The organism is Enterococcus sp. DIV0421, assembly GCF_051713745.1.
In the GTDB taxonomy this organism is placed as follows: Bacteria; Bacillota; Bacilli; order Lactobacillales; family Enterococcaceae; genus Enterococcus_D; species Enterococcus_D casseliflavus.
In genome coordinates this window covers 115,344-230,686 of the sequence record NZ_JBIOQM010000003.1, presented here as the reverse complement: position 1 = coordinate 230,686, position 115,343 = coordinate 115,344, and the positions used below count along the sequence as shown (strand labels likewise).

At 34.9% G+C, this 115,343-nt stretch carries 96 protein-coding genes, 1 tRNA gene, 19 pseudogenes and 2 riboswitches (2 of these 118 cut by a window edge); of the genes and pseudogenes, 84 read left to right on the top strand and 32 right to left on the bottom strand.

Annotated elements, in window-relative coordinates; all coding sequences use genetic code 11:
* A protein-coding gene (gene istB / locus IGI96_RS19110) for an IS21-like element helper ATPase IstB (protein WP_438785626.1) crosses the window boundary here: on the bottom strand, nucleotides 1-8 show its 5' end (the start). 721 nt of this gene lie to the left of the window's left edge; only the first 8 of its 729 coding nucleotides appear in the window; it begins with the start codon at nucleotides 6-8; the stop codon falls past the left edge of the window.
* Nucleotides 5-1,417 (bottom strand): IS21 family transposase, encoded by a 1,413-nt coding sequence (gene istA / locus IGI96_RS19105; RefSeq protein ID WP_438785641.1) that lies wholly within the window; start codon nucleotides 1,415-1,417, stop codon nucleotides 5-7. Before istA (IGI96_RS19105) ends, istB (IGI96_RS19110) begins: the two co-directional genes overlap by 4 nt.
* 311 nt (nucleotides 1,418-1,728) lie before the next feature.
* Between istA (IGI96_RS19105) and IGI96_RS19100 the strand changes: the two are divergent.
* From IGI96_RS19100 to IGI96_RS19080, 5 genes and pseudogenes are all read left to right on the top strand, one after another.
* Nucleotides 1,729-2,306: pseudogene (locus IGI96_RS19100) on the top strand (relaxase/mobilization nuclease domain-containing protein).
* 89 nt (nucleotides 2,307-2,395) lie between these two features.
* Nucleotides 2,396-2,632 (top strand): hypothetical protein, encoded by a 237-nt coding sequence (locus IGI96_RS19095; protein ID WP_438785625.1) that lies wholly within the window; start codon nucleotides 2,396-2,398, stop codon nucleotides 2,630-2,632.
* A gap of 21 nt (nucleotides 2,633-2,653) precedes the next feature.
* A complete protein-coding gene (locus IGI96_RS19090; RefSeq protein ID WP_438785624.1) occupies nucleotides 2,654-2,752 on the top strand; it encodes a hypothetical protein in 99 nt (32 codons plus the stop codon).
* A gap of 322 nt (nucleotides 2,753-3,074) precedes the next feature.
* Complete coding sequence (locus tag IGI96_RS19085) at nucleotides 3,075-3,332, top strand: type II toxin-antitoxin system Phd/YefM family antitoxin (protein WP_438785623.1); 258 nt, start codon at nucleotides 3,075-3,077, stop codon at nucleotides 3,330-3,332.
* Nucleotides 3,329-3,502: a hypothetical protein gene (locus IGI96_RS19080; RefSeq protein WP_438785622.1), complete on the top strand. Its 174-nt coding sequence runs from the start codon at nucleotides 3,329-3,331 to the stop codon at nucleotides 3,500-3,502. Before IGI96_RS19085 ends, IGI96_RS19080 begins: the two co-directional genes overlap by 4 nt.
* A 1,265-nt stretch (nucleotides 3,503-4,767) precedes the next feature.
* On the opposite strand, the pseudogene IGI96_RS19075 reads toward IGI96_RS19080, so the two are convergent.
* Nucleotides 4,768-4,890, bottom strand: a pseudogene (locus IGI96_RS19075) (transposase); the annotation flags it as partial.
* Between the two features lie 142 nt (nucleotides 4,891-5,032).
* Between IGI96_RS19075 and IGI96_RS19070 the strand changes: the two are divergent.
* From IGI96_RS19070 to IGI96_RS19015, 12 genes and pseudogenes are all read left to right on the top strand, one after another.
* A protein-coding gene (locus IGI96_RS19070) for an IS3 family transposase (protein ID WP_438785398.1) occupies nucleotides 5,033-6,195 on the top strand; the annotation gives its coding sequence in 2 pieces (ribosomal slippage) (nucleotides 5,033-5,309 and nucleotides 5,309-6,195; 1,164 coding nt in all).
* A gap of 234 nt (nucleotides 6,196-6,429) precedes the next feature.
* A complete protein-coding gene (locus tag IGI96_RS19065) occupies nucleotides 6,430-6,834 on the top strand; it encodes a Spx/MgsR family RNA polymerase-binding regulatory protein (protein ID WP_438785621.1) in 405 nt (134 codons plus the stop codon).
* 234 nt (nucleotides 6,835-7,068) lie between these two features.
* Nucleotides 7,069-8,660 (top strand): annotated as a pseudogene (locus IGI96_RS19060) (type I restriction-modification system subunit M).
* Nucleotides 8,653-9,855: a restriction endonuclease subunit S gene (locus IGI96_RS19055; protein ID WP_438785620.1), complete on the top strand. Its 1,203-nt coding sequence runs from the start codon at nucleotides 8,653-8,655 to the stop codon at nucleotides 9,853-9,855. The pseudogene IGI96_RS19060 and the gene IGI96_RS19055 overlap by 8 nt, the downstream one beginning before the upstream one ends.
* Nucleotides 9,856-9,867: 12 nt before the next feature.
* Entirely contained in the window at nucleotides 9,868-13,017 is a 3,150-nt protein-coding gene (locus tag IGI96_RS19050; protein WP_438785619.1) for a type I restriction endonuclease subunit R, read from the top strand.
* Nucleotides 13,018-13,285: 268 nt separating this feature from the next.
* Nucleotides 13,286-13,482: pseudogene (locus IGI96_RS19045) on the top strand (recombinase family protein); the annotation flags it as partial.
* Between the two features lie 329 nt (nucleotides 13,483-13,811).
* On the top strand, nucleotides 13,812-14,057 hold the full coding sequence (locus tag IGI96_RS19040; RefSeq protein ID WP_438785618.1) for a type II toxin-antitoxin system Phd/YefM family antitoxin: 246 nt from the start codon (nucleotides 13,812-13,814) through the stop codon (nucleotides 14,055-14,057).
* Nucleotides 14,042-14,308: a Txe/YoeB family addiction module toxin gene (locus IGI96_RS19035; RefSeq protein WP_438785617.1), complete on the top strand. Its 267-nt coding sequence runs from the start codon at nucleotides 14,042-14,044 to the stop codon at nucleotides 14,306-14,308. The genes IGI96_RS19040 and IGI96_RS19035 overlap by 16 nt, the downstream gene beginning before the upstream one ends.
* Nucleotides 14,309-14,401: 93 nt before the next feature.
* Nucleotides 14,402-14,620, top strand: coding sequence for a hypothetical protein (locus IGI96_RS19030; protein WP_438785616.1), 219 nt, complete (start codon nucleotides 14,402-14,404; stop codon nucleotides 14,618-14,620).
* Between the two features lie 418 nt (nucleotides 14,621-15,038).
* Nucleotides 15,039-16,235 carry an IS110 family transposase gene (locus IGI96_RS19025; protein ID WP_077454773.1) on the top strand — a complete coding sequence of 399 codons (1,197 nt, stop codon included), beginning with the start codon at nucleotides 15,039-15,041 and terminating at the stop codon, nucleotides 16,233-16,235.
* A 166-nt stretch (nucleotides 16,236-16,401) separates the two neighbouring features.
* Nucleotides 16,402-16,853 (top strand): annotated as a pseudogene (gene tnpA, locus IGI96_RS19020) (IS200/IS605 family transposase).
* A gap of 186 nt (nucleotides 16,854-17,039) precedes the next feature.
* Entirely contained in the window at nucleotides 17,040-18,590 is a 1,551-nt protein-coding gene (locus IGI96_RS19015; RefSeq protein WP_438785615.1) for an IS1182 family transposase, read from the top strand.
* Between the two features lie 331 nt (nucleotides 18,591-18,921).
* Here IGI96_RS19015 and tnpA (IGI96_RS19010) read toward each other — a convergent pair whose 3' ends face one another.
* Both tnpA (IGI96_RS19010) and IGI96_RS19005 read right to left on the bottom strand, forming a co-directional pair.
* Nucleotides 18,922-19,221: an IS200/IS605 family transposase gene (gene tnpA / locus IGI96_RS19010; protein ID WP_438785614.1), complete on the bottom strand. Its 300-nt coding sequence runs from the start codon at nucleotides 19,219-19,221 to the stop codon at nucleotides 18,922-18,924.
* Between the two features lie 166 nt (nucleotides 19,222-19,387).
* Nucleotides 19,388-20,578: an ROK family protein gene (locus tag IGI96_RS19005; protein WP_438785613.1), complete on the bottom strand. Its 1,191-nt coding sequence runs from the start codon at nucleotides 20,576-20,578 to the stop codon at nucleotides 19,388-19,390.
* A gap of 440 nt (nucleotides 20,579-21,018) precedes the next feature.
* On the opposite strand from IGI96_RS19005, the gene IGI96_RS19000 reads away from it, so the two are divergent.
* The 6 genes from IGI96_RS19000 (at nucleotide 21,019) to IGI96_RS18975 (ending at nucleotide 27,502) form a co-directional block, all read left to right on the top strand.
* Nucleotides 21,019-21,918 carry a DUF7916 family protein gene (locus IGI96_RS19000; RefSeq protein WP_438785612.1) on the top strand — a complete coding sequence of 300 codons (900 nt, stop codon included), beginning with the start codon at nucleotides 21,019-21,021 and terminating at the stop codon, nucleotides 21,916-21,918.
* A 7-nt stretch (nucleotides 21,919-21,925) separates the two neighbouring features.
* Nucleotides 21,926-22,243, top strand: coding sequence for a PTS sugar transporter subunit IIB (locus tag IGI96_RS18995; RefSeq protein ID WP_438785611.1), 318 nt, complete (start codon nucleotides 21,926-21,928; stop codon nucleotides 22,241-22,243).
* A gap of 9 nt (nucleotides 22,244-22,252) precedes the next feature.
* Nucleotides 22,253-22,570: a PTS lactose/cellobiose transporter subunit IIA gene (locus IGI96_RS18990; protein WP_438266496.1), complete on the top strand. Its 318-nt coding sequence runs from the start codon at nucleotides 22,253-22,255 to the stop codon at nucleotides 22,568-22,570.
* Nucleotides 22,571-22,636: 66 nt separating this feature from the next.
* Nucleotides 22,637-23,953 carry a PTS sugar transporter subunit IIC gene (locus IGI96_RS18985; protein WP_077454692.1) on the top strand — a complete coding sequence of 439 codons (1,317 nt, stop codon included), beginning with the start codon at nucleotides 22,637-22,639 and terminating at the stop codon, nucleotides 23,951-23,953.
* A gap of 221 nt (nucleotides 23,954-24,174) precedes the next feature.
* Nucleotides 24,175-26,910 carry a family 16 glycosylhydrolase gene (locus tag IGI96_RS18980; protein WP_438785610.1) on the top strand — a complete coding sequence of 912 codons (2,736 nt, stop codon included), beginning with the start codon at nucleotides 24,175-24,177 and terminating at the stop codon, nucleotides 26,908-26,910.
* A 518-nt stretch (nucleotides 26,911-27,428) separates the two neighbouring features.
* A tRNA-Ile gene (locus IGI96_RS18975) sits at nucleotides 27,429-27,502 on the top strand.
* 80 nt (nucleotides 27,503-27,582) lie between these two features.
* On the opposite strand, the pseudogene tnpA (IGI96_RS18970) reads toward IGI96_RS18975, so the two are convergent.
* From tnpA (IGI96_RS18970) to IGI96_RS18960, 3 genes and pseudogenes are all read right to left on the bottom strand, one after another.
* A pseudogene (tnpA, locus tag IGI96_RS18970) lies at nucleotides 27,583-27,986 on the bottom strand (IS200/IS605 family transposase).
* A gap of 1,087 nt (nucleotides 27,987-29,073) precedes the next feature.
* On the bottom strand, nucleotides 29,074-29,274 hold the full coding sequence (locus tag IGI96_RS18965) for an IS110 family transposase (RefSeq protein ID WP_438785609.1): 201 nt from the start codon (nucleotides 29,272-29,274) through the stop codon (nucleotides 29,074-29,076).
* 220 nt (nucleotides 29,275-29,494) lie between these two features.
* Nucleotides 29,495-30,063, bottom strand: a pseudogene (locus tag IGI96_RS18960) (IS110 family transposase).
* 286 nt (nucleotides 30,064-30,349) lie between these two features.
* Between IGI96_RS18960 and IGI96_RS18955 the strand changes: the two are divergent.
* The 6 genes and pseudogenes from IGI96_RS18955 to IGI96_RS18930 all read left to right on the top strand — a co-directional run bounded on the left by IGI96_RS18955 (nucleotide 30,350) and on the right by IGI96_RS18930 (nucleotide 35,154).
* Nucleotides 30,350-30,958, top strand: a complete 609-nt coding sequence (locus IGI96_RS18955; protein ID WP_438785608.1) for a YitT family protein — start codon at nucleotides 30,350-30,352, stop codon at nucleotides 30,956-30,958.
* A gap of 254 nt (nucleotides 30,959-31,212) precedes the next feature.
* Nucleotides 31,213-31,323, top strand: a complete 111-nt coding sequence (locus IGI96_RS18950) for an IS3 family transposase (RefSeq protein WP_438785607.1) — start codon at nucleotides 31,213-31,215, stop codon at nucleotides 31,321-31,323.
* Nucleotides 31,324-31,419: 96 nt separating this feature from the next.
* A pseudogene (locus IGI96_RS18945) lies at nucleotides 31,420-31,602 on the top strand (IS3 family transposase); the annotation flags it as partial.
* 208 nt (nucleotides 31,603-31,810) lie between these two features.
* Complete coding sequence (locus IGI96_RS18940; protein WP_438785606.1) at nucleotides 31,811-33,214, top strand: hypothetical protein; 1,404 nt, start codon at nucleotides 31,811-31,813, stop codon at nucleotides 33,212-33,214.
* Between the two features lie 204 nt (nucleotides 33,215-33,418).
* Nucleotides 33,419-34,192 (top strand): class B sortase, encoded by a 774-nt coding sequence (locus tag IGI96_RS18935; protein WP_438785605.1) that lies wholly within the window; start codon nucleotides 33,419-33,421, stop codon nucleotides 34,190-34,192.
* Nucleotides 34,193-34,320: 128 nt separating this feature from the next.
* The gene (locus IGI96_RS18930) at nucleotides 34,321-35,154 is read left to right on the top strand and encodes a phosphoadenosine phosphosulfate reductase domain-containing protein (RefSeq protein WP_438785604.1); all 834 of its coding nucleotides are present in this window, start codon (nucleotides 34,321-34,323) and stop codon (nucleotides 35,152-35,154) included.
* A 29-nt stretch (nucleotides 35,155-35,183) separates the two neighbouring features.
* On the opposite strand, the gene IGI96_RS18925 is transcribed toward IGI96_RS18930, so the two are convergent.
* Nucleotides 35,184-36,346, bottom strand: a protein-coding gene (locus tag IGI96_RS18925) for an IS3 family transposase (protein ID WP_438785398.1) whose coding sequence is annotated in 2 segments (ribosomal slippage) — nucleotides 35,184-36,070 and nucleotides 36,070-36,346 — 1,164 coding nt in all. Because the reading frame shifts where the segments join, the coding sequence is not laid out codon by codon here.
* Nucleotides 36,347-36,423: 77 nt separating this feature from the next.
* Here IGI96_RS18925 and IGI96_RS18920 point away from each other — a divergent pair.
* Nucleotides 36,424-36,960 (top strand): annotated as a pseudogene (locus IGI96_RS18920) (DUF3440 domain-containing protein); the annotation flags it as partial.
* Nucleotides 36,953-37,492 carry an IbrB-like domain-containing protein gene (locus tag IGI96_RS18915; RefSeq protein ID WP_438785603.1) on the top strand — a complete coding sequence of 180 codons (540 nt, stop codon included), beginning with the start codon at nucleotides 36,953-36,955 and terminating at the stop codon, nucleotides 37,490-37,492. The pseudogene IGI96_RS18920 and the gene IGI96_RS18915, both read left to right, overlap by 8 nt.
* A 685-nt stretch (nucleotides 37,493-38,177) precedes the next feature.
* Here the strand turns inward: IGI96_RS18915 and IGI96_RS18910 are convergent.
* Entirely contained in the window at nucleotides 38,178-38,504 is a 327-nt protein-coding gene (locus IGI96_RS18910; RefSeq protein ID WP_438785602.1) for a hypothetical protein, read from the bottom strand.
* 191 nt (nucleotides 38,505-38,695) lie between these two features.
* Here IGI96_RS18910 and IGI96_RS18905 point away from each other — a divergent pair.
* Together IGI96_RS18905 and IGI96_RS18900 are read left to right on the top strand one after the other, a co-directional pair.
* A pseudogene (locus tag IGI96_RS18905) lies at nucleotides 38,696-38,845 on the top strand (ArsR/SmtB family transcription factor); the annotation flags it as partial.
* Nucleotides 38,846-39,271: 426 nt separating this feature from the next.
* Complete coding sequence (locus tag IGI96_RS18900; protein WP_438785449.1) at nucleotides 39,272-39,490, top strand: hypothetical protein; 219 nt, start codon at nucleotides 39,272-39,274, stop codon at nucleotides 39,488-39,490.
* A gap of 157 nt (nucleotides 39,491-39,647) precedes the next feature.
* On the opposite strand, the gene IGI96_RS18895 is transcribed toward IGI96_RS18900, so the two are convergent.
* Nucleotides 39,648-40,106, bottom strand: a complete 459-nt coding sequence (locus IGI96_RS18895; RefSeq protein ID WP_438785601.1) for an NUDIX domain-containing protein — start codon at nucleotides 40,104-40,106, stop codon at nucleotides 39,648-39,650.
* 317 nt (nucleotides 40,107-40,423) lie between these two features.
* Nucleotides 40,424-41,326, bottom strand: a complete 903-nt coding sequence (locus tag IGI96_RS18890; RefSeq protein ID WP_438785600.1) for a diacylglycerol/lipid kinase family protein — start codon at nucleotides 41,324-41,326, stop codon at nucleotides 40,424-40,426.
* 329 nt (nucleotides 41,327-41,655) lie between these two features.
* Here IGI96_RS18890 and IGI96_RS18885 point away from each other — a divergent pair.
* A pseudogene (locus IGI96_RS18885) lies at nucleotides 41,656-42,370 on the top strand (transposase); the annotation flags it as partial.
* A 250-nt stretch (nucleotides 42,371-42,620) separates the two neighbouring features.
* Here IGI96_RS18885 and IGI96_RS18880 read toward each other — a convergent pair.
* A complete protein-coding gene (locus IGI96_RS18880) occupies nucleotides 42,621-42,800 on the bottom strand; it encodes a hypothetical protein (protein WP_438785599.1) in 180 nt (59 codons plus the stop codon).
* A 455-nt stretch (nucleotides 42,801-43,255) separates the two neighbouring features.
* Nucleotides 43,256-43,582, bottom strand: coding sequence for a hypothetical protein (locus IGI96_RS18875; protein ID WP_438785598.1), 327 nt, complete (start codon nucleotides 43,580-43,582; stop codon nucleotides 43,256-43,258).
* 795 nt (nucleotides 43,583-44,377) lie between these two features.
* On the opposite strand from IGI96_RS18875, the gene IGI96_RS18870 reads away from it, so the two are divergent.
* From IGI96_RS18870 to IGI96_RS18670, 41 genes and pseudogenes are all read left to right on the top strand, one after another.
* Nucleotides 44,378-45,280 carry an ABC transporter substrate-binding protein gene (locus IGI96_RS18870; RefSeq protein WP_438785597.1) on the top strand — a complete coding sequence of 301 codons (903 nt, stop codon included), beginning with the start codon at nucleotides 44,378-44,380 and terminating at the stop codon, nucleotides 45,278-45,280.
* A 5-nt stretch (nucleotides 45,281-45,285) separates the two neighbouring features.
* On the top strand, nucleotides 45,286-46,257 hold the full coding sequence (locus tag IGI96_RS18865) for a FecCD family ABC transporter permease (protein ID WP_438785640.1): 972 nt from the start codon (nucleotides 45,286-45,288) through the stop codon (nucleotides 46,255-46,257).
* A 4-nt stretch (nucleotides 46,258-46,261) separates the two neighbouring features.
* On the top strand, nucleotides 46,262-47,044 hold the full coding sequence (locus IGI96_RS18860; protein ID WP_438785596.1) for an ABC transporter ATP-binding protein: 783 nt from the start codon (nucleotides 46,262-46,264) through the stop codon (nucleotides 47,042-47,044).
* A 2-nt stretch (nucleotides 47,045-47,046) separates the two neighbouring features.
* Nucleotides 47,047-48,711, top strand: coding sequence for an ATP-binding cassette domain-containing protein (locus IGI96_RS18855; protein ID WP_438785595.1), 1,665 nt, complete (start codon nucleotides 47,047-47,049; stop codon nucleotides 48,709-48,711).
* Between the two features lie 11 nt (nucleotides 48,712-48,722).
* Nucleotides 48,723-50,336, top strand: coding sequence for an ATP-binding cassette domain-containing protein (locus tag IGI96_RS18850; protein ID WP_438785594.1), 1,614 nt, complete (start codon nucleotides 48,723-48,725; stop codon nucleotides 50,334-50,336).
* Nucleotides 50,337-50,570: 234 nt separating this feature from the next.
* Complete coding sequence (gene istA, locus IGI96_RS18845; RefSeq protein WP_438785639.1) at nucleotides 50,571-51,980, top strand: IS21 family transposase; 1,410 nt, start codon at nucleotides 50,571-50,573, stop codon at nucleotides 51,978-51,980.
* A pseudogene (istB, locus tag IGI96_RS18840) lies at nucleotides 51,977-52,699 on the top strand (IS21-like element helper ATPase IstB). Before istA (IGI96_RS18845) ends, istB (IGI96_RS18840) begins: the two are co-directional and overlap by 4 nt.
* Before the next feature lie 195 nt (nucleotides 52,700-52,894).
* The gene (locus tag IGI96_RS18835; protein ID WP_438785593.1) at nucleotides 52,895-53,218 is read left to right on the top strand and encodes an ArsC/Spx/MgsR family protein; all 324 of its coding nucleotides are present in this window, start codon (nucleotides 52,895-52,897) and stop codon (nucleotides 53,216-53,218) included.
* A 216-nt stretch (nucleotides 53,219-53,434) separates the two neighbouring features.
* A pseudogene (locus IGI96_RS18830) lies at nucleotides 53,435-54,334 on the top strand (transposase); the annotation flags it as partial.
* A gap of 533 nt (nucleotides 54,335-54,867) precedes the next feature.
* Nucleotides 54,868-55,410, top strand: coding sequence for a PTS transporter subunit EIIB (locus IGI96_RS18825; RefSeq protein ID WP_438785592.1), 543 nt, complete (start codon nucleotides 54,868-54,870; stop codon nucleotides 55,408-55,410).
* 35 nt (nucleotides 55,411-55,445) lie between these two features.
* On the top strand, nucleotides 55,446-56,771 hold the full coding sequence (locus IGI96_RS18820; RefSeq protein WP_438785591.1) for a 6-phospho-alpha-glucosidase: 1,326 nt from the start codon (nucleotides 55,446-55,448) through the stop codon (nucleotides 56,769-56,771).
* Between the two features lie 197 nt (nucleotides 56,772-56,968).
* A riboswitch (cobalamin riboswitch) is annotated at nucleotides 56,969-57,129 on the top strand.
* A gap of 236 nt (nucleotides 57,130-57,365) precedes the next feature.
* Entirely contained in the window at nucleotides 57,366-58,301 is a 936-nt protein-coding gene (locus IGI96_RS18815; protein WP_438785638.1) for an ABC transporter substrate-binding protein, read from the top strand.
* On the top strand, nucleotides 58,294-59,301 hold the full coding sequence (locus tag IGI96_RS18810; RefSeq protein ID WP_438785590.1) for a FecCD family ABC transporter permease: 1,008 nt from the start codon (nucleotides 58,294-58,296) through the stop codon (nucleotides 59,299-59,301). Before IGI96_RS18815 ends, IGI96_RS18810 begins: the two co-directional genes overlap by 8 nt.
* Complete coding sequence (locus IGI96_RS18805; RefSeq protein WP_438785589.1) at nucleotides 59,298-60,065, top strand: ABC transporter ATP-binding protein; 768 nt, start codon at nucleotides 59,298-59,300, stop codon at nucleotides 60,063-60,065. Before IGI96_RS18810 ends, IGI96_RS18805 begins: the two co-directional genes overlap by 4 nt.
* A 130-nt stretch (nucleotides 60,066-60,195) precedes the next feature.
* A complete protein-coding gene (locus IGI96_RS18800) occupies nucleotides 60,196-60,630 on the top strand; it encodes a EutP/PduV family microcompartment system protein (protein WP_438785588.1) in 435 nt (144 codons plus the stop codon).
* Entirely contained in the window at nucleotides 60,630-61,211 is a 582-nt protein-coding gene (locus IGI96_RS18795) for a cob(I)yrinic acid a,c-diamide adenosyltransferase (RefSeq protein WP_438785637.1), read from the top strand. The genes IGI96_RS18800 and IGI96_RS18795 overlap by 1 nt, the downstream gene beginning before the upstream one ends.
* Before the next feature lie 44 nt (nucleotides 61,212-61,255).
* Nucleotides 61,256-61,405: riboswitch (adenosylcobalamin (AdoCbl) riboswitch) on the top strand.
* Nucleotides 61,406-62,164: 759 nt separating this feature from the next.
* On the top strand, nucleotides 62,165-63,295 hold the full coding sequence (locus tag IGI96_RS18790) for a 1-propanol dehydrogenase PduQ (RefSeq protein WP_438785587.1): 1,131 nt from the start codon (nucleotides 62,165-62,167) through the stop codon (nucleotides 63,293-63,295).
* A 159-nt stretch (nucleotides 63,296-63,454) separates the two neighbouring features.
* A complete protein-coding gene (eutS, locus tag IGI96_RS18785) occupies nucleotides 63,455-63,802 on the top strand; it encodes an ethanolamine utilization microcompartment protein EutS (protein ID WP_438785586.1) in 348 nt (115 codons plus the stop codon).
* A 27-nt stretch (nucleotides 63,803-63,829) separates the two neighbouring features.
* Nucleotides 63,830-64,402, top strand: coding sequence for an ANTAR domain-containing response regulator (locus IGI96_RS18780; RefSeq protein ID WP_438785585.1), 573 nt, complete (start codon nucleotides 63,830-63,832; stop codon nucleotides 64,400-64,402).
* Nucleotides 64,403-65,836 carry a sensor histidine kinase gene (locus tag IGI96_RS18775; protein ID WP_438785584.1) on the top strand — a complete coding sequence of 478 codons (1,434 nt, stop codon included), beginning with the start codon at nucleotides 64,403-64,405 and terminating at the stop codon, nucleotides 65,834-65,836.
* Between the two features lie 85 nt (nucleotides 65,837-65,921).
* Nucleotides 65,922-67,346: an ethanolamine ammonia-lyase reactivating factor EutA gene (eutA, locus tag IGI96_RS18770; RefSeq protein WP_438785583.1), complete on the top strand. Its 1,425-nt coding sequence runs from the start codon at nucleotides 65,922-65,924 to the stop codon at nucleotides 67,344-67,346.
* A gap of 16 nt (nucleotides 67,347-67,362) precedes the next feature.
* On the top strand, nucleotides 67,363-68,727 hold the full coding sequence (locus tag IGI96_RS18765) for an ethanolamine ammonia-lyase subunit EutB (protein ID WP_438785582.1): 1,365 nt from the start codon (nucleotides 67,363-67,365) through the stop codon (nucleotides 68,725-68,727).
* A 17-nt stretch (nucleotides 68,728-68,744) separates the two neighbouring features.
* Nucleotides 68,745-69,647 carry an ethanolamine ammonia-lyase subunit EutC gene (gene eutC / locus IGI96_RS18760; RefSeq protein WP_438785581.1) on the top strand — a complete coding sequence of 301 codons (903 nt, stop codon included), beginning with the start codon at nucleotides 68,745-68,747 and terminating at the stop codon, nucleotides 69,645-69,647.
* A 12-nt stretch (nucleotides 69,648-69,659) separates the two neighbouring features.
* Nucleotides 69,660-70,313 carry an ethanolamine utilization microcompartment protein EutL gene (gene eutL, locus IGI96_RS18755; RefSeq protein ID WP_438785580.1) on the top strand — a complete coding sequence of 218 codons (654 nt, stop codon included), beginning with the start codon at nucleotides 69,660-69,662 and terminating at the stop codon, nucleotides 70,311-70,313.
* Between the two features lie 13 nt (nucleotides 70,314-70,326).
* Nucleotides 70,327-70,968 carry a BMC domain-containing protein gene (locus IGI96_RS18750; protein ID WP_438785579.1) on the top strand — a complete coding sequence of 214 codons (642 nt, stop codon included), beginning with the start codon at nucleotides 70,327-70,329 and terminating at the stop codon, nucleotides 70,966-70,968.
* The gene (locus IGI96_RS18745) at nucleotides 70,959-72,431 is read left to right on the top strand and encodes an acetaldehyde dehydrogenase (acetylating) (protein WP_438785578.1); all 1,473 of its coding nucleotides are present in this window, start codon (nucleotides 70,959-70,961) and stop codon (nucleotides 72,429-72,431) included. Before IGI96_RS18750 ends, IGI96_RS18745 begins: the two co-directional genes overlap by 10 nt.
* A 139-nt stretch (nucleotides 72,432-72,570) precedes the next feature.
* Complete coding sequence (gene eutM / locus IGI96_RS18740) at nucleotides 72,571-72,858, top strand: ethanolamine utilization microcompartment protein EutM (RefSeq protein WP_002345855.1); 288 nt, start codon at nucleotides 72,571-72,573, stop codon at nucleotides 72,856-72,858.
* A gap of 68 nt (nucleotides 72,859-72,926) precedes the next feature.
* Complete coding sequence (locus IGI96_RS18735) at nucleotides 72,927-73,490, top strand: hypothetical protein (RefSeq protein WP_438785577.1); 564 nt, start codon at nucleotides 72,927-72,929, stop codon at nucleotides 73,488-73,490.
* 3 nt (nucleotides 73,491-73,493) lie between these two features.
* Nucleotides 73,494-74,126 carry an ethanolamine utilization phosphate acetyltransferase EutD gene (eutD, locus tag IGI96_RS18730; protein ID WP_438785576.1) on the top strand — a complete coding sequence of 211 codons (633 nt, stop codon included), beginning with the start codon at nucleotides 73,494-73,496 and terminating at the stop codon, nucleotides 74,124-74,126.
* A gap of 14 nt (nucleotides 74,127-74,140) precedes the next feature.
* Nucleotides 74,141-74,761 (top strand): ethanolamine utilization protein, encoded by a 621-nt coding sequence (locus IGI96_RS18725; RefSeq protein ID WP_438785575.1) that lies wholly within the window; start codon nucleotides 74,141-74,143, stop codon nucleotides 74,759-74,761.
* On the top strand, nucleotides 74,752-75,015 hold the full coding sequence (locus tag IGI96_RS18720) for a EutN/CcmL family microcompartment protein (protein WP_002345851.1): 264 nt from the start codon (nucleotides 74,752-74,754) through the stop codon (nucleotides 75,013-75,015). Before IGI96_RS18725 ends, IGI96_RS18720 begins: the two co-directional genes overlap by 10 nt.
* Nucleotides 75,016-75,028: 13 nt before the next feature.
* Nucleotides 75,029-76,129, top strand: coding sequence for an ethanolamine utilization protein EutH (gene eutH, locus IGI96_RS18715; RefSeq protein WP_438785574.1), 1,101 nt, complete (start codon nucleotides 75,029-75,031; stop codon nucleotides 76,127-76,129).
* 12 nt (nucleotides 76,130-76,141) lie between these two features.
* The gene (locus IGI96_RS18710) at nucleotides 76,142-76,585 is read left to right on the top strand and encodes a cupin domain-containing protein (protein ID WP_438785573.1); all 444 of its coding nucleotides are present in this window, start codon (nucleotides 76,142-76,144) and stop codon (nucleotides 76,583-76,585) included.
* Nucleotides 76,586-77,687: 1,102 nt separating this feature from the next.
* Entirely contained in the window at nucleotides 77,688-78,212 is a 525-nt protein-coding gene (locus IGI96_RS18705; protein ID WP_438785572.1) for an ATP--cob(I)alamin adenosyltransferase, read from the top strand.
* Between the two features lie 461 nt (nucleotides 78,213-78,673).
* Nucleotides 78,674-79,327 (top strand): helix-turn-helix domain-containing protein, encoded by a 654-nt coding sequence (locus IGI96_RS18700; RefSeq protein ID WP_438785571.1) that lies wholly within the window; start codon nucleotides 78,674-78,676, stop codon nucleotides 79,325-79,327.
* 20 nt (nucleotides 79,328-79,347) lie between these two features.
* Nucleotides 79,348-79,536 (top strand): hypothetical protein, encoded by a 189-nt coding sequence (locus tag IGI96_RS18695; RefSeq protein ID WP_438785570.1) that lies wholly within the window; start codon nucleotides 79,348-79,350, stop codon nucleotides 79,534-79,536.
* 467 nt (nucleotides 79,537-80,003) lie between these two features.
* Nucleotides 80,004-80,303 carry a hypothetical protein gene (locus IGI96_RS18690; RefSeq protein WP_438785569.1) on the top strand — a complete coding sequence of 100 codons (300 nt, stop codon included), beginning with the start codon at nucleotides 80,004-80,006 and terminating at the stop codon, nucleotides 80,301-80,303.
* Between the two features lie 91 nt (nucleotides 80,304-80,394).
* Complete coding sequence (locus IGI96_RS18685; RefSeq protein ID WP_438785568.1) at nucleotides 80,395-80,697, top strand: ACT domain-containing protein; 303 nt, start codon at nucleotides 80,395-80,397, stop codon at nucleotides 80,695-80,697.
* A gap of 456 nt (nucleotides 80,698-81,153) precedes the next feature.
* Entirely contained in the window at nucleotides 81,154-81,390 is a 237-nt protein-coding gene (locus tag IGI96_RS18680) for an AbrB/MazE/SpoVT family DNA-binding domain-containing protein (protein ID WP_002287931.1), read from the top strand.
* Entirely contained in the window at nucleotides 81,387-81,800 is a 414-nt protein-coding gene (locus IGI96_RS18675) for a type II toxin-antitoxin system death-on-curing family toxin (RefSeq protein ID WP_438785567.1), read from the top strand. The genes IGI96_RS18680 and IGI96_RS18675 overlap by 4 nt, the downstream gene beginning before the upstream one ends.
* Nucleotides 81,801-82,142: 342 nt before the next feature.
* Nucleotides 82,143-82,376: a cold-shock protein gene (locus tag IGI96_RS18670; protein WP_438785566.1), complete on the top strand. Its 234-nt coding sequence runs from the start codon at nucleotides 82,143-82,145 to the stop codon at nucleotides 82,374-82,376.
* Nucleotides 82,377-82,992: 616 nt separating this feature from the next.
* On the opposite strand, the pseudogene IGI96_RS18665 reads toward IGI96_RS18670, so the two are convergent.
* A pseudogene (locus IGI96_RS18665) lies at nucleotides 82,993-83,124 on the bottom strand (IS30 family transposase); the annotation flags it as partial.
* A gap of 281 nt (nucleotides 83,125-83,405) precedes the next feature.
* Between IGI96_RS18665 and IGI96_RS18660 the strand changes: the two are divergent.
* A pseudogene (locus IGI96_RS18660) lies at nucleotides 83,406-83,486 on the top strand (transposase); the annotation flags it as partial.
* Between the two features lie 398 nt (nucleotides 83,487-83,884).
* On the opposite strand, the gene tnpB reads toward IGI96_RS18660, so the two are convergent.
* The 6 genes from tnpB to IGI96_RS18630 all read right to left on the bottom strand — a co-directional run bounded on the left by tnpB (nucleotide 83,885) and on the right by IGI96_RS18630 (nucleotide 91,384).
* Complete coding sequence (gene tnpB / locus IGI96_RS18655; protein ID WP_438785565.1) at nucleotides 83,885-85,027, bottom strand: IS200/IS605 family element RNA-guided endonuclease TnpB; 1,143 nt, start codon at nucleotides 85,025-85,027, stop codon at nucleotides 83,885-83,887.
* Nucleotides 85,028-85,038: 11 nt separating this feature from the next.
* Nucleotides 85,039-85,443, bottom strand: a complete 405-nt coding sequence (gene tnpA, locus IGI96_RS18650) for an IS200/IS605 family transposase (protein ID WP_438785564.1) — start codon at nucleotides 85,441-85,443, stop codon at nucleotides 85,039-85,041.
* A 175-nt stretch (nucleotides 85,444-85,618) separates the two neighbouring features.
* On the bottom strand, nucleotides 85,619-87,874 hold the full coding sequence (locus IGI96_RS18645) for an alpha-galactosidase (RefSeq protein ID WP_438785563.1): 2,256 nt from the start codon (nucleotides 87,872-87,874) through the stop codon (nucleotides 85,619-85,621).
* Nucleotides 87,874-89,097, bottom strand: coding sequence for an RICIN domain-containing protein (locus IGI96_RS18640; RefSeq protein ID WP_438785562.1), 1,224 nt, complete (start codon nucleotides 89,095-89,097; stop codon nucleotides 87,874-87,876). Before IGI96_RS18640 ends, IGI96_RS18645 begins: the two co-directional genes overlap by 1 nt.
* A 54-nt stretch (nucleotides 89,098-89,151) precedes the next feature.
* Nucleotides 89,152-90,501, bottom strand: a complete 1,350-nt coding sequence (locus tag IGI96_RS18635; protein WP_438785561.1) for a carbohydrate ABC transporter permease — start codon at nucleotides 90,499-90,501, stop codon at nucleotides 89,152-89,154.
* Nucleotides 90,502-90,508: 7 nt separating this feature from the next.
* A complete protein-coding gene (locus IGI96_RS18630; protein ID WP_438785560.1) occupies nucleotides 90,509-91,384 on the bottom strand; it encodes a carbohydrate ABC transporter permease in 876 nt (291 codons plus the stop codon).
* A 231-nt stretch (nucleotides 91,385-91,615) separates the two neighbouring features.
* Here IGI96_RS18630 and IGI96_RS18625 point away from each other — a divergent pair, with 231 nt between their 5' ends.
* The 3 genes from IGI96_RS18625 to IGI96_RS18615 all read left to right on the top strand — a co-directional run bounded on the left by IGI96_RS18625 (nucleotide 91,616) and on the right by IGI96_RS18615 (nucleotide 96,331).
* The gene (locus tag IGI96_RS18625) at nucleotides 91,616-92,947 is read left to right on the top strand and encodes an extracellular solute-binding protein (protein WP_438785559.1); all 1,332 of its coding nucleotides are present in this window, start codon (nucleotides 91,616-91,618) and stop codon (nucleotides 92,945-92,947) included.
* A 73-nt stretch (nucleotides 92,948-93,020) separates the two neighbouring features.
* Nucleotides 93,021-94,814 (top strand): cache domain-containing sensor histidine kinase, encoded by a 1,794-nt coding sequence (locus IGI96_RS18620; RefSeq protein ID WP_438785558.1) that lies wholly within the window; start codon nucleotides 93,021-93,023, stop codon nucleotides 94,812-94,814.
* A 32-nt stretch (nucleotides 94,815-94,846) separates the two neighbouring features.
* On the top strand, nucleotides 94,847-96,331 hold the full coding sequence (locus IGI96_RS18615) for a response regulator transcription factor (RefSeq protein WP_438785557.1): 1,485 nt from the start codon (nucleotides 94,847-94,849) through the stop codon (nucleotides 96,329-96,331).
* Nucleotides 96,332-96,786: 455 nt separating this feature from the next.
* Here IGI96_RS18615 and IGI96_RS18610 read toward each other — a convergent pair.
* Nucleotides 96,787-97,506 (bottom strand): annotated as a pseudogene (locus IGI96_RS18610) (ISL3 family transposase); the annotation flags it as partial.
* A gap of 59 nt (nucleotides 97,507-97,565) precedes the next feature.
* Here IGI96_RS18610 and IGI96_RS18605 point away from each other — a divergent pair.
* The 3 genes and pseudogenes from IGI96_RS18605 to IGI96_RS18595 form a co-directional block, all read left to right on the top strand.
* A complete protein-coding gene (locus IGI96_RS18605; RefSeq protein ID WP_438785556.1) occupies nucleotides 97,566-98,051 on the top strand; it encodes a hypothetical protein in 486 nt (161 codons plus the stop codon).
* A pseudogene (locus IGI96_RS18600) lies at nucleotides 98,048-98,260 on the top strand (ATP-binding protein); the annotation flags it as partial. The gene IGI96_RS18605 and the pseudogene IGI96_RS18600, both read left to right, overlap by 4 nt.
* Before the next feature lie 137 nt (nucleotides 98,261-98,397).
* A pseudogene (locus tag IGI96_RS18595) lies at nucleotides 98,398-99,606 on the top strand (ISL3-like element ISEfa11 family transposase); the annotation flags it as partial.
* Between the two features lie 127 nt (nucleotides 99,607-99,733).
* Here the strand turns inward: IGI96_RS18595 and IGI96_RS18590 are convergent.
* The 3 genes and pseudogenes from IGI96_RS18590 to IGI96_RS18580 all read right to left on the bottom strand — a co-directional run.
* Nucleotides 99,734-100,896 (bottom strand): IS3 family transposase gene (locus tag IGI96_RS18590; RefSeq protein ID WP_438785398.1). Its coding sequence is split into 2 segments (ribosomal slippage): nucleotides 99,734-100,620 and nucleotides 100,620-100,896, totalling 1,164 coding nucleotides; the frame shifts between segments, so codons are not numbered across the junction.
* Nucleotides 100,897-101,333: 437 nt separating this feature from the next.
* Nucleotides 101,334-104,756, bottom strand: coding sequence for an NPCBM/NEW2 domain-containing protein (locus IGI96_RS18585; protein ID WP_438785555.1), 3,423 nt, complete (start codon nucleotides 104,754-104,756; stop codon nucleotides 101,334-101,336).
* Nucleotides 104,757-105,705: 949 nt separating this feature from the next.
* Nucleotides 105,706-105,924: pseudogene (locus tag IGI96_RS18580) on the bottom strand (hypothetical protein); the annotation flags it as partial.
* A gap of 444 nt (nucleotides 105,925-106,368) precedes the next feature.
* Between IGI96_RS18580 and IGI96_RS18575 the strand changes: the two are divergent.
* Nucleotides 106,369-107,919 carry an IS1182 family transposase gene (locus IGI96_RS18575; protein ID WP_438785554.1) on the top strand — a complete coding sequence of 517 codons (1,551 nt, stop codon included), beginning with the start codon at nucleotides 106,369-106,371 and terminating at the stop codon, nucleotides 107,917-107,919.
* Nucleotides 107,920-108,773: 854 nt separating this feature from the next.
* Here the strand turns inward: IGI96_RS18575 and araD are convergent.
* The 7 genes from araD to ulaG all read right to left on the bottom strand — a co-directional run bounded on the left by araD (nucleotide 108,774) and on the right by ulaG (nucleotide 114,418).
* The gene (gene araD / locus IGI96_RS18570; protein ID WP_438785636.1) at nucleotides 108,774-109,460 is read right to left on the bottom strand and encodes an L-ribulose-5-phosphate 4-epimerase AraD; all 687 of its coding nucleotides are present in this window, start codon (nucleotides 109,458-109,460) and stop codon (nucleotides 108,774-108,776) included.
* On the bottom strand, nucleotides 109,432-110,331 hold the full coding sequence (locus IGI96_RS18565; RefSeq protein ID WP_010748565.1) for an L-ribulose-5-phosphate 3-epimerase: 900 nt from the start codon (nucleotides 110,329-110,331) through the stop codon (nucleotides 109,432-109,434). Before IGI96_RS18565 ends, araD begins: the two co-directional genes overlap by 29 nt.
* Nucleotides 110,332-110,337: 6 nt before the next feature.
* The gene (locus IGI96_RS18560) at nucleotides 110,338-110,976 is read right to left on the bottom strand and encodes a 3-keto-L-gulonate-6-phosphate decarboxylase UlaD (protein ID WP_010748564.1); all 639 of its coding nucleotides are present in this window, start codon (nucleotides 110,974-110,976) and stop codon (nucleotides 110,338-110,340) included.
* A 72-nt stretch (nucleotides 110,977-111,048) separates the two neighbouring features.
* Nucleotides 111,049-111,342, bottom strand: coding sequence for a PTS sugar transporter subunit IIB (locus tag IGI96_RS18555; RefSeq protein ID WP_008376531.1), 294 nt, complete (start codon nucleotides 111,340-111,342; stop codon nucleotides 111,049-111,051).
* A gap of 23 nt (nucleotides 111,343-111,365) precedes the next feature.
* On the bottom strand, nucleotides 111,366-112,832 hold the full coding sequence (locus IGI96_RS18550) for a PTS ascorbate transporter subunit IIC (RefSeq protein ID WP_438785000.1): 1,467 nt from the start codon (nucleotides 112,830-112,832) through the stop codon (nucleotides 111,366-111,368).
* Complete coding sequence (locus tag IGI96_RS18545) at nucleotides 112,833-113,306, bottom strand: PTS sugar transporter subunit IIA (RefSeq protein WP_010748562.1); 474 nt, start codon at nucleotides 113,304-113,306, stop codon at nucleotides 112,833-112,835.
* A 47-nt stretch (nucleotides 113,307-113,353) separates the two neighbouring features.
* Nucleotides 113,354-114,418 (bottom strand): L-ascorbate 6-phosphate lactonase, encoded by a 1,065-nt coding sequence (gene ulaG, locus IGI96_RS18540; RefSeq protein ID WP_438784999.1) that lies wholly within the window; start codon nucleotides 114,416-114,418, stop codon nucleotides 113,354-113,356.
* A gap of 332 nt (nucleotides 114,419-114,750) precedes the next feature.
* Between ulaG and IGI96_RS18535 the strand changes: the two genes are divergently transcribed.
* Nucleotides 114,751-115,343 carry the 5' portion of a DeoR/GlpR family DNA-binding transcription regulator gene (locus tag IGI96_RS18535; protein WP_438785553.1) on the top strand. It continues 175 nt past the right edge of the window, so the window shows 593 of its 768 coding nt (coding positions 1-593); it begins with the start codon at nucleotides 114,751-114,753; the stop codon falls past the right edge of the window.

The window sequence follows — 115,343 nt, the reverse complement described above, 5'->3', positions numbered from 1 at the left end:
CTAGTCATTTATAGGGTCCTCCTGATTTTGTAAGTGCGTCATAATTTGACCAATTGACATCAAAGTCAGAGGGGGCATCCTCTTGAACAACTAACTCATAGAATTGTTCATTGATTTGTTGGATGTCGTAGGTTGTCAATAAACTCAGTATTTGATGGATACGTCTGTATTTGATGTGATTATTATTAATCGCCAGATAATTTTGAAGTCGTGCTGGTAAGTATTTCCAATACCTCGAATAACTAGCAACATTCAGCTTATCACTCCATTGTTTTAAGATATCGCTCCACGGAATCAATCGCTTTTTGTTCATATAAGGACGATAGTCATTCATTAAGAGTTCTCCATGCGGCGTAAGGACTTTGAATTTATTCCAAGTCAAAACAACAGTTAATTGAGAATACCCGTATGCTTTAGGAATATGAATAATTGTTTGATCCAATTTGATTTCGTGATAGCGATTTAGTTTGATTTCTATTTCTATTTCTTTAAACATTGGGTAATCCTCCTTTGGAAAAGAATATAGCATCTTACTTTCTTTATTCCACAAGTCTTCGATTAATTGATGTTTGGAATAATGTGTTCTCTTTCGATCTGTTTTCAGGTGTTCTTCAAGTTGTTTATTTAGGGATTCAAAAGAGTCCATGATTGGCGAAGTCGAGAAAAAATTGTATCGAACATAGCCAACTTTATTTTCGACATGCCCTTTTTTATGCCCACTACGTGGGTTACAGACTTGAACATCACAACCGTAATGAATGGTGAATCGTAAGAATTCATTACGGTTGTGATGTTCAAACTTTGATTTTGTTTTTTTCACTGCTGGAGTTAAGTTATCTATTCTGATCGTTTTTGGAACGCCTCCGCATTGCTTAAATAGTTGTTTTAATGCTTCCAGGAAACATTCTTGGTTTTGAGATGGCATGGCACTTGCGAACGTCGCATTACTATAAGGGAATGACAGAATAAGAAGCTGAATATCTTTCATATGATCTTCATGCATGACTTCCATTGTTCCAAAATCGACCTGTGCTTCTCCGATTGGATGATCTAGGCGATCGACAGCTTTGTAATTCATTTCGTCATAACGCTGTTTTTTCCATTGAGAAATATAGATACAAACTGTTCGATAGGAGCCAGGAAAACCCAAAGGTTTCAATTGTTCATGAATAGATTTAGCAGTCCTACGGAGTTTTTTACGTAAACGGAGGTCTTCTTCTAGCCAACTACCAATAATTTCTTCCCAGCCATCATCCATCATAGATTTATTTTTTCGAACAGGATCTGCAATGAATAACTGATCACTATCGGCGTATTTTTTCGCTGTTCGCCAATTGATATTCATTGTTTTTCTTATTTGATTGATTGACTGATCACGATTATTTCTCAAATGTTTTATTGTTTTGATATCATCCAAAGTTAACAACCTTTCTGTACCTCCATCATTAAGTCATTAAGACTTATGATGGAAGAAAACTAGTTCACAGTCAAACTGCTGCATAGTTGTGTACTTTCGGCTGCATTATTGTGTACTTTTATTTTGCACTACACAGACAGAGGAGAAATTGATATGGTTGTGACTAAACATTTTGCGACACATGGCAAGAAACAGCGGAAAATTTAGTTAAGTATATCATCAATTCAGCTAAGATCCAGAACCTCAAATTGATTTCAGGGTTTGTTTTTCATAGCTACATTGATTTTGCGACTTATGATGGGCTAGTTGAGATGTACCAGATTAATTTTAAGATGAACGATCATTTATACGACAGTCGTAATGACCGCATGGAAAGACGGCAGAAAAGCATTCATGCGCATCATATCATTCAAGCTTTTTCACCTGAGGATAAGGTGACTCCTGAAGAAGTCAATCAGCTAGGATATCAATTAGCTATGGAATTAACTGGTGGACAGTTCAAGTTTATCGTGGCAAACATACCGACAGTGACCATCTGCATAATTATATCTTAATTAATGTCATCGATATTCAATCTAATAAAAAGTTTCGATGGGACAATGAAAGTCAGCGAAACTTGAGAATGATTTCTGATCGATTGTGTAAGGAAGCAGAGGTAAAAATCATAGTTCCTGACCGTTATTTGCATACAAAATTTGAAGTCTATAAACGAAGCAACTTTCGTTATGACTTGAAGCAGCGACTTTGTTTTTTTGTGGAACAGTCGTCTGACTTTGACGATTTTTTGAGAAAGGCAAAGCAACTTCACCTTAGAATAGATTTTTCAGGAAAACATAGCACTTTTCTAATGACAGATAGTAAGATGAAGCATCCTGTTCGTGGCAGTTAGATGAGTGAGAACAGTTTTCTAAAAGTTATTTTGAATTGTACTTTGTCAAACGAGAGATTTGTGATCGACTGGATTTCCTCTTACCACGAGTGAAGACTTTTGATGAACTTATTCAAAAAGCACACCAGTTGGGGCTAACGATTTCTCCTAAAGTCAAGTATGTTGATTTTACCTTTGATGGGATGACCATTTCTGGACAGAAGCTGCGTGATAATGTTTTCTATAGCGTATTCTATTTTCAAGATTATTTTGATAACAAAAGGGAAGTGGATCTGTTAGAGGGTGACTGGCTTCATCAGTTTAAGTATTACCAAGAGGAAAAGTGAAATGCTGTTTATGAATTTGAGTTGGTTCTTTTGGAACGCCAGATTGAAAAAGTAGTCAATGACGGTATTTTTATCAAAGTTTCTTATGACATTGGTAAAGAAGGGATGGTCTTTATCTAAAATAGACAACTGGATATTAAGGATAAGGATAACAGGAGAGATTATCACATCTATATTAGGGAAACGGCTAAATTTTTTTGTAGCACTTGGGGTTCAGGAGGAGTCTTATATTTCTATTAAAGATAATCTGATTTAAGAAATAGCTCAACTAAACGAAAAAATAGCCACCCTAAATCGAATGGCTAAAATTCTGATTAACTTGGATAGTGACGATGTTGATTTTGATGAGATTTAGTAAAAAGCAAAGGAATAGGTTAAATATATCCTAAAATATTGATTTTTATCGTATTAGATGTTACATAAAAAACAAGAGGTGATGAACATGCAAATAAATATTGAAAACTTAGTACCAATTACAGAAGCTAACCAAAATTTTTCTAAGGTGGCTCGGATGGTGGATAGTAACGGAACAGCTGTTATTCTGAAAAATAATAAACTTAAATATATCTTAGTGGATTATCAAACCCTAGTAAATGCTGAAAATGAGGAAACAGTTGTAGCTGATCAAGCAACCGTTGATGACATTGTAAATTCTATTTTGCCCCGTCATTTGGATGCCTTTAAGGTATTAGCAAAATGAAACGATTAACAACAGATCAGATAGTTGCCCTACATAGCCAATTGATTCAAGCTACTGGTGGTTTAGATGGTGTCATAGATAAAGGCTTGGTTGAGTCCTCGCTTACCAATGTCTTTGAAATGTATATTCTGACCGAAGGTCTAAGATTACATTCCATGGGATTAGCTTAGATCCAATCATCAAAAACTGTAGGAACTACGGGGATAGCTTGGTCAATAAGAGAAACCGCTGTGAGTAAAGAAATACGCTTGCAAGTATGCTCTATTCCCAAGAATCTCGTGACTTTAGTCATGAGAGGTTCAAGAAAATGATTTAATTCCCCAATACTTAAAAAAGAAAAATCAATCTAGTTTCTTTAATGGTCAAAACATCACCAAAGGTATTGGATTTTTAAATAAATTTTTGTAGAATAAAATTATCATATATGGATTGGAAAGTGTCAACAACTAGTACTATAACTACAAAATCATATGATTTTATCTGGAGAATCCTGCCCCAATATCCTAATGAGAATAGTAAATACACTTGGAAAACTAAAAACTACTAAAATAAATAACCTAATATAATAGACAGCAAAAATTTTGTGAGTGATTTTTATGAAGAAAAATACAAAAGATTTATCAAACAAGCAATTTGGTTGGTTATCTGTACAGTATCCTTTAGAAGTACGTAAACGTGGTCATATAGTCTGGCACTGTAAGTGCAAATGTGGGACTCAAGTAGATGTTATTGGAAGCTCGTTAGTTAATGGTAATACTCAATCTTGCGGGTGTTTAAAGCACTCAAAGAAAATTATTAAAGACCTGAGTAATCAGCGGTTTGGACGATTGATAGCAAAATATCCACTGAATAAAAAGAAGAACGGAAGTATCTATTGGTACTGTAAATGTGATTGTGGGAAATATGTAGAGGTACTGTCACGGAATCTTAGTTCAGGGTGCACGCGCTCATGCGGTTGTTTAAGAAGAGAACGAGTTGGAAGAAGAAGCAAAGATTTGACTAATAAAAAGTTTGGACGATTGACAGCAAAGTATCCACTAAGTAAAAAGAAACATGGAAGTAAATATTGGTACTGTGATTGTAATTGTGGAAAAAGTATTCAAGTATTGGCGCGTAGTCTATGTTCTGGCAGAACGCGCTCATGTGGATGCTTAAGAAGACAGAAACGATCCTAAGAATATAGAAATTGAAAAAATCAGACACGTTGATGAGCTTTTTGTGATTTTGCTATACTCTTTAGATTTGTGATGCCTATTAATGAAGTATAAGGTAGCGCTCTTTTTGGGTGATTATATGTGATGGAAGAAAAAGCGATGTTTGAGAAGCACCGGCAATTAGTTTTTAGTGGCTCTTCAACATTTAGGTTCGTCGACATTTAGTGTTGGTAGAGAAAGATACAACTGAAAATTTAGTCATAACCAGTTAGGCAGAGTGCTTAACTGGTTTTTGTTTGGAAGATCAAGTTTTGAATGAGATAGATTCTTGCTCGAAAGTTATGGGAATTTCGATAGCCGTAGGCTACTCGTTTTATCACCTTTATCTTGTTGTTTGTTCCTTCCTTCTAATGCACCATTACTATACAGGGGTTTAAAACATATTGAATCCTTAATTTGTATTTATTTAAATGGATAGGCTACAATTAACTAGACAGAAAAATTAAGGTGTGTAGACTAGAAGAAAACATACCAGGAGGAATTTTTATGTCTAAGAGAACACGAAGAACTTTTTCACAAGAATTCAAGCAACAAATCGTCAATCTTTACTTAGCTGGAAAGCCACGTGTAGAAATCATTCGAGAATATGAACTAACGGCTTCAGCATTTGACAAATGGGTAAAGCAATCTAAAACGAGTGGTTCATTCAAAGGAAAAGATAATCTTACGCCTGAACAAAAAGAATTGTTAGAACTACGTAAAAGAAACCAGCAATTAGAAATGGAAAATGATATTTTAAAGCAAGCAGCGCTGATATTCGGACGAAGAGACAAGTAATCGATGCGAATAAGCATCTTTACCCTATATCAGCGATGTGCAGAATATTAGGTCTATCACGTCAGTCCTATTATTATCAATCAAAACCAAAGAAAGACGAATCAGAACTTGAAGAAGTAGTCGCTGAAGAATTTATCCGCAGCCGAAAGGCCTACGGCTCAAGAAAAATAAAAAAAGCCTTATCAAAACGAGGCATTCGGATCAGCCGACGAAAAATTAGTAGAATCATGAAAAATAGAGGATTAAAATCGAGCTATACTGTTGCTTATTTTAAAGTACATCATTCTACTTGCAATGAAGCCAAAACGACAAACGTATTGAATCGTAAATTCTTAAGAGACAACCCATTAGAAGCGATCGTAACAGACTTGACTTATGTACGAGTCGGGAAAAAATGGAATTATATCTGTTTCATTTTGGATCTGTTCAATCGAGAAATTCTCGGCTATTCTTGTGGAGAACATAAAGATGCCATTCTAGTAAAAAAAGCATTTAGCCGTATCAAACAACCTCTGACAGAGGTTGAGATTTTTCATACTGATCGTGGAAAAGAGTTTGATAACCAAGCTATTGATGAATTATTAACAACTTTTGACATCAATCGATCATTGAGTCATAAAGGCTGTCCTTTTGATAATGCCGTAGCTGAATCAACTTATAAGTCGTTGAAAGTAGAATTTGTCTATCAATACACATTTGAAACCTTACAACAATTGGATTTGGAGTTATTTGACTATGTCAATTGGTGGAACCACCTTCGGTTGCACGGTACACTTGGCTACGAGACACCGGTTGGTTACCGTAACCAGAGATTGGCGCAGCGAATCCTTGATAATGAGCTCGGATGTGCTAACGCTAGCGAGGCAGTCTAACTTTAACTGTTAGCTCCTGCCGAAGATCGTCACATCCGAGGAGGCTCATTGTCAAGGACAATCGGAATAGCATACGGAAGGAAGTTCTGCACCTTATAAAATTTGTCAAAAAAACTGTTGCCATTCCAAAAAATGAAAATGAGACTGAAGAATGTACCATAAATTATAGAGTCGTTTTTTATGCTATAATCAACTTCAATAAATTGGGGATATATTTTTAGGAGAGACGATGATATGATTAAAATTTATTATCTTTCTAGTACTAATTCGGGTTGTACGGCAATAAAATGGTTGGAGAATCACAATCTGCGATATGTTGTTCGAAAGATTACCAAAAAAAATCCGATTGAAGTACACGAAATAAAGAAAATTTTAGCCCTTACTGAAAATGGATTTGATGATTTGATCAATTCTAGGACAAAAAAATACCAGGAGTTAGAAATTAATGAAAATGAGTGCTCTACAGAATTTTTAATCGAAATACTCATAAAGAATCCTTCAGTGATGAAGCTGCCTATTATAATCGATGAAAAAAAGATAGTCATTGGATTTAATGAGAATGAAATAAGATGTTTTTTAACAAAGGAATATAGACATACGCAATTATTGGAAAATAGTGGTTATTTTTTAGAAGAATAATTGTAAGGAAAAAATTTTAGGGTGTTCCATAAATTATAGGGCCCAAAAATTGTAGCTATATTTGTATTTTCTGCCTTTCTTAAGTTAATGATCTAGTCTACGTTTTGTCAAACTACGTTAGACACCTCTTACGTAGTTTATTACAAAGAATAAGTTTTTTCTTTTTTTAAAACTGGATATGCTAAAATAAGAGTGGATATATCAACTTTAAATAAGAGATAGGAGTGTATCTTTTTGGGTGCAGAATTAAATTACAAGTTATTTAGTGCGGCAGATAATCTCCGTAGTAAAATGGATGCGTCAGAATATAAAAATTATTTATTGGGACTGATTTTCTATAAATATTTATCCGACCGATTGTTGGAACAAGTGGTTCTTTTAGCAGATGAATCCTTAGAGGAATATGATACGGTAAGTAAACAAACGATGTTGTATCGTGAATTACTTTCAGATGAAGAATCAAAAGAAGATCTGATTGCAACAATCGTTGATATTTTGGGGTATGCGATTTCGCCAGAGTATCTTTTCAATGTCTTAGCAGATCAAGCAAAACAAGCAACGTTCCAATTGAATGATTTAAATAAAGCCTTTGTGCAATTGGCATCTACCTACAATCAATTTAATGGGTTATTTGATGATGTGGATCTCCAATCAAAAAAACTAGGAACAGATGAGCAACAACGAAACGTGACGATTACCGAAGTCATTAAGAAATTGAATGACGTGGAAGTTTTAGGTCACGATGGGGACGTGATCGGGGATGCGTATGAATTTCTGATCAGTCAATTTGCTTCAGAAGCAGGGAAGAAAGCCGGAGAATTTTACACGCCTCATATGGTTTCTGATATGATGGCGCAAATCGTAACGCTCGATCAAAAGGAACGACGATTCTTTAGTGTTTTTGATCCAACGATGGGTTCAGGTTCATTGATGTTAAACGTACGTAACTACTTAACACACCCAGATAACGTTAAATATCATGGGCAAGAACTAAATACAACGACATACAATCTAGCAAAAATGAACTTGATTTTACATGGGGTAGATGCCGAAGAAATGAATCTCCGCAATGGGGATACGTTGAATAAGGACTGGCCAACAGATGAACCTTACACATTTGATGCAGTAGTAATGAACCCACCTTATTCGGCTAATTGGTCAGCAGATACGACCTTCTTAGACGATTCTCGGTTTAATCGTTATGGAAAATTAGCGCCAAAATCCAAAGCAGATTTTGCGTTTCTTCTTCATGGTTTCTATCATTTGAAGGAAACAGGGACTATGGCATCGTCTTGCCACACGGAGTTTTATTCCGTGGCGCTGCAGAAGGGGTCATTCGTCAAAAATTATTAGAAGACGGCAGTATTTATGCTGTGATCGGTATGCCTGCGAACTTGTTCTTTGGGACATCGATTCCAACGACGGTGATTGTATTGAAGAAGAATCGTCAAACTCGAGATGTATTATTCATTGATGCTAGTCGTGAATTTGTTAAAGGGAAAAATCAGAATAAATTATCGGAAGAAAACATTCAAAAAATCCTCGAAACCTACGCTGAAAGAAAAGATGTCGAGAAATACGCTCATTTGGCAACCTTTGATGAAATCAAAGAAAATGACTATAACTTAAATATCCCACGCTATGTCGATACGTTTGAAGAAGAAGAACCAATTGATATGGTTCATGTCGGAAATGACATCAAGAAGATACGACAAGAACAGCAAGTGCTAGAAAAAGAACTTTTAGAAGCTATCTCTTCCCTGCAAACAACACCTGAAAATGAAGCGTGGTTACAAGGTGCGCTGGAGGTGTTTAAGCATGAGTAATGATACACGACCAGAAATCCGTTTCCCAGGATTTACAGAGGATTGGGAAGAGCGGAAGTTGGGGGAATTGACTGAATCATTCGACGGGAAACGTGTTCCTATCGATTCAGATCTTCGTATTTCAGGTAAATACCCTTATTATGGTGCTACGGGAATTATCGATTATGTCGATGATTATATATTCAATGGTGAATACGTTCTACTTGCTGAAGATGGAGCAAATATTATTATGAGAAATTATCCAGTAGCTTATTTGACCCAAGGTAAGTTCTGGTTAAACAATCACGCTCATATTATGCGCATGAGAAATGGAAGTAACTATTTTTTAGTTCAAGTATTAGAAAAAATTGATTATAAGAAATACAACACGGGAACAGCACAACCTAAATTAAATAGTAAAATAGTAAAAAATATTGAACTTAAAATTCCGCATATTGAAGAACAACAACAAATTGGTAACTTCTTCAAGCAACTCGACGACATCATCGCTCTTCATCAGCGCAAATTAGATTTGCTGAAGGAAACGAAAAAAGGATTCTTACAAAAAATGTTCCCTAAAAACGGAGCAAAAGTGCCAGAAATCCGGTTTCCTGGATTTACGGAAGCTTGGGAACTGTGTAAGTTGGGAAGAATTTTTGATGTTCATACTGACTTCGTATCAAATGGTAGTTTTCAATCTTTAAAAAATAATGTAAGATTTTATAACGATGAAAATTATGCCTATATGATACGTTTGCAAGATGCAAGTAATAATTGGCGTGGTCCTTGGCTATATACTGATAAACACGGATTCGATTTTCTAAAAAAATCAACTGTATACGAAAATGATATTCTCATGTCAGATAGAGGGACGATTGGTAAGTTTTTCTTAGTTCCTAAATTAGATAGACCCATGACATTATCATCTAATGCTGTATTACTAAGAAGCTCTAATTGTAATAATAATTTTATTTATTATATGTTAAATACAATAGATATTGGTAATCAAATAAAGAAACGTACAACTCCTGGAGTTCAGCCTATGATTAGTAAAACAGAATTTAAAAAAATAATAACTAAATTACCTGTTAAAGAAGAACAAAAAAAAATCGGTAACTTCTTCAAACAACTCGATGACACCATTACCCTTCACCAACGTAAGTTAGATTTACTAAAAGAAATGAAAAAAGGCTTTTTACAAAAGATGTTTGTCTAGGAGGGAAGAAGAATGAAAATTAGTCACCGTGAGGAAGCGGAAGTCGAAGAACAGTTGATCCGTGTACTGGGGGAAGGACATAATCAGTGGACGTATCGTCCGGATCTAAAATCAGAAGAAGATCTTTGGGTCAATTTACGCCAAAAAATCATGTCAAATAATCAAGCAGAACTGAATGATTCTCCTTTGACCGACAAAGAGTTTGAAACGATCAAAACCGAATTATTGCTACGAACGAAAACCCCATTTGATGCTGCGAAATGGTTAAAAGGTGAAAATGGGATGGCTCGGATCACGATTGAACGGGAAGATCCACAATTGGGTTCTGTCTCACTTATCCTTTATTCCAATCAAGACATTGGTGGAGGAATCTCTACTTATGAAGTGGTCCATCAAATTGCAAAACGTGGAAGTAACATAGAAGCACGGGATCGACGTTTTGACGTCACCTTATTAATCAATGGATTACCGATTGTCCAAATCGAGTTGAAACAAGTAACTGCAAAAGATGGTTTTTATCAAGCCTTTAATCAAATCAAAAAGTATGCAGAAGAAGGCATGTTTCGGAATAATATCTTTTCGACCTTGCAGTTGTTTGTGGTTTCCAATGAACAAACCACTCGTTATTTTGCAAATGCCTTACCGAAAGACTTACACCCTAAGTTTTTATTTAGTTGGCGAACGAAAGACAATGAAAAAGTAGAAAACTTATATGAATTTTGTAAACAAGTATTAAATATTCCGGATGCCCATCGCTTGATTGCGGATTATACGATTGTCAGTGAAGATCAAGACAATAAAACCCTCATGGTGTTACATCCTTATCAAGTACATGCGATTCAAGCCTTGTTTATTGCCGCAAATAAACATCAATCAGGGTATGTGTGGCATGCGACTGGTTCAGGAAAGACGTTGACTAGTTTTGTATCTACTAAGCTTTTAGCACGAAAATCGGGGATCGATCGAACGATCATGTTAGTGGACCGCAAAGATTTAGATAATCAAACCACCACAGAGTTTACGAAATTTGCTTCGGAATTTAATACTGGGATTTCTTCCGGGAACGCCAAAGCGAATAGCTTGATCGTGGGAACAGGAAGTGCCAAAGAGTTAAGTGAAACCCTGTTGGCAGATGCCAATGCAAATGTTGTAATCATTACAACCCGTCAAAAACTAGATGCGGCGTTGAAATATGCAAAGAAACAAGAAGAGAAAAAAGGAACCAATCGCTTCCAAAAATTAATGGGGCAACATATCGTGTTTGTAGTAGATGAGTGTCATCGAGCGCTAAGTGCTGAAAATATGGAAGAAATCAAAAAAATGTTTCCGAAATCCACTTGGTTTGGCTTTACAGGTACACCGATTTTCCCTGAGAATCGGAAACAAGCCAAAGGGCAATTGGCACGTACGACCCATGATCAGTATGGAGAGGTCTTGCACACCTATACCATCAAGAATGCATTAGAAGATGGCTCGGTTTTAGGATTTCAAGTAGAGCATGAAAACACCGTGGAGCCGACTTCATTAGAGAATAAAATCTATCGGAAATTAAAAGAAGTAGAAACATATGCAGAGTATTCATCAGAACAGATCAATCGTATGATTGATCAAATGGAGCCTGTCAAAAAAGAAAGTTATTTGGACCCTACTGTTTTTGAAGCAGATGAACATATACAAAAAGTCATTCATAAAATGTTCCGTCCAGACAATGCCTATACAAAATTTGATTTTCGAAATGGCCGTCCAACGAAATCTGCAATCTTAACCACGAGTTCCATTGACATGGCCAAAAAGTATTATCGGGCCATAAAAGAGATGTCGAAAGAGCCTGATTGGTTAACAAAAGAGTTTCCCAATCAGCCCATTCGTGAAGGACGAACGATGGAGGATCCTGATTTTCCACGAATCGCTATTACCTATTCATTAGAAGAAAATAGCCGAGATTCAAGCGCCCAACAAGAAGAAATGCAAAAAATTATTGAGGAATATAATCAGTATTATGATACTGCCTGGTCACTAGCAGACATTGAGCGTTATAACGGAGACATCAATAATCGTTTGGCACGAAAAAGAGCGGAATTCAAACAATTTGGGAAACAAATTGATTTAGTGATCGTAGTGGATCGTCTATTGACAGGTTTTGACGCCCCTACGATTCAAACCCTATTTGTGGATCGTAATCTAGAGTATGCAGGATTGATCCAAGCTTTTTCACGTACAAACCGTACGTATCCTGAAAAGACAAAAGGATTGATTGTGACGTTTCGTAAGCCAGCGACAATGGAGAAGAATGTCGAGAATGCGACAAAACTGTATTCAGAAGCTAAAGAAGAATCGGGCTTGATTTATCCAAGTTACCAAGAATCCAAAAAAAGATTCAAGCAAGCATATCGTAAGTTAAAAGAGGTTTCATCCATGGAATCCATTGATGAACATACGCCACTTGAAACTCGTATCGAATATGTCAAAGCATTCCAAGAATTGAATCGTGCTTATGAATCGTTAGTGACTTATGACGATTACAATGATGACATGGTGCAATCTTCAACTTTGAACAATCAAATTCAACTTTTGGAAGAACAAATTGGCGTGTACGAGACCGTGAAGGGTTCCTTAATAGAGGAAGAACCAGAAAAAGAGGGAGAAGATTTTTCAACGATCGAATTTTATAGTGAAAATACCACTAAGTTGTATGATATTGATTCAACTTATATTGATCAATTACTAGGAACTTATGCTGCAAATAGTTCAGATGCACGAGAAGAAATTGAAAAAGCTTTGGCGAAATTGAATAAAACAGAAGGAGTCAAAGAAGTTTACCGACAAATTTTAAATGCATTTGATGCGGGGACTTTAAATAGTAATGAAGATATTTTTGTTATTAAACGTCGCTATTTTACACAAGCGAGTGATGAGTTGATTCATGCCTTTTCTAATGAGTGGTTTGTCTCTGAGAAAGAATTACATGTTTCTAATTTGCAATATATATCAGGTGAAGAGTCAATTCCTAATATAAAAGTAATTATCAACAGTAAGGATTACGAAAGATATAAAGCCAAAAATCCAGAAGCGAAGCCATTTAAATACCCACAAGAAATGAAGCGAGCATGGCGTAAAATGTTAGACGATGAGTTGATTCCTCTTGAGAATGAATTGAGATGAACGGGAAGAGTTAAGAAGTTTGTACAATTCAAAGATGGAAGGTATGTTATTTCCTATGGATTTACTAAAAAAAACGGAGCAAACATCAATGAGCGAACTCAAGCATGCAAAAGAACTCAGAGGGGAGTGGTTTATAAATGATGATTAAAAAATTGATTGAAGAAAAAAGATAAAGATTTTGCAGAAGCATATGACCGTGAAGGAAGAAAACTCGAAACTGAGATAGCTCTTTATCATGCTCAGAAGGAAGCAGGGTTAACTTAAGAGGTATAGAGCCAATAAAAAGAATTAGAAAGAAGGCCGTCCAAAGAGGGGGGGAACGATCGCTACAAGCACGCTTTGGATCTAATGGAAATGAACAGTGTGAGAGACGTTGAGAAGAAAACAAATATTTCATTGTCTACCTTGAAACGTATTAAGAGACAAGAAAAAGAAGAAAATTTAAAATTGACCAACAATGAATGAATTGAAAGGATCAAAAGTGATGATACAGGAAGGATTGATTTATGATTGCTCTATCGATGAGTTAGGTATTTTTCAAGTCCAAGTTCTAGATGTGTCAAATACAGCTGAGGTTTTAGTTCGTGTGGTGCGGTGTACAGTGAGACAAAGAGAAATATTAAAAAAGTTAGAGTATAGGATTCGAATCCCAGAGCAATGCTTGGTGAATCAATCCGAAGATTTTGCTCATGTAAAAACAGTCCTGTCCAAATAGTCCTTCTATTAACGTACGCTTAAACGTACGTTATAATGTTTTTAAGAAAGTCAAGTGTAAAGGAGAAGAACTTAGGGAATTGATTACACCAACAAATGCAAGAAAAAATCTTTATGGAATCATTAAGCATGCTGTGTCTGACAGTCAACCTATAGAAATTGCAAGCACAAAAGAGGAAGAAAGTGTCATAATGATTAGTAAGAGCGATTGGAACTCCTTACAAGAAACAATCTACTTACAAAATGTGGGTGTACTGGATCGGATCAAACACTTTGAGAATGAAAAAAGTGAAGACTTAGATGAAATTGATTGGGATATAATGTAAAGATTAAAAAGAATGCTTGCAAAGACTTGCCTAAATTGAAAAGTGTTGATCTAACTAGTAAATTTGATGAACTAATCAAATTTATAAAGGAAAATCCTTTTCAGACACCGCCACCGTACGAAAAATTAACTGGATTATCTTACCATTCAAGACGTCTAAATATCAAACACAGACTGGTTTACAGCATGGATGAAGAGAGTAAAACGATCACGCTTCTCTATGTTTGGTCACACTATGAACGTGGATTTTAATATGATAAACTATTTCTAGATTTACATAATTTAGACTTGCGTTGCGCGTTAATGAAGTTTCATGCAACGCTATTTTTTGGAGGGGGACTAAGTATGGATGAAAAAGATGTATTTAAGAAACGCTGGCAACTAGCTCCAAGTGAGCAAAGAGCGAGATACAAGAATCTGTTGTCCTCCTATCCTAGGATCAATTGGACTTATAAGGAAAAGAAGTACTTACTTTGGTTGTGTCAGCTCGATATAGATACCTTTGAAACATTTGAAGTGATCCTGAATAAAATTAAAAATAGTAATGACAAAAGAGTGAATTGAATCGACCATCAAAAGTTAGACCAAAAAATCTAACTTTTGATGGTCGTTATTATTGACTTTAGTCAGTTTCGTTCGCTTAGCGTATGAAACAAAAAACCGCACGTTTCTACGCGTGGACGAAATAGCTTTAGCGATAAAAAACTCCTTGTATATTTAAGATACTCAATTAATCAGCTATTCCGTTTTAACTAGCTGTTATTTTGTCTATAATTGAGCTAGACGCTATGGACTAGTATAACCTCCACCAGATTCCTTTGGAATACTGTTGTCGAAAGGCTCTGGCCACAGCTCTTTGTCACATTGTTAATAAGTTTGTTAGCGCATGACATCTGTTCGTGACGCTTGATTGATCACAAGGTTACATAGGCAAAGAGTAAGTGGAGCATAGCGTAAATTTTATCTGTCAGGAGTGGTCCTTATGTTGTACGTTGGAATAGATATTGCCAAGCACAAACATGACTTAGCGATCATTGATACTGAAGGAACGGTTTTTATCCGTCATCTTCAGATTGAAAATAATCGTGAAGGCTTTACGAAGCTTCAAATGACGCTTGCCAATTTGCAGAAAACAACCGGCGAAGAGATTCAAATCGCCTTAGAAGATACCGGTCATTATTGCTTTAATATCTTACGCTTCCTTCGGACGCAAGGGTACCCAACTTATAGCTATAATCCATACTTAATTAAAGAATTTGCCAAAAATCAAAGCTTACGAAAAACCAAAACCGATAAAAAAGACGCCATGACGATCGCTCGTAAATTACGAGCAGATCTTGATAAACAATCATTTAGTGCGAACCCCTCAATGATTGAGCTGAAATATTTAACCAGACACACAGCTAGATTAAGAGAGGACTGTACTCGAAAAAAAGTGAACTACACACGCATTTTAGATATTCTCTTTCCAGAATTAGCACCTTCTTTGGGTTCTTCTTCCGCGAAGTACCAATCCTATGTGTACGCAATCTTAAAAGAATACCCCTCTGCTAGAAAATTAGGAAATGCACACTTAACGAAGTTGACCAATCTCATTTCAACGCACTCAAAAGGTCACTTTGGAAAAGAACAGGCCGTCAAGCTCAAAGCACTCGCGCAAACCTCTATTGGTCAAGAGTCGCCAGCGTTAGAATTTGAACTCCTTCAAACTATTGATGCCATTCAGTACCTTACAACTATGAGAGACAAAGCCGAGAAGGAAGTTGCTCGATTAATGAGTGAAATCGATTCACCTATTTTAACGATTCCTGGCATTGGTTTTAAATTAGGGAGTGTCATTCTCGCCGAAATTCGAGATATTAATAATTTCCGATCGCCGAATCAATTGCTTGCCTATGCAGGCGCAGAACCTTCCATCTCTACGTCTGGAATGAATCAGACTGAAACTGGTCGAATGGTCAAACGAGGTTCCTCTCAGCTTCGCTGGGCATTGCATGAAGCCGCCAGACTCATGTCTATTTGGTCTCCGTCTATGCGTGTCTATTTCCAGAAAAAACTAGCAGAAGGAAAACACTACAATGTCGCAATCAGTCATGTTGTTCGAAAACTGGTACGAATCATTTATCAACTACTGAAAGATAATAAGCCTTATGAGGAGCAGAAAATGATTGTTAACTGATCTTTTCAAAAATCCCCTTTGCCTAAGGGTTCTTTGTCATGCCTTCAAATAATGTCAAAACTACGTTATTCAAACTTTTCATTTTGTGCTTGACTTAATATAGTTTGTCTTTCGATATACTAATAGTGGCTACCAACCGCATATCAGATCGAAAGGAGTTTTTTTTATGTCTAACGACGATAAAAGTTTAGCATATACCAGATGGAATTGTAAGGTTCACATAGTCTTCACCCCGAAGTATCGACGAAAAGTGATTTATGGAAAGTTAAGAGTAAGTATTGGTCAGATAGTAAGAAAATTGTGTGAGATGAAAGATGTTGAAATCATTGAAGCTCATGCAATGCCTGACCATATTCAACTGTTAGTAAGAATACCACCAAAGATCAGTATTTCTAGTTTTATGGGCTACTTAAAAGGACTAAGTGCAACCTTAATCCATGAAAAACATGCGAATTTGAAATATAAGTATGGGAATAAAAGCTTTTGGTCCAAAGGATACTACGTGAGTACGGTTGGGTTAAATCAAAAAACAATTGAAAAATATATTCGAGAACAAGAAGAGATGATCGAATAAGAGATAGTATAAGTAAACAAGAGTATGTAGATCCATTTAAATAGTTAAAGAGAGATAGGGCTGTGAGCGGTTGGTGGTCATTTAAAAAGGAACTGTGACATAAGTCCATAGAAGAAAACCGCAAGAAATGACGAGAAATCGTTCATTTCTTGCGGTTTTTTGGGTAAAATAAAAAGGAGCACCGGTTGCCGCCAATGCCCCATCATTTAATCCTGAAAGGACTAAACAAAATGTATACTAATTATAACATGAATCAACTCACTTTGGATCTATCTACTTCATTTTCTCCAAAAGAAAATCATGTCGCCGTTTTTATCCATGAACTGGTCGAAGCGTTTCAGATTAATGACCTCTATCTTTTTGGTCGACCAAGAGAATATGATTTAGGTGCCATGATGAAGTTGGTTCTTTTTGCGTATACGCGAGAAACCTTTACAAGTCGCAAGATTGAACGCTTAGCTGAAGAAAACCTATATGCTCGCTGGTTGATGCAAGAACGGGTTCCGACTTATCGAACGATCGCCCGTTTTTGTGTATCCAACGATGTACAAGAGTTGACCAATAAAGGCTTAGATCAGTTGACAGAGTATCTGCGGGCACGGAATCTGATTGATGATGCGCTGTTTATTGACGGCACAAAAATCTTGGCAGATGCGAATAAGTACAGCTTTGTCTGGAAGAAAAACACGATCCGATTCGATCAAATGAATCGCGAAAAACTGCTTACTATGATGACGGAACTAAGAGAAGCGTATGCCCTGAAACAGATTCCCGAAGGGACGTCCTTGACCGTAGACAGGATAGATGAACTGTTAACACGGATGGAACTACGTTTGGAAGAACTAGAAAAAGAAGTTGAGGCAACGAAACGTCTTTCGCCAAATCCAGCGAAACAACAACGGAGAACGTTGAAAAGCCAAGTACGCAAATTAAATACAAAACGAGAAAAACTTCTGGAACATCAAACGCAGTTTTCTACTTATGGGACAAGAAACAGTTATTCAAAAACTGATCATGATGCGACATTCATGCGCGTTAAAGAAGACCCTATGAAAAATGGCCAACTTAAGCCTGCGTATAACCTGCAAATCGCTACTTGTAATCAATTTGTACTCGGCTACGATGTCTTTCAAAACCCAACAGACACTAAGACACTGAAACCATTACTGGAAAAGATGAAGATTGCACAAAAGTCCCCTCATTATTTGGTCGCCGATGCAGGCTATGGTTCAGAAAGCAATTACCGCTATATAGAAGATGAACTTCCCCAGCATACTGCACTGATTCCTTATGGAACAATGTTTAAAGAACAAAGCAAGAAATGGCAAACAGATGATCGGAAAGTAATGAATTGGAATTATGAGCTTAAGGAGGACTTTTACATCGACCCCAAAGGGGTACGATTCAATTTTCATGCTTACCGTAAACGAACAGATGCGGATGGCTTTGTCCGAGATTTTAAAGAATACCAAGCAGAAAAAACGGATGCGAACCAAGCGCTCATTCCTGAAGCCTTAACCCCAAAGGGGAATCGCAGAAAGATCACTGTAAATCCGTCTTGGGAATACCATAAAGAAAAACAAAAAGAGCGCTTATCAACGCCTGAAATTCAAAAAATATATGGTCGGAGAAAGATCGACGTGGAAACAGTCTTCGGATTTATGAAGGCTTGTTTGGGTTTCACTCGATACACGGTTCGGGGCTTAGAAAAAGTCAGAAAACAGACGGGTTTACTCATTACGGCAATCAATATGATGAAATTGACAAAAATAGGTACTTGAACTACCCAAAATGAATAAAAAAAACAAGGAGCACTCGAAAAATCACATGATTTTCGAGTGCTCCTTATATTTTGGAGAGCGTAACTAGTTAACTTATGTCACGCCCCCTAGCGAGTGGTGAGCTTTTCTAGGGCTGTTAAAAAGTCACCCGTTTCACGGGTGGATATTTACTTACACAGGATGGAAACAAAAAAATTTACCACTCGAACCTTTACGAATTGTAGCATTTAAGATTCGCTCTTTGGGCTCTCGGCTTTTCACAAATTTAACAAGTCCTAACTTAGGAACTTTTACGAAATTATTTCTAATTTCGATACTATTATTCACATTTTTAGTTATATAGCTTTGTACAGGATGTTTTTAAACAGGAGCCTAGCGGATACGCCTTTAAATGCTTTAACAATACTAGGAATATAGTGTTGTTAAAGCATTCAGTAAGTAAATGAATATGTTTTTTATCTGATTCTATTTCTATAATTTTCACATTATTATCATTAGCGATTTGTTTTAATAGCTGTTTGATATCAATGTCTACCTGACCAGACAAAATATCATGTCGATATCTTACATACCAAACAAGATGGTATTGTCTAGAATAGACATAATCACGCCCATAATGAATTTCTGACATATAAAAACGCCGCGCAATAATTTTAGAATATGTATTTCTACAAAATCAATTATAACAAGGTGTTTTATTATTATTTAGCTTATATTTGTCAATTGTTTAACCTAGCTAAAGCTAGGTAATAACTGAAACAGATTCAACCCATGATTAAAATCATGGGTGTTTTCGGCTAGCTTATAAAATTATGTTCTTCTAATTTTTTGTAGACACATAATGCAGTTGCCCCTACTGCACCATTAGTTTTTTTATAGTCTTTTTTGATCACTTCTTCTTGGTTTTGAAAGGTTAATAGTTTAGGTTTAATATTTAGTAGTTGTAATAAGGTATTAGTGATATTTTTATTATCAAAAATTTTTCCGTGCAGGATTAATTTAGTAGAATCAAGAATCATATTTAAATTATTTAGCGTTAAAGCAATATAATTAAGAGCCGTATTTATTAACTTGGAAATAGCAGAATCACCTAATTCATATGCATATAAAATTGTTTCAATAGATATATCACGCTCGTTATCGACTAATTGATGTAAAAAAGTAGAAGAAGAATGTTTATAAATTAATTTTGAATGTTTTAATAACCAGGTTTCACTAGTATATGTTTGTAAGCAACCTCTTTTTCCGCATTCGCAAAAATGTCCATCAAGATTAACTACTGTGTGTCCTATTTCACCAATCAAAAAATTATCTTTGCTAAAAATATCTCCTTTGTAAAAATAAGAACAATGTATACCACGCCCAATATGAAAAAAAATAAAATTATCATTTGTCCGTTTATAGAAGAAATGTTCCGCAAGGGCCATACAATTTACATTATTTTCAAAATAAACTGGGATTTTTATCGTATCCACAATTTTTTTGAGATCGAAATTTTTCCATGTACAGTTATTAGTCAGGATTCTTGTCGAATTATTATAATGGCCGGGTAGAGCAATACCGACTGCAGACACAGATACATTTAATGAATTGTAAAAAGATAAAAGATTATTTATAAAACTATCATGTGTAATAGAAGGATCTGACGCATCTATTGTATACACTTTTTTATTATAAATTTCTCCTGTATTGTCAGTTGAGACGAAAGAGTAGAATGACTCAGATATTTCAGCCCCTATAAAGAAACTGTGCTTTGGGGAAATATCTAATAAAATTTTTCTTCTGCCAGCTTTATTATTATAGTATTCTCCTAATTCGTATAAGATATTTTTATCTATCATTATTCCTGTTAGTAAGCTAATCGTTGCAGGAGTAATACCGGTTTTTTTTGAAATATCTATTCTAGATATTGGTCCTTCAGGATAAATAACATTTAATATTTGGGAACATAGCTCTTTCTGTTTTTTTGTAATTTCTATTTTGAACACCTCCTATATTTTATTTAGAATTATAGCATATTAGAATATAAGAATGTATCGGGTTAAGATTTACTATTACAATTTTTTGGGGTAGGGGAAATTAGAAAAAATTAATTTTAACGGTATTGACAATATTTGCCTCAAGAAATTAAAATGATTTTAGTAATAATATATTATTATAAATATCGTGGAAAGGTTTTAATAGTTATAAAATGAAATATAAATGCAAATTGCGAGGAGGTTTTATTACATAAATAAAAGATTAAATGTGTTAGGAGTGATGTAAGATTTTGATATAATTGAGAATAAGGCTTCCTTTTTATAAGAAAATCTTTGTTTGGTTGATGTTATAAGGTAAGTTGATTAGAAAATTTTAGATTTGTATAATTTTGTCTCATAGATATTATATTTTTGGCTGTAGAAATTTTAATTTGAATGGAGAGAGATGTTTGACAAAAAGATTAATAAGCGCAAATTCTTCAGAAATTTTAAAAATGGATGCTCAAGAATTAAAGCAAAGTATTAAGGCTAGTGAAGGAAGAGTTGTATTATCCGAAAATGTTGCACCGAGAGAAAGTTTTATAGGTGATATTACCAATGCTGAAATTGCGCGTGCATTTGGTGCAGATTTAATTTTATTAAATGGTTTAGACGTACTACATCCAAAAATTTTTGGATTAGATAGTAAAGAAAATAATATTATTGAAGAGTTGCATTCTTTAATCGGATGTCCGATAGGTGTAAATTTAGAACCTGTTGATCTAAATGCTGAGATACAAGAAGAACGTTTGGAATTAGAAATTGGGAGACAAGCAAATATACAAACTTTTAAACGTGCAGAAGATTTAGGGTTTGATTTTATTTGTTTAACAGGTAATCCTGGAACTGGTGTATCAAACAAACAGATTCTTAAAGCTATTGAAGAAGCGAGGGAAACGTTCTCTGGGTTGATTATTGCGGGTAAGATGCATGGGGCTGGATTAGATGAAACAATTATAGATGTGGAGATTACACAAAAGTTATTAAATGCTGGTGCAGATATTATCTTAGTACCGGCTGTCGGAACAGTTCCAGGATTTAAAGAAAAAGATTTAGTTGAAATTGTAAAAGAAGTTCATAAGAATGGTGGCTTAGTCCTCTCAGCTATTGGTACAAGTCAAGAAAGCTCTGATGTGTCAACAATTAGAGATATTGCAATTCGTAATAAGATTTGTGGTGTTGATATTCAGCACATTGGTGATGCAGGATATGGTGGTTTAGCACCAGTAGAAAATATTTATGAACTAAGTAAAGCAATTAGAGGAACCAGACATACAGTGTCTGTTATCGCAAGATCAATTAATAGATAGGAGAATAATGATGTCGAAAAAGATTATGTTAGCATGTGCGGCTGGAATGAGTACTAGTTTGTTAGTAACAAAAATGCAAAAAGCTGCAGAGGCAAAGAATTTAGATGTAGAAATTTTTGCAGTTCCAGTGGCAGAAGCTGATCTATATGTAGAAGATAAAAATGTTGATGTTGTATTGTTAGGACCCCAAGTAAGATATATGCTTCAACAATTTGAACAAAATTTGAAACCTAAAGGTATTCCAGTTGCAGTCATTCCAATGACAGATTATGGAATGATGAATGGATCAAAAGTAATTGATTTAGCGGAAGGATTAATGAAATAGATGGAAAATATGGATGAGAAAACAATGCAAGCAGTAATGGGATTAATTATGTATGGAGGTGATGCAAAAAATAATGCAATGGAGGCAATTCAAGCAGCAAAACGATTTGATTTTGAAGAGGCAGAAAAAAAGCTAAAATCTGCTCAAGAATCTTTGGTTTGTGCACATAATTCCCAAACAGAAATGTTAACAGCGGAAGCACAAGGAAAAGAAAATACTATTACTTTGTTAATGGTGCATAGTCAAGATCATTTAATGACAAGCATTACATTTACTGATTTAGCTAAAGAAATTGTTGATTTATATAAATCCTTAGCATCTGAATAAAATGAACTAATTATCATTAGTTTATAAACTTTGAAGATATTTTTATTTATAGGAGGGAGAAGGCGAATGAATAAATTTGAAGAAGTAGTTCAAACAAAATTGGTTCCTATTGCTGGTCGTTTTGGAAGTAATAAGTTTTTGATAGCTATTCGGGATGGTATTACTTATTCAATGCCGTTAATTCTAATTGGCTCATTTTTGATGGTGATTGCAAGTTTTCCAGTTCCAGGTTGGGAAACTTGGCTCGGGGAAGTGGGCATTTCAACGTATCTTTGGAAAGGGGTCGATTCTAGTTTTAATTTGATCGCTTTAATTGCTGCTTTTGCCATTCCTTATAGTCTTGTCAAACAGTATAAAGAAGATGGAATTTCAGCTGGTGTCATTAATATATCAGCGTTTTTAATGGTTACTCCGTTTACAATTCCTTTTTTAGATGAATCGGGTAAAACGTTAGGTTCTGTTGGGGGAATCGCACCATCATATTTATCATCTGGCGGATTATTTGTAGCCATTGTTTTAGGATTGCTTAATGGTTATGCGTATCAGTGGTTTATGAAAAAAGATATTCGTATAAAAATGCCTGAAGGAGTTCCTCCAGCGGTGTCAAAAAGTTTTAGTGCTATTATTCCTGGAACAGTAATTCTAGTTTTTTGGCTTATTATTTATGGACTGTTAGATAGTCTGAAACTACCTAATGTACATGACATAGTAAAAACAGTTTTAGGTGTTCCATTTAGTATGTTGGGAAGTACGTTGTTTGGTAATTTTATTGTAGTTTTATTAAATGGTTTATTGTGGTTCTGTGGTGTTCACGGAGGAAATGTTTTAAATAATCCGATTATGAAGCCTATTTGGTTAGCTAATTTAACAGAAAATGCGACAGCTCATAAAGCTGGACAAGAACTTCCTCATGTTTTCACATCTGTATTTATGGATAATTTTGTTTTTATTGGTGGCTCGGGTGCGACAATTGGGTTAGTTATTGCGTTAGCGTGGTTAGCAAAACGTCGTAAAGCCAGTCAACAGGCCAAGGTTCTTTCTCCTTTAACATTATTACCTGGTCTTTTTAATATTAACGAACCTACAATGTTCGGGGTTCCTGTCGTTTTGAATGTTTTAACAGTTATTCCGTTTGTTTTAGCTCCAGCAGTAAATCTCATTGTTGCTTATTTTGCGTTCAGCTCAGGCATAGTCCCTGGAACATATACAGATCCTGGTTGGACAATGCCACCAGTTATTTCAGGTTTTTTAGCAACTGGTAGCTGGCAAGCTTCTGTTTTACAAGTCATTTTGATTGTATTAGATATTCTGCTCTATTTACCGTTTATCTTTAATGTTGAAAGAAGATGGAAAGCTAGTGAACAATATAAAGATAATATATAATTAACATTTTATAGCGTTGCTAATTCATACCAGAATAATCGCTATTATAATTATTCTGGTATGAATATAAGTGATTTCACAAATATTTTGGCGGTTTAAACTCTATAGTGCATTTTTTTATAAATGAGAGCGTTTTATTAATACATTGAGGTGGATTAAACTCTTCTAAAGTGTTGTAGAGTTTTATAATATCTAATTTTATTTAATATAGGAGTGAAATAATGGTGTCTAAAAGAAATGTATTATTGCGGAAACAAAAATACGCTTATAAAGTTCAAAAATACTCTATCAAAAAATTAAGTGTTGGAGTTGCATCAGTTTTAGTAGGAACAGCTCTGTATCTAGGTAATTCTGTATCCGCTGCAGAGGTTACTGATACAGAGGTAAATAGTAATAATGCTGCATTAATAGAAGAGTCATCAACAGTTAGCGAAGGAGCACCAGTAGAGAATGGGTCAGCAGCATCAAGTGAAGTTGCCCCTACAGAAGTTGCAGAGCCATCAGCAGTAAGCGAAGGATCAACAGTAGAGAATGGTGTAGAAGAATCAAATGGAGTTGCATATACGGAAGTTACAGAGCCATCAACAGTAAGTGAAGAAGCAACAGTGGAGAATGGTTCAGAAGCATCAAGCGGGGTTGCACCTACAGAAGTTGAAGAGTCATCAACAGTAAGTGATGGTACAACAGTAGAGAATAGGGCAGAAACATCAAACGAAGTTGCATCTACAGAAGTCGAAGAGCCATCAACAGTAAGTGAAGAAATAACAGTAGAAAAGATGAATAGTGAATTGAATCGTGCAGCAGATGGTGATTTTGAAGGAAGCATTGTTTCTAATAAATCAAAATGGACGATGAAGCCTTGGGGAGTTTCTACTATTGTAACTGAGGGAAATAATACGTTTGGGAAAATTAATGGTGAAACAAAAGATGAATATATTTTGCAGAAAATACCAACAACACCAGGGAAAAAATATTTAGTTACAGCTGATTTGAAAGTAGTTGCTCGAAATGCTACACCTACGGGAGTCTATTTTACTGCAAAGGAATTCACAGAAAATAGACAACAAGGAAAAGTATATAACCAACTATATTTAGATGAAACGTTAAAAGATTGGACGAAGCAAACATTTGAATTTACTGCAGAAGGAGCAGAAACACTTGTTGGTATTGTTAAGTGGAATCCCGATGATTCGACTATTAATACCGAAAAAACAGAAATCAGTATTGACAATTTAGTTGTTGTAGAGAAATCAGAAAGTAATTATGAAATTATTTGGCAAGAAGATTTTGATAAGTCAGAGTTAGATAAAGATACTTGGAGTTACATGGTTGGGACTTTAGCGAGAAGTGAGCAACAAAATTATACTACCAGTAAGAAGAATGTATATACAGAAAATGGTAGTTTGTTTTTTAAAGTTACTGATCGTGGAAGTGAAGAAATTAATCCTAGAAGGGAAAATGGGCGTCCTATTAAATATGATTCTGGTTATGTTAATACATCTGGAAAAAAGGATTTCTTGTATGGTCGTATTGAAATGAGAGCTAAGCTACCTAAAGGTAAAGGTGCATTTCCTGCATTTTGGTTAATGGGGACATCATATGGTTGGCCTGGTGGTGGTGAAATAGATATTATGGAATTAATTGGTGCTCCAACTACAGAAAGAGCGGTTAATGGAGAAACTGATCCAACAGATAATGGAAGACAAAGTAATCAAATTGTTTACGGAACTCCTCATTTTTACTATATAAATGGTGATGTAGATAAAGATGGTAGTTATGATCCATACGAGTTGGGTGGTAATGCTAAGATAGAGGAAGATTTTTGGAATGAATGGCATATTTTTGGTGTGGATTGGTCTCCAGAAAGAATTGATTGGTATCTTGATGGAGTCATTTATAATTCTATGAATCTTGTCGGTGATGAAAGGTTAGAAGCAGCTGCTAGAAGTATCAATCGACCACAAATTCTAAAATTAAATTTAGCAACAGGTGGGGATTGGGCTGGAGATGCAGGTGATTATTTAGCTGAGGACAATACTACTATGATTGTTGATTGGATTCGTTGGTCCCAAAATGAAGAGCAAAAGAAGGCTGCAGAAGAGTGGTATGCTGATGCTCCAAAACTAATCGGTGTATCAGATATAGTAATTAAAGAAGGAACAAATTATGATGTGTTGTCTAATATATCAGTAGATAGAGTTGACTATATTGTTAATGCTAGTATTGATGATGAATACATGTACACGGACACTGGGGAACTTAAATTAGTTAACACAATTAATATAAATGATATTTCTAAATTGAAACCAGGCATTTACAATGTTCACTATAGCGTTGTTCCTAAAGATAAATCATTAAATAATGATGGATTAGCTACAGGAGATATTTATAAAACGCTTTTGAAGACGGTATCATTAATTGTTCTTCCCGAATCGGGTCTTTCAGGTTCGACAGGAGCTAAGTTAGCTACAATTAAGCTTCCTGAAGGTTGGACTTGGGAGGATGATCAGCAACTGATAGGATCGCAAGAATATTATAAGGTGAAATTCAGGACAAATGAAGGTTCTCGTGCAGTCATAGTTGATATTCCTGATACAATGATTGACAAAAAGAACCCTATTGATGGACATTTAAATAGAGAATTGAAAAATAAATCTGAAAATAGTGTTGGGAAGAGAGATTCGAATAGCATTACATCAGAGAAGGTTAGTATGGAAAAATTTGATTCTGTAATTGAGCAAGTTTCTCTTAAATCTAATGAAGGCACAAATATTTTAATTGACCATTCTAATAATAGAAAAGCAATTGAGGATACTAAAAAATTTACAAATAAGGACTTTTCAAACAATAAAGAGCTTCCTCAAACAGGAGAGAAAAATATCTATTTTTCAAGTTTAATAGGATTCTTTTTCGTGACTCTTAGTGGCATTGGATTAAAAAAAAGAAAAAATTCTTGACAGAGATAAAAATTATAAGTTCTAAATATTTTAATGGAAAATCTAATAATGGTATTTGGTAGTTATCGTTTTAAATACTATTTAACTTATATAGGAGTTCATCACCCACCTATAGAGGATGGGCGATGAACTCCTGATTATGTTAAAATTAGACTTAAAACATTATTTAATATATAATTAAGTTGAAATACGTATTTGACTTATTAGAATGATTACTTTAACATATATCTATGTTGTTTACCTAGTCGTAAATTTTTGACGTAAAAACGGTTTGAGGCTATCTCAGACGAAATTTTACGTCCCTTAGTCGGGGTCTTTTTTATTGCTTCAAATTCAATCATGATCTTTGTTATGACTAGTACCAATTATCAGTAAAACTGAGTATTATTGTAAATTTCATCAATTAGGCTTAAACACCATTGAATAATATAATTTCCAACCTTATAATTAAATCAGCCAATTTTTAATCTTTTTTTCAAACAACCTTATCCTATCCTTTTCCGAGGATAGGTGTTTTTGTACCTTTAGCTCAGTTGGTCAGAGCAGACGGCTCATAACCGTCCGGTCGTAGGTTCGAGTCCTACAAGGTACATAATAACCCCATTCTACTCATAGCAAGTAAGAAGGGGTTATTTATATGCTTTTAGTCACTCCATAAAGCTTACTCGCTTGCTATTTATGATTATTTCCTTGATTTTGAATATACTTCCTAATCACATCAATTGGTGCTCCACCAGTTGTCAGAAGGCAAAAACTTTTTGACCAGAACATTTCTTTCCAAAGAAATTGTTTGACTCTTGGATAATCACGCTTTATCAAACGTGAGCTGGCACTTTTATAGGCATTAATAAATTTTGTCAACTCTGTTTTTGGTTGAGCTTTGAACATAATATGAATGTGGTCTTTATCATGATTCCACTCAACTAAAGTGATGTGATATGGTTCTGAGATTCTTTCAAAAGTCGTTTTAGCGTAGTTAGATATTTCATTATCAATTACTTGTCTACGATATTTCGTTACTAAAATAAGGTGGTAATAAAGAAAAATACTGAGTGGTTATTTGTATCTAATTCCATGTTATATCAACTCATTTTTGTATAGACTGATTTTAACATGGGACAAAATAAAAAGGCAATACACCCTAATTGTCGGTATTCATCACTCACCTATAGAGGATAGGCGACTTCTGCCTGAATTACGTTAAAAATTTATTAAGGGTCTTTTAGCTGTTGTTTTTTTGTTGTGTTTCTGTTTATATATATTAAACGTTTAGTGCAGGATTACCTATTATGAAAAAAACGAAAAAAGAAACAGTAAACTATGATAGATATTTTGAATCATAAAAGATAAAAGAATTAGATGTATGGCCATCAGATAATAAGTTGTTATTTTTTTATTCGATTGTTGGTGGGATTGTTGATTTCTTATGTCTTTTCCCAATTGATGGATAAGACGTTTAACGAGGGGATTACATTAGGTATTTGGGGAGTAACTTGGTTCAAAATAAAAGTAAATCTATTGTTTACAGACAAAATATGCAAAAATTATAAGTCCTTAGCTCAATCAAGGGATTGTATACGAGTACAAAAATACCCACTCTAGAGAGAGCGGGCTTCCTTTGGAAGGAGATTAATGAAAAAATTTATTGGATAGTTAGATTATAAAATGTGAAATGAAATTTTTCAATTGTTATCTTACCGAATCTAACAATTTACTGTAAGATTTAGTGGAATGCATAAAATTTATCTTGATAAATTACTTTTTATTTCTAAAATAAAATATAGATTTTGGTTGTTTTTCTTTCGCTTTCTCAACTGAGGATGTTTTTTTGATTAATATTATTGTAGAAAGACAAACTATATTAAGTCAAGTACAATAGGAAAAGTTTGAATAATGTAGTTTGTATATGGTTTGAAGGCATGGCAAAGAAATCCTAGGTAACGGGAATTTTTGAAAAGATCAGTTAACGATTTTTTTCTGCTCTTCATAAGGTTTATTATCTTTCAGTAGTTGATAAATAATCCGCACCAGATTTCTTATGACATGACTAATTGCGACATTATAGTGTTATCTTTCCGCTAGTTTTTTCTGGAAGTAGACACGCATAGACGGTGGCCAAATAGACATGAGCCTGGCGGACTCATGCAATGCTCAACGTAATTGCTAAGATCCACGTTTGACCATTCGTCCAGTTTCCGTTTGATTCATTCCAGAAATGGAGACGGAAGGTTCTTCGCCTGCATAAGCAAGCAGTTGATTCGGCGAACGAAAATTCTTAATGTCCCGAATTTCGGCGAGAATGACATTCCCTAATTTAAAACCAATGCCAGGAATCGTTAAAATAGGCGAATTGATTTTACTCATTAATCGAGCGACCTCCCTATCTGCTTCGTTCCGCAAAGTTGTAAGGTACTGAATGGCATCAATGGTTTGAAGGAGTTCAAACTCTAACGCTGGCGACTCTCAGACAAGGGCGGCTTGTGCGAGTGATTTGAGCTTGATCGCCGGTTCTTTTCCAAAGTGACCTTTTGAGTGCGTTGAAATAAGATTGGTCAGCTTCGTTAAATGTGCATTCCCTAGCTTTTTAGCAGAGGGGGATTTTTTTAAGATTGCGTATACATAGGATTGGTGTTTCGCAGAAGAAGAACCCAAAGAAGGGGCGAGTTCTGGAAAGAGAATGTCTAGAATACGTGTGCAGCTTACTTTTTTTTCGAGTACAATCTTCTTTCAATCTGGCTGTATGTCGAGTTAAATACTTCAACTCAATCATTGAAGGGTTCGCACTAAATGATTGTTTATCAAGATCTGTTCGTAATTTACGAGCGATCGTCATGGCGTCTTTTTTATCGGTTTTGTTTTTCGTAAACTTTGATTCTTGGCAAATTCTTTAATTAAGTACGGATTATAGCTATAGGTTGGGTACCCTTGCGTCCGAAGGAAGCGGAGGATATTGAAGCAATAATGACCGGTATCTTCTAAGGCGATTTGAATGTCTTCACCGGTTGTTTTCTGCAGATTGGCAAGTGTCATTTGAAGCTTCGTAAATCCTTCACGGTTATTTTCGATTTGAAGGTGACGGACAAAAATCGTTCTTTCAGTATCAATGACCGCTAAGTCATGTTTATGCTGGGCAACATCAATTCCAACATACAACTAAGGATCACTCCTAATCAGATAAAATTTACGCTGTGCTCTACTTACTATTTGCCTATGTAATCTTGCGATCAATCAAGCGTCACGAACTGATGTCATACGCTAACAAACTTATTAACAATGTGACAAAGAGCTGTGGCCAGAGCCTTTCAAAAACAGTATTCCAAAGGAATCTGGCGGAGGGGATACTAGTCCACAGCGCCTAACTCAATTATAGATAAAATAACAGCTAATTAAAACGGAATAGTTGATTAATTGAGTAATCTAAATATACAAGGAATGTAAAATGAAAAGAAAATATGTTTTGGATGTTTTAGGAATTATACTAGGCATTTGTCTTTATTCATTATCAATTTGTGTAATCAATATTCCCAATAAATTAGGAGATGGTGGAGCAACCGGTATTGCATTGATTCTAAAGAGTTTATGGGCAATTGCCCCTTCACTATCAATTCTACTTATTAATTTGCCATTGTTGATAGTGTCTTTTTTCGCGTTAGGAAAAAAAGCAATATTAAAAACCTTATTTGGAATGTCTACATTAACAGTGTCTTTAAATTTTTGGACACAGCTTATTCCTTCCCCACCTCAAATCAATCTATTTCTTTCAAGTATAGCAACTGGAATACTGTCTGGCTTAGGCTGCGGTATAATATATCGTTTTGGTGGAAGTACTGGTGGAACAGATATTTTATATCTATTATTAGAAAAATATTTTGGTATAAGAATTGGTACTAGTCTATTATGTATTACCGTAATTATACTTTTATTATCACTAAGCTACATGAACTATTCTCAGTTTTTATTTACTTTGATTAGTTGTTTCATTTTCTCAAAAACAGTAAATTTTGTGAAATATACTCAGTTTCAAATTCCGTATAAGTATTTTGAATGAGCTACTTACCATGGAGCTAAACCAAACGGATTTCATATGTCAGAAACAATCTTATTTTACTATCTTCAGGTGAATATTTGTTCTATGTATAAGTCTGTTACATATGAACTGTAAAAATTGAATTATTTAATGGACGGTTTCTTAATGTGTTTAAAGGGAGGTGTGTCAAGAAAAACTGGACACTTAGTTAAGAGAATTGAAGCGATCCCCAAAAGTTAGACCCAAAAATCTAACTTTTTGGGGTCGTTATTTGTATGGCAAAATATCCTTTTGAATTAAAACTAAAAATCGTTAAAGAATATCTTAGTGGCGTAGGCGGATATCGTCATTTTGCCAACAAATACGGTGTTTCAAGCAAGTCTTAAGTAAGTGATTGGGTGAATGCCTGTTGTGAATACGGAGAGGATGGTCTATTGAGAAAGCGTCAAAATTAGAAATATTCTGTTCAATTTAAGTTAAATGCGCTAGAGTTATATCAAACAAGTGAGATGTCCTATCGGGAAGTTGTCAGCGCTTTAGAAATGAATAACCCTGCGCTTATTGTCAATTGGATGCGTGATTTCAGAGAAGCAGGTATTGAGGGGTTCTCAAAAGAGAAAGGGCGATCACTTACTTTGACTAGAAAAAGAAAATACAACAAATGACGAACAAAATCGTATCAAGACATTAGAAAAGCAAGTCCGATCCCTTCAAAGCGGTTAGTAGAACAATCAATGAAGTCATAAAAATCAAAACACATGTAACGAGGATTTTATATCGTGGAAGCGTTTATAAATAACAAATATAATGTTAAATTAGACTTGACTATATATATATAATATGAACGAAAATTTATGATAAGGAGAATAAATTATGAAAATGACAGATAGAAACTACTTGAAATTCTTGTTGTTTTGTAAATTTAGCTGCTGTATTTTGATTCTTTGTTCTTTAGTATTTACCTCTATGGAAGTGAATGCTACAGAAAAGGATAATTGGCAGGTAAGTGTAAATAACATAACGAAAAATGTGGGAGATACAGTTACTAAAGCGGAAGTAATATCAGCGGTTACCACTACAGCAGCAGGTAAGTCACCAGTAACCAAAACATTAGTGAATACGTATGAAGGAAAATTTCCCTTTAACATCCAAGAAAACGGATACTATTCATTTCCAGTTCAGGTGATCTATAAAGATGGTTCGATTACAGAAGTAGTGGTCAAGGTTGTGACAAATTCCTATATTGGTGAAGAAAAGTCTGCAATCAGTGCCTCCATACAAACACTTCTTACCTTGATTCAGGAAAATCCAAATGTTTTTAATTATCCGAGTGAAATTGTTGATAAGTATAAACAAGCTCAGCAGAATGCGTATAATCCTTATTGGAATGCATTCAACCTATTAAAGAAACCTAATTTGACTTTAGAAGAATTACAGAAAGAACATCAAAGTATTAAAGAGAATATTCAAAATATTCAAGTAACTAAAAATGGTCTAGTTGATGAAGAGAAGAGGGCTATTGGCACTTCTTTAGAAACGCTTCTTGCTTTGATTCAGGAAAATCCAAATACTTTTATTTATACAAGTGAAACCGCAAACAATTATACGCAAGCTCAGCAGAGTGCATATGATCCTTATAATAATACTTTTCAACTATTAAAACAATCTGATGTAACGTTAGAAGAGTTGCAAAAAGAACATCAAAATGTTAAAGCACATATTCAAAGTATTCAAGCAGCTAAAAACGGTTTAATAGAACGTACTGGAACAGAGGAAGAAATAGCAAAGTATAGAAAAGCCTTGAAAGATTTAGAAGATGCTATTTCAAGTGCACCGGTTATTGGTGACAGCACAACACCAGAGGTGTTAAATTATAGAGAAATCAAAAAACAGGCAGAAGAGTTGGTCCGTTCATCTAAAGACAAAGAAAATCTGCTATATACAGAACTGCAACAGATTTTTAAAAATTTAGTAACAGCTAAAAATAATTTAGAGAAAGCACAACAGGGATTACCTAAGATCCCAGAATATGCTGGTGCAGAAAAAACAGAAGATACAATAGTTGCAGAAAAAGAAGAGAAAGCTGATAAAACTGACAAAATCCAAACAGATAAATCAAAGAAATCTACTCAGAAAAAAGGTAAAGACAAAGTGAATGAAACTAAAACCTCTACTCCAAAAACAGGGGATCATACGAATTTATATTTGTATGTAGGCTTGTTGGGAGGATCAGGATGTTTACTTCTTTTGAAAGCCTTGAGACGAAAATTAATATAAAAAATAACGAGTTTATTTGGTTATAAAAGAAAGAGGACGTTTTACAAACTGATGTAGAAGTCCTCTTTTCATGTATAATTAGTGTATAAGATAGATGAGAATTTCAGATAACTTATGTAGCATAAACATAGTTGATAGCATGAAATACGAAAAGAGGTGCTAAACTAAATTATGAAGAGGAAAAAGAAGAATCGGGTCATTAAAATGACAGAGATCATTCTAATTGTAGTATTTTTATTTTCTGCATATAAAATCATACATATTAAGATGACAGAGCATAAAGAAAATAACCAGTTTGAAGAGCTTAGACAGAAGATAGAGACTGCAAAACGCGAAAATAAAAAAAAACAAGAAAAGAATGATGATTTAAATAAAGATACGAAAACAAAGTCTCTTTATACCAAAGACATTGATGACAATACAGGATATGAGATATTAGCTGAAGAAAATAAAGACTATATAGGATGGCTTACAATACCTGATACCTCAATTGATTATCCTGTAATGAGTACACCTGATAATCCAAATTACTATTTAAGAAGAAACTTTAAAAAGGAATATTCACTAAATGGAACGCCTTATATTGGAGAAGGTATTGGTCCAGATAAAAAATGTTTTATTATATACGGACATCATATGAAGAATGGTTCGATGTTTGGTACGTTGGAGAAGTATGAGGAAGTTGGATATAAAGATTCACATCCATTTATCTATTTTAATATAATAGGGGAGAGTAGAAAATATGAAGTGATAGGTGCTTTTCGTGTAGATTTGGAAAATCCCCATTTTGATTATTATGATTATTATGGGGATCTATCAGAAGAATCTTTTGATGACTATATAAGCAAACTTTCTGAAATTACTCTATATGGGGAGGTAAAAGATATTAGATATGGAGAACAGGTGCTTATGTTATCTACTTGTAGCTATTTTGTAGAAGAAGGAAGATTTATTGTTGTAGCTAAAAGAGTACGATAATAAATGAGTCCTGAATTTATATTGTAGTTGTAAGCTAAAAAACAGTGTGATTATATAGATAAAATAAAAAAGTATATTAATATGTTGTTAATATTATTTTATAACACGTTAGGAGAAGATATAGGTAGATGCAGAGGATATATTTAAAAAAGAATGTATACGAAGCACTACTTGAGCGTCTACATTTTGTATTTAAAGAATTCCCTGTGATTTATACTTCTTTTTCAGGCGGAAAAGATAGTGGCTTGCTTTTAAATGTTCTATTAGACTTTAGAGATAAGTATTATCCTGAAAGAGAAATAGGGGTATTTCATCAAGATTTTGAGGCTCAGTATGGTGCGACAACAGAATATGTAGAGTCTATTTTTTCAGAACTTGAGAAAAGAAAAAATGTAAGATTGTATTGGGTTTGTTTACCTATGGCTACAAGAACAGCACTTAGCAGCTATGAAATGTATTGGTATCCATGGGATGATAAACAAGAAGCTTCATGGGTTCGGCCTATGCCAAGGCATGACTATGTAATCAATTTAGATAATAATCCAATGACCACTTATCACTATCGAATGCACCAGGAGGACTTGGCAAAACAGTTCGGCAGATGGTATAGACAATTAAGTGGAGATAAAAAGACGGTTTGTTTACTTGGTATTAGAGCAGATGAATCTTTACAAAGATATAGTGGGTTTGTAAATAAAAAATATGGTTATAAGAATAAGTGTTGGATCACAAAGCAATTTAAGGATATGTGGGCAGCTTCTCCTCTTTATGACTGGTCTGTAGAAGATATATGGCATGCCTATTATAAGTTTGGGTATAGATATAATTATTTATATGATTTGTACTATAAAGCAGGATTATCGTGGAATGGCAACAGTTTTTTTGACAAATTTTATAAGGTGCAGAACTTCCTTCCGTATGCTATTCCGATTGTCCTTGACAATGAGCCTCCTCGGATGTGACGATCTTCGGCAGGAGCTAACAGTTAAAGTTAGACTGCCTCGCTAGCGTTAGCACATCCGAGCTCATTATCAAGGATTCGCTGCGCCAATCTCTGGTTACGGTAACCAACCGGTGTCTCGTAGCCAAGTGTACCGTGCAACCGAAGGTGGTTCCACCAATTGACATAGTCAAATAACTCCAAATCCAATTGTTGTAAGGTTTCAAATGTGTATTGATAGACAAATTCTACTTTCAACGACTTATAAGTTGATTCAGCTACGGCATTATCAAAAGGACAGCCTTTATGACTCAATGATCGATTGATGTCAAAAGTTGTTAATAATTCATCAATAGCTTGGTTATCAAACTCTTTTCCACGATCAGTATGAAAAATCTCAACCTCTGTCAGAGGTTGTTTGATACGGCTAAATGCTTTTTTTACTAGAATGGCATCTTTATGTTCTCCACAAGAATAGCCGAGAATTTCTCGATTGAACAGATCCAAAATGAAACAGATATAATTCCATTTTTTCCCGACTCGTACATAAGTCAAGTCTGTTACGATCGCTTCTAATGGGTTGTCTCTTAAGAATTTACGATTCAATACGTTTGTCGTTTTGGCTTCATTGCAAGTAGAATGATGTACTTTAAAATAAGCAACAGTATAGCTCGATTTTAATCCTCTATTTTTCATGATTCTACTAATTTTTCGTCGGCTGATCCGAATGCCTCGTTTTGATAAGGCTTTTTTTATTTTTCTTGAGCCGTAGGCCTTTCGGCTGCGGATAAATTCTTCAGCGACTACTTCTTCAAGTTCTGATTCGTCTTTCTTTGGTTTTGATTGATAATAATAGGACTGACGTGATAGACCTAATATTCTGCACATCGCTGATATAGGGTAAAGATGCTTATTCGCATCGATTACTTGTCTCTTCGTCCGAATATCAGCGCTGCTTGCTTTAAAATATCATTTTCCATTTCTAATTGCTGGTTTCTTTTACGTAGTTCTAACAATTCTTTTTGTTCAGGCGTAAGATTATCTTTTCCTTTGAATGAACCACTCGTTTTAGATTGCTTTACCCATTTGTCAAATGCTGAAGCCGTTAGTTCATATTCTCGAATGATTTCTACACGTGGCTTTCCAGCTAAGTAAAGATTGACGATTTGTTGCTTGAATTCTTGTGAAAAAGTTCTTCGTGTTCTCTTAGACATAAAAATTCCTCCTGGTATGTTTTCTTCTAGTCTACACACCTTAATTTTTCTGTCTAGTTAATTGTAGCCTATCCAGGGTTATAGATCCTACTGTGTGGGTAAAACTTTTGGGTAGAGTTAAGGGAGCTAATTTTGCTAATATTTACGGAAAGACAAAAGCCGTAGGGTACAGAAATGTGACACTTCCTGAAGGGCATACATGGAAATCTTATACACAGTTTCTTTTAGCAACCTTACCGGTTAGACTCAGGAATAATTATATTAGCAAATTTAATAAATCAATTTTCTTTTGGCATAATACTGGTGGAGGGTTAGAAGAAGAAACAATTAAAGAATTGGAAGAAAAAGGCTATAATATTGAAAGAAATGGTGTTTCAAACTATACCATTTTTAAAAATTCCCGAATTATTTTCTTAGGTAAAATTCCGGATCATACAGATGATATTTTAAGCACAAAAGATATTCCTAGTTGGAAAAGAATGTGTTTTTGTATTTTGAAAAATGATCATATTTGTCGTTTTATGGGGTTTGGCTTAACTCGTGAACAACAAAGAGTAGTAGATGCTATAAAGCAAAAATATAAAACGAGTTTGGAGGAATTGGAACGTGAGTAATTTTAAAAGTCCGGTTTATCAAATTCAATCTATCCCAATAGAAAAAATATTTCCTAATGATTATAATCCTAATACTGTAGCACCGCCAGAGATGAAACTTTTGTATGATAGTATTAAATCGGATGGATATACCATGCCGATTGTGTGTTATTACAATGTGGAAGAGGATAAATACATTATCGTAGATGGATTTCATAGATATCGTATCATGCTTGATTATTCTGATATTTATGAAAGAGAAGAAGGAAGACTACCTGTTTCTATCATTGATAAAGCACTTGATCATAGAATGGCATCTACTATCAGGCATAACAGGGCAAGAGGTAGCCATGATGTTGATTTGATGAGTAATATTGTAAAAGAACTGCATGAGTGTGGTAGAAGTGATAATTGGATTGCAAAGCATTTAGGGATGGATAAAGATGAAATACTAAGATTAAAACAGATAACAGGTTTAGCAGCTTTATTTAAGGATTATACATTTGGAAAGGCGTGGGAACCAGAAGAGTTTGAGGAACAGTTGAACGAATAGTCTAGATTGAAAATATTGGCTCTTTGTCAATAGGGATTGATGAGTTGTGCAAAATCAAATGGCTCCTCGTCATTTAGTGTTGGTAGAGAAAAACACTAAATGATGAGGAGCCCATTTTTGAGAGTGTGTAACTAGTTAACTTGTGTTACATCCCTATGTAAAAAGAATAAAAAAGAAATTTAGTTTGTACTGTTAGTCTAATATATAAGAAGAGAGTGCAAGATGAATCATTGCTTGGAATATTTATGATTTTATCGTATATAGTGGTCTGTTTTTCAGTTTTTTCTTGTAGCTGGGAAGCACGATTTGTCATTATTGATGTGAAAATAAGTGGAATTGTCGATGATGTACGAGGATATGGCTATAAAAGAAAAACAAGAGCGTATGGGGCTTTGGGGGATTTACAATCAAGAAAAAACGAGTGTTAAGTCTAATGGTAATAAGTCAAGATGAAAATTGAGCAGTTTTTTTATTGAGTATTCTATTTTGAAGTGCATTCCACTGAAATCGACCAAAGTTAAAAGTAATCAAAACAAAGAGGATAGTATGGTAAGACAGAGATAGCGAGGATAGAATCATATAACCGATAGATACAGAAACGAGTTTAGAAAATGAAGGCGGAGGTAAACAAAAACTCCCTTAAAGCTCAGAAGATTAGAGATTAAGGAAGTTTACACGGTATGAATCAAAGAACTTCAACTGCACCATGGTCGTCAATATGGTCGTCATGTACATGTTGTAAACGGCCATTCACTAAATAATCTGTATGATTACCATGAGGCACTTGTTCATGGCCACAATCTGGATGATGTTGACAAACTGCTTCTACATGATTACAGATGCCTGGATTTTTTTCATTGACTTCTAACGTACATTCGTCCCAATGATCTTCATGAGCACGATGCAAATGACCATTATGCACGTAATCAACGTGATCTTCGTGTAAAATTTTGGTATGCCCACAGCCTAAAGAATGTTGATGTGTGTGATTTTCGTGTGTATGATGCTCCATGTAATCGTCTCCTTTTTCTTTGAGATTAATTTTTATACGATTAGTTTATCAAATAAATGAACATATGTGAATATGTGAGGAGGAGAATGATGATTTCAGAGGAATAACAGAAAAAATAGGCGATATTTTTTCTGTTTTGAGTAGACCAACACGAGTGACTTTTTTTATTTTAACAAGAACAAGCGAATGTCTCTAAAATTGTTTCTCATGTAAGTATTTCACAATCAGGTGTTTCGCATCAACTAAGGATTTTAAAAGAATATTATTTAGTCAAATCCACACGTGAAGGCAAAGAAATGGTTCATCCTCTATGTGATAGACACGTCAGTTCTATATGTTAACAAATTTTAGAACATATACAGGAAAGTTAAATAAACATGAGGAATAGCAGTGAAAAAAGACTACAAATTTTTAGAACTATAAGGAGGGATAAAATGAACCAGCCGCATAGAGCGTTTATAATCCACGTATGGGAAGTTTATCGGTTCCTTTAGAAAAACTAAAAAAGAAGGAGAAGAAATAAGATTATTTAGTTTCTCTCTATTTCAGGAGAACGTAAGTTATTGAGTGAGTTTGCTTTACAGGCAGGATAAAAAAACAATATGGGGGAGGAAAAGCCGCTGCTTTTCTAAGTGCGATTATTCAAGAATTAGGGGAGGTGGAAGAATGGACAGGAAAAATGATTGAAAATGACTATAGTCTTCTTTTATGCTAGAGACAAAAAAGTATTTGATAAAAATTATTTTATGAGAAAGTGAGGACATGATATGAAGTCATTGTGTATTGGACAAGTAATTACTGCTATAACAGTTCATGGAGAACGATTTACTGGAAAGGTAGAACGATTGAATGAGCATACGGTGATTTTAAGCAATGCTTCTTCTTTCGCACGTGTGGTTGTATCTGAAAAAGAATTAAAAAAACAAGGATGGACATGGGAGAAACCGCATCGAAAAGGTACATTAAGAGATGGAAGGATTATTTGATAAATATATTAATTGGGCATTGTTTCCAGCAATACCCAATTAATATAAGGAGAATAGCGGAGGAAGGAGAAGCCAGGGAGGAGCACGCTTTCAAACAGAGTGTAGGAAAGTTAAAGGGGATGTCAATTGACTGAAAAAAGGTTCTCTTATAGGAACTCTAGGAGGGAAGAGAGTTTTCACTATTAGTAACATCCAGACGTTTATTTTTAGGCTTACCTTTTAACTCATCCCAAGAAATTTGATGTTCATAGTTGTTATTTAATAGTATATTATTTATCCTTACTCTAATATCAGGATGTATTTCTATTTCATTTAATCGGTTTAAAGGAATCCATTCTACTAAACCTTCTGGCCCATTTTTAATTAGATTACCGTGGAATGATGAACAATAGAAATCTACATAAATAAATTGCTCGCCTTTAATTTCATTGATATATCCAGAAAGTCCTTTGAACTCTAAGTTATCAACAATCAAATTAGTTTCTTCACGCACTTCTCTTCTAGCAGAATCAAAAAAAGTTTCTGGAAATTCTATTTTCCCACCAGGTGGTACATAACCTTGGAAATCGTTTTTATTCCTTTTTGTTAATAATATTTTATTGTCTTTAACTATCACTACCAAATTCCCAAAAATATAGTTACATTTCATGCTGTGTAAATTCCTCACTTCCTGTATTTATTTTGAAGTGCGACCTGAAAGTCGTCTACAAAATTGCTCATAAGAGTTATTTTTTCTTCATGAACGATTTAGATTGAACAAAATAAAAAAACACCCTAGAACAGCTGAGTTCTAGGGTAAGGAGAAAAAATGCAACACATACTTTTTCTATTGGGTGTCTTGTCGATAATTTATTTTACCATGGGCTCAAAGATTCTTCCACAGTATTTTGGTAATATTATTTTTTATTTATTATCTATTCATATGATAATAAACTATTTTTCTTCAGAAGGTCCTCGATACACCAATAAATGTTGAGGCAATATTTTTAAATTAGCTGGTAAAGAATCACCCTCATCTCCATCAACATTAGTTGCCAGTTGCTCTTCGTTTTTCAGTGCTATCATTCCTTCGGAAAATGTTAGATAAGCTAAATTATCCGTTGAATTATCTACTCCTTTTAACAAGTCTGGTACTGCTTTAATCGTATCCCATAACGAGCTATCTTTGATATAAATCAAATGAAATTTTCCATCATTTACTTCTGCTTCTGGTAAAAGAGATTCGAAACCACCAATGGAATTGGTTAATCCAATTAAAATGGTGCTACTTTCTATGGATTTTTCTTTTCCGTCTAACGTTAATTGGAACGAATAAGATTGTGTATTTGTCAGTTTTTTTGCTGCTGAAACAAAATAGGCTAATTTCCCCAATTTTGTTTTGTCTTCTACATCGACGTCATTTACTGCTTCAGGGATCGTTCCTATTGCTACAACATTCATAAAATAGCTATCATTGATTTTTCCAATATCTAAATCTGTTGTTTGATTTATGTCAAGTTCTTGAATAGCTTCTTCTGGATCTAATGAAATATTCAATGCTCTTGCTAAGTCGTTGACGGTTCCTAAAGGGAAAAAGCCAAATTTAGGTCGATACTCTTGTTCTGCTAATCCACTAATTCCTTCGTTAACCGTTCCATCTCCTCCCATAACAAAAACACTATCAAAGTGTTGTTTTGCTGCTTCATAAGCAAACTGTTTAGCATCACCTTGTTTTTCTGTCTCTTTTATGATTACTTGATCAAAAAAACTGTTTAATTTCTTTTTTGCTAATTCTTTGAACTCTTTGGCTTTTTCTCCACCAGAACTAGGGTTTACAATTAATAGGGCTTGTTTCATTTTTATAGTCATTCCTTTCGCAATTCCGCTAGGAATACAACACCGAATGAAAAAGTGTTGTGTTCCTAGCGGAATCTATTTCTCTTGTAGTAAACTTTTCTTGAAGAAGCCTGTGCACACTACAAATCATGGGGAGGTGAATAAGTGCGAAGACCCACTTTTCGACCGTGTATTTTTATATGTGTAGCTTAGCTTTTCAAGCACAACTAACTGTGACTCAGAGTATGTAAACTTATTTTGGGATAAGCGACTCGTTTGTGTAGAGCCAACCAGTTCCTATACAGTTGTTCTTCTAACATTGATGGAAGGAGTTTGTCACGAGATTAAAAATCGTGTACCCAAATTGTTGTGGCATTGATGTTCACAAAACGTTCGTAATCGCTGATTTGTACAAACATGACTTAGTAGCAGGAAGCTTTATTTCCCCTGAGAAAATCCGTTAGCTGCGGGACTTATTTCGGTATCGAATGAAATTAACACACCTTCAAACCAGCGAAAAAAATAGGTACCAGAACAGTCTCACTTGGTCAAATCTCCAGATTGCGAGTGTTGTTTCAGATGTCTTTGGGAAATTAGCTCAAAAGATCATTCAAAGTGTACTGGATAATCCAGAGGAGAAACCAGATATTGTTTCCTTAGTCGACCTTTGTATGAAAGCCTCTGTTGAAGAGTTAGAACTCTCAATGGATGGTGATCTATCTGAAGAATAAGAAGAAAAACTGCGTGTGATCAAAGCTCACTATAAGGCAATCACCTTATGTAAAAATGATCTCGAAGAGATGATTGCTGAACTAGGCAAAGAATAAGCGCACCAACAAGCATTGATTCAAATCGTTCCTGGATTTCAAAAACCACTAACCGCATTACGCGTAATTTCAGAAATTGGTGTTGATATGGAGCAATTTCCGACTGCGGGTCACCTCTGTTCGTGGGCAGGTTCGTTCCTGCAAACAACGAACCTGCCGACAAAAAATTTTTACGCAAATTTCTAAAGGCGGTCAGTATCTCAAGCCTCTTCTTGTCGAAGTCGCAAATGCCATGATTTTCAAGCTGTTTAATTTGGTGTAGTCCAATAAAACGAGTGGTCAAACCGCTTCTTTGGTGCGGTCTTTTTTCTGTAATTTAGTATACAGTTCACTTCGTATTCTTTTCAAACTTATCTAACTTCCATTTTATTATATCTATTTAACTAAAATGGAATGATTTTTTCATCTAGTAATTTCTCCAGATAAAAATTTTCTAAATTATAATGCAAAAAAGAATGTAGTAAATCATGGGCTTAAGTCGCATTTGTTTAATTTTCTTTATATGGATGCATTTTGTCCAGCTTATTAATCTTTTTCTGTAAGTTACGTACTTGATGTATTTCTGGTGCATCATCCGGTAATCGGCACCAAGTAGGAGTTATCTCAATTATGGCAATGATTTGACTACGCAATTCTTTTTGGAGTGCTTTAATTTCTTTTCGATCCATTTTTTCACCTGAATAATTAGTATATTAATTGTGTTTCATTATTTTTAGAATACACAGAAAATAAACCGTTGTCAAAGATAGTTATCAACTTTTTTACTCATATAAAAAACTCATAGTAGCTTGGTAGAGGATAACAAAAAAACGTCCTCAAACAATATACGGGGAGTTTTAGAGCGTGTTAGAAGGGTTTTGAAATATGTGACCTGTGGCTTGTTCACGTACTTCTTGTACTTTATGGAATGATTATAGAATGAGAATTGCTGATTTTTTACAAAAAAAGCACTCTAAAACTTTTGAGATTGTGTTTTAGGGTGCCTAATAGGGGAAAAACTTCTGAAAAGAGACTTAGGACCGCTGTTAGACGTTTTTGAGCCTAATTATAGCAATTATAAATTTGTTTTGGAAGAGCTGAATATCCAATAAATCCCTAATCAAGAAGTTATTTTTAGAAGGATTTAACTAATCAAAGGACTGCCAACTGAACGTACATCTTTTAAAGTATCAGATTGAAAGAATTGCACAAAAGCAATCCAATGATTTTTTGTTTCGTCAGAAATATCAATGCTATGGAATCCTATTAATTTGCTGATTCTTGCATAGAAACGGGATATCGCATAATCAGAAGCTTTGTAGCTAACTTTAGGATTTGCTAAAATTTGCAAAGTATCATGAATCATATTTTGAATTTCTATATCGTATGTTGAAAAATGTGTAGATTGATTAAAACTGCAACTAAGTTCATTGATCAAAGAATATGCTTGTTTTCGTAGTTTTTTGTCCATAAAAATACCTCATTTTTAAGGAAGTCCCATAGAGCTCTTGTGATTCTAGAATTTATTGTATTAGCTGTAACAGTATTCCAATTGATTTGACAGATATCAGATTACATATTCTTTTTGTTATAAGGAAAGGATATCTCTCAAAACTTTAATATGCATTACAAAATGGAAAGTCCTTTTCAACTATCTTCGCTAGGACTTTGAGAGAATTTTTTGAATTTCTCCCAACATTCTTGCTGATATTTATTAAGTTCAATTTGTTTGAATCCCATGGCATTTGTAATAAAGCTACTACCTGTAGTAAATTTATTATACGATATTATTTGTTTTCTGAATTTTGAAACAATCATAAATAATTAGTAATTTATATATTTTTTATAAATCGGTTGAAGCTTCTAGTAGAGAATATTGAAGCTACACTGATTAAAAATCAGTGGATAAATAAAGAATGCAAAGATATTGTAAATAAAAAAGGAACATGTTTAACAACTAGTTATAGTTAGAGTATTCCCCAATCTGGTTCTATTTCTGTATTTTACGCTTTCAATATCAAATTGTTGTATAATTATTTTTTAAATACGAGCGAAATAGCTAGATTTGCTTTCATACTTTTAGAGAAAAAGGAGTTGGATAGTAGGCCACTTCTTTTTGTTAGTCTTTATATAAGTTTTTGTGAATTATGATTTTATATTTACAAATTGAATCATAGATGATATCATTTTTAAAGCGTAATAATTACTATTTGCATTTTGGGTTAACTATATAAAAATTTTACATTTTAAGGAGACTTAGAAGATTATGAAAAAAATTTTTTTGTTTATGCTAGGTATGTTGATGATAATCAGTATATCAGGATGTCGCAATCAAGAAGATGTAGAAATAACATTTAGTTCATCTAAAGATGGATTAGAATACAAAAATATAGTTGCTGGAACTAGTACTGCAGCAGAATATTTATCTGCTTTTAATGTTTCTTTAAAAGGTGTTTCTGATCAAGAGAATATTCCTTCTGAGTATAGTAATGTAGAGCGTATAGGCTCTCCTCGTAAAGTGAATATGGAAAAAATAATGAGTATAGATCCGGATTTATTTGTTGGTGATATAGCTTCTCCTAAAAATGTTCAGGAGCAAATAGAGAAACAAGGGATCACAGCATTATGGTTAGATAATTCTAGCTATGAAAATATTTTAATCAGTATTGAAAAACTAGGAAAAGTACTTAATCAAAAGGATAGAGCGGATAAACTGATAAAAGAAATTAAACTATCTGAGGAAAATGCATTAAAAGGAATTGATGATTTAAAAGGAAGAAAAGTAGCACTTTTATTTGGTACAGGTGAAAGTTACATGTTAGCAACTGAAAAATCATATTTAGGAAGCTTATTGAGTAAATTAGGTATACAAAATGTTGCGTCTGAAGTTTCTAAATCATCAAGTTCTTACGTTAAGTTTAGTTTAGAAAGCATTGTTTCTCAAAATCCTGATTATATTTTGACTTTAGCACATGGACATAAAGAACAAGCTGTAAAAGCTTTTGAAGAAGAGTTTAAGAAGGAATTATGGCAAACAACAAATGCAATCAAAAAAAGGAGCGTCTATGCTTTAGACGATAAAGTATTTCCCGTTACAGGAAATATTCATGTTGCTGAAACAACAGAGTCTTTAAAATGGTTATTACTTAAGGGAGAAACTAATAAGTGATCGTTATGAAACATATTTATTTGTCAATTATGTTGTTTCTTTTTCTGGTGTTAGCAATTGTTTTTAGTTTAAAAGTAGGGAGTGTATCCATTACTTTTTCTGAGATTAACGCTATTTTACAAGGAGCAATAACTGAAAACAGAAGTATTTTAATAAATATTCGTTTGCCACGTGTATTTTTTTCGGTTCTAAGTGGTATTAACCTTGCATTGTCAGGACTCTTTTTACAAATAGTTTTGAAAAATCCGATGGCTGATCCAGGGATTTTAGGGATTAGTTCTGGGGCTGCTTTAGGTGCTACACTAGTTATGTTGGTATTGCCGGTCTCAGTTGGATTAGTACCATTAGTGGCTTTTTTTGGAGGAATACTAACATTTATTACAATACTATTTTTGGCTTGGGAAAAAAATCTTACTCCAATTAATATGGTTTTGTCTGGAGTTGCAGTTAATGCAATTATTGGAGGGATTCAGTCGTTAATTATGATTGCTTTTAGTGATCAGTTGCAAGGTGTTATTACCTGGTTACATGGTGATCTGAGTGGAAAAGAATGGCAAGAAGTAGGTGTACTCTTAAGCTATTCATTACCAATAATTATATTTTCTATATTTATGATTGAAAAAATGAATATTCTTAATTTACCAGATAAAACAATTTATAGTTTGGGAGTTAATTTACGAAGAAACAGAATGATTATAGCAACCATTTCTGTTTTTTTAGCAGGAGTAACAATTTCTCAAGTTGGATTGATTAGTTTTGTTGGATTGATAGTTCCACATATTTCTAAACTTTTAGTAGGAGGTAATATGAAAAAATTATTTCCTTGTACTATTTTAATCGGAGGACTTGTAACAACAATTGCTGATTTATTAGCTCGGATAATTATTTCTCCACTAGAAATTCCAATAGGAACAATAATGTCTGTTTTAGGGGGACCATTTTTTCTTTATCTTTTAAGTAAACAGAAAAGAGGCTGATGTTATGTTTAATTATTGTTTTGATATTACGAATGTTTCTTTATCTTATAAGTTTAATAAAATTTTAAAAGATATTTCCTTCTCCATACCTAAAGGTAAATTTACAGCTATTATTGGGCCTAATGGCTCAGGCAAGAGCACTTTGTTGTCTTGTCTCACAGGTGAACTAACCCCTGACAAAGGAGAAGTATATTTCGATAAACAAAATATTAGAGATATTTATTCTAAAGAAAGAGCTCTAAGAATGGCTATAGTTCATCAAGAGAACACTGGTGTTAACGGATTTACGGTGAGAGAAATCGTACTAATGGGGCGAACTCCTTATCGAAAATTTGGTTATCAAGATTTAGAAAAGGATGAAATTATTGTTTCTGAAGCAATAGAAATGCTTGGACTAAAATCTTTTGAAAATAAAAAAATAGAGGAATTATCTGGTGGACAACAACAGCGGGTTTGGTTGGCGTTGGCAATTGCTCAAGATACTGAATTTATCCTTTTAGATGAGCCAATGAATAATTTAGATATTTACTATCAATTAGAAATGTTAAATCTCTTTAAAGAGATGGTTAAAAAGAAGAACAAGACAATTGTAGCGATTTTACATGATTTAAACCAGGTGTTACAATTTGTTGATTATGTCATTGTTCTCAAAGAAGGGAATATTTTAAAAACAGGAAATCCTATAGAAGTATTGACTCCGAATTTAGTGAAAAACCTTTTCTTAGTTAATTCACAAATTATATCTGGAAGACACAATCCTGTACTTGATTTTTATTTGGGAGGATGAGTATGTTAAAAAAATTAATTAAATATGGTAAAAGGCAACGTAAATGGGCTCTTATCTTGTCTTTGTTAGAATTTATGTTAGTTATTATTATAGGATTGGTTTTATATACTTTTTTAAGTTGTTGGTATCAAAAAAAAATATTAGTTATTCCGGTGTTGCTTGTTTTGTGTTATTGTGTAGTGCGAATTGTGTTTTTATTTTTTTTGAAAAAAAATATTCATTATTGGAGTACTGCTGCGAAAATAGAAATTAAAAATCACTATGTTAATGGACTTTTTAAAAATATTAATCCATTATTAAATAATGAATTGGAAATTATTCAAGCTGATTTAAAGGGATTGGATAAATTAGATGTGGTTTATGAAGAGTTATTTCCAACTATTTTTCAAATAGTTCTAGGAGGAGTATTCTTTTCGATTTTGAGTGTAATTTTTCATAGTTCTATTGTGATTGTTATCTATGTCTATTTTTTATTAATGATTGTTAGTATGAAAATTAGGAATAAACAAAGCGAAAAAATAAATCGCAGGCACATAAGATTATTTATGCAGATTGGTAAACGTTTTTATAGTGATATTGAAGGCTTGAGTACTTTAATGATGTATCGACAAGATGATGTTTATCAAAAAAGATTTGTAGAAGATTCTGAAAAGTATCGTAAGAATACAATGGTTTCTTTATCGTATAATTTACGTGCACGTTTTTTTTTGAGATGTAGTTTATTTTTGAGTTTAATTATTGCTACTTTAATTGTAAATATGGAAATAAAAAAAAGAATCTTTCCTATACAGATTGGTGGGGCTTTTTTAGGAATGATTTTTTATTGGTTTTTAAGTACTCAAAAAATTGGTTATTTTAATCACATTGTTAAATCCGCTAGGCCGATTTTCGAAAAGATATTTTCAATTATAGATAATTCGAGAAATACTAGTGATAAAGAAAAGTTTTGCGAGAAAGTAGAACGAATAAAAATAAATAATTTGTCATTTTGTTATGATGGACAGAGTGTTATAACAAGTTGTAATGCTGAATTAGTTATAGGGACTCCATATTATATTGTTGGTCGTAATGGTGCTGGGAAAACAACATTGGTACAATTAATAATGGGGATTCTTCCGTCAGTTTATGGTGAAATTAAATGGAACGACAGTGATTTAAAAATGATCGAACAAGATAGTAGGTTTTCTAAAATAGGATATTTAAATAGTACACCTTTTTTATTTGAAGGTAGTATAGCTGATAATATATTTTTAGGAGATTTTAAAGATAAAGATCTTAAACTATTATTCGAGAAATATGATATTTGTAAATTTGTTAGTAATTTGTTAGATAAGTATGAAACGCAAGTAGGACCTGAAGGAAGATTTTTATCTCCTGGTCAAAAACAACAAATTGCTTTTGCTAGACTTTTTATAAGCAATAAGGATATTTATATATTTGATGAATTTACTTCAAGTGTTGATAAAAAAACAGCTCAGAATATGATGTCAGCTATCAACGATTTAGCAAAAGAGAGCATTGTAATAATTATCACTCATCAATTAGAAAGTATTCCCAAAGATGCTCAAGTTATTTTTGTTAATCAGAAACAGGTTTTTAAAGGTGAAAATCAGCTGCTATATGAAAATAATGTAGAATATAAGAGTTTTTTGATACAAGATAGGTGAGGGAAAGTTTAATGATTTTGAAATTACTAAAATATAGTAAAAATTTGAATATTTATTTGGGATATAGTTTTTTATTTTCTATGTTGGGTGCTTTTATTCAAGTCTCTATTATTTTTGGCCTTTTTTATGGATTAGTTACTTTTAGTTTTTCTTTCACAATGATATTAATTTTAATTGGTGCAGTGTGTATAGAAGGTGTATGTAACTATTTAGAACAATACTTGGGACACTATGTAGCATTTAAAGTTTTAGCAGATTTGAGGAGAGAAGTATATCAAAAAATCAGAGAACTGGGTCCTGCTAAATTAGACACAAAAAATCGTAGTAAGATTATTGCTTTAATCCATACAGATATTGAATTAGCAGAAGTTTTTTTTGCTCATACCATTGTTCCTATTTTAAAAGGAGGGATAATGCTATTATTATTTACAGGAATCTATTCTTGTTTTTTAGGTTATATAGGAGTTCTTGTATTCTTTTCCTATTTATTTATAGGATTTATTCTACCGTTTTATAAAAAAAATACAAATATTCAATTAAATAAAAAATTGATGGAGCAAAAAGAGCAAACTCAGGTATATGTATTGGAATCTATTAAAGGTTGTTTCGAAATCTCTCAGTTTAATATGATAAATAAACGAAAATCGGAAATGAGAAGACTGATCGATCAAGAGGTTTTTTCGAGTAAAGAAATAAAAATGATTGCTAAAGAACGAGATTATTACGTAGAAATAGTAATTTTAGTTATATGGTTTGTTATATTCTTATTAGTTTCTCACTTTGGTGATTGGAATGCATTTAATCAAGTATTAGTATTATCCTTTCCTTTTACTTTTCGCTCTCAAACCTCATTAAGTAGGTTGCCTTTATCTTTAGGCAAGTCAATAGCATCAATTAAAAATCTTTTAATGTTTTTTTATGAGGAAACCTCTTTTTTTACTGGATGTAAAGAAATAAGCAATGTAACACAAATTGAAGCTAAAAGATTAAAATTTCATTATCCGAATAGTACTGAATATATATTTTCTGATCTAGATATATCTTTTACTTTAGATGGTATTATTGGTATTATAGGGGAAAATGGTAGCGGGAAAAGTACTTTTGTTAAGTTGCTAATGCGTTGGTATGATTATCAATCAGGAGAGTTAAAGATAGGAGAAAACGAATTAAAAGATGTTGATTTAGACTCTATAAGAGGTAATATTAATTATGTTCCACAAAATCCACAGATTTTAAATGGCAGTATTCGTGAGAATTTGACTTTATGTTGTGAAATATCTGATGAAAAAATTTGGCAAATTTTAGATGATGTTGAATTATCAGATAAAATCATTGGACTATCTCAAAATTTGGATACATCATTGGGAAAAGGTTCAATCCCATTTTCTTCTGGAGAATTACAGCGTTTAGAATTAGCTAGAGCGTTGCTTCATAAATCACAACTATTAATTCTTGATGAACCAACAAGTAACTTAGATTTAAAAAATGAACAGATTTTTTTAGATGTTCTAAAAAAAAATCGCCAGAAAGGTGTAATTATAATTAGCCATCGAGAAAGGGCTTTAGAAATTGTTAATAAAAAAATTCAAGTTAGTCAACGAAGATTATCTTTAATAGATAGTTGAAAATTTTCAATTCAATATAGATAGAAGAGTAGTTAACTAAAATGGCTCTTTGTCAACCTAATATTATAGAACCGCTTTTTTTATGCTATAATCAACTTCTGTTTGTGGCAGAATTTAACTACACACTAATGCAGCCGAAAGTACACAACTATGCAGCAGTTTGACTGCGAACTAGTTTCCTTCCATCATAAGTTTTAGTGACTTAGTGATGGAGGTACAGAAAGGTTGTTAACTTTGGATGATATTAAAACGATAAAACATTTGAGAAATAATCGTGATCAGTCAATTGATCAGATAAGAAAAGCAATGAATATCAATTGGCGAACAGCGAAAAAATACGCCGACAGTGATCAGCTATTCATTACGGATCCTACTCGAAAAAATAAATCCATGATGGATGATGGCTGGGGAGAAATTATCGGTAGTTGGCTAGAAGAAGATCTACGCTTACGTAGAAAACTCCGTAGAACTGCCAAAGCTATCTATGAACAATTGAAACCTTTGGGTTTCCCTGGCTCCTATCGAACAGTTTGCGTCTATATTTCTCAATGGAAAAAACAGCGGTACGACGAAACGAATTACAAAGCTGTCGATCGCCTTGATCATCCGATCGGAGAAGCACAGGTCGATTTTGGAACAATGGAAGTCATGCACGAAGATCACATGAAAGACATACAACTTCTTATTATGTCATTTCCCTATAGTAATGCGACGTTCGCAAGTGCCATGCCAGCTCAAAACCAAGAGTGTTTCCTGGAAGCATTAAAGCAACTATTTGATCAATGCGGCGGTGTTCCAAAAAAGATCAGAATAGATAACTTAACTCCAGCGGTGAAAAAAACAAAATCAAAATTTGAAGAAGCACAACTAACCGATGAATTCTTACGTTTCACCATTCATTATGGTTGTGATGTTCAAGTCTGTAACCCACGTAGTGGGCATGAAAAAGGACATGTCGAAAATAAAGTGGGTTATGTCCGATACAATTTCTTCTCGACTTCGCCAATCATGGACTCTTTTGAGTCCCTAAATAAGCAGCTTGAAGAACAATTGAAAACAGATCGAAAAAGGACGCATTATTCGAAACATCAATTAATCGAAGATTTGTGGAAGAAAGAAAACAAGGCGTTACATTCTCTTCCCCAAGAGGATTACCCAATTTTTAAAGAAGTAGAAGCTAAACTAAATCGTTATCACGAAATGAAATTGGATCAAACGGTTATTCATATTCCTAAAGCATATGGATATTCTCAATTGACCGTTGTTTTGACTTGGAATAAATTTAAAGTTCTTACGCCTCATGGAGACCTCTTAATGAACGAATATCGCCCCTATATGAACAAAAAACGATTGATCCCATGGAGTGATATCTTGAAACAATGGAGTAATAAATTGAATATCGTTAGTTATTCGAGGTATTGGAAGTACTTGCCTGCACGCCTTCAAAATTATCTAGCAATTGATAATAATCACCTTAAATACAGACGGATAAAACAATTACTAAGTTTATTAGCGACCTATGATATCCAACAAATTAATGAACAATTTTACGAATTAGTTGTTCAAGAAGATGCCCCCTCTGACTTTGATGTGAATTGGTCAAACTATGATGCATTAACAAAATCAGGAGGCGTGCAAAAATGACTGGACAGACGCTAGAAGATTATTGCAAAAAGCTTCGATTAAGCCATATCATCACTAACTTACCAAGAGCTTCTTTCGAAGCTCCAGAACAATTTATTACCGATTTATTCCGTTTAGAGCTTGAGACCAGACAGCAGATCAAATTAGAACGGATGGAAAAATTAGCCAAATTTCCTGTACCAAAATCGCTAAAGAACTATGAATGGCACGAAGATATTTTTCTACCAGTCCATCTAGATAAGGCGACCCTTGTCTCTCTTGATTTTCTAAAAAGGCAAGAAAACATTGTTTGTGTTGGCTCTCCTGGTACAGGGAAAACGCATCTAGCGATCGCATTAGGGAGAAAAGCCTGTAGTGAAGGTGTTTCAACCAAATTTTTCCGAGTAAACAATCTCGTTGAACAATTAGAGAGTGCCTAAAAAAAACAACAGCTAGCCAGTTTCAAGAAGCGATTCGAAACAACAGAATTTCTTGATGAAATGGGGTACTTACCATTGACGAAAGAAGGAGCTGAACTGCTCTTCCAACTGATTTCAGATTGGTATGAGCAAAAGAGCATTATTATTACCTCTAATTTAGAATTCAGTCAATGGAATCGAGTGTTTATGGATTCTCGCTTAACAGCTGCTCTCGTTGATCGGCTAATCCATCACACTCACATTATCAGCTTTAAAGGCGAAAGTTTCAGGTTGAAAAATTCATTATCTAAATCATATTGAAGGAAAAAACTAGTTGCAGCAAAACTCTGCACTTTCGGCTGCATTTTTTTGTAAAAAGCTATTGCACAACACAAACTTCAATAAATTTGGAACAAATTTTTAGGAAAGACGATGATATGATTAAAGTTTATTATATTTCTAATACTAATTCGTGTCGTACGGAAATGAAGTGGTTGGAGAATCACAATCTGTAATGTGTCGATCGAAAGATTACTAAAAAATCCGATTGAAATACACGAAACTAAAAAAATTTTGTTTTTTGCTGAAAATGGAGTTGATGACTTGATCAATTCTTGGACCAAAAAATTCCAGGTGCTAGAAATTGATGAAAATGAGTGTTCTACAGACTATTTAATCGCAATACTTATCAAGAATCCTTTGATGATTAAGTTGCCTGTTATAATCGATGAAAAGAAGATAGTGATTGGATTCAACGAGAGAGAAATAAGATGGTTTCTATCAAAGGAATATAGACGTAAGCAATTATTGGATAATGGTAGTTATTGTCTAGAAGAATAATTGCAATAAAAAACTTTTTAGAGTGTTTAGAAAATGCCTGTTTTCTAAACACTCTTTTTATATACTATATATGTTGTTTCTACAATATTTAGTGTTGGTGGAAAATCTATGGATTTTCTACTGACACTTTTTTTGTAAAAAAGATAGAAAAAGAGATAGCCTAACTGGTAGAATTTAGTCGTCTAAAACAAAACCAAACCAAGAAAGGATATCTCCATGGATCATTGTACTAGAAAATTGTTAGGTTTAACAGATGAAAATTTATTCTTCGAAGAAGAATGGTTAGAGACTATAGAAGAAGAGGGGGTTCGCACCAATCTTATTCATGCCAAAATTAGCTATATATCAAGCCATTGCCGTAGATGTGGTATCAAAAATGAAGGACAAATCATCAAGAATGGCTCACATAAAACAAAAGTCCAACTTTTGCCTTATCGAGACACCAAAATAGAATTACGCTTGGTACGTACGCGCTTTTACTGTAAAGAATGTCAGTCGACATTCAACGATCAGACCAATTTGGTGGATGAAAACTGCTATCTTTCAAAGGATTTAAAGGTTCAAATTGCCTTGGAACTAGCGAAGAATAAAACAAGAAAAGAAATTGCCAATCGCTATTTTGTCTCTGACGTAACCGTTCTGCGTGTCTTGCACACCTGTTTAAAAACTTATCATCCTCGTTTTGATACGTTCCCTTCGGTCCTTTGTTTTGATGCGTTCAAATCAATGAAACCCTGCAGTGGAAAAATGAGTTTTGCTTTTATGAAGGAGCAGCCCCAGCAATTACTCGGTGTATTGGAGAATCGTCGCATTGCTTTCTTAAAACCATAGTTTCTTAAATTCACTCGAAAAGTACGAGCGAACGTGAAATACATCGTAATGGATATGAATGCCCCTTATTTTCAACTTGTAAAGGCGGTCTTCCCAAACGTAAAAATCGTGACCGATTGCTTTCACATTGTCCAATAAATCACTCGTGCATTAAATCCGTTGCGAATGAAAACAATGAACAGCTTTCAAAAAACGGAACCGACAAAGTATCGACGATTGAAGCGATTCTGGAAATTACTCCTGAAGAATGCCTATGATCTGGATAGTTCCAATCATCAATATGATTGATCCTCGTAATATATATTTTGAAGAAACTTTCATTCCTTCAATTACCCTTATAGACTATTCCTAAATTTTTTTATAAAATAACGATTGTTACTTGGATGCTGAGGGATATTCCTGAATAATAAGCCTTGGAAAGGACTTACGAGAAGACGCTATCGATCCTTTCAGCTAGACTGAGACGAAAGACTGTGACCCGAACCGTTGGTATAACCTCCAACACACTAGCTAAGTCCATTAACTTCTACCAATCTTAGTAGAGATTGGGTGGCTTAGAAGTTTAATGAATTAAAACTCTATTATGCGAGGCTGTCGTTAGACAACGTGATTTTGGGATATCCCACAGTACCCCAGCAATTTCCGAATAAATAATGAAAGCTAGCTATTAATTAGTCAAGAGATATTTTTCTTTTTTTGATTAAGAAAAGTGTCAGTAGAAAATCCGTAGATTTTCCACCAACACTAAATATTGTAGAACCTTTCTATTCTTATTCCTATCTCCTGTACTTTGGTTAGCTCATTCTGTTGTGTACGGTTTGACGTTATTTATCACAAATATTGTCGGAATTAATATTCAATTTGATACTGGAATCAATATGATTATAAATAGTTTTGCATTTCCTAGCTCGTTAGGACATCAATATCTGTTGCCTATTGTAATCGGAGCTACAGCATTACTTGAATATTTCGTCTTCAAAACGTTGATTGTTCGTTTAAACATCCCAACTTTAGGAAGAGAAAAGAAATTGGTAGAGGATCAAACAATGGATGTCGCTTCTATCGATTCTACTGTAAATGTCGTTGATGAAAATTCGGAATTTGAGCCACAAATACAAAATATCGTAGTAGGTTTAGGTGGTGCTGACAATATTGAAAACATCATTAATTGCTACACCCGACTTCGTGTTGACGTTAAAGATGAGACAAAAGTGAATATGTCCATTTTGAAAGAAAAGGTCAAATCCTCTGGAATCATTGATAAAGGTAAACATATCCAAATCATTATCGGTGTAGGGGTAGAAGAAGAACGAGAAAAAGTTGAAGCTTACATGTCTCAACTTAAAGTAACAAAAGCATAATAATCAATTAGTAGAATTATTGGAGGAATGAATCAATGGGTAACAAGTTTGTAATGATCGGCGGAGGATCTACTCAATCGCCTGGAATTTTAGAAGTGTTGAGAAAGCGTGCTGAAGAACTTCATCTTAAGGAATTAGTTTTGTATGATAACGATGCTGATCGTGTTTCCTTATTAGGACAATATACGAAAATGTATTATGCAGAAACAGGATCTAAAGTAACTGTTTCATATACCACAGATCTTGATGAAGCATTAAAGGGGGCAGATTTCTTATTCATGCAGATTCGTCCGGGTTTGAACAAACAGCGAGCAATTGATGAAAAAATTTGTTTAAACAATGGTGTAGTCGGTCAAGAAACTTGCGGGCTTGGAGGATTTTCTTTTGCCATGAGAGTCATTCCAGCAGTACTGGAAATTATTCGTAAGGTAAAGCAAATCTGTCCAAATGCTTGGATACTTAATTATACCAATCCGGAAGCGATCTTATCAGAAGCGATCTACCGAGAATTCCCCGACGCAAACGTTTTGTGTATTTGTGATATGCCTATCTCAATTGAAGGTGCGATCGCTAAATATTTCAATAAAGATTTGCGAGATCTTACTTTTAAGTATTTCGGTTTAAATCATTTCGGTTGGTGGACCAATATCGTTGATGAAACAGGAAAGGATCTATTGCCTCAGCTTCGAGCAGATGTTCTTAGTGGAAAAATTGATACCTTGTTAATGTCGAATGAAGAAACTGAGGGAGATCAATATTGGATTGATACGTATAAACAAATGGTTAGTCTATTCAAACGTTTTCCAGAATATTTTCCTAATTGCTACCTACAGTACTATTTGACACCTGATGAAATTGTGGCTCATGATGACCCATCCTTCACTCGTGGAGATTTTGTTATGCAAGGAAGAGAAAAACGCATCTATGATGAGTGCCGACGAGTAATCGCAGCAGGTTCAGCAAAAAATTCTTCCTTGCATGCAGGCGTTCATGGAAACTATATCGTGGATATTGCTTATGCAATCATCCATAATACAAGAGAACGATTCATCGTAAATAAAAAGAATCATGGTGCAATCTCTAACTTTGATCCAGAAGCTGTTGTAGAAATACCCGCTTATGTAGGATCAATGGGTGCAGAAACAATTAATGTCGGTGAGATTCCTACTATGCAAAAAGGGCTGATGGAGATGCAAAAAGCTTATGAAAAACTGACGGTAGATGCTGCTTTGTCTGGTTCATATCAAACAGCATTGAATGCAGTACTATTAAATAAAACCATCCCTAATTATACTGTAGGAAAAAAAGTTTTAAACGAATTGTATGAAGCTAATAAAGATCTATGGCCAGAGCTTAGATAAAAAAGTGTTAGTAGAAAATCAGTAGATTTTTCACCAACACTAAATATTTTAGAACAAAACTGCCTAAACAGAATATAAGCACCTGCTTTGCTAATTATTGTTGACAGAATAGTCATAGTTGTTATAATAAAATTTATAGTAGAGTAGACAAAGAGGTCTATTTATACTTCTGAAAATTAGTTATCGACGAAGATACAATAAACATATACTTATAAAGTGTCAGGGAAAGAGGTGTGAATCCTCTACAGACCTACCTACTGTATGGTGGATGAAACCAATAGAACCACAGAATGATTCTGGAAGGATTGGGAGTAAAAAGAAGCTAAGTCAGGATACCGGCTTGATAAGTCTATGCATTCTTTTGTAGGAAAAAGAAGGTGTTTCGATGATAACTGGCTTGATTCACTGTTAGTGCTGTAAAAAACTACTTTTTCTTTAATAGAAAAAGTAGTTTTTTTTGTTGGTAGTTGATACAAAGTAAAAGGGGGAATAGTGAAACCATCAGAAAGAACGAGGAATTTTATTTGAGGTAACATATATAGAAAAAAAGTTGAATGTGAGGATGAAAAAATGAAAAAAAAAGTATTTATAATCATGACTATTGGACTGATTGCAGGGAGTGGACTAGTGGGTTGCGGCAATCAAGAAAAGAAAACTACGACTACGACTGAGAAAACAGAAATAAGTTTACCTACCAAGGATCGTAGTGGCAAGGAAATAGATTTGCAAGCAGAAATTACAAGGATTATTTCTTTAGCACCATCTATTACAGAGATTATTGATGATTTAGGAAAAGCAGATCAATTGGTAGCAGTTGATCCTCAAAGTGGTTCTATTGGAGAGCAATTAGATTCTTTACCCCAGATGGATATGATGGCTGTTAATGCTGAAGAGCTTATTTCTTTAAATCCACAAGTGGTTTTTGTTAATGATATAAATTTAGTGGGGGCTGAAAGTGTCTGGCAACAAGTAGAAGATGCGGGGATCACGATTGTCAATATACCGACAAGTACCAGCATTAAAGACATTAAAGAAGACGTACAATTCATTGCTGATAGTTTGTCGGAGCATGAGAAAGGACAAAAACTAGTCGATAAGATGACTCAAGAAATTGCTGATGTTGCAAAAATCGGTAAAACGATCAAGAATCAAAAGAGTGTTTTATTTGAAGTGGCTGCATTACCAGATATTTATAGTTTTGGAAGTGGTACATTTTTAAATGAAATGATTGAAACGATTGGTGCCAAAAATGTTCTAGCAAACGAGAAAGGCTGGCTCCCTTTAGGAGAAGAAGCAGCAATTGCTGCAAAACCTGATGTTATTTTGACAAATGTGGCTTATATTGATGATCCGGTGAAAGAAATCTTAGAACGGAAAAATTGGGAAAAAGTACCTGCGGTTCAAAATAAAGAAGTTTTTGCCATTGATAATCTAGCAAGCTCTTTACCAAATCATCACATGACAAAAGCTTTAAAACAAATGGCAAAAGCTGTTTATCCGGAAGCATACAAGGATTTAAAAGATGAATAAAAAAATATTTCTTTTACTATTGCTTGTTATTAGTTTGGGAATGCTTGTACTTGGCATCAAGATTGGCAGCGTGCCAATCTCTGGTAGTGATCTATTTAATATTCTAGTAGGAAAGAATATTTCTGAAGACGGTATTTTAGAAGGGATTATTTGTAATGTTCGCTTACCGCGGGTTGTGTTGGCCTACTTAGTAGGTGCTGGATTGGCTGTTAGTGGAACAGTCATGCAGTCTCTTTTGGGAAACCCATTGGCTTCTTCCTATACATTAGGCGTTTCAGCGGGGGCTTCCCTCGGAGCAGCATTGATTATGGTCACAGGTGCTACGGTAACAATTATTGGCAATTTTTTATTGCCCTTTACTGGCTTTGTTTTTGGTTTAACAACTGTTTTTCTTGTTTTACTATTTACACGCGCGATAGATGGTCAGATGTCCAATCAAACAGTTGTTTTAGTGGGGATGGTCATGACTTTATTTGTTGGGGCAATTTTAACGTTGATCACAGCGCTCTTTCAAGATTATTTAAAAGAGCTTGTTTTTTGGCAAATGGGGAGTTTCTCCGGTAGTAATTGGAAAAAGATTGTCATTTATTGTCCTGTTGCTATCTTAAGTACACTATTTTTATGGGTTGATGCAAATAATTTAGATGTTTTAGGTTTAGGTGAAGAGCAAGCTATGCTTTCAGGTGTGGAAGTGAAAACAGTGAAGTTAAAAATTATACTTTTTGCAAGTTTACTGGCAGGAAGTGCCGTGTCGTTTGTTGGTGTGATTGGTTTTGTAGATTTAATCGCACCGCATATTGTTCGGCGTTACTTAGGGGCTACTCACCGGTGGCTGATTCCTGGATCAGCTCTATTAGGAGGCATATTAATGGTGCTAGGCGATACGATCGCACGGACGATCTTATCGCCAAGAGAAATACCAATTGGTGCGGTGACGGCGCTTATTGGTGCTCCATTCTTTTTGTATATTTATTTCCGAAAAAGGGGAGCTGTAGCATGATTCAATTAGAAAAAGCGGCAGTAACTCTGCAGCAATCTCGTATTTTAACAGACATTTCTTTAACTTTTCAGCAAGGAAGCAAAATCTGTATCTTGGGACCTAATGGCTGTGGGAAAACGACCCTGTTGAAAACGATTGCTGGCTTGATTCCTTATAAAGGATCTATCTTGATTGATGGGCAAGAAGTAGGAGGATTAAAAAGAAAATTTTTAGCCGATAAGGTTGCGATGTTGAGTCAGTTTACAACGGTGGCATTTGATTATACGGTCTATGAAACCGTCTTGATGGGTGCATACCATCAACAGTCACATCGTTTTTTGCCCATCATCTCCAAACAAGAAAAAGAACGGGTTCTTCATTGCCTAGAGACTGCTCATCTGATTGATATCAAAGATAAAGTTGTCAATCAACTCTCAGGAGGACAGCAACAACGTGTTTTTTTAGCCAAACTTTTCCTGCAGGATCCTGAGATCATTTTATTAGATGAGCCTAATAATCATCTGGATATTCGCTACCAGCAAGAATTGATTCATCAGTTGAATGAATGGGGCGCTAACACCAATAAAACCATTATTGGTGTATTTCATGACATTCGTTTAGCGTTGACATTGAGTGAAGAAATTGTCTTTATGAAAGAAGGGGCAATTGCTGCAAAGGGTAATTTCCAGGATCTCGCTTCAAAAGCCTTTCTGGAGCATATCTTTGATGTTGATATCGTCTCCTATTTTCAACAACAACACGAAGCTTGGAAAAATATCCGGTAACTTTTGACAAGTATTTTTGAAACAGGTAATATAAAGAAAGCACAATGATGTGTTTCAATAAATGGCAATGGAGCCTAAAGTCTTCGTGTATAATTACACGTGCTTTAGGCTTTTTTTTATGGAGGAAAGTATGAAACGAATAATTCTCATGGGCGCAATAGGTTGTGGCAAAACCACTTTATGCCAAGCATTACAAGGAAAAGAATTACGTTATAATAAGACACAAGCAGTTGAATTCCATACAACGATGATCGATACACCAGGGGAGTTTATATTGCATCGTCAGTATTACAATGCCTTAAACGTCACTGCAGCTGAAGCGGATGTCATTGGCTTAGTACAAAGTGTTCTTGAGACAGAACAGATTTTTTCACCAGGATTTGGCAGCATATTTCCTAAAAAAGTGATCGGCATTTTAACGAAAGTAGATTTAGTGAATGCCTCCGATCAATTAATTCATCAGCAATTAAAAAACGCCGGTGCAACTGAGATTTTTGAAGTATCTTCTGTAGAAAAAACTGGTCTACAAGAATTGATCAATTATTTAGAGGAGGATGAGGCATGATGAAAATTTATACAAAAACAGGGGACAAGGGGATGACCAAACTCGTGGGAAATTCCACGGTTGCTAAAGATTCCGATCGGGTAGAGAGTTATGGAACGATCGATGAATTGAATTCGTGGGTAGGGTATATCATCAGTCAACTATCTTCAGAAAATAAAGTCATCAAAAATGAATTGAAACTTTTGCAAAATTTTCTTTTTGATGTAGGAACGGATCTATCAACACCAATAGAAGTGCAACGTCCATTTAAACTTCAACCAGAAAGTGTTACTTGGCTAGAAGAAAGAATCGATAAATTTACAGCCGAATCTCCGGATATTGATCGATTTATTTTACCCGGTGGCACACCAGAAGCTAGCATGGTCCATGTGGCGCGAACGATCGCTCGCCGTGGAGAACGCACGATTGTTCGTCTAAACTGGACAGCCCAGATTAATGAACAAGTGCTGATTTTTATGAATCGATTGTCAGATTATTTTTATGCGTTGGCGCGTTATCTCAATGTTCAAGCCAATGAACCGGATGTTTTTTATGAAAGAGGAGAGAAGGTTTTTCATAAAATAAAAGAGGATGGATTGTAGGCAGTTGCTTTTCTAGATAAGATGTGGTAAATTCCATGTAGATTAAACGAATATTTTATGAAGAATATGAATGGAAGTCAGTGAAAATCTGGCACGGTCCCGCCACTGTGATAAAGCAGAGTTGCTTTTAAGTCAGGTCTTTTCAGTTTTTCATTATTGGGCATACTGTTTCGAGGCAAAACAGGATGTTTCTTTCCAACGCGCATGTTGAAAATCCAGCCCAAGATATTTGTGTTAATCCATATGTGCGCACGAAGGTGTGCGTCTAGGGAATTTTGGGCTGGTCTTTCAACGATGAAGGAGATTTCAGGTACAACGGGGTACTGCTAGATTCCCTTTTCTTATTGACAATCATTTAATGATGTTGTACTCTATTTTTAACATAACTAGGCAGAAGTCGCCCATCCTCTATAGATGGGTGATGAATGACGTTTGGTATGAGGGTTACCGTGGGTAACTCAAAAACCGAAAAGATAAATGTTATAGTTAGTTTGATTCTAAGCATGATGGTGCAATTCCAGTGTGAAGGCGCTCAAGTGAAAGATATTGAGTTAGCGCTACAAATAAAACTGTAAGACTTGAAGACATTCGTGACGATGCGAGTGTAACAATGATTATGATTAGAGTGAGAACCAAACTGAATCTGTCATAACGTTGTGTGGTTAGTATTTTGACTGACGATCAAAATAAAACTCAAGAACCGTAGGAACTACGGGGATAGCTTGGTAAATAAGAGACACCTCTGCAAATGAAAAAATAAACTTGCAAGTATGCTCTTTTTCCAAGAAGCTCCCACTTCAATCGTTGAGAACCGTTAGGGGTAGCTAAGTGGTGAGTAGTTCACGGTTTGGTGTACAATGGCGTATACATAATGAAGCAAAGACGCTTCAAGCAGACGTTTTTCGTTTGTTTGAGGCGTTTTTTTTGCTATTTTTTGATTAGGAGGAATCCATATGAAAATTATTCATTTTCCTACCCAAATATGGGCAGGGGAAGGTGCGTTAACCAATCTTGAAAAGCTTCGAGAAAAAAGAGTTTTTGTGGTTACAGATCCATTCATGGTTGAATCTGGTTTTGTGGATAATTTAACGAAGCATTTGTTACACAACGAATTCTTTATTTTTAGTGACATCGTACCAGATCCACCGATTGACAAGATTGTTTCAGGTATCAAGCAATTGGCAGATTTTAAAGGAGATACGATTGTTGCTTTAGGAGGAGGTTCAGCGATTGATGCAGCAAAAGCAATGAAATTTTTTGGAGAACAGACTATGAATATCAAGGTGGATCAATTCATTGCTGTACCGACAACGAGTGGCACCGGTTCAGAAGTGACCAATTTTTCAGTAATTACAATTGCTGAAACTGGAACAAAAAAACCATTGGTTACGGATGAAATTCAACCGGATGTGGCAATTTTAGATACAGCTTTAGTCATGAGCGTTCCACCGAAAATCACCGCTGATACTGGGATGGACGTGTTGACACATGTCATAGAAGCATATGTGTCGACAGAAGCAAATCCAGTTGCAGATGCTCTATGCGAAAAAGCAGTTCGATTGGTTTTTGAAAACTTAGAAACAGTCTATCATGATGGGAACAATAAACAAGCCCGAGAAAATATGCACCTAGCTTCTTGTATGGCTGGCATGGCTTTCAATATAGCCTCATTAGGAATCAATCATGGGATCGCCCATGCAGCAGGAGCACGACTTCATGTGCCTCATGGTCGTATGAATGCGATTCTGCTACCTGATGTGATAGCATTCAATAGTGGTTTGACAAATGGAAAAGTAATAAATGAAGCAACAGCAAAACGTTACGCACAGTTAGCTGATTGTATCTGCTCTACGAAAACAACGAATGTTCGGCTCGGTGTTCAGCAACTCATTCGACAAATCAAGCAATTGCGGAGAAAACTACAAATGCCAGCTTCTTTTACCGAATATGGGTTAACAAAAGCGGAAGTACGTGAGAATAGTGAGAAAATCGCGAGTGCTGCTCTGATAGATGGCTGCACGAGAACGAATCCCATTCATCCAACAAAAGAAGAGGTCATAGAAATTTTGAACTCTGTCTTATAAGCAATTGACAGGATGTAACCAATAAAATATAATATTGATAGCACAACGGCGTGCTTCAAAATTTAAGAGCAAGGAAGCTCCTTAGTAGAAAGCGAAAGTGGAATCTTTACGTTTTTTATTGAGGTTTTTTTATTTGCTAAATTAAGGGAGCGAGTCTTGTTGGAAGAAAAACAACGAATGATTCAAGAATATGTTCCTGGGAAACAAGTCACATTGGCGCATATTATTGCAAGTCCCAATAAAGAGATTTATACAAAGTTGGGGCTACCTGAAGGAACAAGCAATGCGCTAGGAATTTTAACGATCACCCCGAGTGAAGCAGCAATTATCGCAGTGGATATTGCAACGAAAAGTGGGGATATCAAAATTGGTTTCATTGATAGGTTTTCTGGTTCGGTCGTTATTTCAGGAGATGTCAGTTCGGTTGAGGCGGCTTTACAAGCAGTAATCGAAGGATTGCAACAGATTTTAAATTTCTCCGTAACTTGTAAGATTACTAGAACATAGTCTCGAACGGACAAGGGCGTGATAAGAATGGATGGACGAATTGTAATAGTCGATGATGAACCTATTACGAGATTGGATATTCGTGATATTGTAGCAGAGGCAGGATATGAAGTGGTCGGTGAAGCAGCAGATGGATTTGAAGCGATTGAAGTGTGTAAAAAGACACATCCTGATTTAGTGATTATGGACATTCAAATGCCAATTTTAGATGGTTTAAAAGCTGGTAAGAAGATTGTTCAAGACCAGTTAGCTAGTAGTATTGTCTTTTTGTCCGCTTATAGTGATGTCCAAAATACTGAAAAGGCAAAGAAACTTGGTGCACTAGGCTATTTAGTCAAGCCATTAGATGAAAAATCATTGATACCTACAATTGAAATGAGCATTGAACGAGGCAAACAGACGCAAGCTTTACTAAGTCAAATCGATAAATTAAGTTTAAAGTTGGAAGAACGAAAAATTATTGAAAAAGCGAAGGGGATCCTTGTTAAGGAGAATCATATTACCGAAGAGGAAGCCTATCAGATGTTAAGGACGTTAAGCATGAATAAACGAGCGCGGATGAGTGAAATTGCTGAGCTAATTGTAATGGATGATGAATAGATGAAACGATTAGCGCAATTATGTAGACAATATACCAATCTATCCGAGTCAGATATCAAAGAGTTACAACGAACAGCAAACTATCTTTCTGCAACAACACTCTACCAAAGTGCGGATGTATTCATTGATGTGTATAAAGAAATGTCGCAACAAGCATTAGTCGTTTATCACAAACCACCTATAAAAGCAGACTCTTTATACAGTGGTGATGTTGTGGGCATGGAAGCATTATTAGAAAATGAACCAGGTGTGTTGCGAACCATGCAAACAAGTTTGAACAGTATCGGCCTGCTAGCTGTGACGCAAGAAAATCGGTTGATCAAGCAAAATATTTATCCGATTCGAAATGAGCATCGAACAATTGGTGTCATTATTGTTGAGATGGCAGCAGATGGAGAGATTCAAGCAGATTTGCATAAGGAAGAGCTGAATCATTGCCAATTAGCTAAAGTGGCGAAATCAACGAGTCAAGTAGATGCGTTGTTTATTGATCAATTAGCTGAAGCTGTTTTGATTTTTGATGCAGCGGGCCATCTATTGATTACTAATAATAATGCACAGGAATTGTATCGAAAATTGGGCTATCGCGATAATATTATTGGTATGAGCTATGATAATTTGTCTATTGACTACACGACATTTGAGTATGTTCTTTATCAAATGAGGTATAAAGTCAGCAATCAACCAATTGAAAGCAACACAACTTACTTGAATTATTATTTTAAAATCCGCAAAGTTTGGCTGGAATCCGAAGCGCAATTAGTAATGATCATTCAAGATAACACGGAATTCAAGGAAAAAGAAGCCGAAATTATTTCCAAATCAGTTGCGATTCGTGAAATTCATCATCGTGTCAAAAATAATTTGCAGTCTGTTGTCTCTTTATTGCGTATTCAAGAACGAAGAACACAGAGCTTAGAAGCAAAAAAGGTCCTTCATGAAAGTGTGAACCGAATCATGGCTATTGCGGCCACCCATGAATTGCTGTCCAAACAGGTCAAGGACGACGTGGCATTACGGCAAACATTGGAAGCAGTGATGTATAATTTTCGGCATCTTTTTCAAGGGGCACAATCGTTAGAAATGACCATGGATGTGGATCCAGCAATTATGGTTTCCAGCGAGCAAATGGTGACGATCTCTTTGATCGTCAACGAACTGCTGCAAAATATTTTCGATCATGCGTTTGATTCACCAGCTAGCGGCGTTGTGAAAGTGATTGGAACATTAGATAACAAAATGATTACTGTCACAGTGATGGACAACGGTAAAGGCTATGATGTTCATCAAAAGAATGAGAATAGTTTGGGCTTAATGATTGTAAAAAGCTATGTTAAGGACAAACTAAAGGGAAAAATTATGATAGAGTCAAATGATCAAGGGACCAAAACCTGTTTTTATTTCGAACAGAACACCAGTGATGTTGTTCATTGATTAAGCAAAGGCGCTTAAAGAAAAGTGGAAAGAAATTTTCTGCAAATTCTTTAGGCGCTTTTTTGTATGCAAAAGGAGGGAAAATATGTCTAAGGAGACACTCTTGACGGTTGGGATCGATTTAGGGACATCCACAACGCAGCTCGTATTATCAGAACTAACAGTTGAAAACTTTGCTTCGGCTTTTACAGTTCCCCGAATATTCATCTCCAATAAAAAAGTCATTTATCGGAGTGATATCATCTTTACACCTTTATTGAATCAGACAGAGATTGATGCAGAACCGATCAATGAATTTGTTGCGGAACAGTATCGTAAAGCTGGGATTAAAAAGCAAGATATCCAGATGGGTGCCGTCATCATTACCGGTGAAACAGCCAGAAAGGCCAATGCGAATAAAGTTTTAGACGCATTAAGCGGGTATGCTGGGGATTTTGTCGTCGCAACGGCAGGCCCAGACCTAGAAAGCATTATTGCTGGAAAAGGAGCAGGAGCTCAATCGTTTTCGGAGAGCAAACGAAAACCAGTCGTTAATTTGGATATCGGTGGCGGAACGACCAATTTAGCTGTTTTTAAAGATGGTGAGGTCATAGACACGGCTTGCTTTGATATTGGTGGTCGGTTGATTAAAGTCGATAAACAGCAGCGGGTCACTTATTTCGCACCAAAAATCCAAGAAATAATTAGGAAAAAAGAGCTTTCTCTTACCATTGAGGATAAGGTGACGGAAGCAACTCTCAAGCCGATTCTTTTAGAACTTGTTCATGTCTTGGAAAACAGTGTGGGTTTAGGAGAAAAAAGTCCTTTCTTTGATTTATTAGTGACCAACCATCCCCTCAAAAGGAATGAAGAAATCCCGCTTGTCACATTTTCCGGTGGAGTGGCGGACTGTTTTGTTTCCGAAGAAAAGGAGCCATTCAAATTCGGCGACATCGGCTTGCTACTAGGAAAATATCTCCGCCAGTCGTTGATTTTTTCGGAAAAAGAAGTGCTTCAAAGCAATGAAACGATTCGTGCAACTGTGGTTGGTGCAGGCTCCCATACAGCTGAAATCAGTGGCAGTACCATTGCTTATCGCGAACAGATTTTACCTATAAAAAATATCCCCATTTTGAAATTAGCCAAAGAAGATGAAGAATTGGCGGTTTCCGAATTGAGTGAACGGATTCGAGAAAAGCTCAATTGGCATACAACAGAAGGGACACCCCAAGTGGCTTTGGCCATCAGAGGGGATAAAAATCCGACTTTTGACGACATTCAGCGATATGGAAAAGGAATCGTGGCAGGTTTGGCCAGTCTAGTGAAAGAAGCCATTCCTATCATTGTTATGGTGGACGAAGATATGGCTAAAGCTTTGGGCCATGCGCTAAGTGCCAATTTACCTCCAGAATATCCTTTCATCTGTATCGATTCTGTCAAGGTGGAAAATGGCGACTATGCGGATATCGGCCTACCAGTTGCAGAAGGTGCAGTCCTGCCTGTGATTGTTAAGACATTAGTATTTAATTAAAAGGAGCGACACGGATATGATTTTAAAAACCAAATTATTTGGTAACGTATACCAATTTACGTCAGTGAAAGAAGTATTAGCCAAAGCAAATGAAGAAAAGTCAGGTGACAAACTAGCTGGTATAGCAGCAAATTCTGCAGAAGAGCGGGTGGCGGCAAAAGTTGTTCTAGCTGAGCTGACATTAAATGATTTGTTCAATCATCCTGTTGTCGATTATGACGAAGATGAAGTGACACGGATTATTATCGATCAAGTCAATATGCGAATTTTTGAGAGTATCAAACATTGGACAGTAGCTGAACTAAGGGAGTTTATCTTGTCTTCTGAAACGACTGATTTCGATATCAAACGTATTTCTCGCGGTTTGACTTCAGAAATGGTTGCCGCTGTATGTAAGCTAATGTCGAATATGGATTTAATCGTCGGTGCAAAAAAAATTCACATTGAAAAAACTGCGAACACGACAATTGGCCGCCCGGGAACATTCTCCAATCGGTTACAGCCGAATCATCCAACGGATAATGTAGATGGTATTATGGCTTCTGTCATGGAAGGACTTTCTTATGGAGCAGGTGATGCTTTGATTGGATTGAATCCAGTAGATGATTCCACAGAAAGCGTTAAACGAATTCTAAATAAATTTGAAGAATTTCGGAGTGAATGGGAAATCCCAACACAAACCTGTGTTTTAGCCCATGTGACCACACAAATGGAAGCCATTCGGCAAGGGGCACCTACAGGGCTAGTCTTCCAGTCCATTGCTGGTTCTGAAAAAGGAAATACTGCATTTGGCTTAAATGCCGCTATCTTGGAAGAAGCACAAGATTTGGCGTTACACAGTGGACAAGCGGCTGGACCGAATGTAATGTATTTTGAAACTGGACAAGGTTCTGAACTTTCTTCGGAAGCAAACTTTGGTGCTGATCAAGTAACGATGGAAGCACGTTGTTATGGACTAGCGAAAAAATTTGACCCTTACATCGTTAATACAGTAGTTGGTTTCATCGGACCTGAATATTTGTATGATTCAAAACAAGTGATTCGCGCGGGGTTAGAAGATCACTTTATGGGGAAATTGACTGGAATATCAATGGGATGTGACGTATGTTATACCAACCACATGAAAGCAGACCAAAATGACATGGAAAATCTGGCTATGTTGCTGGCAACAGCAGGATGTACCTATATTATGGGGATTCCTCATGGCGATGATGTCATGTTGAATTATCAAACAACAGGTTTCCATGAAACTGCTACGATCCGTGAGACTTTAGGGCTACGACCAATTAAGGAATTTGAAGAGTGGATGGAAAAGATGGGCTTTATGGAAAATGGCAAGCTGACCAGTTGCGCTGGAGATGCATCTGTTTTTATTAAATAAACGAGGTGAGTACACGAATGAATGAAAAAGAATTAAAAGAAATGATCGTTGGCATTTTGTCTGAAATGGTGGACGATCATGTAGCGCCTGCAACTGTTCTTACAGAAGAAAAACCAGCAACTCAAGTGACAGAAACTGGTGAAATAGAAACAGGGATGATACCTGATATCACAGAAGTTGATTTACGGAAACAATTATTGCTAAAAGGAGCAAAAAATGCAGAAGGATTATTGAAGATGAAAGCTTACACACCAGCGAGATTAGGGGTTGGGCGTACAGGCACTCGCTACTTGACACCTTCTACACTGCGTTTTCGAGCGGATCATGCAGCAGCACAAGATGCTGTCTTTTCAGATGTCAGTGAAGAGTTAGTGAAAGAAATGGGCTTTATTGCTACAAAAACGATTTGTACGAGCAAAGATGAATATCTTACGCGACCAGACTACGGACGACAATTCGATGAAGAAAACTGTGAGATCATTCTCAAAAATACAACACCGAAAGCAAAAGTGCAAATGGTTGTTGGTGATGGATTGAGTTCAGCTGCAATCGAGGCCAATGTCAAAGAAGTTTTGCCTGCCATCAAACAAGGATTGAAAATGTATGGATTAGATTTTAATCAAGTCCTATTCGTAAAATATTGTCGCGTTCCAGCAATGGATAAAATTGGTGAAATCACAGATGCAGATGTTGTTTGTCTATTAGTAGGAGAACGTCCAGGATTGGTAACGGCAGAGTCGATGAGTGCGTATATTGCATATAAGCCAACTGTCGGTATGCCGGAAGCCCGACGAACAGTGATCTCAAACATTCATCGTGGTGGTACTCCAGCGGTTGAAGCAGGCGCTTATATTGCTGAAGTTATCAAAAAAATGATCGATAAGAAAAAATCGGGTATTGATTTGAAAGAAGCAGAGTAAAGGAGGAAGGACATGAAAAATGATCGTTTAGGTGCCAATGTATTAAGCATGAAAGTTATTCCCAATGTGGATCCAGCTTTGGCTAAAGAGTTATCGTTAAAGCCAGAACATCGATCCCTAGGAATTGTGACTTCTGATTGTGATGATGTGACATACGTTGCATTGGATGAAGCAACAAAAGCGGCGGATGTCGAAGTCGTTTACGGAAAAAGTATGTATGCTGGAGCCGGAAACGCATCAACGAAACTCGCCGGTGAAGTGATAGGGATTATTGCGGGACCCAGTCCAGCAGAAATCAATAGTGGATTAAGTGTGATAACCCAAGTCATTGAAGAAGAGGCGAGTTTTTATAGTGCCAATGACGACGATAGTATCGTATATTTTGCACACGTTGTTTCTAGAACTGGTAGTTTTCTTTCTGAACAAGCTAATATTCCAGAAGGAGAAGCAATTGCTTACCTTATTGCACCGCCATTAGAAGCAATGGTTGCTTTAGATGCTGCCATGAAGGCTGCAGATGTGCAAATGGGTGTCTTTTACGGCCCACCTTCTGAAACAAATTTTGGTGGGGCATTGTTGACAGGGAGTCAATCTGCCTGTAAAGCTGCTTGTAGTGCATTTGAACAGGTAGTACAGAATATTGCCGATAATCCATTGGGTTATTAAGGATGTGTAGCAGATGAAAGCACTAGGTATGGTCGAGGTACGGGGGTTCTTAGGTGCCATCAGTGTGGCAGATGCAGCCGTAAAAGCAGCTGATGTTACTTTATTAAAAGCGGAAATTATTCATGGTGGATTAACAACCGTAGAAGTCATTGGTGATGTGGCAGCCGTCAATGCAGCAGTAAAAGTTGGTGTTGAAGTAGCTAAGGAGCTGAATTGCTTGATAGCACACCACGTCATTTCTCGAGTGGATGCCCAAACAGAGATTATTTTGTCTGATTTAGAGCCAAAAAAAGAATCGCAATCAGAAGTAAAGACAGAATCACAAACAGACCCAATATCAGATTTACAAACACAAACAGAATCTAAAATGACATTACCAGACACTGAATCAGAATCAAGAGCGATGCTAGAGTCTAAAGATAAGTCAGAGGTAGAGCTATCAGTACCAGATACTGAAACATCGGATAAAGCATCTGTTGTCGATGCTGCTCAATTAAAAGAACTACAAAGTAAACGAGTAGTGGATTTACGCAAACAAGCATACAAAATGAATTTGAGTACATTAAAGAAAAGTGAAATCAAATTAGCAAACAAAGAATCATTGATCCAAGCGATTATGGCAGAAATAGAAAGAAGTGAAGACGAGTGGAATTAGTAGATAAAGATTTACGTTCCATCCAAGAAACAAGAAATTTGATCAGAAAAGCCAAGGAAGCGCAACAAGAGTTAGCAACATTCTCACAAAAACAAATCGACGCAATCGTAAAAGCTGTGTCTGATGCCGCCTTTGCCCAACGAGAAAAACTAGCAAAAATGGCCCATGAGGAAACAGGTTTTGGTATTTATGAAGACAAGATTATCAAAAATGCCTTTGCTTCAAAGGTCGTTTATGACGAGCTGAAAGATAAAACAACTGTTGGCGTGATTTCTGATGATGCGTCTAAAAAGATCACAGAAATTGCAGTACCAGTAGGAGTGATTGCTGGCCTTATTCCCTCTACTAATCCTACATCAACAGTGATTTATAAAGCGTTAATTTCATTAAAAGCAGCTAATAGCATAGTATTTTCACCGCATCCCAATGCATTGAAATCGATTGTTGCTACCGTTGAGATCATTCAACAAGCAGCAACAGCGGCAGGTGCACCTGAAGGCTGTATCTCGGTCATTCAAACACCTACAATGCAAGCAACAAGTGAATTGATGAAAAATAGCGATACGAACTTAATCTTGGCAACTGGTGGCAATGCAATGGTCAAAGCTGCGTATTCCTCTGGAACACCCGCAATCGGAGTGGGGCCTGGGAATGGGCCAGCCTATATTGAACGGAGTGCTAATATTCCTCATGCGGTTAAGCAAATCATGGACTCTAAGACATTTGATAACGGAACCATTTGTGCTTCTGAACAATCCATTATTGTAGAAAATGTCAATCGTGAAGCGGTCAAAGAAGAATTGATTAAGCAAGGGGCTTATTTCTTGAGTACAGACGAAGCAGATAAGTTAGCTAAGTTTATCTTACGGCCAAATGGAACAATGAATCCACAAATCGTCGGTCGCTCGGTTCAACATATTGCAACCCTAGTCGGTCTAGCTATTCCGAAAGATCGACGCTTGCTTGTGGCTGAAGAAACCCATGTTGGATTGAAGTATCCATTTTCAAGAGAAAAATTGGCACCAATCATCGCTTTTTATACAGTGGAAAATTGGGACGCTGCTTGTACTTTATCGATTGAGATTCTCAAAGGTGAAGGTGCAGGTCACACAATGGGTATCCACACTGAAAACAAGGAAGTTATTCGAGCATTTGGTGCTAAAAAGCCAGTATCTCGACTGCTTGTCAATACATCTGGAACACTTGGTGGTATTGGAGCATCAACAAACTTAGTTCCAGCACTGACGCTCGGTTGCGGCGCTGTTGGAGGAAGTTCAACTTCAGACAATATTGGTGTTGAAAATTTATTCAACTTACGTAGAGTTGCTTATGGCGTTTGTGATTTAGAGGATATTCGACGAGAATTTAGTCAGACAATGATCACACCAAACACAGATATCACGGATAACAAAGAGGATTTGGTCAATACGATCATCGCTCAAGTAATGGCTCGTCTTAAATAAGCCATCTTAATAAGTATAAAGAGACTATAAAAAATTATAAATAAAATAACTTTAGGGTTTGAAGTTTAAGACTGAAATCCATTTGAGGCTCGTCTTGAATTTTTAAAAATAAAAACAAACATTTTAGGAGGAAAATATAATGTCAAGTACAAATGCTTTAGGAATGATCGAAACTCGTGGTTTAGTAGGTGCTGTAGAAGCAGCAGATGCAATGGTTAAAGCGGCAAACGTTACATTGATTGGAAAAGAACAAGTTGGTGGCGGATTAGTTACTGTTATGGTTCGTGGAGATGTCGGTGCTGTCAAAGCAGCAACTGATGCTGGCGCTGCCGCTGCTGAACGAGTAGGAGAATTGTTATCTGTTCATGTGATCCCTAGACCACATACGGAAGTAGATGCTATTTTACCGCATGCTGTAACTGAATGATTATCTTAAATGTTTGGGGCAGAAGCGAGCGTGGCTTCTGTCCTAAACATTAAGTGAGGAGGGGTGTTATGACAGTCATTACAGAAGATGAACTTCGCAAAAAGGTACTTAGTAAAGAGTTATATGAGGGAATGGATTTTGTTATTCCTTCAGGAAGTCTGCTGACACCAGCTGCAAAAAGTTATTTGCGTGAGCATCATATCACTAGTGTAACGACAGGTACTCAGAAAAGAGTCGATAGTTGTCCTATTCGGACCCCCTCGATCGAAACAAAGTTACTATCACGAAATATAGAATATGAAATCCAACACTTGAAGCATCTCCTTTATTTTCCTATGTTGAGAGATGACACATTTCCTGCAGAACTATGGCTGTACTTTGAGAAACAACAAGCTTGGTTGGAGAATATTATTCAAGGAAAATTCTTGGTGATTGAACAAGCGATTGATCAAGAGCAAGTAGTGCTAGAGAGCAGTCAGCTAAGACAATGGGATTATTCTTCAAAGGAAATCCAACTTCAATTGAACAAGATTCTATTCTTGTTCGAAGAACAGTCTGATAGGCGTTATCAGTATTTCCAAGAATGGGCGGATGCGTTGATCCAAACAATGACTGTAGTAAAACTGAACTAGGAGATGAACACATTGGATTCAATCAATGAAATTGTTGAAGAAGTTATCAAACGAATTCAACTACAAAATCACACATTTGAAGTAGAAGCTTCTGGACGACACGTCCATTTATCTCGTCGAGAAATCGATCATTTATTTGGCTCAGGGTATAAGTTAACGAAAGTAAAAGATTTATCACAACCTGGTCAATATGTATGTAAAGAACGAATCACTGTTGCAGGACCAAAAGGACTGTTCCCAAATGTCGTAATTTTAGGTCCTGAACGTAAGGAAGCACAAGTAGAAGTGTCAATGACAGATACTCGAATTTTAGGTATTAACGCGCCTGTTAGAGAAAGTGGAAATATTGAAGGAACACCAGGGGTAACATTGATAAATGGCGCAATGACTGTTTCATTAGATCGTGGATTGATCGTGGCAAAACGACACATCCATATGACACCAGAAGATGCCCTAACAAATAATGTGACTAATGGACAAATCGTCCAAGTAAAAGTATTAGGTACGCGACCATTGATTTTTGATGATGTAGTGATACGTGTCAGTCCTCATTTTGCGACGTATATGCATATTGATTATGATGAAGCAAACGCTTGTGGTTTGTCAAAAGGTGTTCTTGGTTACATCATTAAGTAAGAGGAGGTTGAACAATGAAAGTTTCTGAAATAGAAGAACTGGTTCAACAAATTGCTGATCGTATCTGTCAGCAACTTCCAAAGCCTACCCTTTCTCTTGCTTTTTCGCAAGAGAAAAAAGAGATTCCTGCCGAATTATATACCCAGTTTCCTACTGTTCAGTGGAGAATCGATGAAGATCAAGAGTCGGCTGGAATGATTGTGAAGCAATTAACGATTTCTCAAATGTCCAGTATTGCTTTACTGCAAGAAAAGGATCTATTAACCCGAAGAATACTTTCATTTTTGTTACAAGGAAAACCGATTCTTGTTTTAGAAATTTTGCCAGCAATTCCGAAAGAAACCCCGCTTAAATATCAAGTGAAAAAGACAATCCAAGAATATCGAGATAAGTGTCAGCAGTTTGGTCTGACATTCTATCGCTCCCCGCAAGACTATGTTGATTTTTGGAAATCCTGTCAGAAAAAATCAGTGCCTAAGGCATTGACTAAGCGGACCTTCATCACCGAAAAACAATTGAAAAAAATGCTAGAATACCGCATTCCTCTAATAAAGAATGCGCAATTGACACCATTAGCACAAGATTATATGCGCACTCAAAAGTTGCTTATAAAGGGGGAAAAAGCATGCTTTTAGGAAAAGTTACCGGCAGTTTGTGGTCTACAAGAAAAGACGAGAAGTTAAACGGTTGGAAATTTATGATGGTAGACATTTTGAATCAAGAAGAACAAAAACAAGGATTTATTATTGCAGCGGATAATGCTGGCGCAGGAATTGGCGACAAAGTATTGATCAGTCAAGGCAATGCTGCTCGAATCTCTGCTGAAAATCCAGAAGTACCTATTGATGCAATGATCGTTGGCGTCATCGATGCTGCAGAGGAAGAATAAGGAGGTTGAATCTATGAGCATTAATGAAATTATTATGTATATTATGGTTCTTTTTATGATTATTGGAGGCATTGATAAATGCATAGGGAATAAATTAGGACTCGGAAAACAATTTGAAGAAGGTATCATGGCGATGGGGGCTTTAGCGTTATCAATGGTGGGGATCATCACGTTAGCCCCGGTCTTGGCGAATCTTTTAAGTCCTATCGTTGTTCCCGTCTATGAATTGCTGGGTGCTGATCCGGCAATGTTTGCGACAACACTACTAGCAAATGATATGGGGGGATTTGCTCTAGCACAGCAATTAGCAAATGATCCTCAAGCAGGGTTATTTGCGGGAGCAATCCTTGGGGCTATGATGGGACCAACAATTGTTTTCACCATTCCTGTTGCGTTGGGGATTATTCAAAAAGAAGATCAACGGTTTTTAGCCACAGGGGTATTAAGTGGAATTATTACCATTCCTTTCGGGTTATTGGCTGGTGGTTTAACCGCAAGAATGCCAATGTCTATGATCCTGCCTAACTTGCTTCCTATCATTATCGTTGCTGCATTGATCATCATGGGATTATGGTTGGCGCCAAACGGTATGATCAAAGGATTCCAGATTTTTGGTCAAGGTGTTGTCATCGTTGCGATTATCGGTTTGATTGTCGGAGCGATTCAGTTACTTGTGGGAATTACAATCATTCCTGACATTGCACCTGTTACAGAAGGAATCGAAGTTGTAGGGAGTATCGCATTGACTTTAGCTGGGGCATTTTGTTTGGTTGCTGTGATTACGAAAGTGTTTAACAAACCTTTAATGAAATTAGGGAAAGTTTTAGGGATGAATGAAGTTGCTGCTGCTGGTATGGTGGCAACATTAGCAAATAATATCCCGATGTTCCAAATGTTAAAAGATATGGATAACAGAGGAAAAATTATCAACATTGCTTTTGCTGTTTCTGCTTCTTTTGTTTTAGGCGATCACCTAGGCTTTACGGCTGGGGTAGCAAAAGAAATGATTTTTCCTATGATCGTCGGAAAATTAGTTGGTGGGATAACTGCTATTTTTGTAGCAATTTTCATGGCTAATCGTATGTTAGGGAAACCAGAAGCAGAAATAAAATAATGAGGTGAAAATATGGCAGAATTTAATCGAAAAATGATCGAAACATTGGTTCGTCAAATCGTAATGGAGCAATTGATGCCAACAAAACAAGTGGATCCTAGCGGTGTGGCATTAATAAAGTTACCAGAGATCACGGTTTCTGAGGAAGATCGTCTGGATACGGGGAAACCCAATGATATTGTTTATACAAAGGATTTATTCTCACTCGAAGAAAGTCCTCGTCTAGGTTGTGGATTGATGGTGATGAAAGAAACAACGTTTGACTGGACTCTCGATTACGATGAAATCGACTATGTTATTTCTGGTAAATTAGATATTGTTATTGATGGACGGAAAGTTTCTGCCAATGCAGGTGAGCTTATCTTAATTCCTAAAAATAGCAAAATACAGTTTTCAGTCGCAGAAGAGACTCGTTTTGTTTATGTCACTTTTCCAGCAGATTGGCAGAATCAATGAATAGGAAAAGAAATTACTGATATTTAGCTAATTATATTTGAAATTTTAAGACAAAAGTTTTTATTAGAAATCTTTTTTATGAGAAGATAATATGAAGTGATCTCACTAAGGTTGTTAGGTCAGGGATATAAATATACAATAAATTTTAACATAATCAGGCATTCATCACCCATCCTCTATAGGTGGGTGATGAATGCCGTTCGGTATGAGGGGTACCGTGGGTAACTCGAAGATCGAAAAGATAAATGCTATAATTAGTTTGATTCCAAGCATGATGGTGCAATTCCAGTGTGAAGGCGCTCAAGTGAAAGATATTGAGTTAGCGCCACAAGTAAAACTGTAAGACTTGAAGACATTCGTGACGATGCGAGTGTAACGATGATTATGATTAGAGTGAAAACCAAACTGAATCTGTCATAACGTTGTGTGGTTAGTATTTCGACCGACGATCAAAATAAAACTCAAGAACCGTAGGAACTACGGGGATAGCTTGGTAAATAAGAGACACCTCTGCAAATGAAAAAATAAACTTGCAAGTATGCTCTTTTCCCAAGAAGCCCCCACTTCAAGCGTTAAGAACCGTTAGGTTTAGCTAAGTGGTGAGTAGTTCACTGGGAATGGTACTGATATTATTTGTGGGAGCAATTTTGATGATTGTAACTGCTTTGTTCAAAGACTATTTACAGCAGTTAGTTTTCTGGTAAATGGGTAGCTATTAATGAAGTACTTGTACCAAAATCTAAACGTTTTCTCTAATTTATTGATTGGAACAATCGCTCTTTGTTTTTTGTAGATTTTCGAAAGATCAATTTCTTGGTCATGGGACTTTCGGACTTACTTGTAGGGAATATAGTTGCATTTGTTGTCATGATTGGATTTGTTGACTTGATCATATTTCATGTCATACGTTGTTCCCTCGGTATTAATCATTGTTTGGTCATACGTGGGGTAGTTCTTTTAGGTGGTTATGATGGGCATTGGTGATACGACGTCCAGAAACCTATTATCTTCTCAGAAATTTCGATTGGTGCTATCACAGCATTAATTGGAGTACGATTTTTTCTTATTGTTTATTTTAAATGAAAGTGAGTGTTTTACAACCATGAAAGATATTTTTCGTAGCTCTTATGAGGCTTATCCATTTTTAGCAGATGATGCAGATGATTTGCGTTGTGATTATGAATTACAAACTGATCGTTTATCTTCAGAAATTGGGTTATTACGTGCAAAATGTGAAGATTCCCCTTTTTATGAGGAGTTAGAAAAAATCGGTGAATTGGTTTATCATGCTAATGCGTGTGTACGTACAAAAATGACTATTACGCAAGAAGAGATTGACTGGTTAAAGTGTCGTGTCTATGAATTGAATGAAGAGAGAACGAATCAAAACGGACCATTTTTTTTACCTCAAGGAAGTGAACGAGGTGCGCTGTCTCATATCTTACGTGTCGATTGTAAAGTGATAGTTCGTTTGCTGTATCGCCATCTTTATCAAGATAAAAAGGTTGATTCAGGTTTGCTGGATTTTTTTAATTTGTTGTCGGGTTATTTTTTTATGATAGCGATGAAATTCAACCGAGAAGATGATGTATCGGAAATTCCTTTTGTCAGCAGAAACTATCGCTAAAGGAAGAAAACTGATAATTTTGAAGTGATTGAAAGATGAAGAATATATGAGTTACATAACAAATTTTCCAATGTTTTACTTATGTCTATTTAGGGGGCACTTTAAACTTTGAGTTGTTCGATATTTATGGATTTCTTCTATGTTCAAATTTTTTAATGTATGTTTGTCATAATAGCATCTTTTATAATATTGCAGAGATTATATATGGTCTGCTTTTTCTTTTAAATCCTGTTCATACAGAATGCTACGATAATAAAAAAGGAAAATTGGCTGTAAGAATTGCAGGGATAATTTGTATTATAGTTGCACTGATTACGCGATTTGTCGTATGACTTATAGACCTTCTAGTTGTTGCAGATGTTTAATGGAAACTAAAATTAGCAAAATGTAAACGGATATTTCTTGTGATTGCCCTATATTTTTGTATGATTATATAAAACAACGAATTGGAGGAATAAATTGTGTTGCTAAATGAAAAAATAACAATCATAAGAAAAATGAATAATCTTTCACAGGAGAGGTTCGCAGAGGAACTGGGCGTCAGCCGTCAGACTATTTCAAAATGGGAAACGGGCAATGTAGTGCCAGATGTTGGAATGTTAACAAGAATTGCTGATTACTATAATATTACGCTTGATCAATTAGCCAGAGATGAATATGAACTTCCTATGGCTAAGGCTGTTGAAAAAGTGGTTGATACAACGCCATCTACTAAAATTGATAAGTTTGACCTTAGCAAATATATTGGGAAAGTGTGTGATATATCTATGAATAGTTTCAGATATAGTGTCATCAGAAATGCTAAAATTGTCGGAATGTGGAATGGGATGGTATGCTTTGAAAAGAAGAATTCTTATGGATATTTCAATGCACGAAAAAGTTTAGGTATTCATGTTAAAAGTCAAGAAGACTATATACCTCATAATCGTATGGAATGTGGGAAATGTACTGCTTATATTAATAAAGGAAATTATTATGGAGGACATACATACATGTTTAGTTGCATTGAAGATATTTCTGAAAATGGATTGAAGATACGGACAGGAGAATTTATTTCAGAGGTTTCTTTTGATGATTTATCTGTTATTCAGATGAAGTCTAAAATAAACAAATAGGATTTTTAGGAGTTGAAACAATGAAGAATGATAAGAAAATAATTACAGTCACAGATGTTGGAATTGTGTGTTTAGGTATAAGTTCTATTGGTTGTATTATTATGATTATCGTGGGATTGATATATAAAGAAAACATATTGACACCGATTATGTTGTTGTTTGCTACTACACCATCTTTATTAGCAAACATAAAAAAGAACAAGCAATAATCGGAGGAATAGAGATGTTCAAAAATAAACAAACTTTTTTAGGATTACTGAAAGATAAAGGTATCACTTCAGTTTTCTGGATTTCATTGTTTGCATTTATTTTGATAGTTGGAAATGTACTTAATTACATTTTGTAAAAACAGGATGATTTACATGTCGTTTATTATGGATTTGTTAAAATTTGACCCAAACAGGGCATTATTTTATGCAAAATTATTCTGTGCTACTCTATTTGTTAGTTTTATTGCAAATATGATAGGAAAAGTTATAGTTTAAATAGTAACTTAGTAGCATGGAGTGAAAAAACAATTATATTTATTGCTTTTTGGGAGGTAGTAATGTTTAATAAAATATGCTTCTATGTTTGCATTTTTTTGCAAGAAAAATATTGAGATACATGCTGAGTTTTATTGTGATAGATATATTGGATTGTTACAATATGGATATGGAGAAAGCGATAAATTAAATTGACGGAGGGAGATTTTATTGAATATGGAATTATAGTTGTGATGATAATTTGTGGAGTTTTACTTTTTATTGAAATTTATGAGTTGAAAAAGCAGGTGAAATCTCAGCAAAAACAGATTGATACTTTGTGTAAACAGACAGGAAATAAAGATTTAGCAACATATTATATATCAGAAGAGGATAAAGAATATATCCTTCGTCTTAAAAATAGTGGTAAGTATGTAGAAGCGGTAAAAAAAGTGAGAGAAGTGACTTCTATGGATTTAGTACAAGCAAAGCAATATGTTGATACACTATAAATTAAATTTGAGGGAGGTAATATCGTGGAAATAAGAAAGGTACATCAAGAATTTTTCGTATGCCAAGTAGAAGATTATTCGTCTGTAAATTTTGGTTCTGAGTATAGTTTTAGCTAGAAAAACTGATGAAGAAAACTCCCTTGTATGTATCACGAACGAAGTTCCACCAAATGTAATTCAGCGTGAGGACGATTGGAAAGCTTTTCGTATTCAAGGTGTTTTAGATTTTTCGTTAATTGGAGTACTGTCTAAAATCGCCAGCATTTTGGCAGATAATGACGTTTCGATTTTTTCTGTATCCACTTACAATACAGACTATATTTTGATAAAAAAAGAAAATTATCAAAAGGCAATAAAAACGCTCAGTAATGCTGGATATGAAATTATAGAGTGATAACTTCCAGTTTGACAATTTTATATCTATACATATAAAGCAGTTCGTCTTAGAACTGACTACTTAAAAAGACACCATTGAGGTGTCTTTTAGGTGTTATTTTATAGTCATATCTAGGCTCATTTAATCGGGGTAAATTCGTGGTAAAATAAATGGTTTTCTATACTTTAAAATATTGGAAAATATAGTGTTTATGCGGATAATCTAAAATTAGATATAAAATTTAATTAAATTAAACAAACCATTCATTTACATAACATAATTACTAGAATGTGTTTTTCTCTTATAGTGTTCATAGTAATAGTATAGAAATTATTATAAATTATGTCAGCTATAACTACAGTCTTTATTATAAGGACCATTAATTCAATGCTTTCTAAGTGTTGCTATATAAAGAATGAAAATATTTGAGTGGTTAGGATATACGGTGTATACTTATTATAGGGGGCTGGTAATATGAATATTAAAAAAAGGAAGATTAGAGAAGTAGGTAACTCAATAGTTGTAACTTTGTCAAAAGAAAGCTTATTACAAAAGGGTTTGAAACCTGGCGATACCATTTTTATTGATGAAGACAAAATGATGGATGCAATTGTGAAGGAAGAGAGCAATTTAGATCTTGAAATTGATATGTATGTGAATCAAGCTTTATCTGAATATGATGCTGCATTTAAGGAACTAGTTGATAGATGATCTATTTAGGTGAAAAAGATATAGTAAAATTAAATGTCATTCAAATAAAGAAATATTCACCGCAGGAAACAATTGGCGTCATTGACAAAAATGCTTTGAGTATGGCCGTCAATCAACCTAAGCAACATATTTTTGGAGAAGCGCTATATCCTGATGAATTTAGCAAAGCAGCAGTTCTATTAATAAATCTAATCAAGAAACATCCATTTCACAATGCAAACAAACGTACCGCATTTCTAGCTGCATTTGTTTTTCTGAAGCTAAATGGCTATTCACTAAAAATGGAAAATCAGGAAGTTGTGGAATTTGTGGTTAGAATTGCTACGTATCAGGGTGAATTTGATTCCTTAAAGAATTCAACAACAGTTATGCTAAAAAACAATTCGACAAAGATTGATCCTAGAGAATAGAAGCAAGCTAGGGATTCAGTTAATTCTGGAGATTTAGTTTACTTCTGTTTTTTGTTTAAGGAATATTATTATGTAGATATAGGGAGAGATATTAAGAATGACTTATTCATACAAACATTGTCACGTCTATCAGGCACAAAATTTATATCATTAAGTTTTACTTTAGAAAAACACCTTGTTTCCATAAAACTACATTCCTATAAAAATATGTGGTATATTACTTGTAGTGATATATTTTGAAACGTATTAAGAGTGCTATACTTAAATTTATACCCTCCTTTTGCTAATCAAACATTTATTGCAACAAAACGCATACGTAGAGATGCACAAGGAGGAAACAATATGAATAAAGGTACAGTAAAATGGTTTAATTCAGATAAAGGTTTTGGGTTCATTACAGGAGAAGATGGTCAAGATGTCTTTGCTCATTTCTCAGCGATTCAAGCGGATGGATTTAAATCTTTAGATGAAGGTCAAGCAGTTCCTTTTGATACTGAAGAAGGTCAACGCGGCTTGCAAGCTACTAATATCTACAAAGCAAAAGACACTTTTATGCTTTCAAGGGAGAGAAAATGATGAGTTTTTCACAATGGAAACCACAAGAACCATCAATCGAAGGGTAAGCATTTCATAAAAATCAACAAGTCGTGTTTATATGTAGAAAGAAACAAGTAGTTGGAACAATCATAAGTTATAAAGAACTACAGAGCTTCTAAATTTAGTCTGTTATTCTTTAACAAATTGGGTTTGAGCTGATATCATTCTTTCTAAAGTAAATCACTTGCTCAAATCCATTTTATAGCTTAAGGTGCTAATTAACATGTAATACTGTATGAAGAGATTCTAAGATGAATGCTTGGGGAAGTATTTCAGACTTGGTCATAAAGAGTTATTAGCAATATTGAGTTGGATTTTTTATTAAATTCACGACTAAAAAAGAGGGAACATGATTGTTTGGTTATACATATTTAATGTGAACCAAGTGATGTTAGTTCTCTTTTTTTAGTTTACATAACATAGATTATACAAAGTTATATTAGAAGGGAGAATGTTAAGATTAAATGCAACTATACATTGCTTTTATATAAATATAGTTCGTCTTTTGCTCTTTTTACCCCTGTTGATAAACTTAAATTGATGCGATTGTTCGACAAAATCGTTTTATAACAAATGAAATATCCTCTTGAAAATATCATGTAATTCTTGCGTATTTTAGTTTAAACTTTTGAGCTGGTGTTTTCCACTTTAGAATTTTTCTTGGTCTAGTATTTAAGTTTTCTACAGCGTCATCGACGATACGTTGCGAGATATTCTTAAATTGGTACATTGTTTCACTCCGACTCTTTTATTTTTACTATATAATCATAACATAAGAGTATAGCAACGATATCAACAAAATATACAAATTTGAATCATTACCTTTCGTGCACCACAGTTTTTATTTTAACGAAAAGTATATTACATACTACCTCAATATACCATGTTTGATAAAAACCTACTACCATAATGACGATTATGGTAGTAGGTTTTTAAGGTTCTATAATATTTAGTGTTGGGACTGTGACATAAGTCTATAGAAGAAAACCGCAAGAAATGACGGCTCTTTGTCAATGTGTATCTAACGATGTGCAGGAGTTGACCAATAAAGGCTTAAATCAGTTGACAGAGTATCTGTGTGCATGGAATCCATTTTGATACATTATCTGTGAGCTTTTGTTTTGATGAATTCAAACCGATGAAATCATGCAGTGGAAATTTTCATGAATGGGCAGACCTACCAATCAAGCGATATGGTGGAGAATTATCGTCCTTCTTTCTTAAAATTATATTTCCCTCCAGTAACAACAGTTCAATAATTACTCTCAAAATATTCACATGTCCTATATATTCTCTCTAAATTATAATATACTGAGGAATACAATTCCTAGTGAACTACTCACCACTTAGCTAAACCTAACGGTTCTTAACGCTTGAAGTGGGAGCTTCTTGGGAATAGAGCGTACTTGCAAGTGTATTTCTTTACCTACAGCGGTGTCTCTTATTTACCAAGCTATCCCCGTAGTTCCTACGGTTCTTGATTATTCCTAAGCCAATGCTTGTATTCGTAGACCTTCGGTCAAAATATTTATACTAGCGTTGATATCTCGATCGTGGTGCGTATGGCAAATAGGACAAGTCCATTCTCGAATTTTGAGTGACTTCTTGCCGTCTCTGTGTCTACATTCTGAACAAATTTGACTAGACGGAAACCATTTATCTATCTTGATGATTTTCCGCCCGTACCAGTCAGCTTTATATTGTAATTTAGTCACAAAACTAGACCAAGAAACATCCGAAATACTTTTTGCTAGTTTATGATTACGCAACATACCTTTTGTGTTTAAGTTTTCAATACAGATAATATCGTGATTTTTGATAATTTTCGTACTCAACTTATTCAGAAAATCAGTACGTTGACTCATTACTTTTTCATGCAATCGTGCTACTTTACGTTTTTGTTTTTGATAATTTCTAGCTTCAAACAGATTGATACCTTTTTGTTTAGCTAATAAGGCACGTCTTGACAACTTACGTTGTTCACGTCTGAGTTTCTTTTCCATTTTGGACGTAAATTTATTATTATCAAATTTTTGACCGTCAGAAAGGATCGCAAAGTCCGTAATGCCTAAATCAATTCCAATGGCTGAATAGGTTTTCGGTAATTCAACAACTTCTTCTTTACACAACAAAGAAATATAATACTTGCCACTTGAATGGCGTGATACTGTAGCCGATTTAATGATTCCTTTAGGTTGTCTATGAAGCTTGATTCTAACTAGTGACTTCAACTTAGGTACTTTGATAAACTTATTATCCACCAAAGCCACGGTTCCATTTTGATTGTTGGTTGTATAACTCTGAACAGGGTTCTTCTTGCTTTTGAAACGAGGAAATCCGACGGATTTATCGCGAAAGAAGTTCTTGTACGCCTTATCTAGGTTGAGTTGTGCATTCGCTAAAGCAAGACTATCCACTTCTTTCAAGAACGGAAATTCTTTCTTGTATTTTGCTGGTGTCGGAAAACTCATTTTTTTAGAGGAATCCTTCTTAGTTTCTTCATAAGCTTTTATTCGGTCATCAAGCATTAGATTGTAAACCTTACGAACACAACCAAAAGACTTGCCAAAGAAAATTTTTTGCTCTTCAGTCGGATAAATTCTAAATTTATATGCTTTTAGACGTTCCATAAGATTCACCTCTATTTGTGATTGTTTCCTTGATTTTGAATATACTTCTTAATCACATCAATTGGTGCCCCACCAGTTGCCAAAAGACAAAAACTTTTTGACCAGAACATTTCTTTCCAAAGAAATTGTTTGACTCTTGGATAATCACGCTTTATCAAACGTGAGCTGGCACTTTTATAGGCATTGATAAATTTTGTCAACTCTGTTTTAGGGTGGGCTTTGAACATGATATGGATATGGTCTTTATCATGATTCCACTCAACTAAAATGATGTGATACGATTCTGAAGTTCTTTCAAAAGTCGCTTTAGCATAATCAGATATCTCATCATCTATTACTTGTCTACGATATTTCGTTACTAAGACAAAATGATAATACAAGAGAAACACGGAATGATTATTTGTATCTAATTCCATGTTATATTAACTCATTTCTTGTATAGGCTGATTATAACGTGAGACAAAATAAAAATGCAATACACCTTAGTTGTCGGTCTTCGAGTTACCAACAGTAACCCTCATACCGAACGACATTCATCACCCACCTATAGAGGATGGGCGACTTCTGCCTGATTATGTTAAACTTCTCCCCTTATTCATTAACATCTATATAAAATAATATAGATGAAAAGTCTTCTGATTGATCATATCCTATTTTATCATAATGCTGACCACTTGAAGCATCACTCAAAGATAAGCCGATTTTCATCAGTTCATCTCCAGTATAAATAAGATTATTAAACGGAGACTTTATAGAGAATTTTACTCGATATTTTTTTTCAGGATGCAGTCCTTTTAACTTTATTCGTTTGTACGAATGATTTATTTCATTGAGAACTTTATATGATGAACCAATTCCATGATTTCTATCTTCAGAAATTACCATCCAAACTGTATCATTATTTTCAAATGGAGAACTAAGTCTGAAAAAACGTCCATACTGAAATGTATACCTATTCTTTTTATAAAACTCTATTCCTTCACGTAACAATAATTTCTCGTATTCAGATAATTTATTAGGATCCAATTCTAAACCAAAGTTACCAAAGTACGCAGTCTCAATTCTAGTTTTTAAACTCACCATACGATTATTTTGATGATTGGGAGAAACTGAAACATGCGCTCCCATTGAACTTAAAGGGTAAGCTAAGCTAGTACCATATTGAATTTTTAATCTTTCAATTGCATCGGTACAATCACTTGTCCAAGTTTGTGATGCATAATAAAGCATTCCTAAATCAAATCTGCCTCCACCGGAAGCACATGATTCTATCAATATTTTAGGGTACTTCTGAGAAATCATTTTATATAACCTATACACTCCGATTATATATCTATGACGAACTTCTCCTTGTTCATCATAGAGAAGTTCTGAATCATAACTATCTAATATGCTCCTATTCATATCCCATTTTATATAATCAACTTGAACTTTATCAAAAACTTCACATAAACTATCAAATATATAATTTACGACATCAATATTTCCAAAATTTAAAACATATTGATTTCTACCTAGCTTGGGTTTCTTATTAGGAAACTTAAGTATCCAGTCAGGATGTTCTCTATATAATCTAGAATTAGGATTAACCATTTCCGGCTCTATCCATATTCCAAATCCTAATCCAATGCTTCTTATGCTGCTGACTAATTTATCTAAACCGTTAGGAAATTTTTCTCTATTAACTATCCAATCTCCGAGACTTTTATCATCACTAGATCTATCACCAAACCATCCATCATCTAAAACAAAAAGTTCTACACCTAATTCTTTAGCCTTATTGGCAAATGTTAATAATTTCTCCTCATCAAAATCAAAATAAAAAGCTTCCCAACTATTTATTTTGACCGGTCTCTCCCTCTTTTTCCAATATCCATTTATAATGTTTTCATTTATAAATGAATGAAGTGTATAACTTAAATCCGATAATCCTTTTGATGAATGTGTGATGATAACTTCTGGACTATGAAAATGTTCTCCAGGTTTTAACTTCCAACAAAATGTTTCTGAATTCATTCCCAATTGTACTCTAGTAGTAGAGTAACTATCTACTTCAATACATGAAGTAAAATCACCAGAATACACAAAAGAAAATCCAATGCACTCTCCATTATATTCATCTGCTTTTTCCTTTTTTAAAATAAAAAATGGATTGTGATTATGACTACTGTGACCTCTTGTGGATCCAAAACTTTGCATTCCTGAATGAAGTGAATTTTTTTTAATATGTCTCTCTCTCCCCCATGCACCTGATAAATGAATAATTTCATAATCACTTGTTGGAAGATCCAGATTCAACGGCATCAGTCGCTCTATCATTAAGTTCTCTTTACCAGAATTGACCAACTCAATACTTCTAGCAATAACAGATCTATCAGAAAAAACACTGTAATATAAATTTACTATCAAACCACTATGTGCATCTTTTAGTTTTAATTCCAACGTACATGCTTCATCACTAACTGAAACATAACTATGTGGTAGTTTTTCTATCTTATTTTTACCATTAAAAATTCTGTAAGAATAATATTTTAAATCCATGGAATAATCTCCATTTGATTGTCTTACTTTTATTGCAGGTATTCTAAAATCACTCGATCCACTTTCTGGTATTTCTTGTTTTATATGCTCATATGAATAAAATTCATCATCCGTTGTTTCATATATACTCATTGGCCTCTTAGACTTCTCAACTAAATGTTTAAAATTACCACTTAAACAAATTTTTTCTCCGAAATACAACTGCAATATTTTTCCATTTCCATCCACTTGAATTAAATAGCTCATAACACTATTACTGATATGAAAAACTCTACTTTGTGAATCATATAATATTTCAGCAACCATTATTTCACCCTCACAAACTGCCACTCATCATTATTATCATTACCATAACTCCATTGAACTACATTAGCACCATCATTATTTGATGCATTTAAAATACACATTACTTTACCGCTTAAGGCTGAAACTATTTTAAAATATTTATCTGAAGTTGGTACAATATACCAACTCTGATTCAACTGTCCATTTCTAGTATATTGTAAAATTGGATTACCATTTTTAGTTACCCCTGTATCAGCTTTCAAATCTATTACTTTATTTGATTCTTTATTAGTCAAAGTAAAAGTGTAGTCACTATTTCTACCTAAAAGCCATTTTTGATTGTCTTTATCTACATAGCTATTCTGCTTCAGTTGAGTCTTATCCTCTTTATTTCCTTGTGGAACTTCTAAGATTTTACCACTTTGTCGATTTATTATCTTATACTCTCCCTCCTCTGGTAAGTCTCCAAATGAACTGTTATAGTATGTTCTGATATAATCTATTTCAAAACTGCGAGGTAAATTACCTGAATTAGGATAACCTAAATGACCTTCCAAACTAAAAACCATATGCCTCGATAGCTCCGAAAAAGAATCTATTCCTATACTTGATCTGTATTCCCAAATCAGTTGATTATCAAAGAAAAATCTTAACTTTCCATTTTTTCTTTCTAGACCAAATAAATGAAAATCTTTACTAATATCTTCTATATTAGTATTCCAACGATTTTTAGCATGTTGCCAATGGAAGTTAGGCTTCTGATTCCATGTGTGCAATGTACTAGTTATTTGATCAAAATTAAATGTTTCCATTATATCAATCTCTGGATTTGGATCTAATGAACTTACTAAAGGCGAGCTCTGTAACCAAATAGCACTTAAGACATTCGCTTTACTATCTAAAACCTTCGCCTTGACTTCAACATAACTATTTCCTGGAATCTCAAACTTTGATTCTACTGCTCCAGCTGTAAATTCCTTTCCATTATAATTCTCTTGTTTTGCTTGTAAAATCAAATGTCCATTTCTTACTTCTACATTACTTTCTTTAAAAGCAAAATCAGAGGAAACATCGTACCATAATCCTTTTTTCCATTTACTTTCATCTAAAATATTACCCTCAAACTCATCGGAAGAGCTTTCTAATAAAGTCCAACTATTCTTTTCATCAGCATTAACGATAATAGGACATCCAATAATCAAAAGAAAACAAAAAATTTTTGGTAACAATTTCCACTTAGCCATAAAACTTCTCTCCTTTTTATATCTAATTGTAAAAATGTTTAATACTATCGCTCACTAGCCCTTAATACCAGAAGAGACTATATTTTCTTTTAATTGCCTAGAGAAGATGATTGTTGCAATTATTACCGGTAAAATAGTAACAATTGAAATCCCCATCAATGCATTCTGTTTTGTTGCACTATTGTTAGATATATTATAAAGAGCGACGTTCAGAGTCCACATTTCTTGTCTTTCAGTCACTAACCACGCCCAAAAGAAATCATTCCAATTACCTAAAAAAGTTTGTAAAGCAATCATGGAAATAATTGGTTTAGATAACGGCATACATATTTTTGAATACAAATAATAAACTGAAGCACCATCTAATCTAGCAGCTTCAAAAAGTGATTCTGGAATCTTATCAAAAAATCCTTTATAAAGATACACATAAAACCCATATGGATAAAGGAACGGTAAAAGAAGGGCCCAAAAATTATCATATGCTCCCATTTCTTTATACATTATTAATTGTGGTAGCATTATACTTACAAAAGGTATCATCATAGCGCCTAAAAAAAACATCAAAGCAATTTTCCCACTCTTAGGAGTCATTAATCTACTAATAGCAAAAGCACAAATAGAACATAATATTACCTGAGCAATAATTGCAAAGCCTATTACTATAATGCTATTCACAATAAAAACAAAAAAACCATATTTATTTATCGCTTCATTATTTTGATAAACATATTGCGGTAATTTCATATAATGCTTAAAGTTCTCCAACAGCAATAAATTATTTCTCTTTACAGAACATAGACTTATATTACCTATTAAATTAAACTGATTTTCCATACCTTCACTAAATTTATCTAATAACTTAGTGTCAGTAGTGTCAGGTGCTTCTACCCCATCTAATCCATCTAAATTAAACTCTATTCCTATTTTTCCAGCTAATTCTTTAGATCTATTATTTAACAATAATGTCTTATCATTAATAACTACTCCTTTGAAAATCCCATAATCTTGTTCCATTTGAAGTTGAATTTTATGAGATCTAGCATAAGAAATAACTTTACCATCTTTAATAGCATAATATTTAACTTCTGAAATATTTTGATCATTAATATTAGAATACGCTGCATACATAGAATTGGACACATCTTGTTCTATTGAATTTTTAATCGCAACTTCTCCCTTACTCATATCAAAATTTGTATAATCAATTACAATACTCATTGAGTGTGTTGGCTTCGGTATTAAACTAGGAGGTACATCGTATATCGATTTATTATCTTTGACAGAATTACTAACAGTTAATAAAAACGGAAATAATATAAAGAAAATTGATAAAATCGAAATTATTATTGCCGCAATTTTTAATGATTTATCTGGTCTATTAGTATTTATTTTTCTCTTAACCATTCAGCTATTACAACCTTTCTGTTTTTTCAAATTTCATTTGAATTGTAGTTAATAGTATTGCGACAAGCATTAAAACCACAGAAGCAGCGGACCCTTTACCATAGTTCATTTCTTGATTAAAAACATTGTAAATATAAATACCTTGAGTAGTAGAAGCACCGCTAGGTCCTCCAGAAGCAAAAAGATACGGGACATCTAATAATTGAATTGATGAAGCGACAGCTATTACAAATTGAATAAAAATAATAAAGCGAATATTAGGTATAGTAATGTGAAAAATTTTCCTCCATCCAATACAACCATCCAAAGAAGCTGATTCTAATATATCCTTAGGTATATTTTGAATAGCTGAATAATAAAGTAATACACCTATTCCCCCTCCAATAATTCCTGGTACTATAATGCAAAATTTCACTAAATTAGGATCACTAAGCCATTTTTGAGGCTCTACACCAAAAATTTTTATTAATGAGTTTGCTACTCCATAATCGGGATGCCATATCCATCTCCAAATTATCACATTAATAGTAGTAGGTATCAAAACTGGAAGAATATATATAGTTGACATGAAATTTTTGAATTTTTTTAATTCACTCAATGCAATTGCTTGGATAATTGGAATAAAAAAAGTCATTGTTATCTGTAGCAGTAAAAAGACAAATGTATTCTTCCAAGCTTGCCAATAATAATTTTCTGACATTATATTCGTATAATTTTTCCAACCAACAAATTCCCCTGTATCATTAATAGGGCTATAGTTCACCAAAGAAATACAAACCGCTCTTAGTATTGGATAGTATTTTAACCATAATGTAAAAACAATCGGAAGAGATAATATTAACCATCCGTGTAAGTTATTCCTCATTTGAAATTTTTTTAACATATAGCAGACATCCCATCTAATGTAAATTTGTTAAACAAACAATACAAAAAAAACTATTCCCAAAAAAGCTATTTTATTTACATTCCAATGTTAAAATTTATAGATTTTAATGAGCGACAAGAACGATTACCTGTTAATATTTTGCAATTTTATATTAATATAATGGATTGTTTAAACGTCATTCGACTATTAAACTAACACCATAAAAACAAAAAAGGAGGAGAACAAACAATGCACTTATTAAATAAATATCGAAAAATATTTTTTCTAGTACCATGTATCACAGTAATAGGTACAATGTCAGCTTGTAATAATAATGATAGTAATAGTACTGAAGAAAAAACTGTAGAATTAACTGTATGGGAGACTAGTAGAAGAAAAGATGACTATGATACACAATTAGAAGAAAAGTTCTTAAAAAAATATCCATGGATAAAATTAAAAAAAGTTGTTAAAGAAGGTGATCCAGGTAATGAATTTTATCAAGCAGTTGCTTCTGGAACAGCGCCAGACTTTGTAGAAGCATCATTTTCTGTTGCTAATCAACTAGCAAAATCAGAAGTTATAGTTCCTTTAAATAACTATTTAAAGACTTGGGAGGAAAGTAAGGAATTTGACCAAAACTATCTAGATATTCTCAGTCTTGATAGCAAAGTATATGGACTCCCTAAAGAAGTTAATCCAATGTTATTTGCGTATAATAAAAAATTATTTTCCGAAAAAAATATTACTCAGCCTCCAAAAAATTGGGAGGAAGCTTTAGATTATGCAAAAAAAATAAATAATCCAGATGAACAAATTTCTGGTTATGCTACCCTTACCGCTGAATGGACAGAATGGTTCTTTCAATACTATGTTTGGCAAGCTGGTGGAGATTTAACCCAAAAAAACCCAGACGGTACAATAAAATTAGACTTCACCAATCCTGCAGCAATTGATGCAGCTAATTATTATAAAAAACTATCAGATAGTGGCGTATTGCCAAGTGATAGAACTTTAAATTTCGATGATCTCCTGACTCAATTTAGTCAAAACAGAATTGGAATGATGCCTTTTGCAACTGATTGGGTAATGGATGTTATAAGTAGAGGAATGTCCATTGACAATTTAGGATTATCTTTAGCTCCCGTCGGTCCTTCTGGGAAATCTCCAACAGCAATAAGCGGAACATGTTTTGTTATTAATGCTAAGTCATCTAAAGAAAAACAAGATGCAGCATGGAAATATATTAGTTTTATTATGGGGAAAGAACAAGTTTCTAATTATTATAAAAATCAAGCGGATAAAGGGGCATTAGCGCCAATAACATTACCACGTAACGATTTAAAAATCAGTGATTTTGGGGAGTTGCCAAGTGAATATCAAAATGTTTTAAATTCCGCAGAACAAGATTCTAGATTAGAATTTTACGGAAAAGTAGAATTCGGTTCCTATGTAGATAGAGCTGTTCAAAATATTCTATCAAATCCAACTTCAAATCCTTTAAAAGAGTTAAAAGAAGCACAAAAAAATGCTGAGGCTGAAGCTTTAGCCGATTTCAATAATAAAATAAACTCGAATTAAAAAACAAGCATACACTATCGCTATATATTATAATGATAGTGTATGCTTTATTAATATGTAGGAGAGAATAAATATGTCGTGTATTTTATCTAAGTTAAGAAATATTCCTGTTTTTCCTCGATTACTTTTAGTTTTCTATATTCTATTCTTTTTACCTATGATAATAGTTTTTTTGGTCAATCAATCTTTATATACAAAGGAAATAGAGCAAAATAATATGCTTGTTCTTTCAAACATAGTTAAAAATGCTAACGACAAATTAACAACATATCTTCAAAATCATTATGATATAATTTCTCAATTTCAATTTTCCGAAAAAGAAGAATCCATAATAACAGATAATGCTCCTCATGAGGTTACTGACTCTATTATTCAAGAACTTAAATTATTAAAAAATAAACTTAGAGATTCTTCTATCCTTTTTATTACAGACAATAGAGTTTTTTCATCAGAAGATACTTCATGGAATCCTCAGAATTATTATATTCAAAACATGGAATCCTATAAAAAAAGTGATTTATACACTTTAACTCTAAAAAACAGTGGTTATCCAGTCTGGTTAGATTCTACTGAAGAAACTAACCTGCTTATAAGAAAAACAGAACTAAAAAGAAACATAGACGGATATGTCTCACTATCTAAACAAATGAAAGATTCCAAAAGCGAAAAAAATGGAATTCTTCTCGTCCTTATTCATCCAAAAAAGCTATCAGCACTTTTAAAAGAATATTCTGACAAACAAAATGGCAATACTTTTATTATTGGTAATAATAACCTAATAATTGGAAGCAACAATTCAAGAAATGCCCCTTCATTTCCTATATACCATAAAAAAATAATAGAAAATATTTTATATAAAAATACTGGACATTTTTTTATTAATGATGAGAATAAAACAAAGCTACTTACCTTTAAAAAAACTAAAACCTTACCCTTTGGGATTGTTAACCTTATTTATCGAGAGAAAATTTATTCAAACATAAACAGACTGTATACAATTACCTCTATTGCTTTTATTGTAATAATGATTTTAGGAAGTTTTATTTTATACTTAGTAGCTCAAAGTATATCTGTCCCTATACACAATCTAACTAAAAGCATGAAAAATATCGCTATTGGCAAATATTGCTTCCCAAAAGATAAAGATGTTAACGATGAAATAGGATTATTATCAAAAGAGTTTAATTATTTAGTTACCAATACTAATAAATTAATAAATCAAGTCTATTTATCTGAAATACGTAGACAAAAAGCAGAATTGGCAACGCTGCAACTACAAATTAAACCTCACTTCTTATACAATACTTTGGATATAATAAGATGGCAATGCTTAGAAGATTATAACGGAATTTCTCCCTCTTCAGAAATGGTAGAAACTTTTAGCAGATTTTTACGTCAAATAAGTAATATTAGTTCAGATAGAGAAACTCTAGAAAACAGTATAGATACTGCTATTTTATATTTAGATATCATGAACTTTAGGTATGACAATAAAATAAAACTATTTTATGAAAATGAGATTGATGAGGATGAATGTTTTGTTCCTTTCTTACTAATCCAACCATTAATTGAAAATTCGATAAAACATGGTTTTAATAACGAGATGCAACTCAAATTAATCACCATCAAGTCCTCAATAAAAAATGGAATGTTTAAAATAATATATAAGGATAATGGGGTTGGAATTCCAGCTAATAAATTAGAAAAATTAAAAACTGATATAGCCAAAAATACAAAGTCTCATCCTCATATCGGATTAAAAAACATCTATCACAGATGTCAATTATTATATGGAAATGAATTTTATTTTAATATAAGAAACGCTACTATTGGATTAATTATTGAATTATCATTTCCAGCCAATTAATGTTCAATAAATATTTATAATGAGGTGTTCTTATGTTTCAAATATTATTAGTTGACGATGAAACGACTGTTCTAAATGGTCTTAAAAAATTTATAAATTGGCATTACTATGGTTTTGAGATAAAAGATTGTGCATCTAGCGTAGCTCAGGCTCTTTATCTTTGTGAATCTTATGAATATGATTTAATTATTACAGATATACAAATGCCTGTGCAAAATGGCATAGAATTGATAAAAATAATTCGTAATATTTATCCTAAAATAAAAATCATTGTACTTTCTAGTTTCGCAGAATTTGAATATGCCCAAGAATCTTTAAGATTAGGTGTTATAGATTATATAGTTAAACCTGTTAACTTTGAACAAATAAACAATCTTCTTTTAAAACTTCAAAAACTATTTTTTTTAGAAAAAGAGTCTATAAATAAAGAATTATCTAAATCTATCATTATGAATATGATACACAATAAAAAATACGAAAAAAATCAATTAAGAGAATATTTTGATTTATATGCTCCCTTTCAAATTATAATGATATCCACTACTAATAAAGAAGAACTAAAATTATCAAATTTACTTGCTTATATAGACACACACTTTGATGAAGCAATTGTAATAACATTAACTCCTGCTATTTTTATGATAAAAACAAAAATAATAAATGTCTATCGCTTTAATATACTTCAAAATATGTGTATGTCTTTTAATTTATTCATTGGAATTTCTAAAAATAAATATACAATTTATGATATTCAATCTGCTTATATTGAAGCAGAAAGAGCTCTACATTATCAAAGTCTAAGAAATTCGCATGTACCTCTTTTATATGAAAATATTTCAAATTTGTTCCTATCATCTTCTGAGGATTCTAAATTTGATTTTATAATTTCAGGATTTTTGGATCCTAAGAATCACAATATGATTAGAATACATATAAACAATATGATTCAATCTATTATAGAACCAAAATCTCCTGATATATCTCAAATACAAAATATATATCTTGAATTAATAATGAAACTAAGTCAAATGATTCAAAAAAACTACTCTATTTCAACTGAAAACTATCAATTAGTTACAAATTCTATAATTATGTTATTCAATAGTAATAAGTATATGGATATAAAAAATACTGTAAATAACTATCTTGATTTCTGTTTTAATATTGTTCGTCAAAATCACGATAGTAAATCAAAAGATTTAATTTCAGAAATTATAGACTATATAAATTTACACTATCCAGAAAAGATTACTCTTAAATCTATTTCAGAAAACTTCTATATATCTCCAGTATATTTAAGTACATTTTTCAAAAAAAAAATGAATATCAATTTTGTTGATTACTTAACTGATATTCGTTTAAAAAAAGCTCAAGAATATCTTCTTACCTCATGTTATTCTTCTTCACAAATTAGTACACTCGTAGGATTTGATAACCCTAGATATTTTACTAAAGTTTTCAAAAAAAAGATTGGATTAACACCTATAGAATTTAGAAAATCTAAAACTCGGTCTTAATATTTTCATTGACAGCTATATCAAAAAACTCTACGGCAATAATAAAAAAGCGAGAATGATACGTTTTTTAACAAGTGTGCAAGACACTCAGAACAATGACGTCAGAGACAAAATAGCGGGCGGTAATTTCTTTTCTTGTTGTATTCTTCGCCATTTCCAAGGTAATTTAAACCTTTGATTTCTTTGAAAGATATCAGTTTTCATCCAGAAAATTTGTCTGAATGTTGAATGTCGACTGATATTCTTTACAGTAAAAGCGCATACGTACCAAGCGTAATTCTGTTTTTGTTGCTCGATAAAGCAATAGCTTGATATATAGTATGGCTGAGTTTTGCATGAATAAGATTGAAATGATCCATGGAGATATCCTTTCGGCTCTTTGTCAATAAGGACTGATGAGTTGTGCAAAATCAAATCTGGGTCAGAATGAACCACATTCTGGCTCAGATTTTTTGTTATCTTACATTGATTAATTGATTGATCAAAAAGATTCTAATTCTCATGTTCTCGAATGATTTAAATCCGTAGGATACTCGTTTCATTGTCTTTATGTGGGTATTCTTCGCTTCAATTTTTCCATTGGAATAAGGATAGATCATTGCGTTGGTGATACCTTCTTCATAGGTCAGAAGGTTTTGAAGCTTCTCCCGAAAGCCGTCATCTAACGTTTCAGGAAGTTCTGCCAATAAGGAGAAAAATAAGTCAGGGTCTTTGTCTCGAAAGGCTTCGACTAATTCATGAAAAAAGGGATACGCCTCCTTTAGGGGCGCAGAAAACTCAAGCAATCGATCAATCATCATTGCTTCAGTGAGAGATGGGTATTTTGGTGCTCGGAAACTTTTCCATGTTTTGTACTCATAATGGTTGATGCTTGCACGATTTTTTAGCAAAAAGCGCCAGTTCTTTTTCAGTTTTTCTGCCTGGCTTTTCTGTCCGGCTTTACGAAGTTCATTCATTTCACGGATACGCAACTCATTGAACGCTTGATTCATGTGTTTGACAATATGAAACCGATCAATCACTATTTTCGCATTTGGCAGAACACGTTTGGTGAGCTGGAAGTAGGCAGCGTTCATGTCTGTCACCAAGAATTCTACTTCTTCTGGATTGGTACAACCTAAGAAATAGCTTGTTAATCGGGGTAATTTACGCGTAGGCAAAACATCAATTAATCGAAGACTTGTGGAATAAAGAAAGTAAGGTGCTATATTCTTTTCCAAAGGAGGATTACCCAATGTTTAAAGAAATAGAAATCAAACTAAATCGCTATCACGAAATCAAATTGGATCAAACAATTATTCATATTCCTAAAGCATACGGGTATTCTCAATTAACTGTTGTTTTGACTTGGAATAAATTCAAAGTCCTTACGCCGCATGGAGAACTCTTAATGAATGACTATCGTCCTTATATGAACAAAAAGCGATTGATTCCGTGGAGCGATATCTTAAAACAATGGAGTGATAAGCTGAATGTTGTTAGTTATTCGAGGTATTGGAAATACTTACCAGCACGACTTCAAAATTATCTGGCGATTGATAATAATCACATCAAATACAGACGTATCCATCAAATACTGAGTTTATTGACAACCTACGACATCCAACAAATCAATGAACAATTCTATGAGTTAGTTGTTCAAGAGGATGTCCCCTCTGACTTTGATGTCAATTGGTCAAATTATGACGCACTTACAAAATCAGGAGGACCCTATAAATGACTAGACAGAACCTAGAAGATTATTGTAAAAAGCTCAGATTAAGTCATATCATCACGAACTTACCAAGAGCTTCTTTCGAAGCTCCAGAACAATTTATTACCGATCTATTCCGTTTAGAACTTGAAACCAGGCAACGAATCAAATTAGAACGGATGGAAAAATTAGCCAAATTTCCTGTACCAAAGTCACTAAAAAATTATGAATGGCATGGGCTCTATAATTTATGGGACTGATGAATCAGAATTGATTCTTCAGCCCCATTTTCATTTTAGGTATTAAAAAACATATCGTTCTCTAGTATGATTAAATCACCACAAAATAAACAACTGAGAGGACGATATGCTATATGAATGATTCTATCAAAAAAATGCTGAGAATAATAGAGAAAGATTTGATGATTACAGAGGTCTCTTACGAGACCCTTCAGAAGAAAAAGACGTTGGTCGTCGATGCTGTTCTCTCGCCTACTCCTCGTGCTTGTAGAAGTTGTGGTTCTACTGTGGTAGATGGAAACGGGAAAGCAATTATAATGAAAAATGGGAAGAAGGAAACGATTGTCCGTTTTGAACAATACAATCATATGCCTTTGGTTATGCGCCTAAAAAAGCAGCGCTATACCTGTAAAAACTGCCGAACCCATTGGACTGCTCAAAGTTATTTTGTCCAACCCAGACATTCAATCGCAAATCATGTTAGATATAAAATTGCTTCTTTATTGACTGAAAAAGTATCTTTATCTTTTATTGCGAAAAGCTGTCAGGTATCTTTGACCACCGTTATTCGTACATTGAAAAAGTTTAAAAGCTATTTACCAAAGCAATCTAAGAAGATTCTCCCCAGAGTATTGATGGTTGATGAATTTCGTTCGCATGCTTCCATAGAAGATAAAATGAGCTTTATTTGCGCAGATGGCGAAACAGGAAAATTAATAGATGTTTTGCCTACGCGTAAATTACCTCGATTAACAAGCTATTTCTTAGGTTGTACCAATCCGGAAGAAGTAGAATTCTTGGTGACAGACATGAACGCCGCCTACTTCCAGCTCACCAAACGTGTTCTGCCAAATGCGAAAGTAGTGATTGATCGGTTTCATATTGTCAAACACATGAATCAAGCGTTCAATGAGTTGCGTATCCGTGAAATGAATGAACTTCGTAAAGCCGGACAGAAAAGCCAGGCAGAAAAACTGAAAAAGAACTGGCGCTTTTTGCTAAAAAATCGTGCAAACATCAACCATTATGAATACAAAACATGGAAAAGTTTCCGAGCACCAAAATACCCATTTCTTACTGAAGCAATGATGATTGATCGTTTGCTTGAGTTTTCTGCGCCCCTAAAGGAGGCGTATCCCTTTTTTCATGAATTAGTTGAAGCCTTTCGAGACAAAGACCCTGACTTATTTTTCTCCTTATTGGCAGAACTTCCCGAAACGTTAGATGACAGCTTTCGGGAAAAGCTTCAAAACCTTCTGACCTATGAAGAAGGCATCACCAACGCAATGATCTATCCTTATTCCAATGGAAAAATAGAAGCGAAGAATACCCACATAAAGACTGGAATGGCAACAGTTTTTTTGACAAATTTTATAAGGTGCAGAACTTCCTTCCGTATGCTATTCCGATTGTCCTTGACAATGAGCCTCCTCGGATGTGACGATCTTCGGCAGGAGCTAACAGTTAAAGTTAGACTGCCTCGCTAGCGTTAGCACATCCGAGCTCATTATCAAGGATTCGCTGCGCCAATCTCTGGTTACGGTAACCAACCGGTGTCTCGTAGCCAAGTGTACCGTGCAACCGAAGGTGGTTCCACCAATTGACATAGTCAAATAACTCCAAATCCAATTGTTGTAAGGTTTCAAATGTGTATTGATAGACAAATTCTACTTTCAACGACTTATAAGTTGATTCAGCTACGGCATTATCAAAAGGACAGCCTTTATGACTCAATGATCGATTGATGTCAAAAGTTGTTAATAATTCATCAATAGCTTGGTTATCAAACTCTTTTCCACGATCAGTATGAAAAATCTCAACCTCTGTCAGAGGTTGTTTGATACGGCTAAATGCTTTTTTTACTAGAATGGCATCTTTATGTTCTCCACAAGAATAGCCGAGAATTTCTCGATTGAACAGATCCAAAATGAAACAGATATAATTCCATTTTTTCCCGACTCGTACATAAGTCAAGTCTGTTACGATCGCTTCTAATGGGTTGTCTCTTAAGAATTTACGATTCAATACGTTTGTCGTTTTGGCTTCATTGCAAGTAGAATGATGTACTTTAAAATAAGCAACAGTATAGCTCGATTTTAATCCTCTATTTTTCATGATTCTACTAATTTTTCGTCGGCTGATCCGAATGCCTCGTTTTGATAAGGCTTTTTTTATTTTTCTTGAGCCGTAGGCCTTTCGGCTGCGGATAAATTCTTCAGCGACTACTTCTTCAAGTTCTGATTCGTCTTTCTTTGGTTTTGATTGATAATAATAGGACTGACGTGATAGACCTAATATTCTGCACATCGCTGATATAGGGTAAAGATGCTTATTCGCATCGATTACTTGTCTCTTCGTCCGAATATCAGCGCTGCTTGCTTTAAAATATCATTTTCCATTTCTAATTGCTGGTTTCTTTTACGTAGTTCTAACAATTCTTTTTGTTCAGGCGTAAGATTATCTTTTCCTTTGAATGAACCACTCGTTTTAGATTGCTTTACCCATTTGTCAAATGCTGAAGCCGTTAGTTCATATTCTCGAATGATTTCTACACGTGGCTTTCCAGCTAAGTAAAGATTGACGATTTGTTGCTTGAATTCTTGTGAAAAAGTTCTTCGTGTTCTCTTAGACATAAAAATTCCTCCTGGTATGTTTTCTTCTAGTCTACACACCTTAATTTTTCTGTCTAGTTAATTGTAGCCTATCCAGACAATGAAACGAGTATCCTACGGATTTAAATCATTCGAGAACATGAGAATTAGAATCTTTTTGATCAATCAATTAATCAAAGTAAGATAACAAAAAATCTGAGCCAGAATGTGGTTCATTCTGACCCAGATTTGATTTTACACAACTCATCAGTCCTTATTGACAAAGAGCCTAAATTTTCAGTTGTATCTTTCTCTACCAACACTAAATGTCGAAGAGCCTTATATTTTGGAGAGCGTAACCAGTTAACTTATGTCACGCCCCCTTTGATTTGGTACAACATACTCAATTATTTTTATAAATTTTATTCTAAAAATACAAGCACTTTGTATAGTAAGTAAATGAATCTGTAGTAGAAAAACTACTTAGCAGCTGAATCATATATCCAATCTACTTTTACAGGCACGTATCTTATCTCCTCAGTTCTTTTATCTTTTAATGTAAATACGTAAGTACCATTTTGAGTAAACGTATAAGAACTTGGTCCATCTATTACTTCAACATTTTTATTTACAACGTAAACTGTTACGGGATTCATCATTTTAACCGCATTTGTTTTAACATTATTGAATAAAACATCAGAATTTTTATTAGAAACTAAAGGGGTCCCTTTAGCTAATGCTGTTCCTATATTACCTTCTTTATCTTTAAATCGAAAGACATAAGATCGTCCATCAGTTAATTCTTTAATCCCATTAGTACCATCAATAAATATGCCATCACTTAATTTTGCTGTAGCAACAATTGCAGTTTTATCTTCATTGACAGAATAAGAAATTGTTGCTTCAGGTGCATTTTTATCAATATCGGACATATTTTCCTTAGTTATATCTTCAAAGAGTCTGTATTCAAAGCCACTTACAAACTGATCAGCCTGAGCGGCACTTTTGCCATAAGTTGACAATGCAGTTATTTTTATAAATTTCCCCTCTACAGGTGTATCAAATTTAATCTGTTTAACTAACTTATCATTAGCTAATTCTCCTGATACAGCTGCTTCAATCCAGTTCTTCCCCTCTGAACTTACTTCCACTTTTAGTTTAGATATTCTACCATTAACATCTGCTGGCAAATATTCAATCCCGGATATTTTTTTAATATCATTTAATTCAATTGTGTATGATTTGTCGTCTGTCTTGATATTAAATTTTGTATGCCAAAAAGTGTTAGGATTGCCATCTACCATATGTCTACCTGATCTTTCTGCGTTCTGTTCGTTAGCATATTCAACGTTCACTATATTATCTATTGAAATATAGCTTAATTTAGGATTTTTTTCCTCTACATCAAAAGTATAGCTTGTATGCGAACTTTGTAAATTAGTACCATTAGCTTTGTATCTAACTAAAACTGTAGAGCCTTCTTTTATCCTAGTATCATTAGTATACATACACCAAGTTTCACCATTATTTATACTAAACTCTAGGTTTTCTATTGAACCAAAAAATTTATCTTCATATTGATTCGCAATAACTGAGGTATTGTTTGGAGCTTCTGCTTCTTTAATATCTATTTTATAAATATCATCAGCTCCCAATATCTTGATTAATATATCATCTTTTGCATTTATTTTGTTAATTACAGAGCTTAAATCTATCTCTGGAAAGCTTGTTGTATCTGTCCAAGTCTTACCACCATCTATGCTATATCTAGTAGCAAATTCAATATTGCTATACTTATTAGAAACAACTAATTTATTAGCATTATCGCCTGAGAAGGAGAAGGTAAAGACATCAATTTTTTTGGTCATATTATTTGAATTTAATAAAAAATTAGCCATTGTTTTAGTAATGCCTGATTGCTTAACATCTGTATCTTTAACAACACTTGCCTCTTCTAATGCATTTGTTCTTATTAAGTCAAATAAAGGTAAATATTTTTCTTCTATATTAGATTGTATTTGTGTCAATAAATCAGTCATTGCTAGTGGATAATATTTAAAATTTTCAACAACTTTTCTCGCTAACTCTAAATAATTGTCACTTGTTTTATCTTCATTTTCTTTATAAGCTTGAATTAAATTATACATTACATCTAAATTATTAGGCTGAATCTCTAGAGCTTTATTTAAAATGTATTCTCTATTAACTTGTTCACTCTCATAAATATCTGCCAGTATATTTAATTTAATCGCCATTTGATATTCATCATAATTATCAAGTACATTTTGAATTAATGTGATATAAGATGCGGATCTGTTTGAATTCCAAGACTGCATTCCCCAAGCCAATGGCATTTGTCCCAGTTCATCTCTCGACGCAGTCCATCCCGAAACATCATTGACAATAGACCATTCGCCATTATTATTAGATATTAATGCTGCTGCATGCCCTGGTTGATTCAATACACCTGCTGGTCTACCATAGGTTTCTTGTAAAGCAGTATATGTTTTAGCAATAGCCCCACAAACCCCATCTATTTCCATTACAGCAAACCATCTAACTTTATTAGGGTCATTAGTATCTATATTATATTTGGATAGATTGTATACCTTATCCCATTTATCAAAGTTTTCTTTCCCATAATATTGAGGATCCTTAAAGCTTTTTACCCCTTTATATTCAACATAATGATAACCATTCATACTACTATTCTTAACATTTTTTATATAATCAGCAAACCACTTTATCTCATCATTATTCTGTCTTGTATTTAAAGTATATTTTAACATTGCTGGTGATTGATTCTTGAAGAATTCTATTTCAGCTTTACTCCATAAAGTATCCTCATCATTCGTGAAGCTTTTGTATATCTCATATCTTTCAACAACATCTTGCGGAGCATCAGAACCAGCCCAGAAGTAGACATCTTTAGCAAATGCCCAAGACGTTGTTACAGCAAGTTTTAAAAGATATTCTTCATCATGCTTGATTTCATTTTCATGCTTCTTATATATTAAGTCAAAGTTTTGCAACACAGTAAGATAACTATCGCCACTATCACCGATTCCTGTTTCTATAAAATAAGACAAAGCATTTTCATTTTCATACAAATATTTAATGCTTTCTACCATTTGAGGTTCATCTCTGATGACACGTTCTAAGATATCATAACCAACTCTTTTTACAAATTCTCTTTGATATAACTTATGTCCATAAGAATCTGCTGTATCAACAGTGCTTTCTCCCAAGGCCATAATTTCTTTATCTAAATCTTTGACGGGTTTAATCCCTAATGTAGCAGCAACATTTAAATACTCCTCGGATACCAAAGCAGCATCTCCATAAGAAGCATGATCATTTCCGTTATGACCATTTTTATCTGCTTGTAATCTGAGATATTTGGTATTTTTTGGCAATTTTTCTTGTATCTTAATGCTGTTTGATGATGATGTTACAGCATCAGTGGTTTTAAGTTGTGTCCATGTTTTATTATCTTCAGAAACTGATAGTATAAATTTAACATTTCCTTTTCCACTTTGTGATGCATCAACTCCTGCATAAGCTATAAAGGTATCAAAGCCCGCAGATATTTGACTTTCAACATTATAGATAACATCTGAACTAGCATGAGCAAATAAACCTTTTTTAAAAGTTATATAACTGTTATTAACTTTTAATTTAATTTCTGCTCCACTACTATTAGTGTCATTTTTTACTGTGCCATATGCACTAGCTTGCGTATACTTTAAATCCGATAGATATACTCTATCACTATAAGTTTGCTTTACTTCTTCTACTATTTTATCCTCAGCATATATTTCTTTACCGTTACTTCCCACTATAAAAAATACAACTAGAGTAATGGCTATAATATTTAAACATCGATAAAAGTTGTTTTTCATAAAAACTCCCCTGTACTGAATTAAATCTTTTAAGATTTTTAGCCTATTCCTTGTATTAAAATTATCGTTTTAAAGATCTACTATTTTATTTGTAACTAAATATGTGTAAGTATTTTTATTCAAAAAGTCAATTTATCATTTATTTATATATTATCATTATAGAAATACAATGTTTTCTCGATACATATTAACAACAAATCAAATAATTGAGATCAAACCAAATAAAAAATACTTATCAAAGAAAGGAAAAAATCAATCATTTTGTAATCCAAAACATCACTGATAGATAAAAATTGAGAGTCTAGAATCGTATCAATTTATTGGTTAACAATATTCGCTTTCTAAAAGTAAGCATATTGAAATTGATTATACAGGCAATGCGTAAACCTCAATATCTTTTTAATTACTTCAATCCCCTCCTTAAATAGAACCTTTGAGCTATTTTTTACTATCTACGATTCAAAAACATTGATAACTTGGATTACATGGGTATTTTATCATAAAAAATTTTCTTTTCTTTTCGTTTTTCCAGCTAATAGCTGTAATTTATGGTCTGTATCATAATCTACTATTCGTTTTTTGTTTTAATTTTTTTATCTCTTAGACAAATTTAGTGGATGAAAATTGCTATCTTTCAAAGGAATTAAAGACTCAAATTGTTTTGGAACCGACAAAGTATTGACGATTGAAACATTTAATGTATACTATTTACGTGATTTTTAATTATATACTACCTTTTAATGTGAAGGTAGTATATAATTAAAAAAAGCAGAATTCTATTAAAATTTGATATCAAGGGTTTTCAGAGCTTAATATATAGCGAAAATTATCTACTTTTCTACTTTGGTTAAGTACTACCTTAATATATCATATTGGATAAAAAGGTTCTACAATATCTAGTTTTGGAACTGTGATATAAGTCCATAGAAGAAAAAGAGCGAATCTTTAAAAGATCCACTCTTTTGTTACTGCTATGTTTAATTTTATTCAGGATTACTTCAAAAGTTTTAATGGTATCTATATCGAGCTGACACAACCAAAGTAAGTATTTCTTTTTCTTATGTGTCCAGTAAACAGTGGGGGAGGAGGGTATCAAATTATTGTATCTTGCTCTCTGCTAACTAGAAGCCAGTTGTAAACGCCTTTCAAATATTTTTTCTTCTTCCATCCTCAAAAAAGGGCGCTGCCTGAAACTTCAATAACGGGCAGCGCAAATCTAAAGAGTATAGCAAATCTATTTCTATTATAGCAAAATCACAAAAAAATTCATCAATAAGTTTAATTTTTTCAATTTCTTTCTTCTTAAGCCTCCAAATGATTCTGCCAGAACATAGATTATACACCAATACTTGAATATTTTTAATTTAATCATAACAAAGGAGAGTACTTATCTGGTTTTTTTGTTATATAATATTTAATTTCAGCTTTATAAATATAAAGGGACTGTGACATAAGTCCATAGAAGAAAACGGGACTGTGACATAAGTCCATAGAAGAAAACCGCAAGAAATGACGAGAAATCGTTCATTTCTTGCGGTTTTTTGGGTAAAATAAAAAGGAACACCGGTTGCCTCCAATGCCCCATCATTTAATCCTGAAAGGACTAAACAAAATGTATACTAATTATAACATGAATCAACTCACTTTGGATCTATCTACTTCATTTTCTCCAAAAGAAAATCATGTCGCCGTTTTTATCCATGAACTGGTCGAAGCGCTTCAGATTAATGACCCCTATCTTTTTGGTCGACCAAGAGAATATGATTTAGGTGCCATGATGAAGTTGGTTCTTTTTGCGTATACGCGAGAAACCTTTACAAGTCGCAAGATTGAACGCTTAGCTGAAGAAAACCTATATGCTCGCTGGTTGACGCAAGAACGGGTTCCGACTTATCGAACGATCGCCCGTTTTTGTGTATCCAACGATGTACAAGAGTTGACCAATAAAGGCTTAGATCAGTTGACAGAGTATCTGCGTGCACGGAATCTGATTGATGATGCGCTGTTTATTGACGGCACAAAAATCTTGGCAGATGCGAATAAGTACAGCTTTGTCTGGAAGAAAAACACGATCCGATTCGATCAAATGAATCGCGAAAAACTGCTTACTATGATGACGGAACTAAGAGAAGCGTATGCCCTGAAACAGATTCCCGAAGGGACGTCCTTGACAGTAGACATGATAGATGAACTGTTAACACGGATGGAACTACGTTTGGAAGAACTAGAAAAAGAAGTTGAGGCAACGAAACGTCTTTCGCCAAATCCAGCGAAACAACAACGGAGAACGTTGAAAAGCCAAGTACGCAAATTAAATACAAAACGAGAAAAACTTCTGGAACATCAAACGCAGTTTTCTACTTATGGGACAAGAAACAGTTATTCAAAAACTGATCATGATGCGACATTCATGCGCGTTAAAGAAGACCCTATGAAAAATGGCCAACTTAAGCCTGCGTATAACCTGCAAATCGCTACTTGTAATCAATTTGTACTCGGCTACGATGTCTTTCAAAACCCAACAGACACTAAGACACTGAAACCATTACTGGAAAAGATGAAGATTGCACAAAAGTCCCCTCATTATTTGGTCGCCGATGCAGGCTATGGTTCAGAAAGCAATTACCGCTATATAGAAGATGAACTTCCCCAGCATACTGCACTGATTCCTTATGGAACAATGTTTAAAGAACAAAGCAAGAAATGGCAAACAGATGATCGGAAAGTAATGAATTGGAATTATGAGCCTAAGGAGGACTTTTACATCGACCCCAAAGGGGTACGATTCAATTTTCATGCTTACCGTCAACGAACAGATGCGGATGGCTTTGTCCGAGATTTTAAAGAATACCAAGCAGAAAAAACGGATGCGAACCAAGCGCTCATTCCTGAAGCCTTAACCCCAAAGGGGAATCGCAGAAAGATCACTGTAAATCCGTCTTGGGAATACCATAAAGAAAAACAAAAAGAGCGCTTATCAATGCCTGAAATTCAAAAAATATATGGTCGGAGAAAGATCGACGTGGAAACAGTCTTCGGATTTATGAAGGCTTGTTTGGGTTTCACTCGATACACGGTTCGGGGCTTAGAAAAAGTCAGAAAACAGACGGGTTTACTCATTACGGCAATCAATATGATGAAATTGACAAAAATAGGTACTTGAACTACCCAAAATGAATAAAAAAAACAAGGAGCACTCGAAAAATCACATGATTTTCGAGTGCTCCTTATATTTTGGAGAGCGTAACTAGTTAACTTATGTCACGCCCCCTTTACCGTGATTTGAAAGATTGATTGGAATAATAATGGAAAAAATATCTCTATCGTAAGTTAATTATACAATATGATATGTTTTTTTATCAAGCTTTTTTAGAAACTATTTTTATTTTTTTGTACGTAAAAACGCTAAAGAATATATAAGTGAACTACTTATCACTTAGCTAAACTTGACGGTTCTTAACGATTGAAGTGGGAGCTTCTTGGGAAAAGAGCATACTTGCAAGTTTATTTTTTCATTTGCAGAGGTGTCTCTTATTTACCAAGCTATTCCCGTAGTTCCTACGGTTCTTGAGTTTTATTTTGATCGTCGGTCGAAATACTAACCACACAACGTTATGACAGATTTAGTTTGGTTTTCACTCTAATCATAATCATCGTTACACTCGCATCGTCACGAATGTCTTCAAGTCTTACAGTTTTACTTGTGGCGCTAACTCAATATCTTTCACTTGAGCGCCTTCACACTGGAATTGCACCATCATGCTTGGAATCAAACTAATTATAGCATTTATCTTTTCGGTCTTCGAGTTACCCACGCTAACCCTCATACCAAACGGCATTCATCACCCGCCTATAGAGGATGGGTGATGAATGCCTGATTATGTTAAAGGAATGTAATTCGTTTTTAAAGACTTTATGAATTTTATGATTTTTACGCATAAGACAGAATCGGATTGACTGTATTCCATAAACGTAAAATCAACAGTTCCTTGATCGCTAGGAATGGCTGCTTTTCCGTTATCCTTGTCCATAATAAGCATGTTCGCCATGCTTGCGGAAATAATGTTTATCCAGCAAATAATCAGCGATCGGTGTTCGATCCAAGGTCAAAGCTTCGGTACCTAATGCCATTTCTGCGACCTCTTCTAAAACAATACTATTGCTGACCGCTTGTTCCGCAGATTGCCCCCAAGTAAAGGGACCGTGTCCCGCTGTGAGGACAGCTGGGCATGCAAGTGGATCTAATCCCCGCTTTTCAAACGTCTCGACAATGACTTTGCCAGTTTCTTTTTCATAGTTTGCCGTTACCTCAGAGGCCCGTAACGGTCGTGTACAAGGGACACTACCATAAAAAGTATCCGCATGCGTCGTTCCATATGCAGGGATGTCTCGCTGTGCTTGCGCCCATTTTACCGCATTTGTCGAATGCGTATGGACGATCGCCTTGACGCCTTCGAAGTGCTTATACAATAGCGCATGGGTTTTGATATCCGAGGAAGGCTTCAACGCCTTCGCCTCTTTCGGCATTCCCGCTAAGTCGCAAACCACCATTGAGTCAATCGTCATCGTCTGATAATCAACACCGCTGGGTTTAATGACGATGATCCCTAAATCTCGATCGATCTCACTGACATTTCCCCAAGTTAGCTTTACTAGTCCTTCCTCAGGCAGTCTCTTATTGGCTTGATAGACTCGCTCTTTCATCAATTGAAGCTGATTGATCAAGGTAACCGACCTCCTTTAGTTTTGGTAATAAAAATGCTTTGGCTTGTTCGATTTCCGCAATCGGGTCAGCGCTCGTCTCACTCCACATCTCGATGACAAAAGAACCGTTGTAATTCAACCGCTTCAGCGTGCGTAAGCAGCCATCAAAATCAACACACCCAGTGCCAAACGGTACTTCTTTAAATTTTCCTCGAAACTTATCTGAAACCGCCAATGTATCTTTCAAATGAATCTGGGTTATCTCGCAAATGCCTTTTTCTAATTCATAACCGACATCATTTTCTGGCCAGGCCGATAGGTTCCCGACATCTGGATAGACTTGTAGATAGGGCGAAGGGATCTGCTCCTTGATCCGTAAATACTTTGAGATAGAATTTAGAAACGGATCATCCATGATCTCTAGTGACAAAACGACACCCTTTTCAGACGCCCTAGCGACCGCTTCTTTTAGATTGGCAATGAACCATTCTCGGCTACAAAGACTTTTTTCCTCATAGTACACATCGTATCCGGCTAATTGGATGCAGCGAATACCCAAATCTGAAGCCAGGTCAATGGCTTTTTCCATCAGATGCATCGCGTGCTTGCGCTTTTTTTCATCGATCGAACCAAAGGGAAACCGCCGATGTCCACTGAGACATAAAGACAAGATTTTGATCCCCGAGGCATAGATTGCCTCGACGATCTCTTTGCGTTGCTCTTGGTCCCACTCTAAGCGTGCCAAGCGTTCATCGGTTTCATCAATGGACATTTCAATGAAATCGAAGCCTCGGTCTTTGACAAACTGCAATCGTTCCGACCAAGAGAGGGTTTTGGGTGTTGCTTTTTCATATAGACCGATCAAACTCATGGAAAACTACCCCCAAATCCGTAAAATCTCTTGCTTGAAATCCACTGCTGCTTGTTGCGGATCGTCAGCTGCAGTGATGCCTCGTCCTGTGATAAAGGTATACACATCAATGCCAGCAAACAGAGCCAACGTCTCGACGCTCAATCCTCCCGTGACTGACACTCGAAACCCCATATCGATCAATTTACGGACTTTCGTTAAATCTTTTTCTCCCCATGTTTCACCAGCTAACAGTGCGTCACGACTTTGATGGTAGATAGCTTGTGAGATGCCGGCATCTAGCCACTGCTGTGCTTGCTGGTAGGTCCAGTCACCATATAATTCTACTTGGATCTCAGCAATTTCTTTTGCCGCTGCCTTCATTGTTGGGATCGTTGCTGCACAAATTACGGTCATATAATCCGCGCCAGCTTGCTGGCAGTTTTTGGCGACCGTCCCACCGGCATCGGCACATTTTGTGTCTGCTACGATCAACTTTTCCGGATACATCGCTCGGAAACAGCGTAAGACCTGTGCTCCTTCTTGCAACAGTAAAATAGTTCCTGCTTCAATGATATCCACCACATCGCCAACTTTTTTGATATCAGCCAGTGCACCAGCTAAATCGGAGTGATCGCAAGCGATCTGCAGTTTTGGTATACTCATGAAATTCCCCTCTCTTTTGTTCGATCATCTTTTTGTTCGATCATCTTTTTGTTCTTGTCACGTCCTGATGCACTACTCCTTCGAAAGACCCGCTTCTCTGACCCGCTCAATAATTTCTTTAGGGGACATCACATTTCTGACTCCGATCACTGTTACGCCCTTTTCTTTGGCTTTATCGAACATATTGACAAAGTTCATTGGCGTAAAGACCACATCGTAATTCTTGGCGGTGCTTTTGCCTTCAGAAATCGCGCAATGATGAATAGAGGTGATCGTGATCCCTTCTGACTTCAAAGCTTTTTCGACACTCCGCATCATCATCAAACTTGTTCCTGATCCATTTGCACAAGATACCAATACTCTCATCTTCTTTTCCTCCTAAGAATTCATTATTTTTGTTTTTCTACATACGCATCATAATCATCTACGATCAAGAAATACCCTTCTGGATCTCTGCGGTACTGCAACTGTGGAATCACTAATAAGATCACCACTACAAGAACCACACCAATGACGCCTAAGAATTTCATCAATACTGTAAAGAATGGCCAGACGGTCGCCCAGTCGAACATCCCAAGATAGCCGCCATATTGAGACAATCCTACCCAAGTAGCGATCAATGCCGAACCACCGATCTGAATAATGCCTGATAAGAATGGGAAGAGACAAGCCGCTTTGATGCCTCCGCGGTTGTTGGCAAAAACGGCGATCGCTGCGTTATCAAAGAACAGTGGGATAAACCCAGCAATGACGATCGTTGGTGAACGGAACAAAATCAGTAATGCAATCATTAAGAATTGTCCTAATGCACCGAATAAAAAGCCCACCGTCACGGCATTTGGCGACCCAAAGGCAAAGGTTGCGGCGATATCGATCCCTGGAACAGCACCTGGTAAAATCGTATTCGAGATTCCTTGGAATGACTCGGTCAATTCAGAAACGAAGGTGCGGACACCTAATTGAAGAATTGCTAAATAGACGGCAAACATTAGTGAAGTTTGTAAAATATAAAATAAGAAACTTTGTCCTTCTGCCATAAATCCTGCTGTTATTAAATAATCTTGTCCAAGCGTTACTAAAATGATACCGAAGAAAAAGAGCATCAAAATCGAAGTCGATACCATGTTTTCATTGAAGACCGATAAAAAACCCGGTAGTTCGACATCTTCTAATTTGCGGTTGGATTTGTTCTTTTTGAAACGTTCCGCAAGTCGTGCAAAGAAGTAAACACCAAACATCTGTTGATGGGCAATCGCAAAACCAGCACCTTCCGTCAAATCTTGACAGATGCCAACGGTCAAATTGGACCCAACCGCCCAATAGCAGCCTAAGATCAAGCCCATGACAAGTAAGACTTCGATTCGACCCAAGTCTGGAAAACAGAATAGCAGCAGCCAAAAGGCCGTTGCGGCTTGCTGTACTTGCACATTTCCAGTAGTGAAGACGGCCCGCAGCTTCGTATATTTTTTGAAGCGAACGAGTAAGATATTAAAAACAAAGGCAATCAATAATAAGAGCATCGTGTCACCAAAGGTGCGTCCAAATCGTTCTTCAATGCCGGCGGTGATCGCATTTTGACCAAAATACGGGTCAGTGACCATCGCATCTAATTCAAAACGCTCCTTAAGCCCCACCAGGATCGGACGGAAATTATTGACCAATCCACCAGAGCCAATCGTCAAAATCAAGTAACCAACGGTGGCCTTTAAGAAACCTGCAACACATTCAACAAACGGCCGTTTCAATAGTAAGTAACCAATCAGTACAATAAAACCGATCAAAAAAGCTGGCTGCATCAAAATATTCTGAGCAAAGTAATCCCAGCATCTCAATAAGAAATCTCCTACCATTTCCATCTAATCCCTGCTTTCTTTTTGGTCATATTTCTCCATCACCGCTTCAAAATCTGCCATTGTTTTTACACCTAGTAAATCTTCCACCAGCCCTTCTTCCATCAGCATTTCGGATAAACTAGCGATATTGTTCATATGTGCTTCAGCGTTTTTGGCAGCGAGCATAAAGAACAACTGCGCCTCTTTGTCGGGGTCATCATCTTGAAATGAAACGGGGGCTGGAAAAATCGTCAATCCGATCCCCGTTCCTAAGACGCCTTTGCTTTCTGCTGAAGAATGGGGCATGGCTACTTTGGGAATGATCACAATATAAGGACCGTATTGATGAACATCCCGAATGACATCTTCAATATACTGATCCGTGATCAACGCCTTTTGCTTTAATCCTTCGCCACTCGCCCAGATAGCGGCTTCCCAATCTTCGGGCTGTTCATGATTGATCGCAACCAACTCATTTTCATAAAAATAACGCAGCATTACCTTTGCTCCTTTCAAATTTGGCTTTTGCAGCATCCCCCCTTCTTTTATAAAAAAGAAGGGAATGGCGTATCATTATCGACCGAAAACACATCTTTGAAGCCGCGATAGAAATTAAATTCAAGATCATCTTTATTCGTTGGGTAGGTAAATTTGCCGCCAACTTGCCAAATATACGGTTTAAACTCATAGTTCAAACGATCTTTTTTAAACTTCCAAATCTCAGTGATCTCCTTTGGATCAGCCATAAAATTGGACCAGATATCATAGTGTACAGGTATCACTACTTTGGCATTGAGGGATTCTGCCATCCGCAACATATCGACTGAAGTAACCTTGTCGGTGATGCCCCGCGGGTTTTCGCCATATGCACCTAAGCAAACATCGATCTTGTACTGATTTCCATGCTTGGCAAATACATTCGAATAATGAGAATCTCCAGCGTGATAAATCGCCCCACCGGAAGTTTCAAACAAGTAATTGACTGCGATACGATCCATGTCCTGTGGTATTTTTCCTTTCAAGCTGGTATCCGGGTCTTCACACGTAATCAGAGCGGTTCGATCGAATGCTTCTAAAGCGATGATTTTCACCTGCCCAATGGTCACTTCATCCCCCGGTTTGACCACGATGGTTTTTTCTTCTGGAATTCCCCATTTCAACCAAGTTGCAACGACTTCATGGGGACCGACGAATTTTGCTTCTGGACAATTTTGATGGACTGCGGCTGCGGTATTGATATCTAAATGATCGGAATGGATGTGAGTCACCACTAACGCATCCACTCCTTTGATTGCAAATGGATCGATCACAAAGGGCTGCGTCCGTAAGTTAGGCTGCATTTCCTGTACACCACTCATTCGCATCATTTGATGGCCTTTTTTCATTTGCCCATTACCATGACTGCGTTTGCCAGTGCCGCACCAAAGGTCGCATAAAATATTGGTTCCTTCCGCACTCTTCAGCCAAATACCCGTACAGCCTAACCACCACATGGAAACTGTACCTTCTTTCACAAGTTCATTTTCGATCTCCTCGTTTAAATAGGTCCCCCATTCTGGAAACGTATTTAACAGCCAACTCTCTTTCGAAACATCATTTACATGTGCCATTCTTATTCCTCCTTTGCTTATTTACACCTTGATTCTAACATATAGAAAAACGCTTTCAATCAAATTTTATGTTAATTTATCTTATTATATGTTAATTTACCGATAAATAAATGTGATTATTTAATATATATGGTAATTTATAGAGGATATGTTAAAATGAGTTCGAAAGAAGAAACAACAAAAACATCGTTGCTTCGCAACAAGTGGTGTGGGATCATCACTTGAACTTGCAAGAAGGAGACGAGAAGGTTTTTGCTATGCAAAGACAATCGCAATCTGGATAAACGATGAAAGACAAGAATAGAATAAAGCGTATGTAAGGAGGAAGTATCGTGAAACGTTCCAATGAAGAAGTGAGGCAAAGGAGAAAACAATTGATCGATCTGATAAAAACATCTGGTTTTTCTGATGTGAAGACCCTCAGTCATCAGTTGGGAGTATCAGAGATGACGATCCGCAGAGACTGTACTGTCCTCAGTGAGATGGGTCAGATCAAACAAACCCACGGAAAAATCGAATACTGTGAAGCTTATGAAGATGAAGCACATCCCACCGACTCGATCGAGTACATCAAAGATCGACTGGCCAAAGAAGCGGCTCGCCAAGTAAAAGATGGCGATACCCTTTTCGTCAATACGAGTACCAGTGCGGCTCAAACGTTGCGCCATCTCACAGACAAACGAATCAGTTTGCTGACAAACAACACGAGTGTGATCCAAATGGAACACCATCCAAAATCAACGATTGTTTTAAGTGGCGGCGAAATACGTTACCCTAAAGCGGCATTGTCAGGAGACATCGCCGTGGAGTCATTTTCTCACGTTCGTTCTGATGTTACGATCATTGGCTGTAGTGGGTTAGATTTACAGACCGGCATTTCCACTTCAGTAATCCACGAAGCCAAAGTCAATGCGAAAATCATCGA

Coding starts and splice junctions, on each gene's coding strand:
- IGI96_RS18950 (WP_438785607.1), top strand. CDS start 31,213: ATGGCAAAATATCCTTTTGAATTAAAACTAAAAATCGTTAAAGAATAT.
- IGI96_RS18695 (WP_438785570.1), top strand. CDS start 79,348: ATGAAGAATGATAAGAAAATAATTACAGTCACAGATGTTGGAATTGTG.
- araD (WP_438785636.1), bottom strand. CDS start 109,460: ATGAAAGAGCGAGTCTATCAAGCCAATAAGAGACTGCCTGAGGAAGGA.
- IGI96_RS19015 (WP_438785615.1), top strand. CDS start 17,040: ATGTATACTAATTATAACATGAATCAACTCACTTTGGATCTATCTACT.
- IGI96_RS18675 (WP_438785567.1), top strand. CDS start 81,387: ATGATCTATTTAGGTGAAAAAGATATAGTAAAATTAAATGTCATTCAA.
- IGI96_RS19080 (WP_438785622.1), top strand. CDS start 3,329: ATGAAACGATTAACAACAGATCAGATAGTTGCCCTACATAGCCAATTG.
- IGI96_RS18725 (WP_438785575.1), top strand. CDS start 74,141: ATGAAAGTTTCTGAAATAGAAGAACTGGTTCAACAAATTGCTGATCGT.
- IGI96_RS18980 (WP_438785610.1), top strand. CDS start 24,175: ATGGTGTCTAAAAGAAATGTATTATTGCGGAAACAAAAATACGCTTAT.
- IGI96_RS18815 (WP_438785638.1), top strand. CDS start 57,366: ATGACTATTGGACTGATTGCAGGGAGTGGACTAGTGGGTTGCGGCAAT.
- IGI96_RS18890 (WP_438785600.1), bottom strand. CDS start 41,326: ATGAAACAAGCCCTATTAATTGTAAACCCTAGTTCTGGTGGAGAAAAA.
- IGI96_RS18990 (WP_438266496.1), top strand. CDS start 22,253: ATGGATGAGAAAACAATGCAAGCAGTAATGGGATTAATTATGTATGGA.
- IGI96_RS18735 (WP_438785577.1), top strand. CDS start 72,927: ATGACAGTCATTACAGAAGATGAACTTCGCAAAAAGGTACTTAGTAAA.
- IGI96_RS18705 (WP_438785572.1), top strand. CDS start 77,688: ATGAAAGATATTTTTCGTAGCTCTTATGAGGCTTATCCATTTTTAGCA.
- IGI96_RS18810 (WP_438785590.1), top strand. CDS start 58,294: ATGAATAAAAAAATATTTCTTTTACTATTGCTTGTTATTAGTTTGGGA.
- IGI96_RS18560 (WP_010748564.1), bottom strand. CDS start 110,976: ATGAGTATACCAAAACTGCAGATCGCTTGCGATCACTCCGATTTAGCT.
- IGI96_RS19085 (WP_438785623.1), top strand. CDS start 3,075: ATGCAAATAAATATTGAAAACTTAGTACCAATTACAGAAGCTAACCAA.
- IGI96_RS18900 (WP_438785449.1), top strand. CDS start 39,272: ATGAAGTCATTGTGTATTGGACAAGTAATTACTGCTATAACAGTTCAT.
- IGI96_RS18930 (WP_438785604.1), top strand. CDS start 34,321: ATGCAGAGGATATATTTAAAAAAGAATGTATACGAAGCACTACTTGAG.
- IGI96_RS18880 (WP_438785599.1), bottom strand. CDS start 42,800: ATGGATCGAAAAGAAATTAAAGCACTCCAAAAAGAATTGCGTAGTCAA.
- IGI96_RS18550 (WP_438785000.1), bottom strand. CDS start 112,832: ATGGAAATGGTAGGAGATTTCTTATTGAGATGCTGGGATTACTTTGCT.
- IGI96_RS18965 (WP_438785609.1), bottom strand. CDS start 29,274: ATGAGTAAAATCAATTCGCCTATTTTAACGATTCCTGGCATTGGTTTT.
- eutA (WP_438785583.1), top strand. CDS start 65,922: ATGTCTAAGGAGACACTCTTGACGGTTGGGATCGATTTAGGGACATCC.
- IGI96_RS18855 (WP_438785595.1), top strand. CDS start 47,047: ATGTTAAAAAAATTAATTAAATATGGTAAAAGGCAACGTAAATGGGCT.
- IGI96_RS18860 (WP_438785596.1), top strand. CDS start 46,262: ATGTTTAATTATTGTTTTGATATTACGAATGTTTCTTTATCTTATAAG.
- IGI96_RS18605 (WP_438785556.1), top strand. CDS start 97,566: ATGTTTAAAGAAATAGAAATCAAACTAAATCGCTATCACGAAATCAAA.
- IGI96_RS19025 (WP_077454773.1), top strand. CDS start 15,039: ATGTTGTACGTTGGAATAGATATTGCCAAGCACAAACATGACTTAGCG.
- IGI96_RS18805 (WP_438785589.1), top strand. CDS start 59,298: ATGATTCAATTAGAAAAAGCGGCAGTAACTCTGCAGCAATCTCGTATT.
- IGI96_RS18865 (WP_438785640.1), top strand. CDS start 45,286: ATGAAACATATTTATTTGTCAATTATGTTGTTTCTTTTTCTGGTGTTA.
- IGI96_RS18800 (WP_438785588.1), top strand. CDS start 60,196: ATGAAACGAATAATTCTCATGGGCGCAATAGGTTGTGGCAAAACCACT.
- IGI96_RS18545 (WP_010748562.1), bottom strand. CDS start 113,306: ATGCTGCGTTATTTTTATGAAAATGAGTTGGTTGCGATCAATCATGAA.
- IGI96_RS18620 (WP_438785558.1), top strand. CDS start 93,021: ATGTCGTGTATTTTATCTAAGTTAAGAAATATTCCTGTTTTTCCTCGA.
- IGI96_RS18795 (WP_438785637.1), top strand. CDS start 60,630: ATGAAAATTTATACAAAAACAGGGGACAAGGGGATGACCAAACTCGTG.
- eutD (WP_438785576.1), top strand. CDS start 73,494: ATGAACACATTGGATTCAATCAATGAAATTGTTGAAGAAGTTATCAAA.
- IGI96_RS18870 (WP_438785597.1), top strand. CDS start 44,378: ATGAAAAAAATTTTTTTGTTTATGCTAGGTATGTTGATGATAATCAGT.
- tnpA (WP_438785614.1), bottom strand. CDS start 19,221: ATGTCAGAAATTCATTATGGGCGTGATTATGTCTATTCTAGACAATAC.
- IGI96_RS19030 (WP_438785616.1), top strand. CDS start 14,402: ATGGATGAAAAAGATGTATTTAAGAAACGCTGGCAACTAGCTCCAAGT.
- IGI96_RS18635 (WP_438785561.1), bottom strand. CDS start 90,501: ATGGTTAAGAGAAAAATAAATACTAATAGACCAGATAAATCATTAAAA.
- IGI96_RS18585 (WP_438785555.1), bottom strand. CDS start 104,756: ATGAAAAACAACTTTTATCGATGTTTAAATATTATAGCCATTACTCTA.
- IGI96_RS18790 (WP_438785587.1), top strand. CDS start 62,165: ATGAAAATTATTCATTTTCCTACCCAAATATGGGCAGGGGAAGGTGCG.
- eutM (WP_002345855.1), top strand. CDS start 72,571: ATGTCAAGTACAAATGCTTTAGGAATGATCGAAACTCGTGGTTTAGTA.
- IGI96_RS18875 (WP_438785598.1), bottom strand. CDS start 43,582: ATGGACAAAAAACTACGAAAACAAGCATATTCTTTGATCAATGAACTT.
- IGI96_RS18955 (WP_438785608.1), top strand. CDS start 30,350: ATGAAAAGAAAATATGTTTTGGATGTTTTAGGAATTATACTAGGCATT.
- IGI96_RS18765 (WP_438785582.1), top strand. CDS start 67,363: ATGATTTTAAAAACCAAATTATTTGGTAACGTATACCAATTTACGTCA.
- tnpA (WP_438785564.1), bottom strand. CDS start 85,443: ATGGAATTAGATACAAATAATCATTCCGTGTTTCTCTTGTATTATCAT.
- IGI96_RS18850 (WP_438785594.1), top strand. CDS start 48,723: ATGATTTTGAAATTACTAAAATATAGTAAAAATTTGAATATTTATTTG.
- eutL (WP_438785580.1), top strand. CDS start 69,660: ATGAAAAATGATCGTTTAGGTGCCAATGTATTAAGCATGAAAGTTATT.
- IGI96_RS18575 (WP_438785554.1), top strand. CDS start 106,369: ATGTATACTAATTATAACATGAATCAACTCACTTTGGATCTATCTACT.
- IGI96_RS18940 (WP_438785606.1), top strand. CDS start 31,811: ATGAAAATGACAGATAGAAACTACTTGAAATTCTTGTTGTTTTGTAAA.
- IGI96_RS19055 (WP_438785620.1), top strand. CDS start 8,653: ATGAGTAATGATACACGACCAGAAATCCGTTTCCCAGGATTTACAGAG.
- eutH (WP_438785574.1), top strand. CDS start 75,029: ATGAGCATTAATGAAATTATTATGTATATTATGGTTCTTTTTATGATT.
- IGI96_RS18565 (WP_010748565.1), bottom strand. CDS start 110,331: ATGAGTTTGATCGGTCTATATGAAAAAGCAACACCCAAAACCCTCTCT.
- IGI96_RS18710 (WP_438785573.1), top strand. CDS start 76,142: ATGGCAGAATTTAATCGAAAAATGATCGAAACATTGGTTCGTCAAATC.
- IGI96_RS18670 (WP_438785566.1), top strand. CDS start 82,143: ATGAATAAAGGTACAGTAAAATGGTTTAATTCAGATAAAGGTTTTGGG.
- IGI96_RS18985 (WP_077454692.1), top strand. CDS start 22,637: ATGAATAAATTTGAAGAAGTAGTTCAAACAAAATTGGTTCCTATTGCT.
- IGI96_RS18750 (WP_438785579.1), top strand. CDS start 70,327: ATGAAAGCACTAGGTATGGTCGAGGTACGGGGGTTCTTAGGTGCCATC.
- ulaG (WP_438784999.1), bottom strand. CDS start 114,418: ATGGCACATGTAAATGATGTTTCGAAAGAGAGTTGGCTGTTAAATACG.
- IGI96_RS19050 (WP_438785619.1), top strand. CDS start 9,868: ATGAAAATTAGTCACCGTGAGGAAGCGGAAGTCGAAGAACAGTTGATC.
- IGI96_RS18910 (WP_438785602.1), bottom strand. CDS start 38,504: ATGGAGCATCATACACACGAAAATCACACACATCAACATTCTTTAGGC.
- IGI96_RS18995 (WP_438785611.1), top strand. CDS start 21,926: ATGATGTCGAAAAAGATTATGTTAGCATGTGCGGCTGGAATGAGTACT.
- eutC (WP_438785581.1), top strand. CDS start 68,745: ATGAATGAAAAAGAATTAAAAGAAATGATCGTTGGCATTTTGTCTGAA.
- IGI96_RS18820 (WP_438785591.1), top strand. CDS start 55,446: ATGGGTAACAAGTTTGTAATGATCGGCGGAGGATCTACTCAATCGCCT.
- IGI96_RS18615 (WP_438785557.1), top strand. CDS start 94,847: ATGTTTCAAATATTATTAGTTGACGATGAAACGACTGTTCTAAATGGT.
- IGI96_RS18640 (WP_438785562.1), bottom strand. CDS start 89,097: ATGGCTAAGTGGAAATTGTTACCAAAAATTTTTTGTTTTCTTTTGATT.
- IGI96_RS18780 (WP_438785585.1), top strand. CDS start 63,830: ATGGATGGACGAATTGTAATAGTCGATGATGAACCTATTACGAGATTG.
- IGI96_RS18555 (WP_008376531.1), bottom strand. CDS start 111,342: ATGAGAGTATTGGTATCTTGTGCAAATGGATCAGGAACAAGTTTGATG.
- IGI96_RS18645 (WP_438785563.1), bottom strand. CDS start 87,874: ATGGTTGCTGAAATATTATATGATTCACAAAGTAGAGTTTTTCATATC.
- IGI96_RS19065 (WP_438785621.1), top strand. CDS start 6,430: ATGATTAAAATTTATTATCTTTCTAGTACTAATTCGGGTTGTACGGCA.
- IGI96_RS18680 (WP_002287931.1), top strand. CDS start 81,154: ATGAATATTAAAAAAAGGAAGATTAGAGAAGTAGGTAACTCAATAGTT.
- IGI96_RS18775 (WP_438785584.1), top strand. CDS start 64,403: ATGAAACGATTAGCGCAATTATGTAGACAATATACCAATCTATCCGAG.
- IGI96_RS18720 (WP_002345851.1), top strand. CDS start 74,752: ATGCTTTTAGGAAAAGTTACCGGCAGTTTGTGGTCTACAAGAAAAGAC.
- IGI96_RS18630 (WP_438785560.1), bottom strand. CDS start 91,384: ATGTTAAAAAAATTTCAAATGAGGAATAACTTACACGGATGGTTAATA.
- tnpB (WP_438785565.1), bottom strand. CDS start 85,027: ATGGAACGTCTAAAAGCATATAAATTTAGAATTTATCCGACTGAAGAG.
- IGI96_RS18935 (WP_438785605.1), top strand. CDS start 33,419: ATGACAGAGATCATTCTAATTGTAGTATTTTTATTTTCTGCATATAAA.
- IGI96_RS18625 (WP_438785559.1), top strand. CDS start 91,616: ATGCACTTATTAAATAAATATCGAAAAATATTTTTTCTAGTACCATGT.